Origin of the sequence: Cupriavidus sp. NPDC089707 (assembly GCF_044748965.1) — a bacterium.
GTDB lineage: Bacteria > Pseudomonadota > Gammaproteobacteria > Burkholderiales > Burkholderiaceae > Cupriavidus.
Genome location: NZ_JBIVHB010000001.1, coordinates 335,207 through 445,318 on the forward strand (window position 1 = coordinate 335,207; position 110,112 = coordinate 445,318).

Here is a 110,112-nt window from a genome sequence, read left to right on the forward strand (position 1 = left end):
GCCTGCGGCGAGCGCAACCTGCTGCGCGCGATGTTCCTGTCGCCGCCGCTGCAGGCGCTGGTCGAAGACTGGCCGCACCGCGCCGCGCGGCTGGTGGCTGAGTTCCGCGCGCACAGCATCCGCCATGCCGACGAGGCGCCGACGCGCGCGTTGATCGATGGACTGATGGGGGAGAGCGCGGCCTTCCGCGACGCCTGGCTGTCGCAGGATGTGGAAGACCGCGAGGGCGGGCGCCGGGGGGTCCGGCATCCGCAATCGGGGGCGCTGCAGTTCGAGCAGCTGACGCTGGTGCCGGCGGCGGCGCCGGGGCTGATGCTGGTGATGCTGCTGCCCGGCTGAGCGCGCGAGCAATTACTTCGGCTGCATCCGGATTGCGCCGTCGAGGCGGATCACTTCGCCATTCAGCATCGTGTTTTCGATGATCGCGCGTGCCAGCTTGGCGTATTCGGCCGGGCGGCCCAGGCGCGGGGGGAACGGAACCATCTTGCCGAGGGCGTCCTGCACTTCCTGTGGCATGCCGAGCAGCATGGGCGTTTCAAAGATGCCCGGGGCGATGGTCATGCAGCGGACGCCGTCGCGGGACAGGTCACGGGCGATGGCCAGGGTCATGGCGACGACGCCGCCCTTGGAGGCGGCATAGGCGGCCTGGCCGATCTGGCCGTCGAAGGCGGCCACCGAGGCGGTATTGATGATCACGCCGCGCTCGCCTTCGCTGTCAGGGGTGTTCTGGACCATGGCGGCGGCCGCCAGGCGGATCATGTTGAAAGTGCCGATCAGGTTGATGCGGATGGTTTTGTCGAAGGCATCCAGCGGATGCGGCCCGTTCTTGCCTACTGTCTTGTTGGCGGTGGCGATGCCGGCGCAGTTGATCAGGCCCGACAGGCGGCCCAGTGCCTGGGCGGCGGCGACTACGGCCTGGCCGTCGGCTTCGGAGGTGACGTCGCAGCGGATGAATTGGCCGTTCAGTTCGGTGGCGAGGGACTGGCCGGTTTGCTCATTGAGGTCGGCGATGATGACTTTGGCGCCTGCTTCCGCCAGCATCGTTGCCGTGCCGGCGCCCAGGCCGGAGGCGCCGCCGGTGATGATGAAGACGTTGTCTTTGATTTGCATTTGCGGTGTCTCCTTTGTGGTGATGTTTCCGTTTACGTAAACGTCAACTATTGTACGGGGCGGAGTTTGTTGTGCAAGGGTTTTGGGCCCATGCGGGCATCGGGTGGTGATTTATGTGCCCCGGTTCCGCCCTGAAGGGCGGGTAACTCTTTGTCCGAGCGACAAAGAGTCACCAGAAAACGCGTTTACGGCCCTGCGGGCGGCCACTCTTATCGTAGTGGGCGGCGGTTTTCGTACGGGGCTTCACTTCGTTGCAAAGCAGGACTGCCTGACGCCTTGGTGCGCCACCGTGGCCGGGATTGACGCGGTGATTGAACGAGCCCAGAGCTGTGAGTGGCCGCCTGCTGCTGGCGCCATGATAGGAACGCCTTCGGCTGCGCTGCGCGCGGGCCCAAAGAAAAAGCGGCCCTTAGGCCGCTTTTTCTTGTCGCATTTGGCGACGGATTACTTCAGCGCGTCAAACACTTGCGCGGTAATTTCGTCGACGTTACCCACGCCGGAGATTTTCCGGTACTTCGGCGGCGCTACCTTGGCGCTGGCATCGCCCTTGGCGGCCCAGTCCGAGTAATAGTCGACCAGCGGGCGGGTTTGCTGGGAATAGACGTCCAGGCGCTTCTTGACCGTCTCTTCCTTGTCGTCGTCGCGCTGGATCAGTGCTTCGCCGGTTTCGTCGTCGATGCCTTCGGCCTTCGGCGGGTTGTACTTGACGTGGTAGGTGCGGCCCGAGGCCACGTGGACGCGGCGGCCGCTCATGCGCTCGATGATGGCGTCGAACGGGACGTCGATTTCCAGCACGTAGTCGATCGACACGCCGGCTTCTTTCATGGCTTCGGCTTGCGGGATGGTGCGCGGGAAGCCGTCGAACAGGTAGCCGTTCTTGCAGTCGTCCTGCTTCAGCCGGTCTTTCACCAGGCCGATGATGATGTCATCAGACACCAGTCCGCCGGCGTCCATGACCTTCTTGGCTTCCACGCCCAGGGGGGTGCCGGCCTTCACCGCCGCGCGCAGCATGTCGCCGGTGGAGATTTGCGGAATGGCGAACTTCTCGCAGATGAACTTGGCTTGCGTGCCTTTGCCGGCGCCGGGTGCGCCCAACAGGATCAAACGCATTTACGGGTCCTCAGAGTTTTGAATCTGGTGTGGCGGGAGATCAGAAGGAGGGTAATGCCGCAACTTGACGCAAGACTTACTGCTGTCTTGTCGGATGTTGACGGCATTTGGCGCAGGCACATGCCCACGCGGACGTCCGGCGGCGGCTGCCAGGGGGATGGCGGCGCGGCGCACCAGTCGGGCTCTGTCTTTATCTCCCCACCGAGCCTTGGCCGGCGGCGCGTTGGCGCACAGCCGGGGCGGCTCTGTATCGGCAAGCATTATGCCATGAGGCGGCGCTGATCCGGCCCGAAATCCGCCCCCTGGTTCAGGTTGCAGCAGTTTGAACCTGAGCGGGCGGCTGGGCTGGGTGGCGTGCAGTGTGACGATCAGGGTTGGACGATCAGGGCCCGTCCTGCGCCATCGACTCGGCCCACAGTGCGCGCACGCGCTCCAGGTCGGCCGGGGTGTCGACGCCGGGCGCCGGCGCGGCAGCGGTTTCCACCACAGCGATGCGCTCGCCATGCCACATCGCGCGCAGTTGCTCCAGCGCCTCGGTCTGTTCGAGCGGCGCGGCGGCCAGGGTCGGGAAGCGCCGCAGGAAACCGGCACGATAGGCGTAGAGACCGATATGGCGCAGTACCGGCATGGCCGGCAGCGGGACCTGGGCCATGGCAGCGGGCACGGCCGGCACACCCGCCCAGGCGTCGCGCGCCCACGGGATCGGCGCGCGCGAGAAATACAGCGCGCGTCCGGCGGCGTCGCACACCACCTTGACCACGTTGGGATTGAAGACTTCAGCGATGTCGTGCAGCGGGTGGGCCGCGGTGGCGACGGCGCAGTCGGCATGGTGCGACAGGTGCAGCGCCACCTCGTCGATCAGCGTCGGGTCAATCAGCGGCTCGTCGCCCTGCACGTTGACCACGATGGCGTCGTCGGGCAGGCCCAGTTGCGTGGCCACTTCCGCCAGGCGGTCTGTGCCGGTGGGGTGGTCGGCGCGGGTCAGCACGGCTTCGATGCCGTGGTCCGCGCAGGCCTGCGCCACGGACGGAGCGTCGGTGGCGACCACGGTGCGCCGGGCCGACGACGCATGGGCGCGTTCGGCCACGCGCACGATCATCGGGCGCCCGCCAATGTCGGCCAGCGGCTTGTCAGGCAGGCGGGTCGATGCGAGCCGCGCGGGGATGACGACGGTGAAGGCCGGGACGGTCATGGTGCTGACTTGGTTGTCTTCAGTTGCCTTCAGTTTCCATTCGCCGGCGCGTCCGGGTCGATGGCACGGCCCGGCACCGACTGGCGCGCTTCGTCGGCCAGCATCACCGGGATGCCGTCGCGGATCGGGTATGCGAGCTTGTCGACGTGGCAGATCAGTTCCTGCGCGGCGCGGTCGTATTCCAGCTTGCCCTTGCACAGCGGGCAGACCAGGATTTCAAGCAGCCGGTTGTCCATCTCGGTGTTCCTCGTTGCGCCCGGCGTTGCCGGACGTGGCCGCCGCGGACTGCGCGGTCGGTGCGGTGTTGACATGCGCCAGCACGGCGCTGCGGATTTTGTCGATCAGGCCCGCGTCGATCACTGGCCTGGTCGGCACGACCCAGATACGCGGGTCGTCGAAGCGCTCGCATTTTACGGCATCCTTCTCGGTAATCAGGATCACGTCGGCATCAAGCGCGTCGGCGTTGCCAGCGAACGGGTCGTCGGCAAAGTCATAGTGGTCGGGCAGCGGCAGCGTCTTCGGCGACAGCCCGGCACCGCGCAGGCTGGCGAAGAAGCGCTCGGGGTTGCCGATGCCGGCCGCTGCCAGCACGCGCCGCCCGGCAAAGGTGGAAACCGGCCGCGCCATGGTCGGGTCGTTCAGTTGCCAGGCGTCTTCCAGTTCCAGCCGCATGCCGTAGACGCCGGGGCGGTCCGGCGTGGCGCGGAAGTTGGGATCGTTGATCAGGGTGGCGTCGCGCGGGCGCGTCAGCGGTTCGCGCAGCGGGCCGGCCGGCAGCATCAGGCCGTTGCCGCCCATACGCGTGTCGAACATCACGATCTCGAAATCGCGCTGCAGCTTGTAGTGCTGCAGGCCGTCGTCGAGCAGCAGCACGTTGACGCCGGGGTGCGACACCAGCATGGTCTGCGCGCACAGCGCGCGGTCCGGGAACACCCACACCGGCACATCGGTGGCGCGTGCGATCAGCAGCGGCTCATCGCCGACGTCGCTGGCCTGCGAGGTCGGCTTGACCCGGCGCGGATGCTTCAGCTCCACGCCGTAGCCGCGCGACACCACCCCGGGGCGCAAGCCGGCCTCGGTCAGCGCGTGGGCCAGCGCGATCACCGCCGGCGTCTTGCCGGTGCCGCCCACGGTGACATTGCCGACCACCACCACGGGCATCGGCAGCCGCGTGGACTTGAACCAGCCGCGCCGGTAGCCGTGCCGGCGCACGCGGGCCACCAGCCCGAACAGCAGGGAGAGCGGCAGCATGACCCAGGCAAACCAGCCGCGGCGCTGCCACTGGGCGGTCACGAAGTCGGCGAGGGCATGGCGGGGAGCGGGCATGGACGCGGCGGGTCGGTTAGGTCGTGGATGGGATGGGATTGTAGTGCGCTGGGGATCTCGCGCCAGAAAGATCCGAGTGGCCCGAAAGGGAGGAATCCCGGCGGATCAATCCATTATGGGCACTGCGCAGCGCATGGGGCAAGCCCGGCCAGGCGTCGCGCCCGGACGCAAAGCCGCCGGTCCCCGCTTTCGCGGGGACGACGATGGCCCGCGCTCAGCGCGGCTGCGCGCTCTGCGTGGCGAAGGTCAGGCGCGACAGCCCGGCCAGCCGCGCGGCTTCCATCACGTTGACCACCGCCTGGTGACTGGCCTGCGCGTCGGCGTTGACGATCACCACCGGTGTCTGGCCCGACTGGCCATTGCCCGCCCCGGCGGGCCCCGACGCGGCGCGCAGGTGGTCGGCCAGGCTGGTGACGTCCTTCTGCTCCAGCACTTTCTTGTTGACCGAGTAAACGCCGCGCGACGACACCGACACCACGATTTCCTGCGGCCGCTGCTGGGCGCGCTCGGCATCGGAGGTGGGCAGCTGGATCTGCAACTCGGTAAAGCGCGAGTAAGTGGTCGTGATCATCAGGAAGATCAGGATCACGAGCAGCACGTCGATCAGCGGGATCAGGTTGATCTCCGGCTCTTCGCGGCGCTGGCGGGAACGGAATCGCATGGCGTGGCGGATCCGTGATCAGCTGCGGCGCTGCGGCAGGATCGCGTCCAGGAACGCGGTGGCGCGGAATTCCAGCTCGGCCACGTAGTCGTCCACGCGGCGGCGGAAGTAGCGCCAGAAGATCAGCGCCGGGATCGCCACGATCAGGCCGAGGGCGGTGTTGTACAGCGCCACCGAGATGCCGTGCGCCAGCTGTTCCGGGTTGGCGCCGGTGCCGCCCTGGCTGCCGAAGATCTCGATCATGCCGATCACGGTGCCCAGCAGGCCCATCAGCGGCGCCACCGAGGCGATCGTGCCGAGCGCGTTCAGGTAGCGCTCCAGCTCATGCGCGACCGCGCGGCCGGCTTCCTCGACCACATCCTTGGCGGCGTCGCGCGAGGTGTGCGGCTGCAGCACAACATGACGCAGGCCGGCGGCCAGCACGCGGCCGAGCGGCGAATTCTGTTCGAGCGTGTTGACCACTTCCGGCGTGGCGCGGCGCTGCTGCGCGGCGGCCAGCGCTTCTTCATAGAGCCGCGGCGGCAGCACCTTGCTGCGCTTGAGCGACAGGAAGCGTTCGACGACCAGCGCCAGCGCGAGGACCGAGGCCAGCAACAGCGGCCAGATCGGCCAGCCGGCCGCTTGAATGATGGAAAACAATTGGACCCCCGGGATCGACAACCCAATAAAGAAACCCCAACCAGCTGGTCGGCATGCCTTGAGGCGCGTCAGCAGGCAGCGCGCTCCGGCATTGCTCTGAAAAATCAGGCGCAACTCTACCCCGCGGCCTGCCGCGCGGCAAGCGACGGCCGGGCTGGCTGTCTCGGGCGCGCATCGGCGCTGGCCGATGTCGCCGGCGACTTTCCACAGGACGCAGGGACAGTGTTGTGGATCGATTGTGGAAAGCCGCCGGACAAGCGATGCAAGTGCTTGATTCGCAAGAGAAAGTCTGGGGCTGCTTAAGAATTGGGCAGAATCGCGAGGAATGCCCGCGACGCTTGCCGCACACCGGGGGAAAGGCGGGCTAGACGCTGCCGCAAACCATGTCCGTGCGCTGGCGCACGATGCGGTGCGGTCTTCCACACGAGTGCGGGACAGAATTGTGGAGCGGTTGTGGACAGGTGTCGGAGAAGCCACCTAAGTCATTGATTTCAAAAGCTTGGTATGTGCTTGCCTAAAAAATGGGCAAACGCGCGCTCGCGTGCCACCGGACGGCCCGACGAAGCGTCGCGTGGGTAAACCCTGTTTTTCCACACCAGACAGGGAGAGGATTGTGGACGGCCTGTGGATAAAGTTTGGAGAGCTGAGCTAACCCATTGATTTCACGAGGAGTTGGATAGTTTGCTTAAAAATTGGGCAACCCCTCGCATGGCGTTGTTCCACATGATGCGGTGCCGGCGCTTGGCATGACATGCCGGCTACGCCGCCTGGGGCGTGATGCCAGCCACGCTTGACACACCAACCCGGTGGGAAAGTCGGGTAAACGCCGTGTTTTATCCAGAGATCCTGTGGATAACTTTGTGAACAAGCGCCATCCGCGCCCGCTAAGTGGTTGATGCAAAAGAGAATTGGTTATATTGCCTAATTTTTTATTGAGATCATAAATTTCATAAAAATCAAAGAGTTGTACGAAGCGATGCGGCCTGCGGGGCAGCATCCGGCTATCACCGCTACCCCCTTGACAGAGCAGTTATGCTGTGGACATGTCCCATTAACGCCGCTTGGCCGGCGTGCGCCATGCCCGACCTGACCCACTTTTCGCGTGACGCATCCTCCACCGACCCGCGCAGTGGCCGCGAAGTCATTCCTGTCGGTGAGCTGAACCACACAATCGCCCGATTGCTGGAACGCAGCTTCCCGCTGGCCTGGGTACGCGGGGAAATCTCCAACTTCACCCGCGCGGCCAGCGGCCACTGGTATTTCTCGCTCAAGGATGCGCGTGCCCAGATCCGCTGCGTGATGTTCCGCGGCCGCAACCAGCATGTCGACTTCCAGCCGCGCGAGGGCGAGGCGGTCGAGGTGCGCGCCGTGGTCACGATGTACGAGGCGCGCGGCGAACTGCAGCTTGGCGTGGAGGCGATGCGCCGCGCCGGCCTGGGCAACCTGTACGAAGCCTTCCTGCGGCTGAAGGAAAAGCTGACGCTGGCCGGCCTGTTCGCCCCGGAGCGCAAGCGGCCGGTGCCGTCGCACCCGGGCACCATCGGTGTCATCACCTCGCTGCAGGCCGCCGCCTTGCGCGATGTGCTGACCACGCTGCGCCGGCGTGCGCCGCATGTGCCGGTGGTGGTCTATCCGGTACCGGTGCAGGGGGCCGGCGCGGCCCAGAAGATCGCCGACGCGATCGACCTGGCCGATGCGCGCCGCGACTGCGACGTGCTGATCCTGTGCCGCGGCGGGGGCAGCATCGAGGACCTTTGGTCGTTCAATGAAGAGGTGGTGGCGCATGCGATCGCGCGCTGCGCGCTGCCGCTGATTTCCGGCGTTGGCCACGAGACCGACTTCACCATCGCCGATTTCGTCGCCGACGTGCGCGCGCCCACGCCGACCGGCGCGGCCGAGCTGGTCAGCCCCGACCGTTCGCACTTGCTGGCGCAGACGCTGCGCGGCCGCGACGCACTGGCGCAGGCGATGCGCCGCGCGCTGGACCTGCGCGCCCAGCACCTGGACTGGCTGGCGCGGCGCGTGCGCAGCCCGCAGGCGCAGCTGCAGGAACGCCGCGCGCGCGTCGACAATCTGGCCCGACACTTGCGGTCGGCATTGCGCGACACCGTAGTGTCGCAGCGGCATCGCCAGCAAGTGCTGGCGATGCGCTGGAGCGCCTGCCGCCCAGACGCCGCCGCGGCACAGGCGGACCTGGCACGGCTGTGGCAGCGGCTGCAGGCCGCCGCCACGCGCCGCCACGAGCGCGCCGGCCAGCGCCTGGCGCGCGCCGCCGGTGCGCTGGAACTGCTGGCGCCGCAGCGCACGCTCGAGCGCGGCTATGCGGTGCTGCTCGACCAGCGCGGACGCGCGTTGCGCTCGCCCACCGAAATCCGTCCGGGCAGCGTGGTCGAGGCGCGCCTGGCCGAGGGCGTGGCCGACCTGTCGATCGCCGGCGTGCAGGTCAAGCTGCCTGAATTCTGAGCGCGCGGCATGTCCGCAACGGGTCCGATCCGGGCCCGGGGAAGGGCACGTAAAACCGGCACGTAAAACCGGCGCGGAAAACTCCCGGAAACCCGCGCCCGGACAAACTAACATCGGAGCAGGGGCATAGGCCTGCGGTTTGCGCGGGTATTCCAAGTCCCCTACAATCGGCAATTCCGGACCCTACAATCCCAACCCACAGAGACAGAACAATGGAACACAAGCTCCCCCCGCTTCCGTACGCGCATGATGCCCTGGCTCCGCACATCTCCAAGGAGACGCTGGAGTTCCATCATGACAAGCACCACCAGACCTACGTCACCAACCTGAACAACCTCATCAAGGGCACCGAGTTCGAGAACGCGACCCTGGAAGAGATCGTCAAGAAGTCGTCGGGCGGCATCTTCAACAACGCTGCCCAGGTGTGGAACCACACCTTCTACTGGGATTCGCTGAAGCCGAACGGCGGCGGCCAGCCGACCGGCGCCCTGGCTGATGCCATCAACGCCAAGTGGGGCTCGTTCGACAAGTTCAAGGAAGAGTTCACCAAGGTTGCCGTCGGCACCTTCGGTTCGGGCTGGGCCTGGCTGGTGAAGAAGGCCGACGGCTCGCTGGACCTGGTGTCCACCTCCAACGCCGCCACGCCGCTGACCACCGACGCCAAGGCTCTGCTGACCTGCGACGTGTGGGAACACGCCTACTACATCGACTACCGCAATGCCCGTCCGAAGTACGTCGAGGCATTCTGGAACGTCGTGAACTGGGACTTCGCCGGCAAGAACTTCGCTGGCTGATCCACGGTCCACGTTGTCTTGGCGAAAAGCCCCGGAAATTCCGGGGCTTTTTGTTGAGTGTTTGGAATTTGCCGGTTACGGTCTGCCGTTCGCGTTCTCGCCGCTTACCGCGTCGCTTACCGCGTCGCCTGCGATGCCATTTGCTGCGCCATCTCGAGGTGGTGGTTCAACGTCAGCAGCGTCTGTCGCGCGAAAGTCTTGACGCCGTTGTCCTTGGCGTCGCCGGCGGCCTTGCGGAACAGCGCTATCGCTGCAAGGATCGTCGGGACAACGGCCGGGGCTAGCCCGGTCGCGGCGATTTCCCGGCGGGCGTCGGCAAGAGCGAACTGCACGACCCCTGGCAGTCGCGATCCTGATGCGCCGCCCACGGTGAACCGTTCCCGAGACTGGCTAGCCTTCACCACGCGCCAGCCGCGCGGCGGTGCGCAGGCTGCGCACAATGCGATCGAATGCGGCCGCGCGCGCGTCGTCGGAACGCTGGCGCAGCGCGAACGACGGATGATAAGTGGCGATGACAAGCCGGCCCTCGTGCTCGACCGGCGTGTCCATCATCGTGCCCAGCGTCACGCTCTTGCGGCCCAGCACCGCGCGCGCGGCGGTGGAGCCCAGTGCCACGATAATCCTCGGATCTACCTGCTCCAGCTCGCGCTCGAGCCACAGGTGGCAGGCTTCGATCTCCAGTTGACCCGGTGTCTTGTGCAGCCGCCGCTTGCCGCGCAACTCAAACTTGAAATGCTTGACCGCATTGGTCATGAACAGCTTGTCGCGGTCCAGTCCGGCCTGTTCCAGCGCATCGTCCAGCAGGTGTCCCGCGGGGCCGACGAACGGCGAGCCCTGCAAGTCTTCCTGCGAGCCCGGCTGTTCGCCCACCATCATGATGCGTGCATGCGAGGCGCCGGCACCGGGCACGCCCTGCGTGGCGTTGCGCCATAGCGGGCAACGCCGGCATTCATTCAGTTCGGCATGGCTGACCGGTGGCTTCTTGCGCTCGGGCATGGCATCGATGTCTGGCGGTTGGGGCGCATGGCCCCGCTAGCGGATGCGCAGCAGGTTCCGCGCCATGCGCAGCGGGCACGCATGCCCCGGCAATCGATAGCGCCCCGTCCCGCCGCATTGCCGCGGAGCTATTCCGCGCGATCTGGCGTTCCCGCCTCGCGTGGTGGTGGTATCGCTGCTGCTGCTGCTGCTGCTGGCCAAGGCCTGCGCGGTCGAGGTGCCGCGCGGCATGCAAGGGTTTGTCAGCAGGCATCGGTATCAGAAAGGGGAATCAGCCTTGCGCGGGCTCGCCGGCTGACAGCGACCAATAGCGCTCCGGTGCGCACAGGTCGCACAGCTGCGCTGCGCCGAGCATCTGCATCTGGCTCTGGTAGGCATTGACCGCGTAGCTCTTCTGCGCGAGGTGCTGGTTGACGGGCAGGTTGACGGGGGTCGCGTGCAGGCCCGCACGCAGGCATTCGGCCAGCCGTTGCTGCAGCACACCGGGCAGCCGGCGGTAGATCGCGTCTTCGTAGTACAGCCACTGCACCGGCAGCGTCGGTGTCGCTTGTCCGCGCGAGGGCACCAGCAGCGCCGCCCACGCAGACGCGCGCGCCTGCGCCGCGTGCATCAGCAGGCGGCAGGCGTCATGCGCCAGCACGTGATCGGAATGGAACAGGCCGAGCGGCGCAACCACCATGCCGTTGGTCTGCGTCAGCAGGACGCGCTGCAGGCTGTCGGCGATCTCGCGCGGCGTATGGCGGCGGCCGTACTGGCCGTCCCAGAAATCGAGCCAAACAGGCTGCGCGCCTAGCATGCCAAGCGCGCGGTTGTCCTCGCGCCGGCGCGCGAGCACCGCCTGCTCGGCGCTGTCGAAGCCCGCGGCGCGGTCCCAGTCCGATGCTGCCACGCCGGCGGCCGGGACGCCGGCGAAGACTGTCACCACGCGCGCGCGGTGTGCCGCGGCGATCAGGCCGCCGCAGCTGAACACCGCGTCATCCAGGTGCGGGGAAATCACCGTCACCGGGCCGGCTATGTCAGTCACCATCGAATCACCATTCAGGCTGCGCGCCAGCGAAATATCGGGGCAGCGCCGGTGCGGGTCGTCGGCGGCCAGGGGCGTATCTCAACCGGCAAATGCGGACCGGTGGCGCGCAGCACTTCCTGGCGTCTCGGTGTGCCGCCACATCCGTTCAGCGCTTGTCGTGGGTTCGGCCACGGACAATGCCGTTGCCGTTGCCGTTGCCGCTGCCATGGCCGTCATGCGCCGCGCCCGGGCCTTCGCTCACGGATGTACCGGCCGAGACCGTGCAGCAGACCAGGTAGTACGCCCGTTTCAGCGCTATCGCGGCCTGTACTTTCGAGCCGGCTCCGGCACTGGCAAACGCCTCGTGCAAGTAGTGGTCGATGCTGTCGGCGGTGCCATGCTGTTCGAACAGGCCCACAGGCCGCTGCGCCCACAGTGTGAGCAGGACCCGTCGGCGTTGCGCCATCGTGTGCGAGGGCCACACCTGGTCGCGGCTCAGCAGCTCCAGGCGGGTCGCCAACAGGGTCTCAAGGAGCAGGGTGGGCCGCGCAGCACGCGTGGCGGCAGCGGGGGGCGGTAACGCCGGTACATGCACCGGTACGTGCGCGGAGGCTGCGCCAACCGCAGGCTCGGTTGCCGCAGGCGCGTCGTGATGCAGGAAGAAGGTCATGGTGGTGGGGCGGCGCCCGCGTCTGCCACCCATGCGAAGCATGACGTTGCGCCGCGGTGCCGGAGTCTGGTTGCGCTTGCGCGCTCACTGGCAGCGCTGCAAGGAGCGTTCCAACGTGTCACCGAGACGGCAGGCGCGGCGCCTGCCAGAGCGGCGCCTAAGCTGCGGGGAATATTGCAACGTTGCGCGTAAATCCGGCGCGGGCGTTCGTGCCGGCCGCGCGAAGTTTTCTGGTGTCGCGCTTCATGGGATCTCGGTTTGGCTTCAGGCCGCTGCCCGCAGCGGGAGTGGGGCGATCGGCAGACTGCCGTCTACTCCGTGGTGGATACCTCTGCCGGCACTTCGGACGCGGCAGCGGCGCCGGTGTCGGACGGCTGGACGATGGCCGGTGCCGGCGCGCCCGCCGCACGTATGCGCAGCACGGTCTGGCGCGAGGTGTTGAAGCGCCGCGCGGTTTCGCTGACCGACTTGCCTTCCGCCAGCGAGCGCAGAATGGCATCGCGCTCGTCGGGCTTGTGCTTGGGCGGGCGTCCAACCGCCCGGCCCATGGCCTTGGCCGCCGCCAGGCTGTCGCGCACGCGCGCACTGCGCGTGCTGCCCTCCAGCGCGGCCACTGCGCGCAGCACCATGACAGCCTCCGGCGGTGCGGCGCTGGCCAGGTTGGCGCGGCTGAGCTGCACGCAATGCAGCGCCACCCCGAGCAGGCGGAACCTTCGGATGGTGCCCAGCACTTCCTGCACGCTCCAGCCCAGGCAACTCAGCTGCATCGTCACCAGGGTATCGCCGGCCTGCACCCGTTGCAGCAGCGACAGCAGCCGCGGCCGCTCGGCCGCGGGCACCGAGGCCGGCTCGCACTCCCAGAAAGCGCGGCGCAGGTCGACGGTATAGCCGGCCCGGTCGGCTATGCGCAATTCGTCTGCCATCGTTTCGAGGTCACGGGCGCGGTTCGAGTAGATGAAGGTAGACGTCATGAGGATTCCTCGTTCTGGTTTTCGTCTCCGGTCGCAAGGCTCGGCGTCCCTCCGGGCCAAGTCCGGCAGGCGATCTGTTTCTTCTGATAGCAAAACTCGTCCCAGCAGCAGGGAGCGGCAAGATAGAGACGGTTAACGTGCGCATGTGTGCATTTCTGGCGTGTACTTAAAGCAAGTCTTACGTACCCGTTCAGGACGCCCAGCGTGGCCGGACGCCCACACCCACGGCAATCACGATTACCAGCGGCATCTCCACGGCGAAGAGCTGGCGATGAGCGCAGCACTATTTCGGCCATCTCGTTCACGGCACGGTGCGCGCGGGGGCCGACGGGCTGTTTGCAGCGTCCGGTTTGGTCGAGCACGCCGGCACGCCGGTGAACAGTTCCGGACCACTGGGTTGCCTCCCGACGCGCGAAGTGCCATTGCCGAAGGCGTTGCCTGGGTAAGGTCTGGGCCGACATGAGCGTGCGCGGCTACACCGGCCTGCGTAAGGCTTTCACTGTCGGCTGCCGGCCTTGTTCGTGAGTTCGATGGCAGGCGGACGGCGCGCGCCTTGGCGGGCACAAATAACAACACTTCGCGCAGGAATTGCAATGATCGCCGTGCGCGCGTACTGGATCCGTGCCGCTATTGCACCCGTTAGCCCGCGCGCCTCGTTACCTGCCCCGCCAGGCAGGCTGTGGCGCGCGCGCCACGCGTCGATCACCGTCCCCCGGATGCAATCTGCCTGGACCACAATGTGCGCCCACAGAACCTCTTTCGTCTCGAATTCAAGGAGTTGCGCCGATATGCCCCGGATTGCCGATGGTGTGCACCTGTCCGTGAACCTGCTAACCGCCGTTGTGGCGGCGGCGCTGCTGGCCGGTTGCGGCGGCGGGGGCGACGATGAGGCACCGTCTCAGCCGCCTGCCGCCAACACCGGGACCAGCGCGGCGGCGCCGCTGCTGGTCACCGGACTGGACCCCGCCTGTACCGGTTGCGGCGCGCTCAGTGGCGCCGCCTACGCCGGCAGCGGCACCGGTATCTGGCAGCAGCGCAACACCACCGGGGCGGATATCGACGTCAGGTTCGCAATCGCCGGGCTGGCGGGCCAGTCGTTGTCGCTGATGCTCACCAATACCAGCGGTTGGGCTACCACGCTGCCGTCGTTCCAGCCCGCGGTGCTGGCTGATACGGTCACTGGCCTATCGACGCGCGCGCTGGCCAGCGTCAGCGCGCCGGCTGCTTCCGGCGGCGCTGACGCCGAGGCCACGCAGCGCGACATTGCGGACTTCAACCGCAGCGGCTGGGCCGAGCGCGCCGCCGCGGCCGGGCAGCAGCGCAGCGTGATGAGCGCCCCCGCCCCGCAGCCGGCGATGCTGTCGTCCACGCGCGGCTGGTACCACACCGACAAGACCACGCGCACGGCCAGCCTGGTGCGCCAGGCCACCACCAGCGACGGCGTGACGGTCAATGTGTGGGTGGAAGACACGGAATACGCACCAAACCGCGTGCAGCTGCCGCTGGTCGATGCGCTTGCCGAAACCTTCACCGGCGCCGCGGGCAGCCCTGGCGTGTATGGCATGCTGAAGTCCGTCGGCGGCCCGCTGTGGGGACCGCACAATTTCGGCAGCACGCTGATCGCCGGTACCGGCCAGCCGATCGATATCGTGATCCTCAATTTCGATCGCAACAGCCGGCCCTTCGGCATGGTCGGCTACTTCTGGGGCCTGCATAACCTGCGCCGCTCGGTCGAGGCCAACAGCAATGAATCGGTGTCGCTGTACCTGGATGCCGAAACCCTGTACCTCGGCGGCGAGGCCGGCTTGCAGGCGATGAAGATGGTGATGGCGCACGAGGGCATGCATATGCAGAACTTCTACCGTCGCGGCGTGCTGATGGGGCCATCGTATGCGTTCCAGGACTGGCTGGAAGAGATGACGGCCATGATGATGGAGGACTTCGCCAGCCACACCATCGACAGCAGTTTCAACAATATCCGCGACGTGCGCATGCCCGACTACGTGCGCACCAACAGCAGCAACTGCAACCTGTTCCAGTTCACCGGCTTCGGGCAGTCCTGCGAGAGCTATTCGGTATCGGGCAGCTTTGGCGGCTTCCTCAACCGCCAGCTCGGGCTGGCCTTCTTCAAGGACCTGCTGGCGCGCAACGGCAGCACCGATTCGAAGACCGTATTGGCTGATGCGATCGCCAGCGCGCAGCCGGGCACGACGCTGGCCGACCAGATGCGGCGCTGGGCGGTGAGCGCCAACACGCTGCTGCCGAATCCCGGCCTGCCGGGCGGCTACGGCTACCCGGCGCGCATCGAAGGCGGCTTCACGCTGCGGGCGATCGACCTCCAGGCCTATCTGCCGCTACGCCCGGCCTCGTCGCCGCAGTCCACGCTGGCCGCCTACGGGAGTTACCTGGTGCGCACCGGCGCGGTCAGCGGCACCTACACCAACACCGTGCGCGTGCCGGCCGGTGCCGTGCTGTCGGTGGTGGCCTACTGAAGCCGCGCGCAGCAGCAGCGGAACAGAAGCGGAACAGAAGCGGAACAGGCGGAACAGGCGGAACAGGCGGAACAGGCGGAACAGAAGCGGCGCGGGGCGGACTTCAGTCGATTTGAAGGAGTCGCACAAGGTGCCACGCCCCGCGCCGCTTGCCAGGGGGCTACGATGGCGCGGTCTTTATCGTCGTACCGCGTTTGCCCATGACCTTTGTCGTGACGGATGCCTGCATCCAGTGCCGCCACACCGATTGCGTCGAAGTCTGCCCGATGACATGTTTTCACGAAGGGCCCAACTTCCTCGCCATCGACCCCGACCAGTGCATCGACTGCTCGATGTGCGTGCCGATGTGCCCGGTGGGGGCCATCTATTCCGAGCATGACCTGCCCGACGACAAGCGCCATTTCATCGCGCTGAACGCCGAGCTGTCGCGCCGGCCGGACTGGCCGCCGCTGCTGCAGGCCAAGGGCCCGATCGCGGGCCACGAGCAATGGGCGGATCATCCTGACCGCCTGGCGCTGCTGGCGCGCTAGCGCGTGCCGGCGTAGTCGGGAAACGCTTCACCGAGCGTCAGCACGCTGCCGGTCAACGCGCCGTCATAGCCCGGCAGTGCATTGACACGCTGGCGGAACGCCTCGCTGGTCAGCGCGCCGACCGCGCCGGACAGCGCCGCGCTGCGCAGCATCGATTTTTCGATGGCGAAGAAGTAGCGCTCCTTGATGATCGGCTCGAACCCCAGCCCGAAGCGCCGCGCCGCGGTTTCCACGCCGAAGCCCACATCCGCCATGCCGCTGCCGATATACGCCGCCACCGCGGCGTGGGTGAACTCGCCGTTGCTGTAGCCCTCGATCCGTGCCGGGTCGATATTGCGCGCGGCCAGCATCAGGTCGAGCAGCAGCCGCGTGCCCGAGCCCACCTGCCGGTTGACGAAGCGCACCTCGCGCCGGGTCAGGTCTTCCAGCGCGCGGATCCCGAGCGGGTTGCCCGGGCGCACGAACAGCCCCTGGCTGCGCACCGCCAGGTGCACCAGGCAGTGCGTGTCGGGCTTGAGCCAGGTGGTGAAGTGGCGCCACATGCCATGCTCGAACTCGCCCACCGGCACATGGAAGCCGGCGATATCGCACGCGCCTTCGGCCAGTGCCGCCACCGCCTCGACGCTGCCGCAGTACTTCAGGTCGTGCCGCACGTGCTGCTCGTCGAGGAAATCGCGCAGCGCCGCCACCGCGAAGCCATGGCTGGCATGCAGCCGTACCGCCGCCCCGGACTGCTCCATCAGCTTCTTCAGTTCGATTTCCAGCTCGGAGGCCAGGCTGTCCAGCGTCGGCGACAGCCGCGCGCCGATGCGCTTGCTGGCCCACACCAGTTGCTGCGCCAGCGGCGTCAGCGCGCTGCCGCGTCCGCGGGTCTTGTCGATCAGCGGGCCGCCGAACAGGGCCTCGGCATCGCGCAGGATGCCCCAGGCGTAGCGGTACGACAGCGACACCGCCTGCGCGGAGTGACTGATGCTGCCCGATTCCTCGATATGGCCCAGCAAGGCGACCAGCCGCGACACGTCGAGGGCCTCGGCGTCGGGGGTGCCGTCGTCGCGGATTTGCAGGTGGGGGAGGATCGAGATGCGAAGCATATGAAAAAAATAGCTTATTGATGGACCGTTGTCACTCTCATATATTGCATCCACGGGCCAAACGGCAGGGCTGAAGGCTCGTAAATAGGAAAAAAATAGCATATAGAGGGATCCCGGCGGCCATGCTGCGAGCCCCAGCGACCCCCACAGGAGACGCCATGCCAGATACTGCTCCCAACGCCCAGGCCTGCGCCGCCGCGATCGACGCCATCGTGGCCGCGCGGCAAGACATGCCGGGCGCATTGCTGCCGATCCTGCACGAGATCCAGGACACGCAGGGCCATATCCCCGACGCAGCCGTCCCGGTGATCGCGCGCGCGCTGAACCTGTCGCGCGCCGAGGTGCATGGCGTGATCACCTTCTACCACCACTTCCGCCAGCAGCCGGCCGGCCGCCATGTGATCCAGGTGTGCCGCGCCGAAGCGTGCCAGGCGGTCGGCGCCGAGGCGCTGGCTGAGCACGCCAGGCGCTCGTTGGGGTGCGGCTTCCATGAAACCACCGCCGACGGCGCGATCACGCTGGAGCCGGTGTACTGCCTGGGCCAGTGCGCGTGCGGCCCGGCCGTGATGGTCGGCGAGCGGCTGCACGGCTATGTCGACGCGAAGCGCTTCGATGCGCTGGTCCAATCGCTGCGCGAAGCGCAGGCCGCCAACGAAACCGCGGAGGTCCAGGCATGAGCGCCACGGTCAACACCATCTTCGTGCCGCGCGATTCCACCGCGCTGGCGCTGGGCGCCGATGAGGTGGCCCGTGCGATCGAACGCGAGGCGGCCCGCCGCGGCGAAGCGGTGCGCATCGTCCGCAATGGCTCGCGCGGCATGTTCTGGCTGGAGCCGCTGGTCGAAGTGCAGACCGAAGCGGGGCGCGTGGCCTATGGCCCGGTCAGCGCGGCCGACGTGCCGGCGCTGTTTGACGCCGGCCTGCTGCAGGGCGGCGCGCATGCGCTGGCGCATGGCCTGACCGAAGAGATCCCGTTCCTGAAGAAGCAAGAACGCCTGACCTTTGCCCGCATCGGCATCACCGACCCGCTGTCGCTGGACGACTACCGCGCGCATGAGGGCTTCGCCGGACTGGAGCGCGCGCTGTCGATGGCGCCCGCCGAGATCGTGCAGGAAGTCACCGATTCCGGCCTGCGCGGCCGCGGCGGCGCCGCCTTCCCGACCGGCATCAAGTGGAAGACGGTGCTGGGCGCGCAGTCGGCCATCAAGTACATCGTCTGCAATGCCGACGAAGGCGACTCGGGTACGTTCTCCGACCGCATGGTGATGGAAGACGACCCGTTCATGCTGATCGAAGGCATGACCATCGCCGGCCTCGCGGTGGGCGCCGAGCAGGGCTACATCTACTGCCGTTCCGAATACCCCCACGCCATCGCCGTGCTGGAAAGCGCGATCGCCATCGCCAGCGCGGCCGGCTGGCTGGGCGACGATCTCCGCGGCAGCGGCAAGCGCTTCCGCCTTGAAGTGCGCAAGGGTGCGGGCGCCTATGTCTGCGGCGAGGAAACCGCGCTGCTGGAAAGCCTGGAAGGCAAGCGCGGCGTGGTGCGCGCCAAGCCGCCGCTGCCGGCGCTGGAGGGTTTGTTCGGCAAGCCCACGGTGATCAACAACGTGATCTCGCTGGCCACCGTGCCGGTGATCCTGGCGCGCGGCGCGCAGTACTACCGCGACTACGGCATGGGCCGTTCGCGCGGCACGCTGCCGTTCCAGCTGGCCGGGAACATCAAGCAGGGCGGGCTGGTGGAAAAGGCGTTCGGCGTCACGCTGCGCGAGCTGCTGGTCGACTACGGCGGCGGCACCCGCAGCGGCCGCGCCATCCGCGCGGTGCAGGTGGGCGGACCGCTGGGCGCCTACCTGCCGGAGTCGCGCTTCGACGTGCCGCTGGACTACGAGGCCTATGCCGCGTTCGGCGGCGTGGTCGGCCACGGCGGCATCGTGGTGTTCGACGAGACCGTCGACATGGCAAAACAGGCGCGCTACGCGATGGAGTTCTGCGCGATCGAATCCTGCGGCAAGTGCACGCCGTGCCGGATCGGCTCGACCCGCGGCGTCGAGGTGATGGACCGCATCATCGCCGGCGAGGAGCCGCAGGAAAGCGTCATCCGGCACGTCAAGCTCGTGCGCGACCTGTGCGACACCATGCTCTACGGCTCGCTCTGCGCGATGGGCGGCATGACGCCGTACCCGGTGCTGTCCGCGCTCAATGAATTCCCCGAGGACTTCGGCCTCGCCCCTAATCGGACCACTGCGCCGGCCAAGGCGGCTTAAGCCGACAGCGTCTGACGCCAGAACAGAACACGGGAGACAAACATGGACTGCCGCGATGTGATCGACTTCGGTACCCCCGCCAGCGAATCGACCGAGATGGTCACCCTTGAAGTCGATGGCGTCAGCGTCACCGTGCCCGCCGGCACGTCGGTGATGCGCGCCGCGATGGAAGCCGAGATCGCCGTGCCCAAGCTGTGCGCGACCGACAGCCTCAAGGCCTTCGGCTCGTGCCGCCTGTGCCTGGTCGAGATCGAAGGGCGCCGCGGCTATCCGGCCTCGTGCACCACGCCGGTGGAGGCCGGCATGAAGGTGAAGACCCAGAGCGACAAGCTCGCCGATCTGCGCCGCGGCGTGATGGAACTGTATATCTCCGACCACCCGCTCGACTGCCTGACCTGCCCGACCAACGGCAACTGCGAACTGCAGGACATGGCCGGCGTGGTGGGGCTGCGCGAGGTGCGCTACAACGATGGTGGGCCTGACGTTGGCACAAGCGCAAAGCCCATCGCCACGCACACCGCGCTGAAGAAGGACGAATCGAATCCCTACTTCACCTATGACGCCTCGAAGTGCATCGTCTGCAACCGCTGCGTGCGCGCCTGCGAGGAAACGCAAGGCACTTTCGCGCTGACCATCAGCGGCCGCGGCTTTGATTCCCGCGTCTCGCCCGGCACCAGCCAGTCATTCATGGAATCGGACTGCGTCTCGTGCGGCGCCTGCGTGCAGGCTTGCCCGACCGCGACGCTGACCGAGACCTCGGTGATCAAGCTGGGCCAGGCCTCGCACAGCACCGTCACCACCTGCGCGTACTGCGGCGTGGGCTGCTCGTTCAAGGCCGAGATGAAGGGCAACGAAGTCGTGCGCATGGTCCCCTACAAGGACGGCAAGGCCAACGAGGGCCACGCCTGCGTCAAGGGCCGCTTTGCCTGGGGCTATGCCACGCACAAGGACCGCATCCTCAAGCCGATGATCCGTGCGAAGATCACCGACCCGTGGCGCGAAGTGTCGTGGGAGGAGGCCATCGGCTACGCCGCGTCGGAGTTCAAGCGCATCCAGGCGAAGCACGGCAAGGATTCCATCGGCGGCATCGTGTCGTCGCGCTGCACCAACGAAGAGGGCTACCTGGTGCAGAAGCTGGTACGCGCCGCCTTCGGCAACAACAATGTCGACACCTGTGCGCGCGTGTGCCATTCGCCCACCGGCTATGGCCTGAAGCAAACGCTGGGCGAATCGGCCGGCACGCAGACCTTCAAGTCGGTGGAGAAGGCCGACGTCATCATGGTGATCGGCGCCAACCCGACCGACGGCCACCCGGTCTTTGCCTCGCGCATGAAGAAGCGCCTGCGCGCCGGCGCCAAGCTGATCGTGGTCGATCCGCGCCGTATCGACCTGGTCGACTCGCCGCATATCCGTGCCGACTACCACCTGCAACTGCGTCCGGGCACCAACGTCGCACTGGTGACGTCGCTGGCGCATGTGATCGTCACCGAAGGACTGCTCAACGAAGCCTTTATCGCCGAGCGCTGCGAGGACCGCGCGTTCAACCAGTGGCGCGATTTTGTCGCGCTGCCGGAGAACTCGCCCGAGGCAATGGAAAGCGTCACCGGTATTCCCGCAGATCAGCTGCGCGCCGCCGCGCGCCTGTACGCCACCGGCGGCAACGCCGCGATCTACTACGGCCTGGGCGTCACCGAGCATGCGCAGGGTTCGACCACCGTGATGGGCATCGCCAACCTGGCCATGGCCACCGGCAATATCGGCCGCGAAGGCGTGGGTGTGAACCCGCTGCGCGGGCAGAACAACGTGCAGGGCTCGTGCGATATCGGCTCGTTCCCGCATGAACTGCCGGGCTATCGCCACGTGTCGGACTCGACCGTGCGCGGCCTGTTCGAATCCGCGTGGAATGTGGAGATCAGCCCCGAGCCGGGCCTGCGCATCCCCAACATGTTCGAGGCCGCGCTGGCCGGCAGCTTCATGGGCCTGTACTGCCAGGGCGAGGACATCGTCCAGTCGGACCCGAACACGCAGCACGTGTCCGAGGCGCTGTCGTCGATGGAATGCATCGTGGTCCAGGACATCTTCCTGAACGAGACCGCCAAGTACGCGCACGTGTTCCTGCCGGGCTCGTCGTTCCTGGAAAAGGATGGCACCTTCACCAACGCAGAGCGCCGCATCTCGCGCGTGCGCAAGGTGATGCCGCCCAAGGCCGGCTACGCCGACTGGGAAACCACCATCCTGCTGGCCAACGCGCTCGGCTACCCGATGGACTACACCCACCCGTCGCAGATCATGGACGAGATCGCGCGCCTGACGCCGACGTTCTCGGGCGTCAGCTACAAGCGGCTGGACCAGCTGGGCAGCATCCAGTGGCCGTGCAACGCCGACGCGCCGGAAGGCACGCCGACCATGCATATCGACGCCTTCGTGCGCGGCAAGGGCAAGTTCATCATCACCAAGTACGTGCCGACCACCGAGAAGATCACGCGCGCCTTCCCGCTGATCCTGACCACCGGCCGCATCCTGTCGCAGTACAACGTGGGCGCGCAGACGCGGCGCACGGACAACGTCTACTGGCACGCCGAGGACCGGCTGGAAATCCATCCGCACGACGCGGAAGAGCGCGGCATCAAGGACGGCGACTGGGTCGGCGTGCAGAGCCGCGCGGGCGATACGGTGCTGCGGGCCATCGTCAGCGAACGCATGCAGCCGGGCGTGGTCTACACCACCTTCCACTTCCCGGAATCCGGCGCCAACGTGATCACCACCGACAACTCCGACTGGGCCACCAACTGCCCGGAATACAAGGTCACCGCGGTGCAGGTGATGCCGGTTGCGCAGCCGTCGGCCTGGCAGCAGCAGTACCAGGACTTCAACACGCAGCAGCTGCAGTTGCTGGAAGCTGCCAGCGCGGACCCGACACAAACCGCGGCGCAGGCCGCAAACTGAGCGGAGGGCGACATCATGATGCGCTGCATGCAGTCACCGCAGGCCCCTCCCGACGCGTCGGCTGCGCTGGACGAGATGCCGACCCACAGCACCTTTGCCGTCAGCCGCTGGCGGCAGGGCGAGATCTCGCTCAGCCCCGACGAGGTGGCCGAGGAGGTGCCGGTCGCGCTGGAATACAACGGCATCTCGCATGCGGTGATGCTCGCCACGCCGGCCGACCTGGAGGACTTCGCGCTCGGCTTCAGCCTGAGCGAAGGCATCGTGTCGACGGCGCGCGATGTCTATGACATCGAAGTCGACATGCGCGAGCACGGCATCGCGGTGCGGCTGGAAATCGCCTCGGAAGCGTTCATGCAGCTGAAGGACCGTCGCCGCTCGCTGGCGGGGCGCACCGGCTGCGGGCTGTGCGGCACCGAATCGCTGGAGCAGGTGATGCGCGCGCCGGCGCCGGTGCGCAGCAATGCCGGCTTCCATACCGACGTGATCCAGGCCGCGTTCGTGCAGCTCCAGCTGCGGCAGGCACTGCAGCGCCACACCGGCGCCACGCACGCCGCCGCATGGCTGCGTGCCGATGGCCACGTATCGCTGGTGCGCGAAGACGTGGGGCGCCACAACGCGCTCGACAAGCTGGCCGGCGCGCTCGCGCGCAGCGGCGAGGACATTGCCACGGGCGCCGTGCTGGTCACCAGCCGCGCCAGCTACGAAATGGTGCTGAAGACCGCCGCCATCGGCGCCGGCGTACTGGCGGCAGTGTCGGCGCCGACCGCGCTGGCGGTGCGGCTGGCCGAGCAGACCAATATCACGCTGGCCGGGTTCGTGCGCGCCGGCGCGCACGTGGTCTATGCCCATCCACAGCGCCTGCAACACGGCCTGCAACACGAAGCGAGCCTCGCATGAACGTCGAGAACCTGATCACCATGGCCAACCAGATCGGCAGCTTCTTCGAGGCGATGCCCGATCGCGAAGAGGCCGTTTCCGATATCGCCGGACATATCAAGCGCTTCTGGGAGCCGCGCATGCGCAGGGCGTTGCTGGGACACGTCGACAGCGAATCCGGCCTCGGGCTGGATGCGATCGTGCAGGAGGCGCTGGCGCGGCACCGGAGCGTGCTGGAGTAGAAAGGCGCGGGCAGAGACGAACGACCGCCAGCGCCAGGCGTCAGCTGCTGCTGACGTATTCCAGCTGCGGATACCAGTCGCCGCCGCGGCCGTCCGGCGTGGTGTCCAGCAGCGTCCAGAGCGGGTCCAGGTCCGGCGCGCCGCGCGGATCCTGTCCGGGGTCCGACGTGAGGGCGTACATCTCGCCGCTCCAGAAGTGCCGGATCTTGCCGTCGCGCCGCGTGAAGACCGAGTAGCCGGGCACGTCGCCGTCTTCCGGGCTGACATAGTCGCGCGTGAATGCGCCGTCGAGGTCGGCATAGACCTTCAGCCTGGTCCAGCCTCGTTCCTTCTTCGCCTGCAGCAGGCGTTCGACCGGTGAGCGAGCGATCATTGCCAGCGCCACGCGCTGCTCGATATCCGGCACCTTGTGGTCCCACGATCCCATCAGCGAAGTGCACATCGGGCAGGGACGTTCGCGCTGCGGCCCGAACATGTAGCTGTAGATAATGAGGGTGTCCTTGTCGCCGAACAGGTCTTCCAGCGTCACGGGGCCGTGTTCGCCCTGGAAGGTATAGCGTCTGGTGACTTCGCCGCCGGGCGGCAGCTTGCGGCGTTGCGCGGCGACGCGTTCGATATGCCGCCGCAGCTCTATCTCTTCGGCCAGCAGCGCATTGCGGGCCTTGCGGTACTCGGCACTTTCGTTGGGGAAATGAACAGGATTGCGTTGCGCCAGTTCCGTGGCCGGGGTGAGTGTTGACTTGGCTTCCATGTCGGCCCTCCTTGTCAGGCTAGCGTCTCGGAACAGCCATGCAAGGTGCGCTGCCCGCCACCAGGCGGGCGTCGCGGATGGCATGGCCCGTCATGGTTGGTGCGCGTGCGGCACGGAATCGTTCCCCATGCCGCGCGTCGGGCATCACTTCAGGCGCAAGGGCTCCAGCAGCGCCCCGTCGTATTCGGGATGCGAAATCCTGCCCAGCTCCAGCATGCGCCGCAGGATATAGACCTGCCGCTGCCGCGCCCGGCGCGGATTGGCGACCGGGTTGTTCGCCGAGGGCGCCTTGGGCAGGCCGGCCAGCATCGCGGATTCGGCCAGCGACAGTTGCGCCAGCGGCTTGCCGAAATAGGCCTGCGCCGCATCGGCGAATCCATACGCGCCCTGGCCAAGATAGATCTTGTTCAGGTACAGCTCGAGGATCTCGTCCTTGCTCAGCGCGTCCTCGATACGGTACGACAGCAGCACCTCGTACAGCTTGCGCGTATAGGTCTTGTCGCGCGACAGGTAGAAGTTCCGGGCCACCTGCATGGTGATGGTCGACGCGCCCTGCGACAGGTCGTCCGACAGGTTGGCGACGCCCGCGCGGATCACGCCGACATAGTCGATGCCGTCATGCACGTAGAAGCGCTCGTCCTCGATCGCCACCACGGCGTCGATCAGCTCGCGCGGATAGCGCGACAGCGGCACGTAGTCAGTGGTGCGGCGGAAATCCGTCAGCGCGTCGAGCGAGGGCAGCTGCCGCTGGACGGCGAGGAGGGCAACGGTGGCAAGCAGCGCGCCGCCGACCAGGGCGAGCACCAGCAGCTTGAGGAAAGCGGACCAGAGATTTTTCATGCGGCGTATTGTGCCAGCCGCGGGCGGCGGGGCGCGAGCCCCCGCTGTCCTTTCCCCCTTTTTTGCCGCTGGCGCCGGGGCTTGTCAGCCCTTCGGCACCGGTACGCCTACCGTCTGTGCCAGCTGTTCCAGGTTGCGCCAGATCGCCGGATTGATGTCGAGGGCGTCGGCCGCGCGCTCGCGGTTGGCCGCTTCGAACTCGCCGGGATACTGCACGCGGTCAAAGCCCGGTGCCGTCGGCGTGTCGTGCAGGTATTTGACGAACGCCTCCACCTCGGCGCTTTCCCAGCTCAGGCCGAGGTCCAGCTCGGGATTGACCAGCACCGCGAACATGTTGTTGGTGGCCACGCCGCCACGCGGGTTTTCCGGCTGGATGGTGCCGCCGCCCGACAGCACGCCCGCCAGCAGTTCCGCCACCACGCCCAGCGCATAGCCCTTGTGCAGGCCGAACGGCAGCAGCGCGCCGGGGTCTTCGCCGAACATGGTCGAGGCGTCGGTGGTGGGATTGCCTTCGGCATCGATCATGCTGTTCTCGGGCGCGGCTTCGCCTTTCTCCGCCAGCACGCGTGCCTTGTTGATGGCGATCGCGCTGGTGGCCATGTCGACCACGATCGGCGGGCGGCCGTTCGGCATGGGGCCGGCGAAACACAGCGGATTGGTGGTCAGGCGCGCGACGCGGCCGCCGTACGGTGCCACTACCGGCGGGCGGTTGGTCACGTTGGTAAAGCTCAGCAGCACGAAGCCCGCCGCTGCCACCAGCTCGCCGTAGTGCCCCATGCGGCCCAGGTGGTGCGAGTGGCGCAGCGTGACGATGCAGTGGCCGTGCTCGCGCACGCGCTCGATGGCGGCCTGCATCACGGCCTTGCCCACGTGCTGGCCGAAGCCGCGGTGGCCATCGAACACCATCAGCGTACCCCGGTCCAGCGCGCAGGTGGCGCGGCCTTCGCGGTTGACATTGTCGGTCTCGATCGCCTTGCGGTAGCTCGGCAGGATCGAGATGCCGTGGCTGGCGTAGCCGCAGCGGTCGGCTTCGACCAGGTGCTCGGCGACGTCGTCGGCGATGTCCCCGGGTACGGACTGCGCCACCAGCAGGTCGCGCGCAAAACGGCGCGCGGAATCGAGGGAGAGTTTCATCATGGCCTCCTCACACCCAGCCCAGCCAGCGCCAGTACGTGGCCGCGAACAGCAGCATCAGGCCATAGCCGACGATGGTGACCGGGATGCCGATGCGCGCGAACTGGCGGCCGTTGAAGGTCTCGGTGCCCAGGCACACCATGTTCTGCGGCGCGTTGATCGGCAGGATAAAGCCGAAGCTCACGGTAAAGCCCAGCAGCATGGTCAGGCCGACGCGGTTGATGTCGCCGGGCAAGGTCTGCAGCACCGAGATCAGGATCGGCAGCAGCGCCGCGGTCAGCGCGGTGGCGCTGGCAAAGCCAAGGTGGATCAGGATCAGGAACGCCGCCAGGATCGCGAACACCATCACCGCGCCCTGCGTGGCCAGGCCCGAATGCGTCACCACGAACTCGCCCAGCCACTGGCCGGCCTTGGTGGACAGCAGCGCCGTGCCCAGGCTGATGCCGACGCCGAACACAATCAGCGTGCCCCACGGCGTGCGCTGCTGCATGGTCTTCCAGTCCATCACGCCGATGCGCGGCAGCATCAGGATCACCAGGCCCACGAAGGTTACGGTGGCGGTATCGAAGCTGTGCAGCTTGCCTTCAGTGGCCCAGAACAGCAGCAGACCGATCGACACCGCAGCCAGCCGCTTCTGCGGGCCGGTCATCGGGCCCAGGCCGGACAGCTCGCGCTGCACCGCTTCCTTGCCGCCGGGAATGGCTTCGGTCTCGGGCGGCAGCAGCCAGCGCACCAGGAAGTAAAGCACCACCGACATGACGATCGCCCACGGCGCGCCCGCGATCAGCCATTGCAGCCAGGTGATCCGCTCACCGAGCAGCTTGTCCATGAAGCCCACCGTCAGCAGGTTCTGCGCGGCGGCGGTCTGGATGCCGACGTTCCAGATGCTGGTGGCCTGCGCCACCGTGATCATGATGCCGGCGGCGATATTGGATTTCTTGTCGACGCCGAACGCGGCGATCACGCCCATCATGATCGGCACCACGCAGGCGCTGCGCGCGGTGGCGCTCGGCACCACCAGGCTCAGGGCGATGGTGACGGCGATCGTGCCGATCAGGATGCGGCGCGTGCTGGTGCCGATGGCCGACAGCGTCACCAGCGCGATGCGCCGGTCCAGCCCGGTCACGGTCATCGCCGCGGAGATGAACAGTGCCGCGGCCACCAGCGCCAGCGCGGTGTTGGAGAAGCCGGCCAGCGCCATGCCCAGCGCCCGGGAGGTGCCGTACTGCACGCTGGGGTCGTTGACCGTCGGCGCGAAGCCGATCAGGCCCGCCATCAGCGAGGTGATCATGATCGCGCTGGCCTCGTACGAGACTGCCTCGGTGATCCACACCACGATGGCGAACGCAAGGATGGCCAGCATGCGCTGGCCGGCAATGGTCAGGCCTTCGGGCTGCGGGATCGCGAGTACGCCGAGCAGCACGGCGACGGCGACGAACAGGCCCCAGTGCAGCGCCATTTTGGGCGCGGCGGCGCTGGCGGTTGCAGCGGTGGCCGCGGCCGTGGGCGGAGCGGGTGAGGCAGAGGAGGCACCGGAAGCAGGTGAAGCGGGAGAGGTATCGGGCATCGCCGTCATCCTTTTCATTGAGAATCCTGGTCGGATATGTCGACAAGGCGCTCGACCCGGTGCTCGACACGGCGTGCTGGCGATCGGTGCGGCGAGCCGGCAACTGCGCCGGCGAGAGCATTGTCGGTCGCGAGGCGGCATCCGCGTCGGGCTTGCTCTGGCGGCCGGGCTTCTGGCCTGGGCCGCCGCGTTCGACATGATCGGAATTGTCCGAGCCGGCAGGGGCGATGTCGAGGTTTCCAAGCGCCTCATTGCGCCGACAATGATTCAGATCAAGTTTTGCTTCGGACGACGGATTCTTGCGGCGGAATTTGTATCCCATCTGTAAAGGCAGGCGCCACAAGGCCTGGCGGTCGATGCGGCGCTGGCGCCGCCACACACCCCTCCAGCCAGGTGATGCATGCGTCGGGGTGATCTGAAATAATTGGGGCCAATGATGAAGGTTTTAGTACGTGGGCTGAAGGCAGGACTCAGCGCAGCGGCGCTGCGCAAGGCACTGGCGCAATACGCCAGCATCCGCTCGGTCGAGCTGGTCGAGGCCGGCGACCCGAGGCACCCGTGGGCTTGGGTCGATATTGACGCCAGTGCGCTCGCGGTGTGGAAGCTGGTGGCGCGGCTGGATCAGCGCTATATCGCAGGCTGCCACCTGCGCTGGCATGTGCCGGCGTATCGCGGCCGCTGACTTTGGCCGCTGCCAGGTCCGCATCGACAAGAACAGTCAGGGAGCAACAATGAACAAGTGGTTCCGATGGGCGTTTCCGCATGACCATGCGATCGTGCCGCCAGGGCCGGCGGCACTGGACAGCGCGGCGGGCAACACGGCACTGGTATTCGACACCATCAGCAACGCGCGTGATCTTGGCGGCCTGCGCGGCGCCTCCGGACGCCGTGTGCGCAGCGGCCGGCTATATCGCAGCGGCAACCCGGCGCTGGCCAGCATGGCCGACCTGGACCGGCTGCATGCGCTCGGTCTCGACATCGTGGTCGATTTCCGTTCTCCCGGCGAGAAGTCGCCGGACGAGGCCGGCTTCGGTGCGCGCTTCAACTGGATGGCGGTGCCGGTGCTGGACGGCAGCATGGCGATGGACGTGCTGATGCCGCGCCTGCTCGCCAGCACGCCGGCGCAGATCGACGGCTTCATGCTGGAGGTCTACCGCGATTTCCCGGTGCGCTACCGCGACGCCTTTGGCGGCTTCATGCAAACCGCGCAGCAGGGCAAGACGCTGCTGTTCCACTGCACCGCGGGCAAGGACCGCACCGGCTTTGCGTCGCTGCTGCTGCTGTCGGCGCTGGGCGTGGCGCAGGACGATATCCTCGCCAACTACCTGGAATCGAACCAGCGCAATGCCGGCTTCAACGAGACCGCTCTGGCGCGCATGGCGCAGCTGGGCGTGAGCGCCGAGGCCATGATGCCGCTGCTTGAAGTCCGTGCCAGCTATCTCGATGCTTCGCTGCAGGCGATCGAGCAGGGTTGGGGCAGCGTCGACAACTACCTGAGCGACGCGCTCGCCGTCGACGTTGCGCGGCTGCGCGCGCACTATCTCGAAGACTGACGCGCCGCGTCGCTGTTAAAGCATTAAAGCCGCCCGCATTCGCGCAGGATGCGGGCGGTGCTCAGCGCGATCATGCCTTCTTCATCGGTCGGCAGCACCAGTACCGGCACGCGGCTGTCGTTGCTGCTGATGCGCTGGCCGTTTTCGCCATTGGCGCCGCTGTCCAGCGCAATGCCGAACAGCCCCGCCAGGTGTTCGCAGATGCGCGCGCGCACCGGCGGCGAGTTGGCGCCGATGCCCGCGGTGAAAACCAGCGCATCGAGCCCGCCCAGCGTGGTCGCCAGCTTGCCGATTTCCTGCGCGGCGCGGTAGGCGTAGAAGTCCACCGCCAGCCTGGCGCGCGGCGCGTCGCTGGCCAGCAGCGCGCGCATGTCGCTGCTGACGCCGGACAACCCCTTCAGCCCGGACTCGCCATACAGCATCGACTGGATCTCGGCCGGCTGCATGCCCTGCTGCGCCAGCCACAGCAGCGCGCCCGGATCGACCGAGCCGCAGCGCGTGCCCATCGGCAGGCCATCGAGCGCGGTCAGGCCCATGGTGCTTTCCACGCTGCGTCCGTCGCGCATCGCGCACAGGCTGGCGCCGTTGCCAAGGTGCGCCACGATCACGCGGCCTTCGGCCAGGTCGGGCGCGACCTGCCGCAGCCGGCGTGCGATGTACTCGTACGACAGCCCGTGGAAGCCGTAGCGGCGGATGCCACGCTCGTAGTAGGAGTACGGCAACGCCATCAGCTGCGCCAGCATGTCATGGCCGGCGTGGAAGGCGGTGTCGAAGCAGGCCACCTGCAGCAGGTCAGGAATGGCTTCGCGCACGGCGCGGATCGCGGTCAGGTTATGCGGCTGGTGCAGCGGCGCCAGCGGCACCAGCGCCTCCAGCCTGGCGATCACGTCGTCGTCGATGCGCACGGCCTGCGCGAAGTCGGCGCCGCCATGCACCACGCGATGGCCGATCGCCACCGGCGGGTTGTCGCGCAGCCCGACGCTGAGCACCAGCCGCACCAGCCGGAAGGCGGCGTCGTGGTCGGCCACCTGCGCCTGCGGGAAGGTCTCGTCGGCGACCACGCGGCCGTCGGCCATGCGCGCGGACAGGCGCGGCGCCACGCCGATGCCTTCGATCTGGCCATGCGCGCTCAGCACCGGGTTGATGTCGGCATTGCCGTGGGCGGCTTCGGGCACGGCATAGACCGAGACCTTGACGCTGGACGAGCCGGCGTTGACGACGAGGATGACGGGGTGCACGGCAGGCTGGATGGCGGTCACGCTGGTCTGGCTCCCGGGTTGTGATGCGACGCTGGACGGCGGGCGCTACACCTGCGCCGCGGCTTCGGCGGTGCGGCGCGCATGCGCCAGCAGGACCGCGATGGCGCAGCTGCCGATGCGCGCGCGCACGCTGTCGGCGCGGCTGGTCAGGATGATCGGCACGCGCGCGCCGAGCACGATGCCGGCGGCTTCGGCACCGGCCAGGAAAGTGAGCTGTTTGGCCAGCATATTGCCGGCTTCCAGGTCGGGCACCAGCAGGATGTCGGGATCGCCCGCCACCTCGGAGTCGATGCCCTTGGTGACGGCGGCCTCGCGGCTGATGGCGTTGTCGAAGGCGAGCGGGCCATCGAGCAGGCCGTTGGTGATCTGCCCGCGGCGCGACATGGTGCACAGCGCGGCGGCGTCGATGGTCGAGGGAATCTTGTCGGTGACGGTTTCCACCGCGGACAGGATCGCCACCTTGGGCCGCTCCACGCCCAGCACGCGCACCAGGTCGATGGCGTTGCGGCAGATATCCGCCTTTTCGTTGAGCGTGGGGAAGATGTTGACCGCGGCGTCGGTGATGAACAGCGGCTTGTGGTAGCGCGGCACGTCCATCGCGAACACATGGGACAGCCGCCGGCCGGTGCGCAAGCCACTGGCCGAGCTGGTGACTTCGTGCAGCAGTTCGTCGGTATGCAGGCTGCCCTTCATCAGCAACTCGGCATCGCCGGCACGCACCGCTTCGACCGCGCGCGCGGCGGAGGCGTGGCTGTGCGGAGCGTCGATGATCACGGTGTCGCGCAGCGCCATGCCCTGCTCGGCGGCGACCTGGCGGATGCGCGCCGCGGGGCCGACCAGGATCGGCACGATCAGGCCGAGTTCTGCGGCCTGCAGTGCACCGCCCAGCGACGAGGGGTCGCACGGGTGCGCCACCGCGGTCGGGATCGGCGCCAGTCCCGCGCAGCGCGCGAGCAGGGCGGCGTACTTGTCCGGCGCCTCGGCGGCGGGCGCGGCAAGTCCGGACATGGCAGACATGGCAGACGTGGCAGACATGGCAGACGTGGCAGACGTGGCAGACGTGGCGGACGTGGCGGACGTGGCGGACGTGGCGGACGTGGCGGACGGGGCAACAGTCATGGCGAATGGCGATGTTCCGAGGGCAAGGCAGCTAGGCAAAACAGGCATGGCCATGGTCGGTCAGGCCCGGCCCGCACCGGTTGCGCGGCGTCAGGAATGCTGCGTCGCGCAAGCGCACCGGCCAGTATAGGCCACGATTCCGACAGCGGGATGACGGTCGCCAACCGGCAAGCCGGCATCCGGCAGATGGTAGCCGTCGTTACACCATCGACGCCTTGCACCACGCCACGCCGGCTGCTAGGCTTTACTTTGGTTGCAATGCAGCATGCGCCACGCCGGCCTGCGCCGCCAGCGCGCAACGCCCGCATGCGGCGCCAACAGGGGAAGTGGAATGACCACACGCATACCCGCCGCTCCGTCTGAGCGTGGCACCGACCCCGCCACGCCACCGTCAGACGGCGGCGCCAACCCGTTCGCGGCGCCGGGCCAGCCGGCGCTGGAATACCTCGCCGATGCCTGGCAGCGTGACGTGCTGCTGCTCGATATCCTGCGCCAACGCGGCAACGAGTCCTCCGAACATGAGCGCGAAGGCATGCCCGCCGTGCTGGTGTTCGAGCATGAGCTGCTTGCCGACGGACGCGAGCTGTCCGAGCCCGTCAACTACGCACTGCTGCGGATCCTGCCGCCCGCCGACACCCCTACCGACCCAACCAAGCGCGCCTTCGTGGTGATCGACCCGCGCGCGGGCCACGGTCCGGGCATCGGCGGATTCAAGGCCGACAGCGAGATCGGCATCGCGCTGCGCACCGGACACCCGTGCTACTTCATCATCTTCTACCAGGAGCCGTGCCCAGGGCAGACCATTGAATCGGTCGCGCGTGCCGAGGGGCATTTCCTGCGGCTCGTCAACGAACGCCATCCCGACGCGCCGGGCAAGCCCTTTATCGTCGGCAACTGCCAGGCCGGCTGGGCGCTGATGATCCTGGCCGCGGTGGCGCCGGAGCGCTGCGGGCCGCTGCTGGTCGCCGGCGCGCCGCTGGCCTATTGGTCCGGCGTGCGCGGGCGCAACCCCATGCGCTACAGCGGCGGGCTGCTGGGCGGCTCGTGGCTGGCGTCGCTGACCGCCGACATGGGCAACGGGCGCTTCGACGGCGCCTGGCTGGTGCAGAACTTCGAGAAGCTAAATCCCGCCAATACGCTGTGGAAAAAGCTCTACGACGTCTACGCCAAGGCCGATACCGAGGGCCCGCGCTTCCTGGAATTCGAGCGCTGGTGGGGCGGCCACTTCCTGATGAACCGGGAAGAGATCGACTGGATCGTGCAGAACCTGTTCGTCGGCAACCGCCTGACCGCGGGGCAGGTGCGCAGCAGCGACGGCAAGACCGTGGTTGACCTGCGCAACGTGCGCTCGCCGGTGATCGTGTTCGCATCGTGGGGGGACAACATCACGCCGCCGCAGCAGGCGCTGAACTGGATTCCCGACCTGTATCCCACCGACGAAGAGCTGGTGGCCAACGACCAGGTCATCGTCTATTGCCTGCATCCGAGCGTCGGCCACCTCGGCATCTTTGTGTCGGCCGGGGTCGCCAACCGCGAGCACAGCGAACTGTTCTGCGCGCTGGACCTGATCGACGTGCTGCCGCCGGGCTTGTACGAGGCCAGGATCGAGGACATCGCGCCGGACATGCCGCACCGCGACCTTGTCGAAGGGCGCTACCTGGTGCGCTTCGAGCGCCGCAGCGTGACCGATATCCTGGCGCTGGACGACGGGCGCGAGGACGAGCGCGCCTTCGAGGTGGTGCGCCGCGTCGCCGAAGTCAACCAGCACCTGTATGACACCTTCGTCTCGCCGTGGGTACGCGCGATGTCGAACGAACTCAGCGCGCAATGGATGCGCAACATGCATCCCGCGCGGCTGGAGCGGTCGCTGGCCACCGACATGAATCCATGGATGGCGTGGATCGGCGCGTTCGCGCCGATGGTGCGCGCGCACCGCACGCCGGTGTCGGCGGACAATCCTTTCCTGGCGATGGAGAAGGCTGTATCGGCACAGATCGTCAGCGCGCTGGACCAGTTCCGCGACGTGCGCGACGCCTGGTACGAGCAGACCTTCGAAGCCATCTACAACTCGCCGGCGATGGCCGCTCTGGTGGGGCTGCAGGCACAGGCACCGGCCAATACCGAATCGCCGGTCACGCAGGCATTGCGCAAGGAACTGGCCGCGCGCCGGCTGCGCGATGCCGAGGCCGCGATCGAGCAGGGCGGCAAGCTGGAGGCCTTCGTGCGCGTGCTGGCCTACGTGGCTGACCACCCGGGTTCGATCGAGGAGCGGCCCTTCAACCTGCTGCGCCGGTTCGCGCGCGAGCAGCCCGAGGCGGCCGGGCATGTGAACCTGGCCACGTTCAAGCAGGCGGTGCGCCAGCAGACCTTCATCGTGCAGCGCTATCCGCGGCATGCGGTGCAGGCGCTGCCGGCGCTGGTGCCGGACCACGACACGCGTCGCCGGCTGATGATCGCGGTGCACAAGGTCATGACACTGGATCGTCCGCTTGAAGGCGAGCGGCTGGAGCGCTACCGCGAAGTCACCGAGGTGATGGGCACGCGCCACCTGCCGCGATCCGCCGAAGGCAACGGCGAAGCCGTCGCGGGCAGCGAGGCGCCCGAGTCTGCCGACGCCGCAGGCAAGCCGGCATCGCGCGCGTCGGCGCAGCGCAAGGCAGCGCCGCGGCCGGATAGCTGATTGGTGCGCTGAGCCGCTCGTTTCAGCAGTCCAGCTTGAGGTCTTCCGCCGGAGGCATCGATGGTCAACGTATCCAACCCGCCGCTCGCCGGTGCCCGCGTGCTGGTGGCCGGCGTCGCCAATGCCGGCTCGATCGCGTGGGGCTGCGCCAAGGCCTTCCACGAGCTCGGCGCGCAGGTCGCCATGACGTACCTGAACGACAAGGCTTATCCGCACGTCGCGCCGCTGGCCGAGGCGGTGCAGGCGCCGATCCTGATGCCGCTGAACGTGGAAGACCCCGAGCAGATGCGCGCACTGTTCGCACGCATCGAAGCGGTATGGGGCGGGCTCGATGCGGTGGTCCACTCGATCGCCTTCGCGCCGAAGGAAGACCTGCAGGGCGGATTGCTCAATGCCTCCGCCGAAGGCTTCGCGCGCGCCATGGATGTTTCCTGCCATTCGTTCATCCGCATGGCACGGCTGGCCGCGCCGCTGATGCGCAACGGCGGCACGCTGTTCGCGATGAGCTATGAAGGCGCCAACCGCGTGGTGCCCAACTATGACCTGATGGGGCCGGTCAAGGCGGCGCTGGAAGCGAGCTGCCGGTACCTGGCGCATGAACTGGGGCCGCGGGGCATTCGCGTGCATGCGATCTCGCCCGGGCCGCTGAAGACGCGCGCGGCGTCGGGGCTGAAGGACTTCGACCAGCTGCTGGCCGATGCCGCCGGGCGCGCCCCGCTGGGCGAGGTGGTCGACATCATGGACGTCGGCTTTGCCACGGCCTACCTGGCCACGCCGTATGCGCGGCGGATCTCGGGCAATACGGTGTACGTAGATGGCGGCGTGCACATCATGGCGTAGCAAGCATGCATATACTGATCCGGGGCCTGCCCCGCGATGTCACCGAAGGCATGCTGCAGGACGAGCTCGACGGCTACGCGCCAGTCAGGTCCGTGGAGATCGTGCGCAATGGCGATCCGGATCGCCCGTGGGCATGGGTTGATCTCGACGTCGACCGGTTCGCGGCGTGGCGCTTGCTGCAACAGTTCGACCGCCAGTCCTTCCACGGCAGCGTGATGCGCTGGTATATCCCCATGCACCAGGAATGAATGGCCGGGAAAGGGATTAGAAAGGGATTACCATAGCCGCGTTTGCCACTCTGTCACGGCACCGGCCGCGGTGCCTCTCACCCATGCTTGAACTCCAGGGAGCCATCTGGTTCCGCTCCGGCTCGCAAGACTGGGGCGGCAAGGACCGCATCGCGTTGCTTGCCGCCATCGGGGAGCACGGCTCGATCACCGCGGCCGCGCGCGCGGTCGGCATCAGCTACAAGGCCGCGTGGGACGCCATCGACCTGATGAACAACAGCGCCGGCGAAGCGCTGGTGGTGCGCGCCGCCGGCGGCAAGGGCGGCGGCGGCACGCGCCTGACCGCGCGCGGCGAGCAGTTGATCCGCACCTACCGCGCGCTCGAGGACGAGCACCGGCGCTTTGTCGCGCAGCTGTCGCGGCTGGGCGAGGGCGCGGCTGACGATATCCACCTGATGAGGCGAATGATGATCAAGACCAGTGCGCGCAACAAGCTGTTCGGGCACGTCGCCAGTGTGCGCGGCGGCGCGGTCAACGACGAGGTGGTGCTGGCGCTGCCGGGCGGCCAGCAGATCGTGGCGACGATCACGCATGAAAGCGTCGAGACGCTGGAGCTGGCTTCCGGCGTGGAAGCGTTTGCGCTGATCAAGGCGTCCTCGGTGCTGGTGGGCCTGCCTGACCCGGGCGTGCGGCTGTCGGCGCGCAACCAGCTGCCGGGCGTGGTGTCGCGCGTGATGCCGGGTGCGGTCAATGCCGAGGTGGTGATCGAGCTGGATGGTGGCGGCACGATCGCGGCGATCGTTACCAATGGCAGTGTGGAGACGCTGGGGCTTGCCGTGGGCGTGCCGGCCATGGCGGTGTTCAAGGCGTCCAGCGTGATCCTGGGGGTGGTGGGGTGAGGGTGGTCGTCTGATGTGCTGCCGCCACCAATGGCGAGGGCGGGCGCGTGCGCAAGCTGCGTGCTCAGGCCACGCGCGCTGACACCGGCGCGTAGACCGGCGGATGGTGGCGGCCGGTGCCGCTGCCGAAGATGCGGCCTTCGCGGATTTCCAGCACGTGGTCGCCCAGCGCTTCCACATCGGCGGGATCGTGCGAGATCACCAGCATCGGCACCTCCAGGCTTGCCTGCAGCGTGCGCAGCTCGGCGCGCATGCGCGCGCGCAGCGCGGGATCGAGCGCCGAGAACGGTTCGTCGAGCAGGACGATATCCGGCTGCGCCACCAGCGCGCGCGCCAGCGCCACGCGCTGCTTCTGGCCGCCGGAAATCTCCGCGGGATAGTTGCCGACGATCTCGTCCAGCCCGAAGGCATCGATCCAGCGCCGGGCTTCCGGCGGGATCGCGCCGCGGCGCGGGTTGCGCCAGCCGCGCGCCAGCCCGAAGGCGATGTTCTGGCCCACGGTCAGGTGCGGGAACAGCGCGTATTCCTGGAACAGGTAGGCCACCCGGCGCTGCTGCGGGCGGACGTCGATGCCTGCTTCGCTGTCGAACAGCGTGCGCCCGTTCAGCACGATGCGCCCGCTGTCGGGCGCGAGCAGGCCGGCGATGGCGCGCAGCGTCAGGCTCTTGCCGGCGCCCGACGGCCCAAACAGCGCGATGCGTCGGCTGGCGGAATCGAAGTCGATGTCGAGCGCAAACTGCCGGTCGGCCGACACCATCTGCTTGCGGATGCTGACATGCATGCCCATGGCGTTTCTCACCGTACCGCACGCGGGCGCAGGCGCCGGCGTTCATAGAGTTCGGCGGGATTGCGCGCGGCGGCGGGCACCAGCCGCCCGGCGACCACCAGCAGCAGCACACACGTGACCGAGGTCACCAGCACCAGCAGGTTGGCGGTGTTGTCGTCGCCGGCCTGCACGGCCTCGTAGATCGCCACCGACAGCGTCTGCGTGCGCCCGGGCAGGTTGCCGGCGATCATCAGCGTGGCGCCGAACTCGCCCAGCGCCCGCGCGAATGCCAGCAGCACGCCGGCGATGATGCCGCGTGCGGCCAGCGGCAGCGTCACGCGGAAGAAGATGCCGGATTCGGAAACGCCCAGCACGCGCGCGGCGTTCTCGAGCTGGTGGTCGACGCCTTCAAATGCCGCGCGCGCGGACTTGAGCACCAGCGGGAAGGCGACGATGGTCGAGGCCAGTACGGCACCCTGCCAGGTAAAGACCAGTTCGATGCCGAGGCTGGACAGCCACTCGCCAAAGACGCCACGCCGGCCCACCAGCACCAGGAGGTAGTAGCCGAGCACGGTGGGCGGCAGCACCAGCGGCAGCGTCAGCACCGCGTCGACCACGTCGCGCAGCGGCGAGCGCCAGCGCGCCAGCGCCCACGCCGCGCCGACGCCGAGCACGGCGTTCAGCGCGGTGGCCCAGCCCGCGACCTTCAGCGACAACAGCAGCGGTACCCAGACGGCATCCATGGCGTGGCGGAAATCAGGGCTTCCGGAAGCCGTAGCGCGACAGGATCGCCTGGCCCTCCGGCGACGCCACGAAGTCGACGAACTGCGCCGCTTCCTTCTGCTGGCGCGTCTGGCTGGTGATGGCGATCGGGTAGGTTACCGGGGTGCGGCTCGGCACGCGCACGGCCACCTTGACCTTGTCCGGCATCGCCGTGGCATCGGTGGCAAAGACGAAGCCGGCCTCGACCTCGCCGCGCGCCACGTAGTCCAGGCTCTGGCGCACGTTCTGCGCCGGCACGCCCTTGGCGGCAACCGCGTCCCACAGCCCGGCGGCTTCCAGCGCGCCGCGGGTGTAGCGGCCCACCGGCACCGAAGCCGGGTTGCCGTAAGCGATGCGCTTCACTTCCGGGCGGGTCAGGTCCTGCAGCGAGACGATATTCAGCTTGCTGTCCGACGGCACGATCAGCACCACCTCGTTGGCGGCGAAGTTGCGGCGCGAGGCGGACGCGACCACCTTTTCGGCCTCGGCCTTGTTCATGGCTTCCTGGTCGGCCGAGGCGAACACATCGGCCGGCGCGCCTTTGACGATCTGCTGCATCAGCACGTCGGACGCGCCGAAGTTCAGCACCACCTTGGTCCCGGGATGGGCGCGCTCGAACGACTCGGCCAGCGACTTGAAGGCGTTGGTCAGGCTGGCTGCCGCGGAAACCACCAGGTCCGCGCCGAAGGCCGGCCCAGCGGGCAGGGCCAGCGCCAGGGCGGCGAGCATGGCACCGGCGGCGCCGGCAAGAACGGAGCGGCGCCCGGTGCGGGCGGAGCGGAACACAGGCATGGAGATCCTCGGCGGAGCGGCCAGGCAAGGCCTGGCGCTGGTCTGGATGGACAGTCAGGCGCAATATACGTCTGTATATAGCGATGCGTCAATGATGCGCCATGACCACCGGCATGGGTATTCGGGCAGGCATAAGTGCGGTATCAGGAGCTGCGAATGAGCCCCGGCGGGGGAAGGGCCGGCACCGCGAGCGCCGGCCGCGCTTCAGGCCGACTTCATGCCGGCGGTGAGCCTTCCTTGAACAACGACTTCAACTGGGTGCGCAACTCAGGGGTGTCCTGGTGCTGGTGCACTGCGACTGCGTGCTGGACCGCGGCTTCGAGCAGTTCGTCTTCACTGTCGGCGCTCAGCGCAACCGTGCAGCCGATGTCGCTCGGGAACTCGCGGCAATCGATAAACTTGCGTCCCATGGTGCCTCCTGTCACCGGCCGCGCGGCCGGTGACTCCAGTATAGGCAGGGGGACCGGCCACTACAGCACCGGCGTCAGCACCTTGCCATCGGCCAGGAACGCATCGAGATTCTGCAGCGTCAGCGCGGTCATCGCGGCGCGGGTCTCGTGCGTGCCGCTGGCCATGTGCGGCGCGAGCACGACGTTGTCCAGCGCCAGCAGCGCGGCCGGCACCTTGGGCTCGTCCCGGAACACGTCGAGGCCGGCGCCGCCCAGGCGTCCTTCGGCCAGCGCCGCCACCAGCGCGTCTTCGTCGATCACGCTGCCGCGCGACACATTGATCAGGATGCCCTTGGGCCCGAGCGCGTCGATGATCTCGCGCGATACCAGCCCTGCGGTTTCCGGGCCGCCCACGCAGGTCACCACCAGGAAGTCGGACCACGCGGCCAGTGCCTTCAGGTCCGGCTCGAAGCGCCACGGCGCGCCGTCGCGCGGGCGGCGGTTGTTGTACGCGATCTCCATGTCGAAGCCCTGCGCGCGCCGCGCCACGATCTCGCCGATGCGGCCCAGCCCGAGGATGCCGAGCTTCTTGCCCGAGGCCCGCGTCGTCAACGGGAAGCCGCCCTGCGGCCAGCGTCCTGCGCGCACGAAGCGGTCGCCGTGGGCAATGCCGCGCGCCGCGTCGAGCAGCAGGCCGAAGGCCAGGTCGGCGACGCAGTCGTTGAGCACATCGGGTGTATTGCTGACCTGGATGCCGCGCGCGCGGGCGGCGTCCAGCGCGATGGAGTCATAGCCCACGCCGAAACTGACGATGGCCTGCAGCGCCGGCAGCGCCTCGATCAGCGCGGCGGTGCAGCCATGGCGCGCCGAGGTCACCACCACGCGCACCTGCTGGCCGTGCTCGCGCGCCCAGGCCAGCGCATCGCCCTGCTGCCACAGCGCGATGGCGCCGTACTGTTGCTGGAGCGTGGTATTGGTCAGCGGAGCGAGCGGGCCGACCTGGAGGATCTGTGGGACCTGGGGGGCGGACATGGGGCGTAGCGTGTCTCGACGGAGGGAGCGGAGATGGTAGTGCAAGCCCCCGCGTCGTGCAGGCCACGCTGGCCGCTGCGGCGCCTGTGCGCGTGCGAGCTTGTGCGATGTTCGTGCGTCGCCGGGTTATGCTGCGGCATCCCTTCCTTGACTGGCACCGCCATGAAAACCATCTACCTGGCCGGCTTCGACGTCTTCCGCAAGGACGCCATCGCCTGGGGCGAGCAACTCAAGTCGCTGTGCGCGGCACATGGCTTCACCGGCTTGTATCCGCTCGACAAGGCGGCGCCAGAAGGCATGTCGGGGCCAGACACGGCGCGCTGGATCTATGACGCCAATATCGCGCTGCTGCGCCGTGCCGACATGGTGATGGCCAACCTCGACGATTTTCGCGGGCCGGGAGAGCCGGATTCGGGCACGGCCTTCGAGGTGGGGTTTGCGGTGGCGCTGCAGAAGCCGGTATGGGGCTACAGCGCGGACCTGGGCACGGTGCACGATCGCGCCACGGCGGTGACCGACGAGGAGGGCCGGCCGCTGGATGCGCGCGGTTTCGTAGTGGAGGATTTCGGCCTGCCCAAGAACCTGATGCTGGCGTGCCCGGTGAAGCTGGTGCAGGGCGGGGCGGCGGAATGCCTGGCGGCAATGGCCGAGGCCATCCACCGGCGCGCGGCCGAAGCGGCGGCACGGCGCGAGCGCGATGCGGCGGCCTGGGGGGATGACTGACGCGGCGCGATGGTATTGCTACTGCCGCAATGCCTCCACGCCCGCCGCAATATCCTTCGCCGTGCTTGCCACGATCTCGCGATAAGCCGCCACCACGCCATCGACCTCGCCGGGCGCGGACAACTCCGCCTGCGTGCGGCCGCTGACCACCTTCCCGTCCGGAAGCCGCCGCACCGTCCAGTTGATCGTGGCCCCCGCGCGCTGCCCGACATCCGCGTCGAGCCGCAGCACTTCGGTCGTGATCCGATACAGTGGCTGCACGTCCGACAGCCCCTGCTGGTAGGTATCGACCGCGCCCAGCGTGGCCTGCAGGCGCTGCGACAACGCATCGCGCAACTCATCCGGCAGCGGCGATGACCAGCGCGCCAGGTCCAGCAGGCGCAGGCTGGCGTCATTGCCGCCGTCGCGCACCACCAGCTGTGGCCGGTTAAGGCGCTCCGGCACGCGCACCGGCGCGACTTCCAGCCACAGCGTGTTGGTCGACGGCGCCAGTGTCGCCGCAGGCGGCGTGGCGACTGCCGTGGCACCTTGCGCCAACGTGTAATAGCGCGGCTCCGGCGAGGCGCAGCCTGCCAGCACGGCAGCGCCCGTCACGCCGGCAATGGCACAGCGCGCGAGCGCGGCGGAAACGGTAAGGCGCTTCATCATTCTTTCTCCGGCTTGCCGCGCAGCAGCGCTTCGGGATGGCGTTCGAGGTAGTCGGTCAGTGTGCGCAGCGAGGTGGCGGTGCGCGTCAGCTCCTGCAGCATGCGGCGCGTGTCCTGCTGCAGCGGCGCGTCCGACGCCAGCGTGCCGTTGGCCGTGGTCAGCGTCTTGCGCGCGTCCTGCAGCGCCGCCAGCACCTGTGGCGCGACGTCGCCGTTGAGCTGCTGCACCAGCTGGTCGGCGGTGTTGAGCGTCTTGTTCAGGCTCGCCACCGTGGCGCGCAGATCCTGGCCGATCTGGTCGAACGGGATCTTGTCGATGCGGTTGACGATGTCGCCGACCTGCGCCTGCAGCTGGTCGAAGGTACCCGGCGTGGTGGCGAATTCGGGAATCGGCGCGTCCAGGTTCACGTGGGCCGGCGGCGCCTTCGGGAAGAAGTCGAGCGCCACGTACAGCTGGCCGGTGAGCAGGTTGCCGGTGCGCAGCTGCGCGCGCATGCCGCGCTTGAGCAGGCCCTCGATGATCTGGCGCGCGCGCGCGCGGTCTTCCACGTCGCGTTCGCGGAAGCCCATGCGCGACGGGTACAGCTCGACCACCACCGGCATGCGGAAGGCCTTCTTGTCGCGCTGGTATTCGATGCCGATCGAGCGCACCTGCCCCACAATCACGCCGCGGAAGTCCACCGGTGCGCCCGGCGACAGGCCGCGCACCGACTGGTCGAAGTTAAGCACGGTCAGCGTCGGCGCCAGTTCCTCGGGCTCTTTCATGGCCTCGGACTGGTCGGCAGCCAGCAGGAATTGCGTGTTTTCCGCGGCGGCGTCGGTGGCGGTGGTGCGGTCCGGCGCCTGGAACGCAACGCCCCCCAGCAGCACCGTCATCAGCGATTGCGTCGACAGCTTGAGGCCGCCGGCATCGAGCTTGAGGTCGACGCCGCTGGCATGCCAGAAGCGCGTATCGGCGGTGACCAGCTTGTCATAGGGCTTGTTGACGAACACGCGCAGCCCGATGTCGCGTCCGTTGGGCTCCAGCTGGTACGCCACCACCTGGCCCACGTGCACGCGCCGGTAGTAGACCGGCGAACCGATGTCCAGAGAGCCCAGCTCGGACGCGCGCAGCACGAACTGCTTGCCGGATGCGTCGGTGGTCACCACCGGCGGCACTTCCAGCCCCTTGAATTCGCGCGTGGCCTCGGCGGACTTGCCGGCATCGACGCCGATATAGGCGCCCGACAGCAGCGTCTCCAGCCCCGACACGCCACTGGCGGCGAAACGCGGGCGCACCACCCAGAAGCGCGTGTCGGCCACGGCGAAGTTCTCGGCGTCCTTGGTCAGGTCGATCGACGCGATCACGTGCGAACGGTCGCGCGCGAGCCGTACCGACTTGACCAGGCCGATATCGACGTCCTTGTAGCGCACCGCGGTCTTGCCCGGCGTCAGGCCCTCGGCGGTGCGGAAGCTGACGGTGATTTCCGGCCCGCGCGAGGCCAGCGTGTGCACCAGCAGCGACACGCCCACGACGGCCGCGACGATGGGGATCAGCCACACCAGCGATGGCAGCCAGCGCGCGCGGCGCCGGCGCTCGGGCCGCGGCAGGCCGGGGGGGGCGGCTGGGGCGGACGGGTTGGGCGGATGTTGTTCAGTGTCGGGCATTGTCGTCTTCCAGCGAATCCCACAGCAGGCGCGGATCGAAGCTGAGCGAGGCCAGCATGGTCAGTACCACGACCGCGCCGAAGGCCAGCGCGCCGCCGCCTGGGATGATGGTGGCCAGCGCCCCGGCCCGCACCAGCGAGGCCAGCAGCGCCACCACGAAAATATCGAGCATCGACCAGCGGCCGATCACCTCCACCAGCCCATACAACCGGGTCTGCTGCCGGATGCGCCAGGTCGCGCGGAAATGCACCGACAGCAGCAGGAAGGTGAGGATCACCATCTTCAGGAGCGGCACGATGATGCTGGCGATCAGCACCAGCACCGCCAGCATGTGCGAGCCGGACAGCCACAGGTAGATCACGCCGGACAGGATGGTGTCCTGCTGCGTGCCGAGGATCGATTGCGTGACCATCACCGGCAGCATGTTGGCCGGGATGTAGAGGATAAAGGCCGCCAGCAGGAAGGCCCAGGTGCGCGCCAGGCTGTCCGGCTTGCGGTGGTGCAGCGTGGCGCCGCAGCGCGGACAGGGTTCGCCTTCCAGCGTGCGCGGACTGACCAGGTCGCAAGCGTGGCAGGAGAGCAGGCCCAGGCGGCTGGCGGTGGGCACCTGCGGCAGCGGCGTGTGTTCGTCGTCGTCGGTGAGTTCGGCCACCACCTCGCGCGCGAGCCGGCGCGGGTGCGCCGAGCGGTCGGGGCGCGATGGCCGTGGCGGTCGCGGCGGGAGCACGTTCGTCATTGGCCTCCCTCGCCGGTACTGCCTGGCGCGCCGGCGTCATTGTCCGGCGTTTCCAGGTAGCGCCACAGGTCGCGCGGGTCGAACGAGAGCATCGCCGCCAGCACGATCACCAGCGCGGCGAATGACCACAGCGCGATGCCGGGCAGCACGCGCGCCATCGTGGACAGCTTCACCAGCGTGACCAGCACGCCGATCATGAAGACCTCGATCATGCCCCACGGCCGCGTCTGGCGGATGCCGCGCACGATACGGTCGAAGCCCATGGGCATGCGGTGCTTCGCCATCGGCACCAGCAGGTAGGTCATCATCAGCAGCTCGGACAGCGGGAACAATATGGTGGTGGCGAACACCAGCACCGCCACCAGCGCCATGTGGTCGTCGTACAGGGCCTGCACCGCGCCCAGCAGCGTGGTTTGCGTGCGCACGCCCTTGAGGTCCATCTCGACGATGGGGTAGGCGTTGGAAACCAGGAACAGGATCAGCGCGGTGATCACCAGCGGCAGCAGGCGCCGGTAATGGCGCCGGCTCTCGCGGTACAGCTCGCCGCCGCAGCGCAGGCACAGCGCGCGCTCGCCGGGCGAGATCGGGGTGCGCTCGTAGACCGCATCGCAGTATTCGCACGCCACCAGCCGGTGCAGCGCGGCGGGCGAGGTATCGGGCAAGGCGGGCGCGGGGGCGTTGTCTGGACCGGCCATCAGGCGTTCAGCCGGGGGGCTTGCCGGAGGTCGCCGGCGGCACGTCGGGATTGTCGACCACGGCGGGGACCGCAGGAGTCACCGCAGCGGGGTGCGTTACCGCGGGCACTGCCTGCGGCGCGCCGCCCGGCTTCAGGTCGTGTGCGAGGTCCTGCATCATCTCGGCCTGCGAGCCGATGGTCCAGTCGCGCAGCAGCGCATACGCCACGGCCAGCAGCGTCGGGCCGATGAACACGCCCAGGAAGCCGAATGCCAGCGCGCCGCCCAGCACGCCCAGCATGATCCAGATCAGCGGCATGCCGGTGCCCTTGCTGATCAGCAGCGGCTTGACGATGTTGTCGGCCATGCTGACCACGCCCACGCCCCAGATCACCAGGAAGATGGCCCAGCCGGTGGATCCGGTGTGGTACAGCCACAGCGCCGCCGGCAGCCACACCAGCGGCGGCCCCACCGGCACCACCGACAGGAAAAAGGTGATGAAGCCGAGGATGGCCGCGCCCGGCACGCCGGCGATCCATAGCCCGATGCCGGCCAGCACCGCCTGGATAAAGGCCGTGCCCAGCACGCCGTAGACCACGCCCTTGACGGTGCTGCCGGCCAGTTCCAGCAGGTGGTCGGCACGCTCGCCGGCAATGCGGCGCATGCCCGCGCGCAGCCAGTCGATGGCGAACTCGCCGCCGGTATAGAAGAAAAACGCCAGGATGATCGACAGCGCCAGCTGCCCCAGCCCCGCGCCGATCGACAGGCCGGCGCCGAGCAGCGCATGCCCGACCGGCGCGATCAGCTTGCGCAGGTTGGCCACCATCTCGGAATCGGCATTGATGATGCTGTCCCACGAGCCTTGCAGGTACGAACCGACATAGGGCAGGCTGCTCAGCCATTCCGGCAGCTGCGGGATACCGTGCTCCATGTAGCGGTTGACCAGCGCCGACAGCTCGTCCAGGTGCGCCGAGAAGCTGGCGCCGGCGTAGACAAAGGGGCCCAGCACGATCACCGTGGCCAAGAGCACGCAGATCAGCGCCGCCAGGCTGCGGCGGTTGCCGAGCCAGCGCGACAGCACCGTGTACGGATACCACGAGCTGTAAGCCAGGATCGCGCCCCACAGCAGCGCCGTGGTGAACGGTGCGAGCACCAGCAGCGAGCCGCCGATCAGCACGATCAGTGCAAAGACAGCAGCAATCTTCTCGATTAACTGGCCGGAACTCATTGGTAGCTCTCCCTGGGCCCGCCGGTGTGACGGAAACGGCGTAAATATAGCCTACGCCGGGGTGGGCGATGCCAAAGGGCTGCTGGAAGGGTACTTCAGGCGCCACCACCGCGGTGCGCCGGCGCAGCATGCCCCGGACGCATCCACAGTGCCATAGCTTTGTGACGTTGAACAGCGCGGCGGCCGTGCCGTCAAGGCGGGGAAAGGCGCCGGGCAGGGCTAGTCTCAGCCCGGCACTGCCATGACGCCGCTCTTGAGCAGCGCGGCAACCAGGTCGGATTGCGTCACCATGCCGATTACGCGGTGCTTGTCGTCGATCACCGGCGCATGGTGCAGACCGCCGTCGGAGAAGGCCTGCGCCAGTTCCACCATCGGCTGGTCGGGGCGGGCGGTGATCACGGCGCGCGTCATCAGGTCGCGCACCGTGCCAGCCAGCCGGCGCGCGCCGGTATCGCGCTGCGCGGCGAAGAAGTCACTCTGCGTGATGATGCCCTCGAGCCGGTTGTTTGCATCGACCACGGGCAGCGCCTTGATGCGGTGCCGCGAGAGCAGGTGGCCGGCCTCGTGCGCCGGCTGCTCCGGCCGCACCATGATGACGTCTCGCGACATGATCTCGCCGCACAGCACATTGCCGAAGTGGCGCCGGTAGGCGCGCAACTGCGCCGCCACCAGGATGGCTTCCAGGTCGTCTTCTTCGATGTCGAGGAATTCGCCGCGTGCCTGCAGCGCCGCGTCCAGGTCGGCGCGGGTAAAGCCCACGCGCTGCGTCGGCGGCACGTCCCTGGTGCCATGCTGCACCGCGGGCTCGGGCGGGCGGTGCGGGTAGCGGCGCCGCGAGAGGTTATTGAAGGCCAGCGCCATCAACAGCAGCAGCATCGAGTTGAACAGCACCGGCACCACCACGAAGCCGAAACCAAGCGCGCTGACCGCCGGGCCGCCGAATACCGCGGTGATCGCCACGGCCCCGCTGGGCGGGTGCACGCAGCGGAACTGGAACATCACGGCAATCGCCACGGCCACTGCTGTCGCGGCGGCGAGGCCCGGGTCCGGAATCCAGCGCGCGCAGGCCACGCCCACCAGTGCCGCAAACAAGTTGCCGCCGATGATCGACCACGGCTGCGCCAGTGGCGAAGACGGCACTGCGAACAGCAACACCGCCGAGGCGCCCATTGGCGCGACGAACCAGGGGTTGAAGCCGCCCAGGGTCTGGTGGCAGATCCATTCGGTGCAGAACAGGCCGAGCAGGGCGCCAATGCAGCTCTTGAGGCGCTCGTGGCGGTTGGCTGCCACCGGCAGCGGGACAAATGTGCGCAGCCATGCACGGGCGTTCTGCGCCATGGCGGAGACAGCGGGGGCGGTTGGCATTCTTGTGACGGGGGCGCTTTGGAATGGTGCACGCAATATATCACGCGGTGATATATCTGGCCGACTTTGGTGCGGCGCATCCCAAGACTGGGGCGTGCCGCACCGCACAAGGGCAAGGAGGGGCGCCTGCATGCCGTCCATCACCACCGCGCCGTCAGAAAGCGCTACTACGCCGCGGCGCTGAAGCACGTACGCTACTTGTAGGTCGACAGCAGGATGCTGGTCTCGGTGGCACTGATCCCGTCGATCAACCGTATCCGGTCCAGCGTCCGGTCAAACGCCTCCAGCGTATCCGCGCGCAGCTCCGCAATGATGTCCCAACGCCCGTTGGTGGTATGCAGCGCCTGCACGTTGGGTTCGCCCCGCAGCGCCTGCAGCACCGTGCGCGCCTTGTTTCCCTCCACCGCGATCGTCATCCACGCGCGGATCCGGTGCGCCTCGGCTTCTGGCCGCAGCCGCACGGTATAGCCGACGATCAGCCCTTCCTTTTCCAGTTTGTCGATCCGGTTCTGCACGGTCGCGCGGGACACGCGCAGCGCCTGCGCCAGCGCGGTGACCGGCGTGCGCGCGTTGTCGCGCAGCAGGGAGAGCAGCTGTTGATCGGTAGCGTCCATGGGCTTGGGAGCGTTTTGTCGATTTGCCAATGAAATCTGGCGTTTTGCTCGATGCAAGGCGCAAATTGCACACATTGCTGGCTATTAGTTAACACCAGCCTGCACCAGAATGCAATCGACTGAATTCTTTCCAGAACCCCCAAAGAAAAGGAGCCGCCGTGATCCACACCCCCACGATCCTGCTTGTCGAGCCGACCTTCTACGACGTGTCGTACAGCATCAATCCGTGGATGGACCCCGACGCCTGGGCGCGCGACCCGCGCGGCATGCACCACAACGCCACGCAGTCTTTCGACGCGCTGCGCACGGCGCTGGGCCGGGCCGGCTTCGCGGTGGAAGTGGCCGCGGGCGCCGCCGGCCTGCCCGACATGGTGTTCCCGGCAAATGCCGCCGTGGTGCTCGATGGCCGCGCACTGCTGGCACGCTTCCGCTACCCGCAGCGCCGCGGCGAAGAAGCGCCATTCGCGCAAATCTTCGGCGCGCTGCGCGAGCGCGGCCTGCTCGATGAAGTGGCATTGCTGCCCGAAGGCTGCTTCCAGGAAGGGGCGGGCGATTGCATCTGGGATGCCGGCCGCGGTCATTTCTGGGCAGGTTTCGGCCCGCGCTCGTCGCATGAAGCGGCGACTGCCGTGTCGGATTTCTTCGGCAAGGAAGTCGTGGCGCTGGAACTGGCCACCGAGCAGAGCTACCACCTCGACGTATGCTTCTGCCCGCTGTCCGGCGGCGAGATCCTCTATTATCCGCCGGCATTCAGCGAAGCGGCGCTGCGTGAGCTGCGCGCGCGGCTGCCCGCGCGCCTGCGCATCGAGGCCAGCGCGGACGACCTGCGCCACTTCAGCGTCAACGCCGTCAATCTGGACGACCAGGTGGTGATGACCCGCACCACGCCGCATCTGCGCAGGGAACTGGGCCGGCGCGGCTATCAATTGCACGAGGTCGACCTGACCCCCTTCATGCTGTCCGGCGGCGGCGCCTATTGCATGACGCTGCGGCTCGACCGCCGCAGCGGGCCCGGCATCGCCGCGGCTGCCGCCTGATGCATCCGTCATCGACAGCCAGGGAGACAATGATGAAAGAGACCGCCCGGTCGCTGTTCCTCGACGCCAACGACGTGGCCCGGCTGGTGGCCGCGGTCGGCGTGCAGCCCGCCATCGTGCAGATGGCAGAGCATATCCGCCAGGATTTCCTGCGCTGGGATGCCTTCGACAAGTCCGCCCGCCTGGCCAGCCATTCCGCGCGCGGCGTGATCGAGCTGATGCCGGTGAGCGACGGCATCCAGTACGCGTTCAAGTACGTCAACGGCCATCCGCGCAACGCGCAGCATGGCATGCCGACCGTGATGGCGTGCGGCCTGCTGGCCGAAGTGGAAACCGGCTTCCCGCTGATGCTGGCCGACCTGACGCTGGCCACCGCGCTGCGCACTGCCGCCACCTCGGCGCTGGCCGCGCAGGCGATGGCGCGGCCGGGTGTGCGCACCATGGCGCTGATCGGCAACGGCGCGCAGGCGGAGTTCCAGGTGCTTGCCTTCCACGCCATGCTGGGCGTGCGCGAGATCGCCGCCTACGATATCGACCCCGTCGCCACGGCGCGGCTGATGCGCAACCTTGCCGGGGTGCCGGGGCTGGTGATCCGCGCCGCGGAGTCTGTGCAGGCCGCGCTGGACGACGCCGACATCGTGTCCACCGTGACCGCCGACAAGACCCGCGCCACCATCCTGACGCCGGCGCAGGTGCGCCCGGGCATGCACCTGAACGCGGTTGGCGGAGATTGCCCCGGCAAGACCGAGTTGCATGCCGACATCCTGCGCCAGGCGCGCATCGTGGTGGAGTACGAACCGCAGACGCGCATCGAAGGCGAGATCCAGCAGTTGCCCGCCGATTCGCCCGTGACGGAGCTGTGGCAGGTGCTGGCCGGTGGGGCGCCGGGCCGTGTCGCGGCCGACGAAGTGACGGTGTTCGATTCCGTGGGGTTTGCGCTGGAAGACTACGCCGCGCTGCGCTGGCTCTATGCCGCCGCGCATGCCCGGCGGGCGGGCAGGGCGGTGGAGCTGGTGGCGATGCCGCCGGATCCGCGCAATCTCTTTGGCTGGATGATGGCGCAGGCCGAAGGCCGTGAGGCCGGGGTGGAACTGCAAAGGCTGGCGTCGCTGGCCTGACCGCGACGCGCTCCCCGGACGGGAGCATTCAACTCAGGCGGCGCGCCCCATCATCAGCTGGGCGCGCAGGAAGCCCTTCACCTCTTCCAGCGAGGGCGTCTTCAGAAACACCATGATGCCCCAGTGCTGCAGCGCGTCGGCCACGCCTTCATAGGCCTGGCGGTTGGTGATCACCGCAAAGATCACGTGCTGGCTGGCAAAGAAATTCTGCAGTTTCTCGATGGTGGCCGACTCGGCGTCGTTGAGTTCGTCGACGTAGTACAGCACCACGCGTGGATGCGCGCTGACCGAGGTGATGACGGTGTCGAGCACATCGTCGACCACCACGCTCTTGAGCGGCAGCCCCCACTTGGCCAGTTGGCCGTGGATGCGCTGCGCTTCCTGGTGGTTGGGGTGGAACACCACCAGGTCCAGGCCATGGGGCGCCGCGGTTTCGGGCCCGATGCGCGTCGCCAGCAGGCGATGCACGGTTTCCTTGTGGATGCGCCGGTGGCCGCCGTTGGTCTTCCAGGCGCCCAGTTCGCCGCGCTCCACCATCTTCTGGACAGTGCCCAGCGAGACATTGAGCAGTTTTGCCGCTGTACGCGTGCTGTAGTAAGGCTTTTCAGCCAGTGCCGGATCCAGTTTCATCCAATCACCCGTAGTCCTGAAGGCAGTCCGCGCCGGCCAGGCGCACGCGGTACCAGGCACCTGTGCCGCGTCTTGTCACTGCCTATGGTTGACTGACCCTGTGTCCTGGCCCGCTCCCCCGCCGGCCGGACGATTATTTATCGTCGATTTGACGTTTTTGTCATTTCCCGCAGAGTGCCCGCGCTTGGTTGCTTTGCACGTCCCGGGTCCGGATTTGCCGGAAGCCCATAATATGCCGCAAAGGTCAGGCAATCAGTAAGAAAAACTACCAATCCATCGCACTTTTGTTTTTCAACGCACACTGAGGACTGCGCAGGGCCAGTGCACACGCAGTCAGTAACTGCAGACACCGTGCTGCCCGGGTGGTTCCCGGCGCTACTGTCATCTTTGGAGCGGCCGCTGAATTCAGCGGCCGCTCCAGAATATTTGTATCACGCAATGATGCAACCCATTGCATGCAACTGGCATGACAGCCGCTACCGGTCTTGCAGGCCGTGCTTGCGCACCTTGTCGAACAGCGTGGTCTTGGCCACGCCAAGCGCCTCGCTGGCGCGGCTCAGGTTGCCGTCATGCCTGCGCATGGCATCGGCGATCAGCGCGCGCTCGAACTGCTCGACCGCCTGCGCCAGCGGCAGCGCTTCCGGGGCGGCAGTGCCCTGGCCCGGGTTGCAGCCCAGCCCGAGGACGTGGCGCTCGGCCAGGTTGCGCAGCTCGCGCACATTACCCGGCCAGGGATAGGCCACCAGCGCCGCCAGCTCGGCCGCGCTGGCGGGCACGGCCTCGCGCTCGAAGCGCAGCGCCGCCTGCGCGACGAAATGCTCGAACAATGCCGGCACGTCTTCGCGCCGCTCGCGCAGCGGCGGCAGTTCCAGCGTGATCACGTTCAGGCGGTAGTACAGGTCGGCGCGGAACTGGCCGGCATCGGACAGCACGCGCAGGTCGGCCTTGGTCGCCGCCACCACGCGCGCGTTGACCGGCACCGGCTGGTTCGAGCCGAGCCGCTCCACCACGCGCTCCTGCAGCACGCGCAGCAGCTTGATCTGCAGCGGCAACGGCATGCTCTCGATCTCGTCGAGAAACAGCGTGCCGCCTTCGGCGTGCTCGATCTTGCCGATGCGGCGGCGCGCGGCGCCGGTGAACGAGCCCGCTTCATGGCCGAAGATCTCGCTCTCGAACAGCTGTTCGGGCAGGCCGCCGCAATTGATGGCGACAAAGTGGCGTGCATGGCGCGGGCTGGCCTCGTGCAGGCAGCGGGCTACCAGTTCCTTGCCGGTGCCGGTCTCGCCGTGGATCAGCACGTTGGCGTCGGTGCCGGCGAGGTCGGCGATCAGCCGGCGCAAGCGCTCGACCGCGGGCGAATGGCCGATCAGGCGGGTTTCGAGTTTTTCGCGTCCAGCAAGGCGTTCGCGCAGTTCTGACACTTCCAGCGCGAGCCGGCGCTGCTCCAGCGCGCGGCGCGTGGCGTCGACCAGTTGCTCGGGCGAGAACGGCTTTTCCAGGAAATCGTAGGCGCCTTGCTTCATCGCCTGCACCGCCAGGCCCACGTCGCCGTGGCCGGTGATCATGATCACCGGCAGCGCGGGGTCGCGTTCGCGCAACTGCGCCAGCAGCGCCATGCCGTCCATGCCGGGCAGGCGGATGTCGCTGACCACCACGCCGGCGTAGCCGGGGTTGACCTCGCGCAGCGCCGCCTCGGCGCTGCCCACGCCGCGCGTGGCCAGCCCCTCCAGGCGCAGCGCCTGCTCGCAGCCCAGGCGCACGTCGGCATCGTCCTCGACGATCAGTACGGTCAGTTCAGCCGGCATGCCTGGGATCCTGAGGCCTGGCCTCGTGCGGCGCCAGCGGCAGCACCAGCGTGAAGCAGGCACCGCCGTCGGGGTGGTTGGCGGCGGACAGGCTGCCGCCGTTTTCGTTGAGGATACCGGCCGACAGCGTCAGGCCCAGCCCCAGCCCCTGCCCGGCGGGCTTGGTGGTGAAGAAGGGCTCGAACAGCCGTGCGAAGGCTTCCTCGGACAGCCCGGCGCCGTTGTCGCGCACGGTCAGGTGGACCATGCCGCCGGTCACGTGCGCATGCAGCGCGATGCGCGGCGCAGGCCGGCCGATGACCGCATCGAGCGCGTTGCCGAGCAGGTTGACCAGCACCTGTTCGAGCCGGTTGGGGTCGCAGACCACGGCCAGTTCGGGGTCGATGTCGCGCTGCAGCTCGGGCTGTACCGCTTCCACGCGGGTCTGCAGCAGGAACAGCGCGTTGTCGACCGCCTCGCCCAGCCGGGCCTGCCTGCGGCCGTTGCCGGACTTGCGCGCGAACGACTTGAGCGCGCCGGTGATGCGGCCCATGCGCTCGACCAGCCCGATGATGGTGTCGAGGTTGGTGCGCACGGTGGCGTAGTCGCCGCGCTCGAGGAACTTGCCGGTGTTGCCGGACAGCGTGCGCAGCGCCGCCAGGGGCTGGTTCAGCTCGTGCGCGATGCCGGTCGACATCTGGCCCACCGCGGCCAGCTTGCCAGCCTGCAGCAGGCCGTCCTGCGCCTGGCGCAGCACGGTCTCGGCGCGGATGCGCTCGGCCACCTCGGCCTGCAGCCGGTGGTTGGCGGCGGACAGGTCGGCGGTGCGTTCGGCCACCTTGCGCTCCAGCTCGCTGTTGGCCGCTTCGAGCGCGGCGCGCGCGGCCAGGCGCTCGTTGACGATGCGCCGGCGCACGTTCCAGGCCGCGCCCAGCAGCAGCACGAAGGCAGTCAGCACGCCCGCCAGCGCGGCGCTGTTGAGCGCCGCCACGCGCGCCTGCGAGGTATTGGTCAGCAGCGTCAGCTGCCAGTCGGTGCCGGGCAGGGCGGCATGCTGCGCCAGCATCGGCGGCCCGCGGCGCAGGCGCACCAGTTCGTCGCTGCTGCCGCCGTTTCCGTTCGCAAGCTTGCGCACCGAGACCAGCGTCAGCGGCGGCAGCGGCGCGCGGTTGTACTGCAGGCTGCGCCACAGCCGCTGGCGCGTCTCGTCAGACAGCGGGCGCAGCGCGGCCAGCTTCCAGGACGGGTCCGAGGCCAGGATCACCACGCCGTTCTCGTCGCTCAGCAGCATCTGGCTGTCGGCGCCCTGCCAGCGGTTTTCCAGCGGCTCCAGCCCGATCTTGACCACCGCCACGCCGGCCGGGTTGTCGCGCTCGCCCAGCGGCGCCGACAGGTAGTAGCCGGATTCGCCGCGCGTGGTGCCGACGCCGTAGAAGCGGCCGAGCTGGCCCTCCATGGCGGCCTGGAAGTAGGGGCGGAAGCTGAGGTCCTCGCCCAGGTAGCTGTCGGGGCGCTGCCAGTTGCTGGTGGCCAGCACCTTGCCGTGGGCGTCCAGCACATAGACCACACGCGTGCCGGCGCGGGCATTGAGCGAGGTCAGGTATTCGTTGGCGCGGGCCACGCGCGCGGCGTCGTCCGGGCGCAGCAGCAGTCCGGAGATGCGCTCGTCCAGCGACAGCAGGCCAGGCACGTAGTCGTAGTGCGCCAGCTCGCTTTCCAGCGCCTGCGTGTACAGGCGCAGCTGCACCTGGCCGCGCTCGGCCTGGCGCGCCAGCGCGTTGTCGTAGCTGTAGCGGTAGCCGAGCGCGCCGGCCAGCCCGATCAGCACGGCCAGCGCCAGCAACGCCAGCAGCGGCGCGGCGCTGCGCAGGCCGTGCGGCAGGCGCGAGGGCGTGGCGGGTGTGGCGGCGGGCGCGTGCGGGATATCGTCGGGAGCGCCGGGAGGGTGGAGCGGACCGGTCATCAGGAAGTCGGGTCAGGCAAGGGCGAAGCGGCCGCGCCGGCGGGACAGTGATCCATGGCAGTCTTTTCGGGGACCAGGGCGGCGCGGGTGCCTACTTTTACCACACCGGCGCGACGGTGCCCGCGCGATGGATGCAAAAAGGCCCGGTTGCCTTGTCGGCAACCGGGCCCTGGCACGCCTGGCGGACTGTGTTACTTGCCCGCCACGGCCTGGACCGATGCCAGGCTGGTGGTGGTATCCGCGACGACGGGTTCATCCTCGTCGGACAGTACCGGCGCGCCGATGGCGCCTTCGCTTTTGGCGACGACAGCGGTGGCAATGGCATTGCCGAGCACATTGGTCACGGTGCGACCCATGTCGAGTACGTGGTCGATGCCCAGCACCAGCAGGATGCCGGCCTCCGGCAGGCCGAACATCGGCAGCACGGCGGCGACCACCACCAGCGAGGCGCGCGGCACGCCGGCGATGCCCTTGCTGGTGACAAGCAGGACCAGCAGCATGGTGATCTGCTGGCTCAGCGACAGCTCGATGCCATACACCTGGGCCACGAACAGCGCGGCGAACGAGGTGTACATGATCGAGCCGTCCAGGTTGAACGAATAGCCCAGCGGCAGCACAAAGTTGGTGATGCGCTCCTTGACGCCGAAGCGGGTCAGCTGGTCGATCACCTTCGGGTAGGCCGATTCACTGCTGGCGGTGGCGAAACCGATCATCAGCGGCGCGCGCATCTGCTTGAGCAGGCGGAACACGTCACGGCCCAGGAAGTAGTAGCCGCCGGCGATCAGCGCCACCCACAGCAGCGCCAGCGCCAGGTACAGGCTGCCAATCAGCTTCGCGTACACGACCAGCACACCCAGGCCCTGCGCGGCGATCACCGCCGCGATCGCGCCAAACACGCCCACCGGCGCGAATGCCATCACGTAGTTGGTGACCTTCAGCATCACGTGGCCCAGGCCCTCGATGCCTTCCAGCACCGGCTTGCCCACGCCGTCCTTGACCGTGCCCAGGGCGAAGCCGAAGAACAGCGAGAACACCACGATCTGCAGGATTTCGTTGTGCGCCATCGCCTCGGCGAAGCTCTTGGGGAACATGTGCGCGATGAAGTCGCGCAGGTTCAGCGCGCCGGTCTTCAGGTTCGAAGTGGCGTCCGCCGCCGGCAGCGGCAGGTTCATGCCGTGGCCAGGCTGCAGCACGTTGGCCATCACCAGGCCAAGCAGCAGCGAGGTGATCGAGGCGCCGATAAACCACATCATCGCCTTCGTGCCGATGCGGCCGACGGCGCGGCCGTCGCCCATGCTGGCGATGCCGGCCACCAGCGTGGCGAACACCAGCGGCGCGATGATCATCTTGATCATCCGCAGGAAGATGTCGGTCAGGATGGACAGGTGGTTCGCAATCGATTTCGCGGTGGCGGCGTCCGGCGCCATGTTGTGCACGGCGGTGCCGACCAGCACGCCTAGCAGCATCGCAATGAAGATCAGGGTGGGCAGTCGATTCAGTTTCATCGTGGATCAGGCCTGTGCGTCCGTTCCCCGCAGGCAGGGTCGGACGTCGGTATTGCGGGATGGCTGGAGGGCTTTGGAGGGCGCCGCACCGGCCATGCGGATTTTTTTCAGCGCGGCAACAGGTGCCAGCGGGTCGCCTGGGCGGCGAGAGGGGGGATGGGCAAGGCGGGGTCAGTCATGTGTTTCCTCCTTTGTTTTTTGGCGAGGCCGGCATGTTGGAAAACGTGCCGGCCGACCTGTCTGGGCGCTGTAAGCGGCGGCCTATATTGCACGCGGCGTGCCAGGCGACAGGGCTCGCTCTGGCTATGCAACCCGTTGAATTAAAAGGAGAAATTGAAGTGACGCCGGCGCACTGTTCGGGGATCCGGATGGGCGGCGGGGAGGGGCGTTCGGGAATCCGAACGGCGGTGTAGGTGTAAACCCGGGATTTTGAGGGGGCTGGAGGCGCTTGAGGAGGGGGTTGCCGCCGGTTTGCTCCCCTCTCCCGCGCGCGGGAGAGGGGCTGGGGGAGAGGGCAGGAGGGTCAAAGGCTGACGCCCGTGGGTTAGAACCGAGGGCCTTGCTTGATGTGGTGCCTAGCTAGACCACCCCTCACCCCAACCCTCTCCCCTGAGGGGAGAGGGAGAACACCTTGCTTAGGCTAGTTCGGGCGGCTCGGGCGCATCTTGCTTTGGCCAGTTCGTGCGTTTGGTGCTGCCGTTACCCACCCAGCAGCCTGTAGCACAACCTTGCCGCCACCCGCGCCCCACACCCATCCCGGTCATACAGCGGATTGAATTCCGCGATATCCGCCACGCGCAGCTTGCCGCTGTCGCGCAGCCGCGTGGCGATGGCTTCCACCACCGGCAACGGCACGCCGTAGGCGGCCGGCGCCGACACGCCGGGCATCACTGCCGCGGGCAGCACATCGAGGTCGATCGTCAGGTAGACATGGTCGGCCTCCGCGACCCATTCATCCAGCGCGGCCAGCCGTGCGTCAAGGTGGCGCTCCTGCAGGTCCACATCCTCGACATAGCGCACCCCGAGCGTACTGGCGCGGGCGAACAGCGCGGCCGTATTGCCGAGCCGGCTCACGCCCAGGCAGGCGTAGTCGAAGCGCAGGCCGCGGCGCTGGCAGTCGATGGCGATCTGGTCGAAGGGCGTGCCCGAGCTGGCGGGCCGGCTGCCGCGCAGGTCGAAATGCGCATCAAGGTTGACCACCAGCACGCGGCCGCGGTCGCCGTGCGCGTCCAGGTGCGTGCGCAGGCCTTGCCACGTGCCCCAAGCCACCTCGTGGCCGCCGCCAAGCACCAGCGGCCACGCGCCCACCGCCAGCTCGGCGGCGACGGCCTGGCCCAGCCGCTGCTGCGCGTCTTCCAGCGCATCGCCCTCGCAATGGATATCGCCGCCGTCGATCAGGCGGCCGATGCCGTGCGCCGGCACGCCCGCCAGCGCGCGGCGAATCTCGCGCGGCCCGCCGGCGGCGCCGGGGCGGCCCTGGTTGCGCAGCACGCCGGCATCGCAGCAGAAGCCCAGCAGCACCGGCACGCCCGGCGTGCGCGGCGCATCCGCAGTGTGGCAGCCGGCGACGATGTCGAACAGGCGGCGCGTATCGCCTGCCTCGCCGGCATCGCGCCGGCCGCGCCAGACCGTGTCGCCGGCCTGCGCGAGTTCGGCCAGGTCGCTCATTTCAGCCGGCGCCCCAGGGTTTCAGGCACCATCGCCAGGCCGATCAGCGAGACCAGGCCGCAGCCGATCACGTACAGCGCCGGCGCATTGGCGTCACCGGTGATCTGGATCAGGCGGGTCGAGAAGTACTGCGCAAAGCCACCGAAGATCGCAATCGCCACGCAATAGGCGATGGAGAGGCCGGTAGCGCGCAGGCGCTGCGGCAGCACCTCGCTGACCAGTACCATCGACGCCGGTGCGGTCATCGACATCGGCACCGACAGGCAGCCCACCACCAGCAGCAGGCGTGCGAGCGACGGTTCTGCGTTGATGAGCACGAACGCCGGGTAGATCATCACCAGCAGCGCCACGCGCGACCACAGCACCACGGTCTTGCGGCCGATGCGGTCAGCGAGCCAGCCTGCGAACGGCGACAGCACCACCTGCACCAGCGCCGCGATGCACGCGGCCCAGATGCTCAGCGACAGCGGCATCTTCAGCACGCTCACGGCATAGTTGCTGATGTAGTAGACGACGATGTAGGTGGACGAGGCCAGCCCGATCATCAGCAGGATGCTGGCAAGGACCTCGCGGGCGTGCGCACGCAGCAGCGGCCATTGCGCGGGGTGCTCGCCGTGGCGCGCGGGCGCGGCGGTCTCTTCCAGCCGGCGGCGGATCAGCAGGCCGACGGGAATCACCAGGATGCCGATCAGGAAGGCCAGGCGCCAGCCCCACGCTTCCAGGTCGGCCGGCGCCAGCACATTGCTCAGCACCAGTCCGGTGATCGCGCCCAGCAGCGCCGCCAGGCCCTGGCTGAACGGCTGCCAGGCGGTATAGAAGCCGCGCGTGCGGTCATCGGCGTATTCCAGCAGCAGCGCGGTGGAAGCGCCCATCTCGCCGCCGATGGCGAAGCCCTGCACCAGCCGGGCGATCACCACCATGATCGGCGCGAGGATACCGATCTGCGCGTACGGCGGCGTGACCACAAAGATCAGCGAACTCAGGCCCATCAGCCACAGCGTCAGCGCCACCGCCGGCTTGCGCCCGGCGCGGTCGGCGTACATGCCGATCAGCAGGCCGCCGAGCGGACGCATCAGGAAGCCGACGCCAAAGGTGGCGAACGACATCAGCAGCTGGCCGGTGGGGTTGTCGACAGGGAAGTAGAGCCGGCCGATCAGCGTGGCAAAGAAGCTGTAGACCACGAAATCGTAGAACTCGAGGCCATTGCCGATGGTGATGGCGGCAATGGCGCGCGTGCGCGACAGGGCTGGGGTGTGGGCGCCCGCCTGGGCGCCGGCTACACCATCGTAGGCGGGCGCAGTGGTATTGGATGGCATGCGGTTGTCTCCTGTAGGAATGCGTTGGTTTGCTCCCCTCTCCCACGCCAGTGGGAGAGGGGAGCAAACACTGGGTTCTTGAACGCTGGTCAGTCGCGCAGCATCGGCAGGTCCAGCCCCTGCTCGCGCGCGCAGTCGACGGCGATCTGGTAGCCGGCGTCGGCATGGCGCATCACGCCGGTGGCGGGGTCGTTGTGCAGCACGCGGGCGATGCGCGCGGCGGCTTCATCGGTGCCATCGCACACGATCACCACGCCGGAATGCTGCGAGAAGCCCATGCCCACGCCGCCGCCGTGGTGCAGCGAGACCCAGGTGGCGCCACTGGCGGTGTTCAGCAGCGCGTTCAGCAGCGGCCAGTCGGACACGGCGTCGGAGCCGTCCTGCATGGCTTCGGTCTCGCGGTTGGGGCTGGCGACCGAGCCCGAGTCCAGGTGGTCGCGGCCGATCACGACCGGCGCCGACAGCTCGCCGCTGCGGACCATCTCGTTGAACGCCAGGCCCAGCTTGGCCCGCAGTCCCAGGCCGACCCAGCAGATCCGCGCCGGCAGGCCCTGGAAGCTGATGCGCTCGCGCGCCATGTCGAGCCAGCGGTGCAGGTGCTCGTCATCGGGAATCAGTTCCTTGACCTTGGCGTCGGTCTTGTAGATGTCCTGCGGATCGCCCGACAGCGCGGCCCAGCGGAACGGGCCGATGCCGCGGCAGAACAGCGGGCGGATATAGGCGGGCACGAAACCGGGGAAATCAAAGGCGTTGGCCACGCCTTCTTCCTTGGCCATCTGGCGGATGTTGTTGCCGTAGTCAAAGGTCGGCACGCCCAGCTTCTGGAACGCCAGCATGGCTTGCACATGCGCGGCCATCGAGGCCTTGGCGGCCTTCACCACCACGGCCGGCTCGCGCTGCGCGCGCTCGCGGTATTCGTCCCAGGTCCAGCCTGCCGGCAGGTAGCCATTGAGCGGGTCGTGCGCGCTGGTCTGGTCGGTGACCATGTCGGGCCGCACGCCGCGGCGCACCAGTTCGGGCAGCACTTCGGCGGCGTTGGCGCACAGCGCGATCGAGATGGCCTTGCCTTGCGACGTGTAGCGGTCGATGCGGGCCAGCGCGTCGTCCAGGTCGGTGGCCTGTTCGTCCACGTAGCGGGTCTTCAGGCGGAAGTCGATACGGCTTTGCTGGCATTCGATATTAAGCGAGCAGGCGCCGGCCAGCGTCGCAGCCAGCGGCTGCGCGCCGCCCATGCCGCCCAGGCCCGCGGTCAGCACCCAGCGGCCCTTCAGGTCGCCGTTGTAGTGCTGGCGGCCGGCTTCGACGAAGGTTTCATACGTGCCCTGCACGATGCCCTGGCTGCCGATGTAGATCCAGCTGCCGGCGGTCATCTGGCCGTACATGGCCAGGCCCTTGGCGTCGAGTTCGTTGAAGTGTTCCCAGTTGGCCCAGTGGGGGACCAGGTTGGAGTTGGCGATCAGCACGCGGGGAGCGTCGCGGTGGGTCTGGAACACGCCGACCGGCTTGCCGGACTGGACCAGCAGGGTCTGGTCGTCTTCCAGGCGGGTCAGGGCTTCGACGATGCGGTCGTAGCACTCCCAGTTGCGGGCGGCGCGCCCGATGCCGCCGTAGACCACCAGTTCCTTCGGGTTCTCCGCGACCTCGGGGTCGAGGTTGTTCATCAGCATGCGCAGCGGGGCTTCGGTCAGCCAGCTCTTGGCGGTGAGTTTGGTGCCGCGCGGGGCGCGGATCTCGGTGTCGCGGAAGCGGGTGGTGGTCATTGGGACGGGCTCCTTCGGTGTCTCTGTGCTTTGCCTTGAGGTGTCGCTTTTTTTGGGCGACGCATAGGCATGTATATTCTTGTATATACAGGTACGGATGTATCGGGGTTATCCCGTAGTTGCTGCGCGATGTGGCATTGGGGCCGCCTGGTTGGTCGCCAATCGGCGCACATTCAGGTGAGCACGGATTTAGGCATTAAATGATGCTAAAATCCATGCCGTAAACCCAGCCGAGGAGGTTTTCCATGCGCACTACACTTGCCCTGGACGATGATTTGCTGCTCAAGGCCCAGGCGCTGACTGGCCTGTCGGAAAAATCCTCGCTCGTGCGCGAAGCGCTGCGGGCACTGATCGAGCGGGAAAGCGCCCGCCGCCTGAGCCGTCTCGGGGGTACTGAACCGGACCTGGAGTCCGCGCCGCGCCGCCGCCCGGAGCCGGCATGATCCTGGTCGACACTTCGGTATGGATCGACCATCTGCGTTCCGGCGACGCGGCACTGGCAGCCCTGCTCGACGCCAGCCGTGTCCTGGTGCATCCGTTTGTGATCGGCGAGATCGCGCTGGGCAGCCTGCGGCAGCGTGACCTGGTGCTGGACGCTTTGCGGGATTTGCCAGGCGCCGTCGTGGCGACAGACGACGAAGTCGACCGGATGATCGGTGACCAGAAGTTGTACGGAATCGGAATTGGCTACGTGGATGCGCATCTGCTGGCCGCCACCCGATTGACGCCTGGCAGTGCGCTATGGACGCGGGATCGCCGCCTGCTCGCGGTCACCGAGCGTTTGGGGCTGGCCGCGCGGCCCGTGCACTAACCTGCGTTGCGGCCGAAACCGCGGCACAGGATACGGACCGACGTTCTTCGGGGCGGCCTATGAAGTGAACCGACCTTCCAACCGATGCAACGACCCCGGATGCACCAGCCGGACCGAGGTCACGACCCTTCCTGCTGACCATGTCCGTCTCCGGATCAGCAGGCAAGGCTCACCCTGGTCGATATTCAGCAACGCACACTCACCCGGATGCGCCAGCACGGCCTCCACAACGTGCTCGCCTTCAGTCAGCGGCGCGACGCGCGTCAGGTATTGGTAAGGCGTTTCACGCGTGAAGTCCTGCTCCAGATAATCCGGCGCAACCAAGGCATTGACATAGCGATCCTCCAACTGAATCGCTACATCATCTTCGTAATGAACAATCACGGAGTGAAACACGCGCTGATCCAGCGGCACATCCAGCGCTGCAGCCTGCGCCGCGCCGGCGCGTTCTTCCTGCACGCTGATCACGCGCGCATGATGCCGATGCCCCCGCGCCGCAATGTCATCCGCAATATTGTTGACCGCATACAGCGCCGTCCGCAGCTTGGGCTCGGCAACAAACGTCCCCACGCCCTGCAGCCGCACCAGCATCCCCTCCGCAGTCAGCTCGCGCAGCGCCCGATGCACTGTCATGCGGCTGACGCCCAGCGCTTCGACCAGCTCAGCCTCGGAGGGCACGCGATGGTGAGGCGGCCAGCTGCCGTCAGCAATCCTGCTGCTGATGTGTTGCTTGACGCGCGCATAGAGCGGCGCCGGCGTGGATTCGAGCGGCAACGGTTTCCCCCGGGTGGCGACAGCCGCCGAATGTATCACGCCCCCTGGTGTTGTTCGACGCCGCGCGGCCCGCACGCCTGCAGGAATGCATCGAGAGGCGTCGGCCGCCCGATCGCATAGCCCTGCGCATAGTCGACGCCGATCGCGCGCAGCGCGTTGAGCGTGCGTTCGTCCTCCACCCACTCTGCCACGGTCTTCACGCCCAACCGGTGGCCAATGTCGTTGATCGAACTGACGATCTCGCGGTCCACGGCGTTGTCGGCAAGCTGGCGGATAAAGCTGCCGTCGATCTTCAGGAAATCGACCGGAAACTGCTTCAGGTACGCAAACGACGACAGCCCCGAGCCAAAGTCATCGAGCGACACGGTGCAGCCTGCGCGCCGCATCTCCGACACCAGCCGGTTGGCCGCCGCCATGTTGTTGATCAGCGCCGTCTCGGTGATTTCGAGCCGGATCCGGTCGGCGGGCAGCGCGCTGGCATCCAGCTCGGCATGCAGGAAGGGCAGCAGGAATGGCTCGCCCAGCGAGTTGGCCGACAGGTTGATCGATACCGACAACCCCGGCACCGCACGCAGCCGCTCGCCGTAGCCGTGCAGCACGTTGTGGATGACCCAGCGGTCGACATGGCCCATCAGGTCGTAGCGCTCGGCGGCGGGAATGAAGGCGCCGGGCAGGATCATGTCCCCGTTCTCGTCGACCATGCGCACCAGGATCTCGATGTGGCGGTGGTCGCCACGTCCCTTGCCGGCAGGCTGCAGCGCGCGGATTTCCTGCGCGAACAGGCGGAAGCGGTTGGCTTCCAGCGCCGAGTGGATGCCCGCGGCGACTTCCAGTTCACGATGGTGGCGGCGCGCGTCGCTCTCGTCGCGCCGGTAGACCGAGACCCGGCTGCGGCCGGCGGCCTTGGCGGCGTAGCAGGCGACGTCGGCGCGGCTCATCAGTTCGCTGACGGGCGGCACGTCGAGGTCGATCGCGGCGATGCCGATGCTGGCGCCCACGTCATAGACCCGCCCTTCCCACGGGAAGCGGCGGCCGCGGATGGTGTCGATCACGCCCTGGCAGACCTGCTCTGCCTGGTCCACGGTGCAGTCCTTGAGCAGCAGCGCGAACTCGTCGCCGCCCAGCCGCGCCAGCAGGTCGTCGGGGCGCACGTGGTTGCGGATCAGGTAGCCCAGCTCACGCAGCAGCACGTCGCCGGCGCCGTGCCCGGCAGTGTCATTGACGATCTTGAAGCGGTCCAGGTCGATGAAGCACAGCGCGGCGCGGTGGCCATGCAGCCGCGCGGCGTCGCAAGCCTCGCGCAGGCGCTTTTCGAACCAGGTGCGGTTGGGCAGGCCGGTGAGCGCGTCGTGCATGGCCGAGCGCGCCAGCTCGCGCTGCAGCGCGCGCGCGGTGGTGATGTCCTGGAACACCAGCACCGCGCCCAGCACCTCGCCGGCGGCGGTCAGCACCGGTGCGGCGGAGTCCTGTACGTCGTGGCGTTCGCCGGTCAGGCTCTGCAGCACCGCGCCGTCCTGCAGGTAGGCAGGCGTCAGCGTGCGCAGGCAGGATTCGACCGGGCTGGGGATCGGATCGCCGGTGGCTTCGTCGACGATGCGGAAGACCTGCTCAAGCGGCAATCCGCTGGCGCTGCACAGGGTCCAGCCGGTCAGCTGCTCGGCGATCGGGTTCATGAAGGTGACGTGCATATTGGCGTCGGTGCAGATCACCGCATCGCCGATCGAGCGCAGCGTGATTTGCAGGCGCTCTTTCTCTTCGAACAGCGCCTCGGTCAGGCGGCGCTGCTCGGTGATGTCCCAGTTGGTGCCGACCAGCGCATGCGCCATGCCGTCGGCGCCGCGCGTGACCATGGCCATGGCGCGCACGTGGCGCACCGCGCCGTCGGGGCGGCGGATGCGGTATTCGGTGTCGAACGGCGCGGCGCCACGGATCGCCTGGCGCATCTCGGCACTGACGCGGCTGACGTCTTCCGGGTGCAGCATGGCGATCCACTGCTCGGCCTGCGGCGCGCCCAGCGCGGGATTGGTGTCGTGCAGCGCATGCATGCGGGCATCCCAGGTGATGACGGCGCTGGCGAAGTCCCATTCCCAGATGCCGACGCCGCCGGCCTCCACTGCCAGCTGGATGCGGCGCGACAGCCGTTCCAGCTCTCCCTGCGCCAGCTTGCGCGCATGGACGTCTTCGACCTGGGCAATAAAGTGCTGCGGCGCGCCGGTGTGCTCGTCGCGCGCCAGCGAGACCGCCAGCAGCGCCCAGCGGTACTGGCCGTCCTTGTGGCGGTAGCGCTTCTCCATGCGGTAGGACTCGATCTTGCCGTCCATCAGCAGCGCCGCCTGGCGCAGGTCGTCGGTCAGGTCGTCGGGGTGGGTCAACTGCTGGAAGGTGATGGCGCGCAACTCCTCGTCGCTGTAGCCCAGCAGCTCGGTCATGGCGCGGTTGACGGTCTCCCAGCGGCCCTCCATTCCAACCAGCGCCATGCCGATCGCCGAATGCTCCATGGCCTGGCGGAAGCGCTTCTCGCTGCTGCGCAGGCTGGTGCGGCCATGGCGGTTCTGTTCGGTCAGGTAGGCGATGCAGACCGGGAACACCATGATCACCGCGGCCGACAGCGGCACCGCTTCATGGCCGTGCCCGGCCAGCATCAGCGCCTGCAGCGACAGCGTCGCCACCAGCGTCAGCAGCGCGGTGGCGAACGGGTTGCCGGCCAGCGCCACCAGCACCAGCGGCAGCGACATCGCGGCAAACGGGTCGTGGCCCTGCCATTGCGCGAGCGCGCCGATGGCCAGGCACAGCGCCAGCAGGCCGGCCTGTGGCACCAGCAGTGGCCGCGCGAAGGCGGCGCGCACGCGCCCGCGCGTCATCGACAGCATCATCGGCAGCAGCAGCGCCATGCCCAGCGCGCTGGCCTGCCACCAGGTCCACCAAACCGACGCAAAGGGAGTGCCGTGCAGGCTGCCGATGGCCGCGGCACCGGCGGTGGCGCCCAGCGCCGGGGCGACGATGCCGGCGACCGCCAGCATCACCGCGAACGATGCCAGCGGCCCGTGGCGAACCAGCCCGGCGTGCCGGTCGAGCAGCCGCAGCAAGCCGGTGGCGCACAGGATCTCGGCCAGGTTGGCGCCGGCCAGCATCAGCGCGCTGGCAGTGCTGTCGCCGGCGGCATGGTTGGCCATCAGGTTTGCGCCCAGCATGCCGGCCAGCAGCCACGGCGTCTCGCGGCGCGGGCGGTGCAGCAGCAGCCCCAGCGCGAAGGCGTTGGGCAGCCATACCGCGGCCACGTTGCCTGGCAGGCGCGCCAGCCACAGGCCCACCGCCGCCAGAACGAAATAGCCGGCACCGGCCAGCAGCAGGGGCTGCCAGCGGCGCGGCGCGGCGGAATGGACAGTGGCGGCCTGGTGGCTCGGCGGGGCCGTATCGGGCGTCATGGACGGGTGCGGTGCAAAGGGCGGTGCAAATCGGTCGGAGCTGGGCGGCGGCTTTGGCGCACCGGGGCGCCGGGGCAGTATCGCCCCGGCAAGGCGCGCGGACGGACTGCCGCCCAGCGTAGCGGCAACTGTAACGGGGATGGGCACCCGGGCAAAAGCCGGGCAGCGGGCTGCCGTGGGCGTTGTTGCCACTGGTGTTCGGGCCGATTTTTTGGTAGGGGGTGGCGCAGCGGGTAAGGCCGGCCGGCGATGACCTCGCGGGTAATCGCGGCGCGGCGCGGGGGCATCCATCATGCAGCCATGGCCTGCCAGACGGGCCGAACGGATCCCAACCCGCACAGGAGAGCACCATGTCCGCTGCCGTCCAAGCTTCCCAGTCCAGCGTCGCCACCGATCCCGCCACGCTAGCCGACCGCTACCTCGCCGCCTGGAACGAAACCGATCCCGCGCGCCGCCGCGAACTGATCGCGCTGGCGTGGACCGAATCGGCCAGCTATGTCGATCCGCTGATGCGCGGCGACGGCCATGCCGGCATCGACGCCATGATCGCGGCGGTGCAGGGCAAGTTTCCGGGTTTCCGTTTTACCCGCGTCAGCCCCGTCGACGCGCATGGCGAGCACCTGCGCTTTAGCTGGGAGCTGGGGCCCGCGGGCGAGCCGGCGCTGGTGGTCGGCACCGATTTCGCCACCGTTGCCGCCGACGGCCGGCTGGCGCGCATGACGGGCTTTATCGACCGGGCCCCCGCCGGGCTGGCCTGAGCGTCCCCAAGCGCCCCAAGCGCACCAAGCCCGCCAGCGCCCCAGCGCACCTGTGTGGCCTGGCCCACCGACAGCCCCCCGTCCGCTGGACGCATCCTGCTGCATCCAGTGCGGCGGACAGGAGGGCGAAGATGGCACGTGTTCTGCGAGTGGCGGCATGGGGCCTGGCCGGCGTGGCCGCCGCCGTGGCGGTGGCGGCCTATGCAGCGGTCTGGGTCGGCGAGCGCAAGGCGTCGCGGACCGTGGCGGTGCAGGTCGCGCCGCTGCCCTTGCGCGACGACGCCGCCGCCATCGCCCACGGCAAGTACCTCTATGAATCGCGCGGCTGCATGGAGTGCCATGGCGCGGGCGCCGGTGGCAAGCAGGTGTTCGACGATCCCAACGGCCTGCGCGTGCGCGCGCCCGACCTGACCCGCGGCAACCCCGCCATCGCCGCGTACCGCGCCGAAGACTGGGTGCGCAGCGTGCGCCATGGCGTGGCGCCGTCGGGCCGGCCGCTGCTGATCATGCCGAGCGAGGACTACAACCGCCTCAGCGACGAAGACCTCGGTGCGCTGGTGGCCTACCTGCGCAGCCTGCCGCCAGGCATGGGCGCGCCCGCCGAAGTCAACCTGCCATGGATGGTGCGAGCGCTGTACGGCGTGGGCATGGTGCAGGACGCGGCTGCCAAGATCGACCACAGCCTGCCGGTGCAGCCCGCGCAGATGCCGGCGCCCACGGCGCAGTACGGCGGCTATGTCGCCAACGCCTGCCTGGGCTGCCATGGCCACGACTTCAGCGGCGGCAAGATCCCCGGCGCGCCGCCCGACTGGCCGCCGGCGGCAGACCTGCGCCCGGTCTCGGGCGGCGTCATGTCGCGCTATGGCCAGGCCGGCGCGTTTATCGAGATGATGCGCAGCGGCAAGCGGCCCGACGGCTCGCGGATCAGCCGGGTGATGCCGTTCGACTCGTTCGGGCGCATGAACGATACCGAGCTGACTGCGCTGTACCTCTTCCTCGCGGATATGCCGCGGCGCTGACGGCGCGCTGTCACTGCACCCCGCGCCTCATTGCCTTGCCAGCCGGCGTCCCGCGGCGATGCCCGGCAGCTCCACCCAGCGGTGCAGCAGCAGCGCCAGGCCCAGCGCCAGCGCGGCGTCGATCGCAAAGCGCAGCAGCTGCAGGCCGGTCTGGTCTGGCGTCAGTTCGGGCATCAGCCGCTTGACGCCTTCGATCACGGTGGGATGCACCAGGTAGAGCGCGTACGACAGCTCGCCCAGCCACACCAGCGCGCGCGGCACGCGCAGCATGCCGGTATGCTCGGCCGCGACCGCGCCTGCCAGCAGCAGCGCCGCCGGCACGCCGCGACCGGCCAGGCTGAAGTCCGGGCCGACCAGCGGCAGCGACAGCGCGAACGCCGCGCAGCCGGTGGCCAGCATCGCCAGCGCGATCGACGGCGTCAGCAGATGGCGCCAGCGCGCATAGGCCCAGGCCAGCAGGCAGCCGAGCAGGAATTCGAGCACCAGCGGGTTGCTCGCCATCGCCAGCCACGGCGACGCGAACGGGTGGCCCTGCGCGGGATCGGCGCCCAGCGCGCCGAAGCGCCGCCACGGCAGCACCAGCGTCGCCAGCGCAAACAGTGCCAGCACCACCCACAGCGCGCGCCGCCCGGCCAGCAGCAGTCCGAGCGCGAACGCGGCGTAGAACGCGATCTCATAGTTGAGCGACCAGCCCACGTACAGCGCCGGATAGCCGTAGTAGGGCGCATGCGCGGTCGTGGTCGGCAGGAACGCCAGCGACGCGGCGAACAGCGCCGGCGTCACCGGGTTGAGCAACAGTGCGTGGAGCACCGACATGGCCCAGTACGGCGGCGCCAGCCGGAATGCGCGGCGGACCAGGAAGCTGAGCGGACGCTCCGGGCGCGGCCGCGCCAGCACCGCGACCCAGGCAATGATGAAGCCGCTGATGATGAAGAAGACATCGACGCCGACATGGCCGCGCTTGATCACGTTGGCGGTCAGCCAGCCCAGCACGGGTGCGTCGGCCCCGCCCAGCGCGAGGCCGGAATGGTAGACAACCACGAAGGCCGCGGCCAGGCCACGCAGCGCCTGGATGCTGTCGAGCCGGGCAATGGCAGGGGAGGTGCGGGAGGTATGGGAGGTATGGGAGGTATGGGAGGTGCGGGAAACGGCGGGAGCGTCGGCGGCGCGGGCGCCGGGCCGCACGGCGCCTGGCGGTGCTGGCATACCCGTCACCGGATGGTGGCGTTCTGGAATAGTCGGCGGCACTGTTTCAGCGGCAGGAATCCGCAAGCGATGAATCCATGAGGGACAACGGGCAAATGCACAAAGTTCGTGCAAAAACCACCGAAGCGCGCATATGCGCCCCACGCGCCTCAATGTGCGAACCAATGCGTCCGGCAAGGTGACCGGAATTGCACTATCCTCACTTGTCCCGTGCGCCACGCTGCGCGCGGGCAGTGCCCCCGCATCTTCACGCGTTCGCCATGCCGGCCCAAGCCGGCGGACGGCGCGCGGGCCCGGGCACACGCCATGACCAGCGGGCAACGTACCCAAGGAGTGTCCCCATGACCACCCTCAACATCAACGTCAACGGCAAGACCCGCACGGTCGACGTGGATCCGTCCACGCCGCTGCTGTGGGCGCTGCGTGACAACCTCGACATGACCGGCACCAAGTTTGGCTGCGGCATGGCCGCGTGCGGGGCCTGCACCGTGCATATCAACGGCCAGGCGACGCGCAGCTGCGTGACGCCGGTGTCCGCCGCGGCGGGCGCCAGCATCACCACCATCGAAGGCGTGGACACCGACAAGGTCGGCCGCGCCGTGCTCGACGCGTGGGTCAAGCACGATGTCGCGCAATGCGGTTATTGCCAGAACGGGCAGGTGATGAGCGCCATCGGCCTGCTGCGCGGCAAGCCGCGCCCCACCGACGCCGACATCGACCAGGCCATGGCCGGCAACCTGTGCCGCTGCGGCACGTACCAGCGCATCCGCGCGGCGATCAAAGACGCCGCGCGCGCGCTGGCCTGAGCGGGAGGAACCCATCATGCGAATCCGAGGCATTGAGGCACTGGCTGGCGGCCAGGGCGGCAACGACGGCGCGGCGCAAGGCGGTGGCATCGCCACGCTGAGCCGCCGCGGTTTCCTGAAGCTCACCGGCCTGGCCGGCGGCGGGCTGGCGCTGGGCGTGGCGCCGCTGGCGCAGGCACAGGAGACGGGCAAGCCCAAGGCGTCGCCGTCGGCGCCGCAGGCATTCCTGATCATCGCGCCGGACAACACCGTCACGGTGGCGGTGAACCGGCTGGAATTCGGCCAGGGCGTGCATACCGCGCTGCCGATGGCGCTGGCGGAAGAACTGGACGCCGACTGGCGCAATGTGCGCGCGACGCTGGCGCCGGCGGGCGACGCGTACAAGGATCCCGCCTTCGGCATGCAGATGACCGGCGGCTCGACCGCGCTGAACCACTCGTTCCAGCAGTACCGCGAGCTGGGCGCGCGCGCCCGCGCCATGCTGGTGAGCGCGGCCGCGCAGAAGTGGAAGGTCGATCCGGCTGGCATCAAGGTCGAGCAGGGCGTGCTCACCTCCGGCAGCCACCGCGCCACGTTCGGCGAACTGGCGCCGGCGGCAATGGCGTTGCCCGTGCCGCAGCAGGTCACGCTGAAGGACCCGTCGCAGTTCCGCATCGTCGGCAAGCCCACGCAGCGGCTGGACGCACGCGGCAAGATGGCGGCGACCACGCCGTTCGGCATCGACACGAAGCTCGACAAGATGGTGGTGGCCGTGGTCGCGCGCCCGCCGCGCTTTGGCGGCAAGGTGAAGTCGTTCAACGCGGACAAGGCGCGCGCGGTGCAGGGCGTGCATGGCGTGATGCAGGTGCCGGTGGATCGCGGCGGCACCGGCGTGGCGGTGGTCGGCAGCGGCTACTGGCCGGCCAAGATGGGCCGCGATGCGCTCGAGATCCAGTGGGAAGACGCGGGCTCCAAGGTCTCGTCGCAGGCGCTGTTCGAAGAGTACGCCAGGCTGGCCGCGCAGCCGGGCACGGTGGCGCGGGCAGGCGAGGGCGCGGGTGGGGGAGATATCGGCGCGGCCATCAACGGCGCAGCGCGCAAGATCGAGGCCGACTTCCGCTTCCCGTACCTCGCGCATGCGCCGATGGAACCGCTCAACTGCACGCTGCAGCCCGAGGTGTCGGGCGGCAAGCTGCAGGCGGTCAAGGTGTGGGTGGGGTCGCAGTTCCAGACCGTCGACCAGGCCGCGATCGCTCGCACGCTGGCCCTGGCGCCCGACAAGGTGGTGCTCAACACCATGATGGCAGGCGGCGGCTTCGGCCGGCGCGCGGTGCCGACCTCCGACTACCTTGTCGAAGCGGCCAACGTGCTCAAGGCCTGGGTAGCCGCAGGCCATGCCGAGCCGCTCAAGGTGGTGTGGAGCCGCGAGGACGATATCCGCGGCGGCTACTACCGTCCGCTGCATCTGCACCGCGCGCGCATCGGCTTCGATGCGCAGGGCAAGGTGGTGGGCTGGCAGCACACCGTGGTCGGGCAGTCGATCCTGAAGGGCACGCCGTTCGAACCGTTCATGGTCAAGAACGGTGTCGACGCGACCATGACCGAGGGCATCGTCGAGAACGATTACGACCTGCCGCTGCAGATGTCGGTGCATCACCCGCAGGTGGACGTGCCGGTGCTGTGGTGGCGCTCGGTCGGCAACACGCATACCGCCTTCGTCAAGGAAACGCTGGCCGACGAAATGGCCGCCGCCGCCAGGCAGGATCCGGTGGCGTTCCGGATGGCGCGCCTCGACGAAAAGAAGCACGCGCGCCATCGCGCCGCGCTGCAGCTGGCGGTGGACAAGTCCGGTTATGGCAAGCGCAAGCTGCCCAAGGGGCATGCGTGGGGCGTGGCGGTGCACGAGTCGTTCAACAGCGTGGTGGCCTACGTGGTTGACGTGTCGCTGGTGAAGGGCGAGCCGCGCGTGCACCGCGTGACCGCCGGCGTGCATGCCAACCGCGTGGTCAACCCGCTGTCGGCCGAAGCCCAGATCCAGGGCGGCTGCGTGTTCGGGCTGGCGATGACGAAGCCGGGGTTTGCCATCGAGATCGAGAATGGCGCCGTGAAGAACAGCAACTTCACCGACTTCCCGCCGCCGCGCATTACCGATGCGCCGGTGGTGGACGTGTTCTTCGTGCCGTCGCAGGACAACCCCACGGGCCTGGGCGAGCCGGGCGTGCCGCCGATCGCGCCCGCGGTGGCGAATGCGCTGTTCCGGTTGACCGGCAAGCGCCAGCGGCAGTTGCCGTTCGTGCTGGCCTGACGCAGATAGGCGGCGCCCGTCCCGTGCATGGGCGCCGCGCCCGCGCATCCCCCGAATGCGGCTGGCGGGTGCGCTTGTTGTAATCGCACCAGTGTTTGCGCCGGCATGGCTGCACCCTATTGCGTTTGCGCGCCGGGCCGCGTAGAACGTGGAGACACTGCGCCGCCCGATCGCCCCGCTGCACTCTGACAACCCCGGACAACCCCCGGGCAGCCCGGGCCGGCGCGCCGGACGTTCGAGGTGTGGCCATGGAGACCCAGGAAAGTACCCTAACCCTAGCCCTGATGACGGAGCCCGCGCGGGCCCGCGTGTGCCGCGCGCTGCTCGACGCGGGCGAGAACGGGCTGCCCGCGGCCGACCTGGCCCACATCGCCAAGGTCAGCCTGGCACGCGCCGGCCACTTGTTCCAGGAACTGGTGCAGGCCGAAGTGCTGGCGCTGTCGATCCAGGAACGCAAGGTCTGCTACGTGCTCAAGGCGCGACGCGCGGTCACCGAAGCGCTCGGATACATCGACGCGAGCGGCCTGGCTGACTGAGTGCGTCCGGCGCCGCGCGGACACTAATGCCGGCCTCTGATTCCGGCCCACTGATTCCGGCCCGCTGATCTCGGCCGCTATTTCTGTACTTGCCTGATCGCGCGCTCGCGTGCCGCCTGCATGTCCTGCATGAGCCGGTACGCCGCGTAGTACTTGAAGATATTGCGCACATAGGTGGTGGTCTCGATGCCGATCCTCTCCGCCACCACGATCTCGACATTGTTGAACCACTTGTCGGGATCCAGCCCCCGCGCCGCCGCTTCCTTGCGCATCTTGGCGATATTGCCCGGCCCGGCGTTATAGCTGGCAAAGGCGAACAGCGGCCGGTCCGATTCCGAGAAATGCGCGTCGGGGAAGTACTTCGTCATCAGCCGGTCCATGTACTTGGCGCCAGCGTGGACGTTGGACTCGGCCATCCTGATATTGCCGACATTCAGCTCCTTGCCGGTGGCCGGCATGATCTGCATGATGCCGACCGCGCCCACATGGCTGCGCGCCTCCTGGTTCAGCTGCGACTCCTGGAAGCCCTGCGCGGCCAGCATCAGCGGGTCAAAGCCATAGTCCTTGCCATACTTCTCGAAGAACGCGATGGTCTGCTGGAAGCGCTTGTACTCGGCATCGCTGGTGTTGTTCTTGATCTGCTTGACGCGCTGCATGGCTTGCTTGAGCCGGTACTCCGCCACGCCCTGCTTCTTGACAAAATTGACGTAGAAGTCATCGATCACCTGCCGCAGCTGCGGACTGTTCTTGCGGAAGGCCCAGCCGACATAGCCGCCTTCGCGCACGGCCAGGTCTTGGCGCACCTTGATGTCCGGCAGGATTTGCGCCCACATCGCGGCCTTCCAGTCATCGACCACGACGATCTGCAGCACGCCCGCGTTGAGCATCTCGAGCGCGTCTTCGTCTTCAAGCGCGTCGGGCAGCATGACCAGCTTCATCGGCGCCTTTCCGGCGTGGCGCAGGCCGTCGTTCAGCAGGGTCAGGCTATCGAAATAGCTGCTGGCGCGCCGTACGTGCACGGTCTTTCCGGCAAGGTCGTCGAGACGCTGCAATGCCGGCGCCTTCGGCCCGGTGACCACCAGCTCGCGCACCGGCTTGCGGTCGCGCGGCGCGGCGAAGTCCACCTGCTTCAGCCTGCCCTCGGTCTCGGTCAGGTTGCCGGCGGCGATATCGCCAAGCCCCGCCATCAGGTCAGGCAGCAGGCGGTCGCGCGTGGTCGGGATGATGATGATCGTCAGCGGGCGCTTGCCGAGCTGGTCGGCGTATTTCTTGTTCAGGTAGCGCTCGAAGTCACGCACCAGTTCCGCGGTCAGTCCGCGCTCGCGCCCCTTGTCGTTGAAGTAAAGCGTGCGGCTGTATGGCACCAGCACGCGGATGACGCGGCTATTGAACATCACGTCGAAGTCGCCGGTACGGGGCTTGTTGGCAAGGTTCAGGCCACGTGGCTTGGCGGGGACTGCCTGGCTCGGCGGAGCAGTGGCGGCCGGGGCCGTCGCAGCGGGCGCCGGCTTTTGCGAAGGCGATGTTTGCTGCGCCACGGCAGAGGGCGCGCGCAGGCTGAAGATGCCCATCAGGCCGGACAGAAGCAGGCCTGCCAACCAGAAGGACGGGCGGACAGCGGACATGGCGTGGAATGCAAGCCGCGCAAGCATGCGCGCGGGTTGCCCATATGGAGTCTAGGCGCGATACGGCGGCTTGCAAGCGCGGGCATTGCGCGGGCATTGCGCGGGCATTGCACGGTCAGCGGGAAGCCAGCGCAGACCTATGCGCAACGCTGGGTGGAGGTGTGTCAGCGGAGGAAATCAGGGGAGGGGAAAGAAGTGGCCGGCCGACGCCGGCCACCATGACAACAGGCTTGCACTATGCTGCTACTGCTTTGGCGCTGCCATTTCCTGGCGGGCCGTGGCGTCCGCGGCCTTGTCCTCGACCTTGCGCTCCTGCCTGGCCTCGCCGACTTCTTCCTTGTACTCGCCCTTGGCGGCCTTCTTCTTTGCCTTGTATTCGTCGGAGGCGCGCTTGCGAGCCTCGCGGCGTTCGACCAGCGGGTCCTTGGGCGGCTCGATCTGGGTGACGCCGGGCGGCACGCCCTGCGCGCCGGCCGGAGGTGCCGCGGGCGCGGCGGTGGTCTGGGCGAAAACGGTGGCACAGCTGAGGCCTGCCAGGCCGGCGGCAATCGCGCCGACGATCTTGGGAAGGCGAGCGGGCTGTTTCGGATCCATGGAAAACCTCCAGAGTTGTTGTTGGAGGCGCCGGCAGTGGAGGGGCCCGGCGCGCCTGGGACCGCGCATCGCCACCTTGGCGGAGATGCAGCGGTAGCACTCAGTCTAGGCAGCGGGGCCGTGTTGCGCTGTCGGTCGCGGGCTGATGCGGTGCCGGCATTACTCCTACACGACGGCGCTGATGCCTGGCCGCAACAGACTCTGGCAAAAGGGCCCGGCCGCCACATGGCGGCTGGCGTGGCTGGCGTGGCTGGCGTGGTTGGCGTGGCTGGCGTGGCTGGCGTGACTCAGCGAGGCGGCGACAGCGCCACGCCCAGCAGCGCGGCAATCAGCGGCCGGTCCTTGCGCACGTCCAGGCAGCACAGCGCGTAGCCGATCGACAGCAGCGCATCGTCGACCGGCACTTCCTGCAGTCCCGGCAGCGGGATGCATTCGATCTGCGTGACGAAGCTGATGCCCATGCCGCTGGCCGCGGCATGCAGCGTTGCCTCGCGGCAGTTGATCTCCATCGCGCAGTGCAATGCCACCCCATGCTGCCCGCACGCGCGCTCGACGCGGTCGCGCGTCTTCGAGCCCGGCTCGCGCAGGATCACGGACTCGCCGGCAAGGTCCTGCAAGGTGATCGCGTCGCGCGTCGCCAGCCGGTGCCCGCGCGGCACCACCGCGACAATGCGTTCGCTGCGGTAGGGCACGATGTGCAGGCCCGGCACGGGATCGGGTTCGGCCTTCGGTGCGCTGTCCAACGGCTGGATCTCCGACCGGCTGTTCGGCTCCAGCCGCAGCAAGGCCATCATGCTCTACATGGTGCTGGGCGCGATCGCGTCGATGGTCATGTACCAGTTGCCGACGGGCATGGGCGCGATCGTCGCGCTGTTCCTGGCAGGCTTCTTCGTCTACGGCCCCGCCTCCTCGTTCTGGGCGCTGTGCCCGGACCTGGTCGGCGCCAGGCGCGCGGGAACCGCGACCGGCATCCTGAACTTCTTCTCCTACCTGCTCGCCGGCCTGGGCGAGCCGCTGATCGGCCGCATCCTGGACCAGTCGGGCGATACCTCGCTGGTGTTCCCGATCGTGGCGGCCAGCTGCATGATCAGCGCCATCATCGCGGCCTTTATCCGCCGCTGAACGCAGGGGCACCGGGCCGGCTCCCGCGTCCCCGTATTCCTTCCCTCCTGACGACTGCGCTCCGCACCCCGGGGCATCGACATCATGAACGCACTGCAAGCCATCCCCGAAATCCGCCACGAAGCGCTGCGCATCGCCGGCGAAAAGATCTACCGCGAAGACGTGATCGAGGTGACCTACCCGTACACCGGCGAAGTCATCGCCACGGTGCCCAAGGCCACGCTCGACGACGTGCGCCGCGCCTACCGCATCGCGCGCGACTACCAGCCCACGCTGACGCGCTACGAGCGCTACAAGATCCTGATGCGCGCGGGCGAGATCATCGCCTCGCGGCTGGACGAGATCTCGCGCACCATCACGCTGGAATCCGGGCTGTGCCGCAAGGATTCGCTATATGAAGTGGGCCGCGCCTCCGACGTGCTGCTGTTCGCCGCCAACCAAGCCCTGGTCGACGACGGCCAGGTGTTCTCGTGCGACCTGACGCACCACGGCAAGAGCCGCAAGGTCTATACGCTGCGCGAACCCTTGCTTGGCGTGATCACCGCGATCACACCGTTCAACCATCCGCTCAACCAGGTGATCCACAAGGTCGCGCCGGCGGTGGCCACCAACAACCGCATGGTGCTCAAGCCCAGCGAGAAGACGCCGCTGGCTGCCTGCATGCTGGCCGATATCCTGTACGAGGCCGGGCTGCCGCCGCAGATGCTGTCCGTCGTCACCGGCGACCCGCGCGAGATTGCGGACGAGATGCTGACGCACCCCGACGTGGACCTGGTGACCTTCACCGGCGGCGTGCCGATCGGCAAGTACATCGCGGCTACCGCCACCTACAAGCGCCAGGTGCTGGAGCTGGGCGGCAACGATCCGATCATCGTGATGGAAGACGCCGACCTGGAAGAAGCCGCCACGCTCGCGGCCAGCGGCTCGTACAAGAACTCGGGCCAGCGCTGCACGGCGATCAAGCGCATGCTGGTGCATGAAGCCGTGGCCGACCGCTTTGTCGAGCTGCTGGTGCAGAAGACCGAAGCCGTCAACTATGGCGACCCGATGGACCCGAAGGTCGACATGGGCACCGTGATCGACGAGGCCGCAGCGATCCAGTTCGAGACCGTCGTCAATGAAGCCATCGCCGCCGGCGCGACGCTGCGCTACGGCAATATCCGCCGCGGCGCGCTGTACTCGCCCACGGTGCTGGATCATGTCGATCCGCAGATGACGGTAGCCAGGCACGAGACCTTCGGGCCGGTGTCGCCGGTGATCCGCTTCAAGGATATCGACGAGGCGATCCGCATTTCCAACGGCACCGCCTACGGCCTGTCGTCCTCGGTCTGCACCAACCGGCTCGACTACATCACGCGCTTCGTGCGCGAGCTGAAGGTCGGCAGCGTCAATGTGCGTGAAGTGCCGGGATACCGGCTGGAGCTGACGCCGTTCGGCGGCATCAAGGACTCAGGGCTGGGCTACAAGGAGGGTGTGCTGGAGGCGATGAAGAGCTTCTGCAATACCAAGACGTATTCGCTGCCATGGTAAGCCCTTGCGTCAGGCGTTCGATGCCGGCCGCAGCGTACGGAAATGCGCAGCGACCAGCGCGGCGAACGCCTCGGCGATGGCGGACGGCGCCCAGTGGCCGGAGAACGCCATGCGCGCGTCGACCGGGCAACGCGGGGATAGCGGCACCACGCGCAACGCATGCGCGAAGACATTGGCAACGTACTGGTTGACGATACCGATGCCGGTGCCTTGTGCCGCCATCGTGCAGATGGTGCCGGAGTAGGTGGTCTCGATGGTTGCCGCAGGCTCGGCGCCGACGCGGCGCATGCTCTCCCGCAGCGCCACGTGCAGCGGGTCGTCGGCATTGAGCGTGATCAGCGACTGCCCGGCAAGGTCCCGCACATGCAGCGACGGGCGGCGCGACAGCGGATGGTCCGGGTGCATGACGCAGACCGCGTGGCTCTTGTGCATGATGCGCACGTCGAATTGCGGATGGTCCAGCGGGCTTGTGCTCAGCACCAGATCGAACCGTCCGGTCAGCAGCCCGTCGCGCAGCGCATGCGCGCCGACGGTCTGCAGGTTCAGGTGGATATCGGCATGCCGGGCCGAAAACTGGCCGACCACGGCGGGCAGCACGCCCAGCCCCAGCGAGGGGGTGCATCCCACACGCAGCATGCCGGTGCCTGACTTGCGCAGTGCCGCCACATCCTGCTCGATCCGCGCGAGTCCCTGGAAGTGGTTCTGCACCGACTCGAACAGCGTGCGGGCTTCCTGCGTGGGCCGCAGCCGGCCCTTGTCGATATCGAACAGCTTGAGTTCCGCAGCCGCCTGCATCTGCGACAGCAGGCGGCTGACGGAGGGCTGCGTGGTGTGCAGCATCGCGGCGGCGGCAGTGGTGGTGCCAGTCAGCATGACGGCGCGGAACGCTTCGATTTCACGAAAGGACAGGGGGCGCGGCATGGCATTCGATCCGGTGAGCCGCTGCAGGCATGCGCGGCGGCGACGGTCGATGGTATATCAATCCTGAATAGCTGTCGTATAACAATGCATTATTCAGAATAGGCTCGTCCCCCTACACTGCGAAGCAACGACACGAACACCACAATGCAGGCCGCAACAAGGGGGAGAGCATGCAAGAAAAGCCGTTTCACAAGCTCGTGCTGGCTGGCGTCGCCGCGATGCTGCTGGGCAGCGCCGGCGCCGTATCGGCGCAGGCGAATTATCCGGATCGCCCGATCCGCATCATCGTGCCGTTCAGCGCGGGTGGCAGCTCGGACCTGCAGGGCCGCATGCTGGCCGACAAGCTCGGCAAGCTGTACCACCAGTCGGTCGTAGTCGAGAACCGGCCCGGCGCCGGCGGGCATATCGGGGGCAAGGCCGTGGTCGATGCGCCGGCCGATGGCTACACGCTGCTGCTGGGCTCGCTCGGCCTGCACGCGACCTACAACACCTTCAAGAAGCTGAACTACAACCCGGCCACCGACCTGAAAGTGGTGACCGTGCTGGCGGAAATGCCGCATGTGGTCATCGCCAACCCGCGGCTGCCGGCGAGCAACCTGCAGCAGCTGGCCGCGGCGGCGCGGCAGCGGCCGGACACGATGACGTTCGGCTCCGCCGGCGTGGGTTCGTCGGTGCATATGATGGGCGAACTGTTCCGTCTCAACGCCGAGGCGCCGATCGTCCACGTGCCCTACAAGGGCAGTTCGGCGGCCATGACCGACCTGCTCGGCGGGCAGATCGACCTCATGTTCGAGAATCCGCCGACCACGCTGGCCTATATCCGCTCCGGCAAGCTGAAGGCACTGGCCGTCACGGGCAAGACGCGTTCACCGGCGCTGCCCAATGTTCCGACGGCTGCCGAGTCCGGCTTCCCGGGATTCGTCGCCACGTCGTGGACGACCGTGGCGGTGAGCGCGAAGGTGCCCGATGCCATTGCCGACAAGCTGAACGCCGATATCCGCCAGATCGCCGCGACGCCGGAATTCCGCAAGGGGCTGGAAGAGCAGGGCATGACGCCCGTGGCCAACACCCGGGAAGCGGCGCGCAAGTTCGTCGCGGAGGAGAAGGGCCGTTGGGAGCAGGTCATCGCCAGGGGCAAGATCAGCGCCGAGTGACGCAGACATCCAGTTTCGACATCCAACCCATGAAGCCATCCCGCATCATCGATACACCGCTTCCGGCGCGCCGCCTCGGCGCGGACGGAAAGCACCATTTCTTCGGCTACTACAACAAGAGCAACTGGGACCGCAGCGACCGCTACGTGCTGGCGCAGCGCGTGCCGATGGCGGATGCCGACCTGCACCCGGGACTCGAAGCCGAGATCGGTTTCTTCGACCTGGAAGACGGCCAGCGTTTTCACCGTGTCGGCAGCACCACCGCCTGGAACTGGCAGATGGGCGCGCAACTGCAATGGCTCGACGGCTTGCCGGGCCGGCAGCTGATTTACAACTGCCGCACCGATGACGACGGTGCGCGCTATCCCCGGCTGGGCGCGATGGTGCATGACGCCGACACCGGCACCGACCGCACGCTGCCGATGCCGGTCTACGTGGTCGCGCCGAACAGCCGCTTTGGCCTGTGCGTGGACTACCGGCGTCTCTATGTCACGCACCAGACCATCGGCTACAGCGACAACACGCCCCAGCCGCCGCTCGCGCTGGCACCGGCCGACGACGGCATCTGGCACATGGACATCGCCAGCGGCGAGTCGCGCCTGATCGTGAGCTACCAGGCGCTGCGCCAGTTCCATCCGCGTGCGTCGATGGACAAGGCGATCCACTGGGTCAGCCATATCGAGATCAATCCCGCCTCGTCGCGCGTGCTGCTGCTGCATCGCTGGACCGAGCGGGTCGAGGACGAGACCTGCTTCCTGCACCGGCTGATCACGGTCAATCCGGATGGCAGCGACTTGCGGCTGCTGGAGTGCTCGGACCATCCGCTGCCCCAACTCGCCGACGACTTCGATCCGACTGCGGTGGGTACCTTCGACTACGAGAAATCCGAGTACCAGATATCGCATCCGCTCTGGCGCGATGACGACACCATCATCGTGTGGGGCCCGCATGCGGGCAGCATCCACTATCACCTGTACCAGGACCGCGACGGCGGCGAGGTGCGCGTGGTCGGTGACGGCGTGCTGACCGAGAACGGGCATATGACGTTCTCGCCGGTGAATCCGCGCTGGCTGCTCAGCGATACCTATCCGGATGCGCAGACCAACGAGCGCACGCTGTTCCTGTACGACATGCAGCACGGCATGCGCCACGACCTGGGACGCTTCTACACCAGCCCCGCGCTGAAGAAGGAGAACCGCTGTGACCTCCATCCCCGCTGGAGCCGCGACGGCCGGCGGGTGTGCATCGACTCCATCCACGAGTCGGAGCGCCAGCTATATGTGATCGACGTGTCGCCGCTGGTTGCCGCGTGATGGCGCGGCGGGCGTGCCCTGACATCAGCACGCCCCCGCTGCAACACGCTATTCCGCCTTCACATTGGCGCTGCGCACCACCTCGCCCCGGCGCTTGAGTTCCGCCGCGGTGAATTCGGGCGGTTCTCGACCACCACCTGCTGTTATGCCGCGCCTGGACTGCCGGCGGCTAGTGCTGGAACATCTTCGGGGAGCGTGCCGCGCAGCGCACCGGGCATGCCCACCGGCGCGGCGCACAGCAGCGCATTCATCTGCGACAGCTCGCGCAGCGTGTCGAGGTGCAGCGCACTGGTTTCCACGCTGGCCGTGCGCCGCTGCGACACGCGGGCAAGGTGGCGGGCGGTGAAGCGTTCGGCGCGTGCCAGGAAGCGCGCGGCGCAGTCGTTGAGCAGCGCGTGGGCGGCGCGGTCGCCGGCGACGAACAACGACATCCGGGTACGCAGGTTGGCCGCCAGCATGTCGCACAGTTCCAGCAGCTCGGCGCTGCCCTCGTCAGAGAAGCAATGGTTGCGGCGCAGCTTGCGCTGGTCCAGGTCGACCAGGGTGCGCTCCGCGATGTCGCCTGCGTATTCCAGGTTGATATTGAGCAGCATGATCTCGTCCCAGCGCGCGGCATCCTCGGCATCGAGCTTGGCGGCATCGACGTCGGTCAGGTACATCTTGACCGACGAGTAGAGTTCGTCGATGCGGTCGTCCAGCGCGCAGCAGCGCGCGTTCGCGGCCCGGTCATTGGCGGCGATCGCCAGCTTCATGCCGGCGAGCATGTCTTCGATGACGTCGCCGATGCGCACGACTTCGCGGGTGGCATTGCCCAGCGCAACGGACGGATGCTGCAGGTCGCCCTGGCTCAGGTAGCGCGCGCCGCGCGACACCGCGTCGGCGGGTGCATCGGGCAACCATCGCGTGCACAGGGACGCCACCGGTCCGACGAACCAGATCAGCGTCGCGGCCAGGATCAGGTTGAACGCCATGTGGAAGTCGATGGCCATGGTGGCGGCGCTGCTGCCGATGCCCGCGAGCAGCGGCGGCACGATATCCAGCAGCGGCAGGAACACCAGCACCCCGGCGATGCGGAAGAGCAGGTTGGCAAGCGATACGCGCCTGGCCGCAGGCGCGCTGGCGGAATTGGCCAGGCAGGCAATCAGGCCGCTGCCGAGATTGGCGCCAAGCACCAGCGGCAGCGCGGTCTCCGGCGCGATGACGCCCCCCATGGCCAGCGTTGCGGTCAGCAGGACGGCGGCCAGGCTGGAGTACGCCAGCAGGGCCAGCAGTGCGCCGATCACCACCGCAAGCAGCGCGTCATGGCCCAGCGAGGTAAAGATGGCGCGCACGAGTTCGGCATGCAGCAGCGGGGCGGCGTAGAGGCGGATCAGCTGCAGGGCCAGCGTGATCAGCCCGAGTCCCACCACGACTTCGCCCGCGCGGCCGCGCAGGCTGGCCTTGCCGGACAGCCGCATGGCAATGCCGGTCACCAGCAGCAGCGGCGATAGCCACGAGATGTCGACCGACAAGAGGCGCGCCATCATGCTGGTGCCGACATCCGCGCCGAGCACGATCGGCAGCGCCGCCGACAGCGACACCAGGCCCTCGGCGACGAAGGCGCTGGTCATCAGCGCCGTGGCGCTGCTGCTCTGGATCAGCGCGGTCACGCCCAGCCCGGCCAGGAAGCCGCGCGCCGGACTGGCGGTGCCCGCCGCCAGCACCAGCCGCAACCGTGGCCCCAGCAGCTCCAGCATGCCGTGGCGCGTGACATGCGTGCCCCAGATCAGCAGGGCGACGCCGGACATCAGGGAAAGCAGGATCTGCATGGCGCCTCGGTGGTGTGGTCGCGGCCATCAGGAATCGGACCCGGTCCGTTCAGTGCAGGCCGTGCAGGCCACGCGCCTGGCCAAGTCGGCGTGCTTCAGTCGGCGTGCTTCAGTCGGCGTGCTTCAGTCGGCGCAATTCAGCGCCAGCCGCAGGATGTCGAAATTGCGCAGCCGCGGGCCGGCCGGCGCGCTCACCTTGCGGTTGAACAGCAGCGGCACCTTCTGCTCGGACAGGCCGCCGTGCGAGCGCAGCGGCACGTCGAGCCCGCTCAGGTCATGGCGTGCCGGCGTGGTGCCGATCACGGTCAGGCGCTCGCTGACCACCACCAGGTCGCCGATGCGGTCGGCCGGCAGTTCGAAGCGCTCGCAGGCAGCGCGCTTGTCGAGCACCAGCTCGATGCCCGGCAGCGCCGCGATCGCGTCGTGCACCGCCCGCTGGTCGACGCCGGCCGGCAGGTACACCGTGGCATACGACCCCAGCGCGCCGTGGTGCGCCACGTACGGGTCGGTGATCGGCAGCAGCACGCGCGTGGCCGCCGGGCCGAAGCACTCGTCCAGCCGTTGCTGCAGGTACAGGATGTTGGCCTTGCCGAGCGAGTCGGTCTTGGCGTTCATGCCATGGTCGGCGGTCACGCCGATGACCGCGCCCAGCGCGTCGAGCCGCTGCAGGTAGCTGTCCATCATGGCGTAGAACGCATTGGCGCCGGCCGTGCCGGGCGCGTGCTTGTGCTGGATGTAGTCGGTGGTGGACAGATACATCAGGTCAGGCCGCTCGGTTTCGAGCAGCGCCACGCCGGCGGCGAACACGAACTCGGACAAGTCCGCGCTGTAGACCGACGGCAGCGGCATGCCGACGCGGGCCAGCACGTCGTCGATGCCGTTTTCCGCGACGCTCGCCCGGTCGGCCTTCTCCGCGGAGAAGCAAATGCCCTGCAGGCCGTGGCCGAGCAGCGCGCGCAGCTTGTCCTTGGCCGTCACCACCGCGACCTTGGCGCCGGCCTTTGCCGCGGCGGCCAGCACCGTGGGCGCGCGCAGATAGCGGGCGTCGTTCATCAGCACCTCTTCACCGGCTTCGGTGTCATAGAAGAAATTGCCGCAGATGCCGTGCACCGACGGCGGCACGCCGGTCACGATCGACAGGTTGTTGGGGTTGGTGAACGACGGCACCACGCAGTCGCCGGTCAGCACGGTGCCGCGCTGCGCCAGGCTGGCGAAGAAGGGCGCGACACCCGCCTGCACGGCAAGGTTGATGTACTCCTGCTCGCAGCCGTCGATGCAGACGATCACGGTAGGACGGGCGGGAAGCTGGTAGCGGTGTCCGTTGACTTCGATGTGGGAGCTCATGGCGGGTCTCGTTGGGATGGAATCGGTAAGCCGCTTGCCGATGCGGGGCGGCGCGTTTTCGCTTTCTTGAGACCATGCTAAGGTTTCCAATAAACTCACACAAACGAGTTTATTTCCCACAATCTGTCAGGAAATATCACAGTGCCGCATAAGCTACCTCCGCTCAACGCGCTGCGCATCTTCGAGGTTGCCGCCCGCGCCGGCAGCTTTTCGGCGGCCGCGCGCGAGCTGCACCTGACGCACGGCGCGGTCAGCCGGCAGATCGAGATCCTGGAGCAATGGCTGGGGCAGCCGCTGTTTATCCGGCAGGGGCAGCGCATGGTGCCTACCGTGCACGCGCAGGCGTTCGGACGCGAGGTGAGCGCCGCCTTCGACCATCTCAGCGCGGCGTCGGAGCGCTACGGGCGCATCGCCACGCGCAAGGTGGTGCGCGTGAACGCGCCCGCCACCTTTGCCATGCGCTGGCTGATCCCGCGGCTCGACGATTTCCGCAAGCGGCAGCCGGAGGTCGACGTGCGGGTCTCGACCGCCTTCAGCAACGAGGCCGGCTTCAACGGCACGTTCGACGTCGCCATCCGGCGCACGCTGGAGCGCGGCGAGCAGTTCGAGTCGGTGCCGATCTTCGCCGAATACCAGACGGTGATCGCCAGCCCCGCGTTGCTGGCGCAGGCGCCGGTGCGCGATGTCGAAGACCTTGCCGACGGCGTGCTGCTGTACACCGAGACGCGGCCCGGCAGTTGGGAATCATGGCTGCAGCAGGCCGGCCATGCATCGCTGCGGCCGGTGCGCACGCTGCGCTTCGACCACTTCTTCGTCACGCTGCAGGCCGTGGTGGACAGCCTGGGCTTCGCCATCGGCACCTTCCCGACGCTGGCGGCGGACCTGGACGGCGGGCGTATTGCCGCGCCGTTCGCCGACATCCGCGCGCCGGGCAATACCTACCACGCACTGGTGCCGCGCGATGCCGACAAGCCGCTGCACCTGCGCGCGTTCGTCGAATGGCTGGCGCAACAGGGCGAGGCTGCCGCGGCCGGCGGGCGCAAGCTCCGCAGCCAGCGGTGAGCGGTTATATCACTCCCTCCGCGCGCAGCGCCTGCATGTCCTGCCGGGTCAGGCCGACCCTGGCGTAGATCTCCTCGTTGTGCTCGCCGACTGACGGCCCGGTCCGGGGCACGGCGGGCGCGTAGCCGGAGAAGCGCGGCACGTGGCACGGCGCCGGAACCGAGCCCAGGTCGGGGTCGGGCAGGCGCACGATGGCCTCGCGCGCGCGGAAGTGAGGATCTTCCAGGATGTCCTGGATGGTGAAGATCTTGCTGAACGGGATCTGCTGCGCTTCAAGCGCCGCGGCGACGGCGCGGTAGCCGTGTGCCGCGAACCAGGCGCCGATCGCGTCATCCAGCGTGTCGAGGTGCCGCACGCGTGCCGGGTTGGTGGCGTAGCGCGGATCGTCCGCCAGTTCCGGCCGGCCGATCGCCGCGCACAGGCGCCGGAAGATCGGGTTGGACGACGCCACCATCGACACCCAATGGCCATCGGCAGTCGCGTACATATTGGACGGCGCGGTGTACGTAGCCCGGTTTCCCGCGCGCTGGCGCACCTGGCCCAACTGTTCGTACTCCACCGCAAGCGGCTCCAGCAGGCGGAACAGCGCCTCGGTGGCGGACAGGTCGATGTCGCGTCCGGGCGCCGCGGAATCGCGCCGGCGCTCCGCCGCCGCGGTGGCGATGGCGAACGCGCCGAACAAGCCCGCCACCACGTCGCCGGCCGGATAGTTCATGTGCAGCGGGGGACCGCCTGGCTCGCCGGCAAGGTTGGTGAAGCCGCTCATGGCTTCGAACACGCGCGCGAAGCCGGCGCGCGACGCATACGGGCCGGTCTGGCCGAAGCCGGTCAGGCGCAGGATGATCAGGCGCGGGTTCGCTTCGCGCAAGGTCTCTGCGTCGAGACCCCAGCGGTCGAGCGTGCCAGTGCGGAAGTTCTCGACCAGCACGTCGAATTCGGGCAGCAGCCGGAGGAACAGCGCGCGTCCTTGTGGCTGCCGCACGTCGAGCGAGATGCCGCGCTTGCCGCGGTTGGCCACCTTCCAGTAGAGCGGGAGGCCGTCCTTGACCGGTGCCAGGCCGCGCAGCGGATCGCTGCCGTCGGGCAGCTCGAGCTTGACCACGTCGGCGCCCATGTCGGCGCACAGCGTGCTGGCGAGCGGCGCGGCCAGCACCGTGGCCATGTCGAGGATGCGCAGGCCGGCGAGCGGGCCGTCGGTCTTGCCGTTGTCGTTCACGAACAAGGTCTGATTCATGCGTCCACCTTGATGTCGCGAGCCTTGATCAGCGTTGCCCAGCGTGCCGCTTCGGCCTGCAGCAACTGGTCGAACTGCCTCGCGTCGAACGGGAGGATTTCCGCATCCAGTGATGCCAGCCGGTTGCGCACGTCGGCGGTGCCCATCGCCGCCTGCAGCGCGGCGCCGAGGTAGTCGACGATCGCGGGGGCGGTGCGTGCATGGACCGCAAGGCCATACCAGGACTGCACCAGCGCGTCCGGATAGCCTGCCTCGGCGATGCTCGGGACTTCCGGCAGCGAGCGCGTGCGCCGCGCGGCATTGACGGCGAGAGGCCGCACGCGTTTCGACTGGATCAGCGGCAACACCAGGTTTTGCGACACCAGCGCGAACTGCAGCTGCCCGCGCCCCAGGTCCGGCAACGACGGCGGCTGGCCCTTGTAGCCGACGTTGGTCACGCGCACGCCGGTGGCTTCGAAGAACAGCTCCTGCGCCAGGTGCAGCGAGCTGCCGGCGCCCGGCATCGGCACGTTGACCGCGCCGGGCCGCGCCTTGGCCCAGGCCGCGAATTCCTTCAGCGTCTTCGCGGGCACGTCGTTGTGGACCACGAACACCGACGGCACCGCGGCCACCGCGCCGACGGCGCGGAAATTCTGCACGCGGATGCCGGAGTCGGGGTAGAGCGTTTGCGCCACCGCCAGCACCGGCGTGACGCCGAGCATTGTGTAGCCGTCCGCCGGGGCGCGGCTGGCGGACTCGATGCCGATGCGGCCATCGGCACCCGGCTTGTTCTCCACGACCACGCGCTGCGGCAGGTCGAGCGACATGCGGTCGAGCGCGGCGCGCAGGGTGACGTCGACCACGCCGCCTGCCGGGTAAGGGATGACCGCGCGCAGCGGCCGCTCTGGGAAGTTGCCCGGGCCGGTGCCTGCGCGGGCCAGCGCCGGCAAGAGGCCGGGCGCGGCCATCATCAGGGCGGTCTGGAACGCGGTCTTTCCGAATGTTCGGCGATCCATGCTGTCTCCTTAGTTCTTGTATCGGTATTTGCGCCTGCCGATCAGCCCGGCAGGTATGGGCGCAGGCATTCGAGCGACTGGCGCGTCTGCCGCACCAGCCGGTCCATGATCCGCGCCACGGGCTCGACTTCCTTCACCCAGGCAACGCTCTGGCCCGCCGCCTCGTACATCAGCGGCGCGATCTCGTGCTCTTCCACCGCCGCCAGCAGCCGGCCAGTCAGGGCTTGCTGGTAGGGCATGTCGAGCGGCGCCGGGGCGTCGGCTGCCGCCCACGCGTCGGAGAAGGCGCTGCGCACGACGCGGCAGGGCTTGCCGCTGTGCGCCCGCGTGATCACCGTGTCGTCGCTGCCGGCGGCCAGCAGCCGCTCGGTCAGCGCGGCCGGCAGCCGGTGCTCGGCGCTGCCCAGCCACACGGTGCCAAGCCACGCGCCCTGCGCCCCCATCGCCAGCGCCGCGGCGATCTGGCTGCCTTCGCCGATGCCCCCGGCGGCAAGCACGGGGCGTCCCCCGGCAGCCGCGATGATCTGCGGCACCAGCGTGAAGGTGCCGATCGTGCCGGTATGTCCGCCGGCGTCATAGCCCTGGGCGACCAGCACGTCGACGCCGGCCGCGATGGCCTTGCGCGCATGCTTGACGGCGCCGACCAGCGCCATCGTGGTCTTGCCGGCACGGCGCACCCTGGCGATGGTGTCGGCCGGCGTGCCGACCCCGGCGGCGAATACCTCCACCTCGCTCTCCGCCACGGCGGCGACCTGCTCCTCGAACAAGGCCTGCGAACGCACGTACTGCGAGAAGAAGTTGCCCGCCGTGGCCGGCGGCACGTCGAAGCGCGCGAACAGGCCGTCGATAAAGCGGCGATGGCCTTCAGGGATCGCGGCGCTGACATCCTCGGGGGTGGAGACGCCCGGCAGCGCGGTCGGCAGCAGCAGGTCCACGCCGACCGGCGTGTCCGGGCACAGCGCGCGCAGTTCGCGCAGCTTCTGCGCCAGCTCGTTGGGGCCGTCGCGTGCCGCGGCATACACGCCGAGCCCGCCGGCATTGGAAATGGCCGCGGCCACTTCGATGCTGTGCGCAAGCCCGAACACCGGGTAGCGGATGCCCAGCCGGCGGCACAGCGCGTTGGCCAGGCCCTGGTCGGTAGTGCTTGCCATCACCGGGCTCCGAACAGGTCCGGCTCGAAATCGAGGCACGGGTGTTGCGGCATCGCCGACGCGGTCTTCATCACGTATCGGCCGATCAGGTTCTTGTGGACCTCGCTGGTGCCTTCGCCGATCTGGTTCATCTTTGCGTCGCGCAGGAAGCGCTCGATCGGATAGGCATCCAGGTAGCCATTGCCGCCCAGCAATTGCGCGCAGTCCACCACCACGCGCATGCACAGGTCGGTGCTGTGCATCTTGGCGATCGAGGCGTGGAGCGAGGTCTCGGGGTCCTTGCGATCGTAGCGCTGCGCCGAACTGTAGACCAGGCAACGCGCGGACTCGATGCGCGCGGCCATGTCGGCCAGCATCCACTGAATGCCCTGGTGCTCGCCGACCGCCTTGCCCGATACCTGCCGGTGCCCCGCGTACTGCGCCGCGATCTGCAGTGCGCCGGTCATCCGCCCCAGCGCGATCGCGGCATGGCCGACGCGCGCGCGCACCAGCGTGTCCTGCGCCAGCGCCATGCCTTGCCCCTCTTCGCCGAGGCGATGCGAGACCGGCACGAACACTTCGTCGAGCCGGACCTCGGCGATCGGCACGCCATGCCAGCCGAGCTTGGGGATGATCGGCGAGACACTCAGTCCTTCAGCATCGCGCGGCACCAGGAACGCCGTCAGCCCCTTGCTGCCGCCGGGTCCGTCGGCAAGCGATGCCACCACGACAAACATGTCGGCCACGGTGGCGCGGGTGATGAACTTCTTCACGCCGGACAGCCGATAGCCACCCGGGTGCCGGCTGGCAACGGTGCGCAGCCGCGCGAGGTCCGATCCCGCGCCGGGCTCGGTCAGCGCGAACGCGGACTGCTTGCTGCCGTTGGCCAGCAGCGGCACCGTGTGGGCGCAAAGCTCCGGCGAACCGCCCGCGACGATCGGGCGCGAGGACAGGTCAGTGCCGGTGACGAGCGACGCCGCCGTGCTGCACGTCCGCGCAATCTCCTCGATGATCCTGACGCGCAGCAGCATCGAAGCCTCGGTGCCGCCGAGCGCGGTGGGAAACGCCGTGGCGATGACGCCGCTTTCCGCCAGCGTGCGGAAGGTGTCCCAGGCGAACTCGTCGTTGCGGTTCACCGCGTTGGCCCTGGGGCCAATGGTGTCGCGGACCAGTGCCTGGACACGGGCCAGCATGTCGTTTTCCGCCGCATCGAGCGGCGCCAGCGGATGGTGTTCGGCGGACAGGGGCATGAGGCGGGGTCTCCTTGGAGGTGGTGTGCGATTGCCTCTAACGATAGAGAGGCGGTATCCTCGGATCAATGCCAGCACGGGAAAGCAGATATCTCCGCTGGAGATAGCAGGAGGGGACATGCAAGCGGATGCAGGACACGACCTGACGCTCAAGGCGTTGACCACGTTCGTCGCCGTGGCGCGCGCGGGCAGCGTTTCGGGCGCCGCGGCGCAGCTCGGCCTGGCGCAGTCGGCGATCAGCCGGCAGGTCGCCGAGCTGGAGAAGATGTTCGGCGGCCCGCTGTTCTACCGCACCGGCCGCGGCGTGCGGCCGACCACGCTGGCCGCGCAGGTGCTGGCCGATGCCGAGCCGCTGCTGGACGGCGCCAGGCAACTGGTCGAGTCAGCGCGCGGCCGTGCCGGCAATATCAGCGGCATGGTTACGCTGGGGCTGGTGCCGGCGGTGGCGCCGCTGCTGTCGAGCCGGCTCTACGCCGCCATGCAGCAGCAGCTGCCCGCGGTGAAACTGCGCATCGTGGAAGGCTATAGCGGCGAGATCGAGACGCGGCTGACCCAGGGCAGCATCGATCTTGCCGTGCTGAACCGCTATCGTGCCGAAGGCCGGAACAGCTACCGTCGGCTGCTCGACACGCCGTTGATGCTGGTCGGCCGCCGCGCGACCCACCAGGCACACTGGCGCGCCGCGGGCGGCAGGCCGGCGTCGATGCTGCTGCGGCAGATTGGCGACCTGCCGCTGGTGCTGCCGGTGCCGCCCAACGCCATCCGCAACCTGCTGGAAGAGGCTGCCGCCACGCACCGCATCGCCCTCAATGTCTGCATGGAAGCCACCTCATCGGTGGTGATCAAGCGCATCCTGTCCGACCATGCCGCGTTTTCCGTGCTGCCGTACCACGCGGTGGCGGCCGAGCTGGAGAGCGGGGAGTATGACGCCGTGCCTTTGGCGGACCGCGCCATGCGGCAGAGCGTGGTGCTGGCGACAAGCAGCCAGCGCCCCTTTACCGCCGCGGCGCGGCAGGTGGCGCAGATGATCCCGAAGCTTGCCGAGACGCTGATCGGCGAAGGGAAGTGGCGGCGGTGACGGCGCTCGGGCAGGGGCGGTTGATCGATCGAGGCGCGGATCATGCTAACGACCTTACAAGGGCGGCGAAGGCGTGCCGGGCGATCTCGTTGCCATTGCGGTCGAATGTGACCAGGACCGCGCCATCGCGCCTGGCTTGAGCGCACGCAGCCATCACCGCGGCCTCGCGGGTGGCATGGTGGGACTCCGCGTTTCGGGCCCCCTCGTAGATGACATCCCATCCGTCACGGTAGGGGACGACCTGGAGTTCGGTAGACATGGGGCTCCTGCTCCTTTGCCTGATGGTCGCTCTCAGTGGGCAAGCCTGTCAACGCATTGAGAATGGAACGCGGAAGGATAGACGACAAGCGCAGGGCGTACCTGGCTGGTTCGCTGATGCACCGTGACCTCGGATGGCACCTGCGAATTTGGGGCATTGACCAGCGTGACGGGTACGCGGGACCGTCGCATGATCCTGGCCGGTGTACCGGTACCAGCCAGGGCCAGAGCCCGCGACCAGGCTGACAGGCCCAGCACAATACCGTCGCACTGGCATACCCGTGCGGCGTTCAATATCGTGCTCGCGGTGGAGCCGACGCCTATCTGCGCCACATAGTCCACGCCGGAATCGTCAAGGATTGTGCTGGGACGTGCCAGTGCGGCTTCCCCTCGCTGGCGTTCATGCTCGCGCAGCCTGGCGAGTGAATGGTAGGCACAGACCCTTCCCTGGTCCATTGGAGCTTGCACATTGAGCAGCACAACCTGCGAAACGCTGCCCTCTCGATAGAGGAACGCTGCATGCCGGACTGCCCACAGCGAACTGTCGGAGCCGTCAACAACGACAAGGAGTTTGATCATGGCGGTTCAACATGGATAGCGGTGCTGCAACGGCGGGATTCGCCGGCGCAGCTGGTCCCATGCAGACAGCGTATGCGAGGGCGCGTTTACCGCGCATCAATATCTGACGCCATCGCGTAAAGATTCAATAAAAAGCCCCAATACGACGCCCCTCCCCATACAGCAGCGATTTTGCCTGCACGCCAGCAGCAAGACAGGCTCACGAAAAGTGCGTGTTGGTGCGTTATCCAATCTGCTCCGGCAAATCTTTATGTGATCTTTATACGCGCTGGCCACCTTTCTACCCAGTTTTTACTACCCCGTCGCTAAGCTGCAAGCCGAAACCATTCAAGGGTGCTTTGTCATGGACGGGATCTTTTTACTTGTATTGATTGGCTTCGCAGTGCTGAGCGCGGCCCTGCTGGGGCTTTGCGCCGCGCTCGCGCCCAACGCTTCGGCACGCAGCGAACACGGCGGCCCGCATCACCAGATGCCGGTAAAGAACAGCGCAGCGGACAGGGGGGTGTGATGAGCTGGACGGATCTGTTGAGCGGCGCGCTGGCCGTTGCCATTTTTGCTTATCTCCTCATTGCCTTGTTCCGGCCGGAGAAATTCTGATGTCCTCCCAATTCGTGGGCCTGCTGGTCCTCTACCTCGCCATCCTGATGGCGTGTGCCCCCTTTCTCGGCCGCTACCTCCGGCGCGCGGTGGAGGACGGCAACTATTCGCTGACCGCCTGGGGCCGTCCGCTGGAACGGCTGTTGTATCGCCTGGGGGGCGTGCGTGCCGAGTGCGGCATGGGATGGAAGCAGTACGCCATCGCGGTCCTGGCGTTCAACCTGCTCGGCGTGGTTGCGGTCTACACGCTGCAGCGCGTGCAGGGCATGCTGCCTTTGAACCCGCAAGGCTTCGGGGCTGTGACGCCGGACTCGGCGTTCAACACCGCCATCAGCTTTGTCAGCAACACAAACTGGCAAGGCTATGCCGGCGAGTCGACCATGGGCTACCTGACGCAGATGCTTGCGCTCACCGTGCAGAACTTCTTGTCTGCGGCAACCGGCATCGCGGTGGTGTTTGCGCTGATTCGCGGCTTTGCGCGCCAGAGCGCGACCACCATCGGCAACTTCTGGGTCGACATGACGCGGGTCACGCTGTATGTACTGGCGCCGATCGCGACCGCGATTGCACTGGCGCTGGTGAGCCAGGGCGTGATCCAGAATTTCGATGCCTACAAGGACGTCAGCCTGGTCACGCCGGTCGAATATAGCCAGCCGAAGGTCGACGCGGCCGGGCAGCCGGTGCTCGATGCGCAAGGCAAGCCTGTGACGGAAGACGTGAAGACGGACAAGCAGGCGCTGGCGATGGGGCCGGTCGCCTCGCAGGAAGCCATCAAGCTGCTGGGCACCAATGGCGGCGGCTTCTTCAATGCCAACTCGGCGCATCCGTTCGAGAACCCGACTGCCCTGGCCAACCTTATCGAGATGCTGGCGATCTTCCTGATCCCGGCGGCGCTGTGCTTCACCTTTGGCGAAATGGTCGGGGACAGGCGGCAGGGCGTGGCGGTGCTGGCCGCCATGACGGTCATCTTCGTGGCGATGGCTTGCGTTGCGGCGATGTCCGAGCAGATGGCCAATCCCGCGTTGTCGGGCTTGCCGCTCGACCATGCCAGTTCCCTGCTGCAGGCCGGCGGAAACATGGAAGGCAAGGAAACACGCTTCGGCATCGCCGCAACGGCATTGTTCGCCACGATCACGACCGCGGCATCCTGCGGCGCGGTCAATGCCATGCATGACTCCTTCACCGCGATTGGTGGCCTGGTGCCGATGCTGCTGATGCAACTGGGTGAAGTCGTGTTCGGCGGCGTGGGCTCGGGGCTGTACGGCATGCTGGTCTACGCCGTGCTCGCGGTGTTCATCGCCGGGCTGATGATCGGCCGCACGCCGGAGTACCTTGGCAAGAAGATCGAAACCTACGAAATGAAGATGACCGCCGTGGCGATCCTGGTCACGCCGCTGTTGGTGCTGCTCGGCACGGCGGTAGCGGTGATGGCCGAAGCCGGGCGCGCGGGCGTCTTCAATCCCGGTACGCACGGCTTCTCCGAGATCCTGTATGCGCTCTCGTCGGCGGCCAACAACAATGGCAGCGCCTTTGCGGGGTTGTCCGCCAATACCCCGTTCTACAACACGCTGCTGGCGGCGGCGATGTGGCTCGGCCGGTTCTGGATCATCATCCCGGTCCTGGCACTGGCGGGCTCGCTGGCCGCGAAGAAGCGCGTCCCTCCCAGCGGCGGCACCATGCCGACGCATGGCCCGTTGTTTGTCGTCCTGCTGGTGGGCACGGTGTTGCTGGTCGGCGCGCTGACCTATGTCCCGGCGCTGGCACTGGGGCCGGTCGCCGAGCAACTGCAGGGCGCGGTGACGGCAACCGCAGCCAAGTAAAGCGACCACTGACGCCACCACTGACGAAGAAATATCGAGCATTCCTACACGTTCGGCGCCTGCAACTGCCTCGCAGCCGCAGGCGCCGGGTGTCTCTAGCGGATTGCGGAGAAACCATGCAACATGAATCGACGGCCCCAGTGGCCAAGGGCGACGCCAACAGGACCGGCGCATCGTCCTCCAACTCGCCTCAGGCGAAAAGCGCACCGGTGTCGGACCGGCAACACGGTTCCCACCATCATCGCCCGCCAGCGCGCAGCATGCTCGCGCCGGAGCTGGTGAAGCCCGCGCTGGTCGCGGCCTTCAGGAAGTTGTCGCCGCGCGACCAGCTGCGCAACCCGGTGATGTTCGTGGTGTACGCGGGCAGCATCCTGACGACCCTTCTTTTCCTGAGGGCAATGGCTGCGCCGTCAGCGGGCGGCGAATCCGCCGGTTTTATCCTGGCGGTATCGGTATGGCTGTGGTTCACGGTGCTGTTCGCGAACTTTGCCGAGGCGCTTGCGGAAGGCCGGAGCAAGCAACAGGCCGAGGCGCTGCGCGGGCTGAAAACCACTGTGACCGCCCGTGTGCTGAAAGAAGGGAAGCGTGGGAGCGCGACCGAAGCGCGGCCCGCGACGGCGCTGCGACGCGGCGATGTCGTGCTGGTCGAGGCCGGCGAGATGATCCCCGGCGACGGCGAAGTGATCGACGGCGTGGCCTCGGTCGACGAAAGCGCCATCACCGGCGAATCGGCGCCGGTGATCCGCGAGTCGGGCGGCGACTTCTCGTCCGTGACTGGCGGCACGCGCGTACTGTCCGACTGGCTCGTGGTGCGCATCACGACCAACCCGGGCGAAAGCTTCATCGACCGCATGATCACGATGGTCGAAGGCGCCAAGCGGCAGAAAACACCGAACGAGCTGGCCCTGACGATCTTGCTGGTCGGGTTGACCATCGTTCTTCTGCTGGCCACGGCCACGCTGCAGCCGTTCTCGCTCTACAGCGTCCTGGTGACGAAAGCTGGCATGCCGGTAACGATCACCGTGCTGGTGGCCCTGCTGGTCTGCCTGATCCCGACCACGATCGGCGGGCTGCTTTCCGCGATTGGCGTGGCCGGCATGAGCCGGATGATGGAAGCGAACGTGATCGCCACGTCGGGCCGCGCAGTCGAAGCCGCTGGCGACGTAGATGTGCTGCTGCTCGACAAGACCGGGACCATCACCCATGGCAACCGCCAGGCATCGCGCTTGATCCCGGCGCCGGGCGTGTCGCCGTTGCAGCTTGCGGAAGCGGCGTGGCTGTCGTCGCTGGCCGACGAAACGCCGGAAGGGCGCAGCATTATCACGCTGGCCCGACAGTTGCCCGGCCTGACCGCACCGGCGATGGCAGGCCTGAAGCCGGAATTCGTGCCGTTCAGCGCGCAGACGCGCATGAGCGGCGTGGATCTGCGCGATGGCGGTGGCGAGCGTCACGTGCGCAAGGGCGCCGCCGATGCTGTGCGCCGGTACGTCACGGAACGCGCCGGCAAGTTCCCCGATGCGGTGATGCAGGCCGTCGATGAAGTCGCCCGCGCCGGCAGCACGCCGCTGGTGGTTGCCGACGCCAACGGCGATTCGGTGCGCGTGCTTGGCGTGATCGAACTGAAGGACATCGTCAAGACCGGCATTCGCGAGCGTTTCGGCGAATTGCGCAAGATGGGCATCAAGACCGTGATGATCACCGGCGACAACCGGCTGACCGCGGCTTCGATCGCGGCGGAGGCAGGGGTTGACGACTTCCTGGCCGAAGCCACGCCGGAGGCCAAGCTCAAGCTGATCCGCGAGTACCAGGCCGAAGGGCGACTCGTCGCGATGACCGGCGACGGCACCAACGACGCCCCTGCACTCGCTCAGGCCGACGTCGCCGTGGCGATGAACAGCGGCACGCAGGCCGCCAAGGAAGCCGGGAACATGGTGGACCTGGACAGCAATCCGACCAAGCTGATCGAGATTGTCGAGATCGGCAAGCAGATGCTGATGACGCGTGGCTCGCTGACGACCTTCAGCGTGGCCAACGACATCGCCAAGTATTTCGCGATCATCCCGGCGGCGTTTGCCACCACGTACCCGCAGCTCAACCTGCTCAATGTGATGGGGCTGGCCACGCCGGCGTCGGCAATCATGTCGGCGGTGATCTTCAACGCGCTGATCATCGTGGTGCTGATTCCGCTGGCGCTCAAGGGCGTGGTCTACCGGCCGCTGGGCGCCGCGGTACTGCTGCGCCGCAACCTGCTGATTTACGGACTTGGCGGCATCCTGGTGCCGTTTGCCGGCATCAAGCTGATCGACATGATCCTGGCGCTGTTTGGCTGGGTCTGATTTCCTCCTACGTTCCGCTTACGATCTGGAGCATTCATGAATACGCAAGTGCAGTCCCCGCAGCCGTCGCCGGGCACAGTGCAAGGTGGCCTGTTGCGGCCGATGCTGGTGGTGTTTGTTGGCCTGTCGCTGGTGACCGGCCTGCTGTATCCCGGCGTGATCACGGCCATTTCCAAAGCCGTGCTCCCGCATCAGGCGGGCGGCTCGCTGATCGAGAGGGATGGCAAGACGCTTGGCTCGGAACTGATCGGCCAGCCGTTCTCCGATCCGAAGCACTTCTGGGGTCGGCTCTCTGCCACGGCCCCAATGCCGTATAACGCAGCGGCGTCGGCCGGATCCAATCTGGGTCCCTCCAATCCGGCGCTGACCGACGCCGCACGCGCGCGTATTGACGCACTGCGCGCCGCGGATCCGGACAACCAGGCCTCCGTGCCGGTGGACCTGGTGACGGCTTCCGGCAGTGGGCTCGACCCGCACATCAGCCTTGCTGCCGCCGAATACCAGATGGCGCGCGTCGCCCGCCTCAGGGGGCTGCCGGTCGAACAGGTGAAGCAGCTGATTGCGGCCAATACGGATATGCCGCTGCTGCCGGTCCTCGGCGACCCGGGCGTCAATGTCCTGAAACTGAACCTTGCACTGGATGCCATCGCGCGCAAGTAGCACGGTGCCGGGATTCGGGTCGATGCTGTTGCGGGGTCGCCGAAGCGGACCGGGCGCGGCACGCCCGGTTATTGCCTTTGCCGATAGCACTGGAATCCTGGCAGCCGCCGCTGATTTTGATGCCGATTTAATGCGTCGCCCCCAGCTTCTTACATCAAATTTAGACGGCGCTGGCTAGCATAAAGTCATGTTCAACACGTGACCCGCAAGCGCGGGTCCATTCCGACATGCGACAGTCAAGCCTTGCCGTTGATACCGTTCCCCGACGTACCGCCTCGCAAGGCAGCGAAGACACCATGCCCTCGCTGCGCGTGGTTGCCCGGCCGACAACGGCATGGATCCGCATGCGTCTTGCGGTGGCTTCCATCGAGGTGTTCGGGCTGCGGCAAGCCATGCACAGCGCGCTTGGTGGGCTGGCTCGCGTCTATGTGGTGAAGGTTGACCACCGGCACGGCGAGACCACGATGCACGTGGAGATTGCCCGTGCGGACCGCGACGCAGCCATGCACGCCATCATGATGGCATTTCCGGCCGCTGAGTTCCGGGTCACGACACCCCTGGGAGACGACCATGTGGCGCACTGAGGAGCAGAGCTTCGCCGGTGCTGCCGTTGATGCCTGCACCGGCAGCACGGCGTTTTCCCGCAAGTCGCCATGGGGCATTTGGGTGCCCATGGTCACGCCGATGCGTGCCGGCTCGCTGGACCTGTCGGGTGCCGCCAGGCTGGCCGAACGCTACGTCGAGGCCGGCGTGAACGGCCTGATCATATTGGGTACGACCGGCGAGGGAAGCCTGCTTTCCCCGCACGAGCGGCAAGTCTTCACGGCGGCGGTACTCGAGGCCGTCCGTGGCGAGCTGCCGGTGATGGCCGGCGTCGGCGCGGTCGATACACGCGCGGTGTGCGCGCAAGTTGCCGAACTGGATGCTTTCGATCTTGCCGGCTACCTGGTGCCGCCGCCTTACTACCTGCGGCCCTCCGAAGAGGGGATCGCGTGGCATTTCAATGAGGTCGCGCGCGTAACCGCCCGACCCCTGATGCTCTACAACGTACCGAAGCGAACGGGTTGTGCGATATCGCCGGCGCTCATTCGATCGCTGCTTGCGCATCCGCAGGTTTCCTCGGTCAAGGAGTGCGATGCCGGCAATCTCCGTGCGCTTGCCGACGATCCCCATGTCACGGCGTTGTGCGGCGAGGATTCGGCCTTGCTGGATCACCTGCTGGCGGGCGGTGCCGGTGTCATCGCCGCGTCCTCGCATATCCGTCCGGATTTGTTCGTGCGCCTGCTGCATCTGGCGCAGACCGGCCGTCTGCGTGCGGCCCGCGCGTTGTTTGCGAAGCTCGCGCCGTTGATCTCGCTCATGTTCGCGGAGCCGAATCCCGCACCGGTGAAAGCCGCTTTGGCAGTATCCGGCGTGATTTCCCCAGAAACCCGCCTGCCGTTGCAGCCTGCAAGCTCCGCGCTGCTCAACAGGCTGGAAGAGGCCATTGCGCTGCTTCCTCCGCCTGCCGTGACGCGGGTCATTCGCCATTCGACTTGTGACGTGCTCTGCCGCACGCCGGGCTTCCAGTTCGTTAGTGAGCCTTGACCTCGTACCACGACTGCGACCGGTTGACGATGCTGACGACTACCAGCATGACCGGTACTTCGATGAGAACGCCAACCACTGTCGCCAGCGCGGCCCCCGACTGGAAGCCAAAGAGGCTGATTGCGGTCGCGACTGCGAGCTCGAAGAAATTGCTGGCGCCGATCAGGCTGGACGGGCCCGCCACGCAATGGGCAACGCCAAGTTTTCGGTTCAGGAGGTAGGCGAGTCCGGAGTTGAAGAAGACCTGAATCAGGATCGGCACCGCGAGCAGCGCGATCACCAGCGGCTGGTCGATGATGGCCTTGCCCTGGAATGCAAACAAGAGAATCAGCGTCAGGAGCAGCGCGGCGATGGAGTACGGTCCCAGTCGTTGCACGACACGCTGGAAGTACGCAACCCCGCGGCCCAGCAGCATCTTGCGCAGGAATTGCGAGACGATGACCGGCACGACGATGTACAGGGCGACCGACGTGAGCAGGGTATCCCACGGCACGACGATGGACGACAGGCCCAGCAGCAGCGCCACCACCGGCGCGAAGGCGACTACCATGATGGCGTCGTTCAGTGCGACCTGGGACAGCGTGAAATACGGATCGCCCTTGCAGAGCTGACTCCAGACGAACACCATGGCGGTGCATGGCGCTGCAGCCAGCAGAATGAGGCCGGCCACATAGCTGTCAAGCTGGTCGGCAGGCAACAGTGGCGCGAAAAGATGGCGCACAAAGATCCATCCGAGCAGCGCCATCGAGAACGGCTTGACCGCCCAGTTGATGAACAGGGTCACGCCGATGCCTCGCCAGTGCGATTTCACCTGGCCCAATGCGCCGAAATCGATCTTGATCAGCATGGGGATGATCATCACCCAGATCAGAATGCCTACCGGCAGATTGACCTGCGCGTATTCCATCCGCCCGATCGCCTGGAAGACATCAGGCAGCATCTGCCCCAATGCGATACCGGCGACAATGCACAGCGCGACCCAAACGGTCAGATAGCGCTCAAAAAAGCTGATGGCCGGTTTGGCCGCCGCCTGGCTGGTCGCTGCTACGTTTTGGCTACTCATGCTCAGTTCCCCGCGAGACGCTGCAGCGCCTCCTGCAACTCGGCGTTGCTCATCTCGTCGATCGGGAGCAGCAGCAGTTGCAGCATCCGGTAGGCGATGGCCTGCCGGGTCAGCTCGAATGCCTGGCGCTTCTTTTCGTCGCCGCCTTCCGTGTTGGATGGGTCAGGGTAGCCCCAGTGCACCTTCACCGGGCTACCCGGCCAGTACGGGCATTCTTCCTCGGCCGCGCTGTCGCACACCGTGATGACGACGCGCATGTGCGGCGCATTCTCGCCGACAAATTCATCCCAGCTCTTGCTGCGGGAATCACCGACATCGACGCCGGCGTTTTCGAGCGCCTCGATTGCGAACGGGTTGATACGTCCGCTCGGGGAGCTTCCGGCGCTGTAGGCACGCACATCCCGTCCGAACTGCTTGGCCAGGTGATTGAGCATGCCCTCGCTCAGAACGCTACGGGCGGAGTTGTGGGTACAGAGGATCAGTACGTTGGTAGTCATTGGGTCATGAACAGTACGTTGTAGATTTTTTCGCTCATGGCTCACCCTCAGCAGCAAGACGGCGTGGCATTGACTGCGACGCCAATTGGCTTTCCCTTCGGAGCACGAGGCGCACAGCAAGCCGATTCCTGACCGCCCGCTTCGATCTTTCGGGAATCACCGTACACGGGCACATCGCCCAAGGTGTGGAAATGCTCCCACGCGATGCCTTGTGGATCGGTCAGCCAGTACTTGTCGCTACGCGCGTAGCAGCAGGTAGTTTCGCCTTCGTCTTGCAGCGACATGTCCGCGGCTTCGGCTCGCTGCTTCAACTCGGCCAGCTCCTCGGCGTCGTCAGTCTGAAAGCCAAGGTGGTCTACCCCGGTTTCCGCGCCACGCGCCGAGATGGCAAAGTTCACGCGCGGGTCTTCAAGCATCCATTTCGCGTAGTCGTCCTTCACTACCGACGGTTCGGCCGCGAAGAGCGCGGAGTAATAACGAATGCTCGCAGACAGGTCTGCGACGCTGACGTGCACGTGGAAGCGTTTCATGATCAGGACTCGGAGGCGACGGAACAGGTGGACACAGGGGAGCACGGATTGCCGCTGCAGCAGTTCTCCGTGAGGTAAGCCAGCAACGCATTCATGGTCTCGAAATGAGCCATGTAGATGATCGAGCGACCGTCCTGGCGGCTGGACAGCAAGCCGGCGCGGTGCAGCTCCTTCAGGTGGAACGACAACGATGACGCAGGCATCTCCATCAATTCGGCAATCCGGCCCGCCGGCAGTCCGGCGGGCCCGGCTTGCACGAGCATCCGGAAGACAGAGAGGCGTATCGGATGGGCAAGCGCGGCAAGCACTTCAAGGGCGTGATCGGTTTCCATGATTCGAATGTAGTCGAATCATGGAAACCGATAAAGTGAAATTTGTGTGACAGATGTGCGGCATCTCGCTTGGAGTTGACATGCAACCTATCACTTCCGCTGCCAAACGCGGACCACCTCGCCATCCAGAACCTTATCTTTTCCACTTGACCCTGAGGCGGGTATCGAGCTTCCATCGCCCGTCCGGGAAAACCCCCATCAAGCCGCTGTCTTGAAATGGCAATACCCCGTCCCTATAATTAGCACTCGTCGGGGGTGAGTGCTAACAGCATCAAGTGCCCCCTGCGACACCTGAACATTTCAGACGGCCGTCGCCCCGGTAGCCGGCCGATTTGTGATTAAACACTCACTTTTGTATCTAGGAGTCCGTATGAATCTGCGTCCTCTGCACGACCGCGTGATCGTGAAGCGTCTGGACAACGAAACCAAGACCGCGTCCGGTATCGTGATTCCCGACAACGCTGCCGAGAAGCCCGATCAAGGCGAAGTGCTGGCGATCGGCCCCGGCAAGAAGGATGACAAGGGCAACAACATTGCCCTGGACGTCAAGGTCGGCGATCGCGTGCTGTTCGGCAAGTATGCCGGCCAGGCCGTGAAGGTGGAAGGCCAGGAACTGCTGGTCATGCGCGAAGAAGACATCATGGCCGTGGTCAACAAGTAATCCGTTACTTGTAGCCCCACCCGTACAGATTTCAGGAGATTCAGAACATGGCAGCAAAAGACGTAGTGTTCGGCGACGCCGCACGTGCCAAGATGGTCGAAGGCGTGAACATCCTCGCCAACGCAGTCAAGGTGACCCTGGGCCCGAAGGGCCGCAACGTGGTGCTGGAGCGCAGCTTCGGCGGCCCGACCGTGACCAAGGACGGCGTGTCCGTGGCCAAGGAAATCGAGCTGAAGGACAAGCTGCAGAACATGGGCGCCCAGATGGTCAAGGAAGTGGCTTCCAAGACCAGCGACAACGCCGGTGACGGTACCACCACCGCTACCGTGCTGGCCCAGTCGATCGTGCGCGAAGGCATGAAGTACGTTGCCGCCGGCATGAACCCGATGGACCTGAAGCGCGGTATCGACAAGGCTGTCGGCGCCGCCGTGGAAGAGCTGAAGAAGGTCAGCAAGCCCACCACCACCAGCAAGGAAATCGCCCAGGTTGGCGCGATCTCGGCCAACAGCGACGCCTCGATCGGTGAGCGTATCGCCGAAGCCATGGACAAGGTCGGCAAGGAAGGCGTGATCACCGTCGAAGACGGCAAGTCGCTGGCCGACGAGCTGGAAGTCGTGGAAGGCATGCAGTTCGACCGCGGCTACCTGTCCCCGTACTTCATCAACAACCCGGAAAAGCAGGTTGTCCAGCTGGACAGCCCGTTCGTGCTGCTGTTCGACAAGAAGGTTTCGAACATCCGCGACCTGCTGCCGGTGCTGGAGCAAGTGGCCAAGGCTGGCCGCCCGCTGCTGATCATCGCTGAAGACGTCGAGGGCGAAGCCCTGGCGACCCTGGTGGTCAACAACATCCGTGGCATCCTGAAGACCGCCGCCGTCAAGGCTCCGGGCTTCGGCGACCGCCGCAAGGCCATGCTGGAAGACATCGCCATCCTGACCGGCGGCACCGTCATCGCTGAAGAAATCGGCCTGACGCTGGAAAAGGCTACCCTGAACGACCTGGGCCAGGCCAAGCGCATCGAGATCGGCAAGGAAAACACCATCATCATCGACGGCGCCGGCGACGCAGGTGCGATCGAAGGCCGCGTGAAGCAGATCCGCGCCCAGATCGAAGAAGCGACCTCGGACTACGACCGTGAAAAGCTGCAAGAGCGCGTGGCCAAGCTGGCCGGCGGTGTTGCCGTGATCAAGGTTGGCGCTGCCACCGAAGTCGAAATGAAGGAAAAGAAGGCCCGCGTGGAAGACGCCCTGCACGCCACCCGCGCTGCGGTGGAAGAAGGCATCGTTCCCGGCGGCGGTGTGGCCCTGCTGCGTGCCCGCGCTGCGATCTCGGCACTGACCGGCGAAAACGCCGACCAGAACGCCGGTATCAAGATCGTGCTGCGCGCCATGGAAGAGCCGCTGCGCCAGATCGTGCTGAACGCCGGCGAAGAAGCTTCGGTCGTCGTTGCCAAGGTCATCGAAGGCAAGGGCAACTACGGCTACAACGCGGCTTCGGGCGAGTACGGCGACCTGGTTGAAATGGGCGTGCTGGACCCGACCAAGGTCACCCGCACCGCACTGCAGAACGCCGCTTCGGTGGCTTCGCTGATGCTGACCACGGACTGCGCTGTTGCCGAATCGCCGAAGGAAGAGTCGGCTCCGGCAATGCCGGGCGGCATGGGCGGCATGGGCGGCATGGAAGGCATGATGTAATTTGTGCCGACTGACTGCCGGCTTTCATGGCTGGCAGGCTGTCTGAACGAAAACCCCCGCGGGTGTGAATCCGCGGGGGTTTTTGTATTTCGGGGTTCGAGGCCGAAGGCCGGCTCCCCGTCAGACCTCCACCACACAGCACCAGTCGAAGCGCTTGTTTTCCAGCTCGCCCGTGCGCCGGCTGACATAACCGCGCGGATTGCACACGACGCGCGAATCGTCGATGCAGTAGTCGAAACTGGTATGGGTATGGCCATGAATCCACAGGTCCGCCTGCGCCACCAGGTCGGGCCGGCGTGACAGGAAGCCGCCGGAAACCAGGTCATGCGAGTAGCGCGGGTCAAGACTGCCCAGGTCCGGGCCATGATGGGTGACCACCACGGTCTTGCCTTCGAACGGCTGCGCCAGCTGCGCGGCCAGCCAGCCCGAAGCGGCCTCGTGGCGCGCCAGCGCGTCTTCCGGCGTGAAATGGCGGGCCTTGCCGTCGTCGCCGTCGACTTCGATCAGCCTGTGATCCAGCATCACGCCCGCGCAGGCCTGCATCGAATCCTCGCGCCGGTCGACGCCGAACAGCGTGTAATCCGTCCACCAGGTCGTGCCAAGGATCCGCACGGGGCCGCTGGCGGTGCCGAACTCGGCAACGGCGCCGTTGAGCACGTGCATGCCGGGATGCTCTGCCGCGGCTTCGGCCATCTGCCGGTCGACCGCATCAAAATTGCTCTCGTAATACTCGTGGTTGCCGGGCACATAGATCACGGGTTGCGCGAACGTGCGCGCGGCCCAGTCGATGCCGTCGCGGCCGTTGGCGATGTCGCCGGCCAGCACCACGATGTCGGCATCGCAGCCGGGCACTTGCTGCGGCATGTTGTGCTCGATATGCAGGTCGCTCAGGATGCGCAGTTTCATGGGGACTCCGGGGCGATTGGGGTCTGGCTGCATCCGCCGCGCCGGCGGCGGGGGCAGTGGTGGCATTCTTAAGAACCCTGGCGCCGCGGTCAAGTCCCCAGGCACGCACGCCGCCAAAGCAAAAAAGCCCGGAACCAGGTCCGGGCAAGGGACTGTCTGGCCGGCGTTGCACCGGGAGACAGCCGGGGGAACCGCTCAGGGTTACCCGTGAGTCCTATCCTCCCTGTCCCGCCATGGTTGGCAACAGGACGCGATAGATCTGGATAAACGCCGGCCCCAGCAGTACCAGCAGCAGCGAGGGGAAGATGGTGAAGATCAGCGGGAACAGCAGCTTGAGCGCGATCTTGGCGGCCTGCTCCTCGGCCAGCATGCGGCGCTTGGTGCGCAGCATGTCCGACAGCACGCGCAACGACTCGCCCAGGCTGGTGCCGAAGCGGTCGGCCTGGATCAGCATCGAGGCAAACTTGTCCACATCCTCCACGCCGGTGCGCAGCGACAGGTTGGACAGTGCTTTTTCCTTGGAGAAGCCGGAGCGCAGTTCGAGCAGCATCAGTTGCAGTTCGTCGGCCATTACGGGGCAGCGCAGCGCGAGTTCGTCGGCGACGCGCATCAGCGCGGCGTCCAGGCCGAGGCCGGCTTCGACGCAGACGGTGAGCAGGTCGATGACGTCGGGGAATTCCTCGAAGACGGTGCGCTGGCGTTCGGCCACCTTGCGTGCCAGCACGACGTTAGGGAGGTAGTAGCCGATCGCGCCCAGCAGCGCCAGCAGGGCGAACATCGTGTACTGGTCGTCGAACGCCCGATGGCCACTCAGCGCCAGCAGCCCGGTCATCGGCAGCACCACAGCCAGCACGGTCTTGGCGCCAAAGTACAGCGGTGCTGCGCTCGCGCTGCGCCAGCCGGCATTGGTGAAGCGCACGCGCAGCTGTGAGTTCTCCCAGCCTTCCTTGGGCAGGGACAACCGCGATACCGGTTGTGCCCAACGCGCCAGTTTCTCGATCCAGGCCTGCTGCGCGCCGTGAGCGGAGGGCATGCCTGCCTGAGCGGCGAGTTGCTCGACGCGTCCGTGCATGCGGTTTGGTGAAAACGCGTACATCACGGCAAGCACTGTGCCGAATGCCGCCACGAAGACCAGCGCGAGCACGACCAGCTGCTCGGCAGGAATACCCTCGATGATGCCTTGCATGATTGACTCCCCTCAGGACCGTTGTGCCGCCGCGGCTTGTTGTTGTCTCATACACGGATGCGGATGATCTTGCGCATCCATAGCACGCCGAACACCATCGACACCAGCGCGCCGCCGATCATCCGCCAGCCGAGCGGGTCTTCCCAGAGCACCTTCATGAAGTCGGGGTTGACCACCATGATCATGCCGCCGGTCGCGAACGGCAGCAGGCCCAGGATCCATGCCGACAGGCGCCCTTCGGCCGAGAGCACGCGGATCTTGTCGAACAGCTTCAGCCGCTCGCGCACCATGTTGGCGATGGTGTCGAGGATCTCGGCAAGGTTGCCGCCGCTTTCGCGCTGGATCAGCACAGCGATGACAAAGTAGCGCAGGTCGCCCACCGGCACCCGGATTGCCAGGTTGGTCATGGCTTCATCCAGCGCTACGCCATAGTTGATCTCTTCGAACGTGGTGCGGAACTCAGGGCCGATCGGAGCCTTGATCTCCTGGCCGACCATGCCCAGCGCACCGCTGAACGAGTGCCCGGCGCGCAGGGAGCGGCTGATCATGTCGACAGCGTCCGGGAGTTGCTTTTCCATCTGCTTGAGTCGCTTGATCCGCAGGCGCATCACGTGCAGCACGGGCAGCAGCCCGGCCACGGCGGCAATGGCCAGCACCACCGGCGCCGGCACCGGTACCAGCGGGATCAGTGCCACCGTGCACAGCACCACCAGCGCGCAGTAGCCCAGCAGTTGCGATACCGACCAGGAACTGCCGGACTGCTCCAGCCAGCGGTCCAGCGAGCCGATGCGCGGCAACCGCATCAGCCACTGCTGCATCCGCGGTGAATCGCTGAGCAGGCGCTTCTTCAGGATCGACAGGCGTTCGGCATTGACGTGCCCGCCCGCGGACAACGCACGCAGCCGCGCCTCGATACGCTTGGCGGCGGGGCCGTGGTAGTTGTTCCACCAGAGATAGATGCCTTCGAAGCAGAGCACCACCGCTGCGAACAGCAGGATGCCGAAGGCATAGAAGATCGTGCTCATATGCGTCTCCCCCGAGAGAATGTGCCGCGTGCATAGCGCGGATCACACTTCATAGCGATGCGCCGGATCGTAGGTTTCATCGGGCAAGCCCACGCCGAACACGCGCAGCCGCTCGGCAAACTTGGGATACACCCCGGTGGCGCGGAAATGGCCGCGCACGGTGCCGTCCTTGTCCACGCCGGAGCGCTGGAAGGTGAAGATTTCCTGCATGTTGATGATTTCGCCTTCCATGCCGGTGATCTCCGAGATGCTGATGATCTTGCGTCGCCCGTCGGTCATGCGTGCGGCCTGGACGATCACCGTGATGGCTGAAGAGATCTGCTGGCGTATCGCCTTGGCCGGCATGGTCAGGCCTGCCATGCTGACCATGTTCTCAAGGCGCGTCAGCGCGTCGCGCGGGGTATTGGCGTGGATGGTCGTCAGCGATCCCTCATGGCCGGTGTTCATCGCGTTGAGCATGTCCAGCGCCTCGCCGCCGCGCACCTCGCCCAGGATGATCCGGTCCGGGCGCATGCGCAGCGCATTGCGCACCAGCGAGCGCTGCGTGATCTCGCCCTTGCCTTCGATGTTCGGCGGGCGGGTTTCGAGACGCAGCACATGTGGCTGGCGCAATTGCAGTTCGGCAGCGTCCTCGATGGTGACTACGCGCTCGTCCTCGGGGATGAAGCCGGACAGGATGTTCAGCAGCGTGGTCTTGCCGCTGCCGGTGCCGCCGGAGACCAGCACGTTGACCTTGGCATGCGCCAGCGCCTGCAGCATCTGCGCCATCGGCGGGGTCAGGCTCCTCAGGTTCACCAGGTCGGAAACCTGCAGCGGATTGACCGCGAAGCGGCGGATCGACAGCAGCGGCCCGTCGATCGCCGATGGCGGGATGATGGCGTTGACGCGCGAACCATCGGGCAGGCGCGCGTCGACCATCGGGCTGGTCTCGTCGATGCGGCGTCCCACGCGCGACACAATCTTCTCGATGACCTTCATCAGGTGGGCGTCGTCGTAGAAACCGATATCGGTCAGTTCCAGCTTGCCGCGCCGCTCGACATAGGTCTGCTTCGCCGTGTTGACCAGGATGTCGGACACGGTCGGATCCTGCAGCAGCGGCTCGAGCGGGCCGAAGCCGAACATCTCGTCATAGATATCCGACGTCATCTGGCGGCGTTCCGTGTCATTGATCAGGATCCGCTCTTCATCGATGATGGCATCGATCAGCACGCCGATCTCCGTCTTCACCTGCTCCAGTGGATAGTGCGCGAGACGCTCGAGCTCGACCCGGTCCAGCACCGCGTCGTGAACAATTTTCTTGAAATTCCGGTAGGCCTGCGTGGTGCCATGGCTGCGGGCCGCCGCATGGCCGTTCATTTGCAGCGGTGGGGTCTCCGGCAGGGAAATCTGTTCGCGGATCGACATGATGGACTCCGGTTCGTGATGCGGTTCAGGCGGCGGTCGACTTCGGGCGCAGGAAGAGCCTGGCCAGAGACGGCCTGGCCGGCTGCGCCTGCCGTTCGGTCCCTGTGCCCGCGGCAAGCGTGGCGCCGAGAGACATCAGCGACTTGGCGATGGCGCTGCGCTTCTGTTCCTTGAGGACGGGAACGCCGTGGCCGATCGATTCATCCACCACGGCAGGATCATCGGGCAACGCGTGGAAGACCTTCATGCCGAAGACCTCCTCCAGCTTGGCACGCGGCAACTCGTCGCGGCGGCCCTGGCGGTTCAGCAGGATGCGGATCTTGTCCTCGGTGTAGTGCAGCGCGCGCAGGATATCCAGCAGGCGCTTGCCGGTGCGGACATAGGGGATGCTGGGCTGCACGGTCAGGCAGATGCTGTGGCTGCGGTCGAAAGCGGCAAGCGACAATGGGGTGACCGACTGCCCGATGTCGATCAGGATGAAATCGTAGCGCGGGCTGACCACGGAAAGGATGTGGTCGATCCTGTCCTTGCGGACCTCGTTGGCCTTGATCGGGTCGATCGCACCGGCCAGGATATCGAAGCCCTCATCGACGCGGGTCATGCAGGCATCGAGGAAGGTATCGTCCATGCGCTCCAGCTGCGAGCACACGTCCGGCAAGGTCGCTGGCGGGGTCTTGTCGCTGACCAGGAATGCAGTGTCGCTGAACTGGGTGTTCAGGTCGATCAGCAGCACCCGCTTGCGCTCGCCGGCGCTCAGTGCGTAGGCCAGGTTGCCGGCGATGAAGCTGGTGCCGGCGCCGCCCTTGCATGAAACCAGTGAGATCACGCGTGCTTCGTTGCGCTCCCTGGGCACGTGGTTCGCCTCCAGCCGCCCGAGCGCCTCGCTCAGCTGGCCCTTGTCGAGCGGCCACGGCAGGATGTCGCGCACCCCGGCACGCAGTGCCCGGATCAGGACATCCGGCTGCTGCGCCGACGTCACCAGGATGCAGGGCAGGTCGGGATGCTGCTGGCGCAGGGCTTCAATGCCCAGCATTTGCGTGCCGCCGCGAAAGTCCTGGTCGAGGATGAGCGCATCCGCGCTGCGCAGATGACTGCCGTGGGTGCACAGCGCGGCGGGAGCATCCTGCAGCCGCATGATCTGGAAGGTTCCACAGCCGTCCGCCATACGCGAAAGCTCGCTCAACCTTTCAGCATCCTCGGAAACGATCAGAATTCTGAGCATGGTGTGCTCCTGGTTCATGCGTGCTAGTTGCAGATCTTGCCGCCGGTTGAAGAATTCAGGCTTTCCCGCGGCAGCGTTGTCGTGAACGAAGGCATGGCCAGCGTGATCGGCACGACCGGAATAAAGGTCTTGACCGAGACGTTGGCCACGCTGACGGTGACCGAGCGGCACGTGCTGCGGGCAACGTCGGCGTCCGCCTCGCATCCACTGGGCTCGTAGCCGATCTGGATGTTGGCGGCCTGCAGCTTGGGCATCAGATTGGTCATCCTGGCCTTGATGGTCGCGTCCTTGGCGTCGCACACCGCCGCAATGCGTGCGCCCAGGCGGGTTGCCTCGCCAGCGGTGTTCCAGTAGAACAGCACGCGCGAGAATTCGGCAATGCCGATCAGCAGCATGAAGAAGATGCTGGCAACGATGGCGAACTCGATCGCCGTGGCGCCGCTCTGGTGTCGACGCAAGCGGGTGGCATGATGCGGAGTCATAGCACTTGCCTCATCACGGTTGCGATATCGGAGAACGCCAGGGTTCCCACTTTGATGTAGGTCTGGATTGGTGAATATGAGTAGCCCGATATCCTCACTTCGACCAGGTTGATGGTGCCAGCCTGTACGCCTGAACTGTCTCCATCCTCGTAGATGGGAACGTTGGCGAACTGCTTGCCGCCACAGCCGCTTGCGTCGACACGGTCACAGACGACTACCATCGAAGTGCTGAGGCCTTTGACCAATACCTCGCCTTCGCAGACGGTCTTGCCATAGACGGCCATGCACTTTGCCTGCGCCAGCGGATAACCCGGCTCGCTGGGTGCGTACTGCGACAGGAAGCGGGCAGCGTCGCGCGTGGCCTTGGTCAGGGCGTTGTATTGGTAGATGGCGCGACCGTACTCCGCCACCCCACTCACCAGCAGAAGCAACGGCACCAGGACCAGTGCGAATTCCACCGCGACCACCCCGCGCAGATTGTGCCGGTTGTGCCGGTTGTGCCGATTGCGCCTGCGCTGCCTGCATCGCTCCATGATTCGCTCCTATTGCACCAGCACCGGCACGCGGGGGCCTGAACCCGTATCGGACCCGGGCACGCCCTGGGTCGCGCAGGGACTGGTGGAGTCCTTCGAATTGCCCAGATATTCGAGGTAAACCACGTCCTTGACGCTGGGCTCCTGCATTGGCTGCACCATCAGCATGCAGTTCCAGGAGACCACTTTTGCCAGCTTGGTCGAGGCGAACTCGGTGCAATCCACCATCGGCACCTGTACCAGCCTGCGGTCAGCGCCGGCCTTGTGCACCGCCTGTGTGGATTCCGTGCCCTTGGTGGTCAAGCCGCTGTACTCGTCTTTCTGGTATGGCGCGTTGGCGCCTCGCTTCTGGATGAAGTCAGCGTAGGCGTTGCCGCCGTTGGGTGGATTCCATGTGGTGACGCTGTAGGAATAGCCGGTAAAGTCGGGCGGGCCATCATCTGGTCCCTTGTAAGAGCCGGTATAGATGCCGAAGCGGGTATTCCACGCCGCGATCAGCGCCGAGATATTGCCGGGTTCACCAACTTTGGAGCCCACTGCCGGCAGGTCGCACTGTCCGCT

106 protein-coding genes and 1 pseudogene (2 of these 107 only partly in view) are annotated in these 110,112 nt (G+C 67.3%); 42 read left to right on the forward strand and 65 right to left on the reverse strand.

Annotated features, from left to right (window positions below; all coding sequences use genetic code 11):
* Nucleotides 1-339, forward strand: partial view of an XRE family transcriptional regulator gene (locus ACIP1U_RS01590; protein ID WP_400311733.1) — the 3' end only. Its footprint begins 378 nt before the window's first position; only the last 339 of its 717 coding nucleotides appear in the window; its start codon lies off the left edge, out of view; it ends in the stop codon at nucleotides 337-339.
* Nucleotides 340-351: 12 nt separating this feature from the next.
* Here ACIP1U_RS01590 and ACIP1U_RS01595 read toward each other — a convergent pair whose 3' ends face one another.
* From ACIP1U_RS01595 to ACIP1U_RS01625, 7 genes are all read right to left on the reverse strand, one after another.
* Nucleotides 352-1,110 (reverse strand): 3-hydroxyacyl-CoA dehydrogenase, encoded by a 759-nt coding sequence (locus tag ACIP1U_RS01595; protein ID WP_400310865.1) that lies wholly within the window; start codon nucleotides 1,108-1,110, stop codon nucleotides 352-354.
* 444 nt (nucleotides 1,111-1,554) lie between these two features.
* Nucleotides 1,555-2,220 carry an adenylate kinase gene (gene adk / locus ACIP1U_RS01600; protein WP_400310868.1) on the reverse strand — a complete coding sequence of 222 codons (666 nt, stop codon included), beginning with the start codon at nucleotides 2,218-2,220 and terminating at the stop codon, nucleotides 1,555-1,557.
* Between the two features lie 382 nt (nucleotides 2,221-2,602).
* The gene (gene kdsB, locus ACIP1U_RS01605) at nucleotides 2,603-3,412 is read right to left on the reverse strand and encodes a 3-deoxy-manno-octulosonate cytidylyltransferase (protein ID WP_400310871.1); all 810 of its coding nucleotides are present in this window, start codon (nucleotides 3,410-3,412) and stop codon (nucleotides 2,603-2,605) included.
* A gap of 29 nt (nucleotides 3,413-3,441) precedes the next feature.
* Complete coding sequence (locus ACIP1U_RS01610) at nucleotides 3,442-3,648, reverse strand: Trm112 family protein (protein WP_342914908.1); 207 nt, start codon at nucleotides 3,646-3,648, stop codon at nucleotides 3,442-3,444.
* Entirely contained in the window at nucleotides 3,629-4,738 is a 1,110-nt protein-coding gene (gene lpxK / locus ACIP1U_RS01615; RefSeq protein WP_400310874.1) for a tetraacyldisaccharide 4'-kinase, read from the reverse strand. Before lpxK ends, ACIP1U_RS01610 begins: the two co-directional genes overlap by 20 nt.
* 214 nt (nucleotides 4,739-4,952) lie before the next feature.
* A complete protein-coding gene (locus ACIP1U_RS01620; protein WP_400310877.1) occupies nucleotides 4,953-5,399 on the reverse strand; it encodes an ExbD/TolR family protein in 447 nt (148 codons plus the stop codon).
* Nucleotides 5,400-5,417: 18 nt separating this feature from the next.
* Nucleotides 5,418-6,038, reverse strand: coding sequence for a MotA/TolQ/ExbB proton channel family protein (locus tag ACIP1U_RS01625; RefSeq protein ID WP_400310880.1), 621 nt, complete (start codon nucleotides 6,036-6,038; stop codon nucleotides 5,418-5,420).
* 1,077 nt (nucleotides 6,039-7,115) lie between these two features.
* On the opposite strand from ACIP1U_RS01625, the gene xseA reads away from it, so the two are divergent.
* Nucleotides 7,116-8,501 carry an exodeoxyribonuclease VII large subunit gene (xseA, locus tag ACIP1U_RS01630; RefSeq protein ID WP_400310883.1) on the forward strand — a complete coding sequence of 462 codons (1,386 nt, stop codon included), beginning with the start codon at nucleotides 7,116-7,118 and terminating at the stop codon, nucleotides 8,499-8,501.
* 212 nt (nucleotides 8,502-8,713) lie between these two features.
* A complete protein-coding gene (gene sodB / locus ACIP1U_RS01635; RefSeq protein WP_400310886.1) occupies nucleotides 8,714-9,295 on the forward strand; it encodes a superoxide dismutase [Fe] in 582 nt (193 codons plus the stop codon).
* 116 nt (nucleotides 9,296-9,411) lie between these two features.
* Here sodB and ACIP1U_RS01640 read toward each other — a convergent pair whose 3' ends face one another.
* The 5 genes from ACIP1U_RS01640 to ACIP1U_RS01660 form a co-directional block, all read right to left on the reverse strand.
* Nucleotides 9,412-9,699 (reverse strand): DUF4142 domain-containing protein, encoded by a 288-nt coding sequence (locus tag ACIP1U_RS01640; RefSeq protein ID WP_400310888.1) that lies wholly within the window; start codon nucleotides 9,697-9,699, stop codon nucleotides 9,412-9,414.
* The gene (locus ACIP1U_RS01645; RefSeq protein ID WP_400310891.1) at nucleotides 9,686-10,291 is read right to left on the reverse strand and encodes a UdgX family uracil-DNA binding protein; all 606 of its coding nucleotides are present in this window, start codon (nucleotides 10,289-10,291) and stop codon (nucleotides 9,686-9,688) included. The genes ACIP1U_RS01640 and ACIP1U_RS01645 overlap by 14 nt, the downstream gene beginning before the upstream one ends.
* A gap of 271 nt (nucleotides 10,292-10,562) precedes the next feature.
* Nucleotides 10,563-11,318, reverse strand: a complete 756-nt coding sequence (locus ACIP1U_RS01650; protein WP_400310894.1) for a PIG-L deacetylase family protein — start codon at nucleotides 11,316-11,318, stop codon at nucleotides 10,563-10,565.
* A gap of 145 nt (nucleotides 11,319-11,463) precedes the next feature.
* On the reverse strand, nucleotides 11,464-11,967 hold the full coding sequence (locus ACIP1U_RS01655) for a hypothetical protein (RefSeq protein ID WP_400310897.1): 504 nt from the start codon (nucleotides 11,965-11,967) through the stop codon (nucleotides 11,464-11,466).
* A gap of 311 nt (nucleotides 11,968-12,278) precedes the next feature.
* Nucleotides 12,279-12,938 carry a recombinase family protein gene (locus ACIP1U_RS01660; protein ID WP_400310899.1) on the reverse strand — a complete coding sequence of 220 codons (660 nt, stop codon included), beginning with the start codon at nucleotides 12,936-12,938 and terminating at the stop codon, nucleotides 12,279-12,281.
* A gap of 788 nt (nucleotides 12,939-13,726) precedes the next feature.
* Here ACIP1U_RS01660 and ACIP1U_RS01665 point away from each other — a divergent pair.
* Entirely contained in the window at nucleotides 13,727-15,430 is a 1,704-nt protein-coding gene (locus ACIP1U_RS01665) for a hemagglutinin (protein WP_400310902.1), read from the forward strand.
* Between the two features lie 200 nt (nucleotides 15,431-15,630).
* The gene (fdxA, locus tag ACIP1U_RS01670; protein ID WP_151072797.1) at nucleotides 15,631-15,960 is read left to right on the forward strand and encodes a ferredoxin FdxA; all 330 of its coding nucleotides are present in this window, start codon (nucleotides 15,631-15,633) and stop codon (nucleotides 15,958-15,960) included.
* Here fdxA and ACIP1U_RS01675 read toward each other — a convergent pair.
* Entirely contained in the window at nucleotides 15,957-17,051 is a 1,095-nt protein-coding gene (locus ACIP1U_RS01675) for a substrate-binding domain-containing protein (protein WP_400310904.1), read from the reverse strand. The genes fdxA and ACIP1U_RS01675 overlap by 4 nt on opposite strands.
* A gap of 158 nt (nucleotides 17,052-17,209) precedes the next feature.
* Between ACIP1U_RS01675 and ACIP1U_RS01680 the strand changes: the two genes are divergently transcribed.
* Genes ACIP1U_RS01680 through ACIP1U_RS01700 form a run of 5 tightly spaced genes read left to right on the forward strand, consistent with a single transcriptional unit; the run spans nucleotide 17,210 to nucleotide 23,378 of the window.
* Entirely contained in the window at nucleotides 17,210-17,728 is a 519-nt protein-coding gene (locus ACIP1U_RS01680; protein WP_400310906.1) for a formate dehydrogenase subunit gamma, read from the forward strand.
* Nucleotides 17,725-19,314, forward strand: coding sequence for a formate dehydrogenase beta subunit (locus ACIP1U_RS01685; protein WP_400310909.1), 1,590 nt, complete (start codon nucleotides 17,725-17,727; stop codon nucleotides 19,312-19,314). The genes ACIP1U_RS01680 and ACIP1U_RS01685 overlap by 4 nt, the downstream gene beginning before the upstream one ends.
* A 42-nt stretch (nucleotides 19,315-19,356) precedes the next feature.
* The gene (gene fdhF / locus ACIP1U_RS01690) at nucleotides 19,357-22,260 is read left to right on the forward strand and encodes a formate dehydrogenase subunit alpha (protein ID WP_400310912.1); all 2,904 of its coding nucleotides are present in this window, start codon (nucleotides 19,357-19,359) and stop codon (nucleotides 22,258-22,260) included.
* 15 nt (nucleotides 22,261-22,275) lie between these two features.
* Nucleotides 22,276-23,157, forward strand: coding sequence for a formate dehydrogenase accessory sulfurtransferase FdhD (gene fdhD, locus ACIP1U_RS01695; RefSeq protein WP_400310914.1), 882 nt, complete (start codon nucleotides 22,276-22,278; stop codon nucleotides 23,155-23,157).
* Nucleotides 23,154-23,378 carry a formate dehydrogenase subunit delta gene (locus tag ACIP1U_RS01700; protein WP_400310917.1) on the forward strand — a complete coding sequence of 75 codons (225 nt, stop codon included), beginning with the start codon at nucleotides 23,154-23,156 and terminating at the stop codon, nucleotides 23,376-23,378. The genes fdhD and ACIP1U_RS01700 overlap by 4 nt, the downstream gene beginning before the upstream one ends.
* Before the next feature lie 40 nt (nucleotides 23,379-23,418).
* On the opposite strand, the gene ACIP1U_RS01705 is transcribed toward ACIP1U_RS01700, so the two are convergent.
* From ACIP1U_RS01705 to ACIP1U_RS01720, 4 genes are all read right to left on the reverse strand, one after another.
* On the reverse strand, nucleotides 23,419-24,129 hold the full coding sequence (locus ACIP1U_RS01705; RefSeq protein WP_400310920.1) for a DUF899 family protein: 711 nt from the start codon (nucleotides 24,127-24,129) through the stop codon (nucleotides 23,419-23,421).
* A 144-nt stretch (nucleotides 24,130-24,273) separates the two neighbouring features.
* A complete protein-coding gene (locus ACIP1U_RS01710) occupies nucleotides 24,274-24,969 on the reverse strand; it encodes a transglycosylase domain-containing protein (RefSeq protein WP_400310922.1) in 696 nt (231 codons plus the stop codon).
* 84 nt (nucleotides 24,970-25,053) lie between these two features.
* A complete protein-coding gene (locus ACIP1U_RS01715) occupies nucleotides 25,054-26,103 on the reverse strand; it encodes an Ldh family oxidoreductase (RefSeq protein WP_400311736.1) in 1,050 nt (349 codons plus the stop codon).
* A 10-nt stretch (nucleotides 26,104-26,113) separates the two neighbouring features.
* On the reverse strand, nucleotides 26,114-27,670 hold the full coding sequence (locus ACIP1U_RS01720) for a DASS family sodium-coupled anion symporter (RefSeq protein ID WP_400311738.1): 1,557 nt from the start codon (nucleotides 27,668-27,670) through the stop codon (nucleotides 26,114-26,116).
* Nucleotides 27,671-27,743: 73 nt separating this feature from the next.
* On the opposite strand from ACIP1U_RS01720, the gene ACIP1U_RS01725 reads away from it, so the two are divergent.
* From ACIP1U_RS01725 to ACIP1U_RS01735, 3 genes are all read left to right on the forward strand, one after another.
* The gene (locus ACIP1U_RS01725; RefSeq protein WP_400310924.1) at nucleotides 27,744-27,998 is read left to right on the forward strand and encodes a hypothetical protein; all 255 of its coding nucleotides are present in this window, start codon (nucleotides 27,744-27,746) and stop codon (nucleotides 27,996-27,998) included.
* Between the two features lie 108 nt (nucleotides 27,999-28,106).
* Nucleotides 28,107-28,352, forward strand: coding sequence for an RNA-binding protein (locus ACIP1U_RS01730; protein ID WP_400311741.1), 246 nt, complete (start codon nucleotides 28,107-28,109; stop codon nucleotides 28,350-28,352).
* A 49-nt stretch (nucleotides 28,353-28,401) separates the two neighbouring features.
* Nucleotides 28,402-29,223: a tyrosine-protein phosphatase gene (locus ACIP1U_RS01735; protein WP_400310926.1), complete on the forward strand. Its 822-nt coding sequence runs from the start codon at nucleotides 28,402-28,404 to the stop codon at nucleotides 29,221-29,223.
* A gap of 23 nt (nucleotides 29,224-29,246) precedes the next feature.
* On the opposite strand, the gene ACIP1U_RS01740 is transcribed toward ACIP1U_RS01735, so the two are convergent.
* Nucleotides 29,247-30,482 carry an acetate/propionate family kinase gene (locus tag ACIP1U_RS01740; protein ID WP_400310929.1) on the reverse strand — a complete coding sequence of 412 codons (1,236 nt, stop codon included), beginning with the start codon at nucleotides 30,480-30,482 and terminating at the stop codon, nucleotides 29,247-29,249.
* 45 nt (nucleotides 30,483-30,527) lie between these two features.
* A complete protein-coding gene (locus tag ACIP1U_RS01745; RefSeq protein ID WP_400310932.1) occupies nucleotides 30,528-31,499 on the reverse strand; it encodes a phosphate acetyltransferase in 972 nt (323 codons plus the stop codon).
* Nucleotides 31,500-31,932: 433 nt separating this feature from the next.
* Here ACIP1U_RS01745 and ACIP1U_RS01750 point away from each other — a divergent pair, with 433 nt between their 5' ends.
* The 4 genes from ACIP1U_RS01750 (at nucleotide 31,933) to ACIP1U_RS01765 (ending at nucleotide 36,247) form a co-directional block, all read left to right on the forward strand.
* On the forward strand, nucleotides 31,933-34,281 hold the full coding sequence (locus ACIP1U_RS01750; RefSeq protein WP_400310935.1) for a DUF3141 domain-containing protein: 2,349 nt from the start codon (nucleotides 31,933-31,935) through the stop codon (nucleotides 34,279-34,281).
* Between the two features lie 60 nt (nucleotides 34,282-34,341).
* Nucleotides 34,342-35,121 (forward strand): enoyl-ACP reductase FabI, encoded by a 780-nt coding sequence (gene fabI, locus ACIP1U_RS01755; RefSeq protein WP_400310937.1) that lies wholly within the window; start codon nucleotides 34,342-34,344, stop codon nucleotides 35,119-35,121.
* A gap of 5 nt (nucleotides 35,122-35,126) precedes the next feature.
* A complete protein-coding gene (locus ACIP1U_RS01760) occupies nucleotides 35,127-35,369 on the forward strand; it encodes an RNA recognition motif domain-containing protein (protein WP_400310940.1) in 243 nt (80 codons plus the stop codon).
* Between the two features lie 83 nt (nucleotides 35,370-35,452).
* The gene (locus ACIP1U_RS01765) at nucleotides 35,453-36,247 is read left to right on the forward strand and encodes a TOBE domain-containing protein (protein ID WP_400310943.1); all 795 of its coding nucleotides are present in this window, start codon (nucleotides 35,453-35,455) and stop codon (nucleotides 36,245-36,247) included.
* A 64-nt stretch (nucleotides 36,248-36,311) separates the two neighbouring features.
* Here the strand turns inward: ACIP1U_RS01765 and ACIP1U_RS01770 are convergent, their stop codons facing one another.
* The 5 genes from ACIP1U_RS01770 to ACIP1U_RS01790 form a co-directional block, all read right to left on the reverse strand.
* The gene (locus ACIP1U_RS01770; RefSeq protein WP_400310946.1) at nucleotides 36,312-37,034 is read right to left on the reverse strand and encodes an ATP-binding cassette domain-containing protein; all 723 of its coding nucleotides are present in this window, start codon (nucleotides 37,032-37,034) and stop codon (nucleotides 36,312-36,314) included.
* 8 nt (nucleotides 37,035-37,042) lie between these two features.
* A complete protein-coding gene (gene modB, locus ACIP1U_RS01775) occupies nucleotides 37,043-37,756 on the reverse strand; it encodes a molybdate ABC transporter permease subunit (RefSeq protein WP_400310949.1) in 714 nt (237 codons plus the stop codon).
* 13 nt (nucleotides 37,757-37,769) lie between these two features.
* Nucleotides 37,770-38,567: a molybdate ABC transporter substrate-binding protein gene (gene modA, locus ACIP1U_RS01780; protein ID WP_400310951.1), complete on the reverse strand. Its 798-nt coding sequence runs from the start codon at nucleotides 38,565-38,567 to the stop codon at nucleotides 37,770-37,772.
* 215 nt (nucleotides 38,568-38,782) lie between these two features.
* Nucleotides 38,783-38,977 (reverse strand): DUF1059 domain-containing protein, encoded by a 195-nt coding sequence (locus ACIP1U_RS01785; RefSeq protein WP_400310954.1) that lies wholly within the window; start codon nucleotides 38,975-38,977, stop codon nucleotides 38,783-38,785.
* Between the two features lie 60 nt (nucleotides 38,978-39,037).
* Nucleotides 39,038-39,988, reverse strand: coding sequence for a 2-hydroxyacid dehydrogenase (locus ACIP1U_RS01790; protein ID WP_400310957.1), 951 nt, complete (start codon nucleotides 39,986-39,988; stop codon nucleotides 39,038-39,040).
* Between the two features lie 162 nt (nucleotides 39,989-40,150).
* On the opposite strand from ACIP1U_RS01790, the gene ACIP1U_RS01795 reads away from it, so the two are divergent.
* On the forward strand, nucleotides 40,151-40,711 hold the full coding sequence (locus ACIP1U_RS01795; RefSeq protein WP_400310960.1) for a nucleoside 2-deoxyribosyltransferase: 561 nt from the start codon (nucleotides 40,151-40,153) through the stop codon (nucleotides 40,709-40,711).
* A gap of 18 nt (nucleotides 40,712-40,729) precedes the next feature.
* On the opposite strand, the gene ACIP1U_RS01800 is transcribed toward ACIP1U_RS01795, so the two are convergent.
* The 7 genes from ACIP1U_RS01800 to ACIP1U_RS01830 form a co-directional block, all read right to left on the reverse strand.
* On the reverse strand, nucleotides 40,730-41,359 hold the full coding sequence (locus tag ACIP1U_RS01800; RefSeq protein WP_400310963.1) for a membrane integrity-associated transporter subunit PqiC: 630 nt from the start codon (nucleotides 41,357-41,359) through the stop codon (nucleotides 40,730-40,732).
* Nucleotides 41,356-43,005, reverse strand: a complete 1,650-nt coding sequence (locus tag ACIP1U_RS01805) for an intermembrane transport protein PqiB (protein ID WP_400310965.1) — start codon at nucleotides 43,003-43,005, stop codon at nucleotides 41,356-41,358. The genes ACIP1U_RS01800 and ACIP1U_RS01805 overlap by 4 nt, the downstream gene beginning before the upstream one ends.
* Nucleotides 42,992-43,741, reverse strand: a complete 750-nt coding sequence (locus ACIP1U_RS01810) for a paraquat-inducible protein A (protein ID WP_400310967.1) — start codon at nucleotides 43,739-43,741, stop codon at nucleotides 42,992-42,994. The genes ACIP1U_RS01805 and ACIP1U_RS01810 overlap by 14 nt, the downstream gene beginning before the upstream one ends.
* Entirely contained in the window at nucleotides 43,738-44,436 is a 699-nt protein-coding gene (locus tag ACIP1U_RS01815; RefSeq protein WP_400310970.1) for a paraquat-inducible protein A, read from the reverse strand. The genes ACIP1U_RS01810 and ACIP1U_RS01815 overlap by 4 nt, the downstream gene beginning before the upstream one ends.
* A gap of 7 nt (nucleotides 44,437-44,443) precedes the next feature.
* Nucleotides 44,444-45,643: an AI-2E family transporter gene (locus ACIP1U_RS01820; protein WP_400310972.1), complete on the reverse strand. Its 1,200-nt coding sequence runs from the start codon at nucleotides 45,641-45,643 to the stop codon at nucleotides 44,444-44,446.
* Between the two features lie 225 nt (nucleotides 45,644-45,868).
* Complete coding sequence (locus tag ACIP1U_RS01825) at nucleotides 45,869-47,008, reverse strand: HPP family protein (RefSeq protein WP_400310974.1); 1,140 nt, start codon at nucleotides 47,006-47,008, stop codon at nucleotides 45,869-45,871.
* Nucleotides 47,009-47,202: 194 nt separating this feature from the next.
* A complete protein-coding gene (locus ACIP1U_RS01830; protein WP_029047952.1) occupies nucleotides 47,203-47,622 on the reverse strand; it encodes an Lrp/AsnC family transcriptional regulator in 420 nt (139 codons plus the stop codon).
* Nucleotides 47,623-47,780: 158 nt separating this feature from the next.
* Between ACIP1U_RS01830 and ACIP1U_RS01835 the strand changes: the two genes are divergently transcribed.
* Together ACIP1U_RS01835 and ACIP1U_RS01840 are read left to right on the forward strand one after the other, a co-directional pair.
* Nucleotides 47,781-48,659: a dimethylarginine dimethylaminohydrolase family protein gene (locus ACIP1U_RS01835; protein ID WP_400310978.1), complete on the forward strand. Its 879-nt coding sequence runs from the start codon at nucleotides 47,781-47,783 to the stop codon at nucleotides 48,657-48,659.
* 32 nt (nucleotides 48,660-48,691) lie between these two features.
* Nucleotides 48,692-49,777, forward strand: coding sequence for an ornithine cyclodeaminase (locus ACIP1U_RS01840; RefSeq protein ID WP_400310981.1), 1,086 nt, complete (start codon nucleotides 48,692-48,694; stop codon nucleotides 49,775-49,777).
* A 33-nt stretch (nucleotides 49,778-49,810) separates the two neighbouring features.
* Here the strand turns inward: ACIP1U_RS01840 and ACIP1U_RS01845 are convergent, their stop codons facing one another.
* From ACIP1U_RS01845 to hutU, 7 genes are all read right to left on the reverse strand, one after another.
* Nucleotides 49,811-50,407, reverse strand: coding sequence for a helix-turn-helix domain-containing protein (locus tag ACIP1U_RS01845; RefSeq protein WP_400310984.1), 597 nt, complete (start codon nucleotides 50,405-50,407; stop codon nucleotides 49,811-49,813).
* Nucleotides 50,408-50,883: 476 nt separating this feature from the next.
* Nucleotides 50,884-52,212 carry a sigma-54-dependent transcriptional regulator gene (locus ACIP1U_RS01850; protein ID WP_400310987.1) on the reverse strand — a complete coding sequence of 443 codons (1,329 nt, stop codon included), beginning with the start codon at nucleotides 52,210-52,212 and terminating at the stop codon, nucleotides 50,884-50,886.
* Nucleotides 52,202-54,154, reverse strand: coding sequence for an ATP-binding protein (locus ACIP1U_RS01855; RefSeq protein ID WP_400310990.1), 1,953 nt, complete (start codon nucleotides 54,152-54,154; stop codon nucleotides 52,202-52,204). Before ACIP1U_RS01855 ends, ACIP1U_RS01850 begins: the two co-directional genes overlap by 11 nt.
* A gap of 191 nt (nucleotides 54,155-54,345) precedes the next feature.
* On the reverse strand, nucleotides 54,346-55,659 hold the full coding sequence (locus ACIP1U_RS01860; RefSeq protein ID WP_400310993.1) for a dicarboxylate/amino acid:cation symporter: 1,314 nt from the start codon (nucleotides 55,657-55,659) through the stop codon (nucleotides 54,346-54,348).
* 699 nt (nucleotides 55,660-56,358) lie between these two features.
* A complete protein-coding gene (hutG, locus tag ACIP1U_RS01865; protein ID WP_400310995.1) occupies nucleotides 56,359-57,327 on the reverse strand; it encodes a formimidoylglutamase in 969 nt (322 codons plus the stop codon).
* Entirely contained in the window at nucleotides 57,324-58,643 is a 1,320-nt protein-coding gene (locus ACIP1U_RS01870; protein ID WP_400310998.1) for an MFS transporter, read from the reverse strand. The genes hutG and ACIP1U_RS01870 overlap by 4 nt, the downstream gene beginning before the upstream one ends.
* A gap of 89 nt (nucleotides 58,644-58,732) precedes the next feature.
* On the reverse strand, nucleotides 58,733-60,403 hold the full coding sequence (gene hutU / locus ACIP1U_RS01875; RefSeq protein ID WP_400311001.1) for a urocanate hydratase: 1,671 nt from the start codon (nucleotides 60,401-60,403) through the stop codon (nucleotides 58,733-58,735).
* A gap of 245 nt (nucleotides 60,404-60,648) precedes the next feature.
* Between hutU and ACIP1U_RS01880 the strand changes: the two genes are divergently transcribed.
* Nucleotides 60,649-60,846 (forward strand): type II toxin-antitoxin system VapB family antitoxin, encoded by a 198-nt coding sequence (locus ACIP1U_RS01880; protein ID WP_400311004.1) that lies wholly within the window; start codon nucleotides 60,649-60,651, stop codon nucleotides 60,844-60,846.
* Nucleotides 60,843-61,214 (forward strand): type II toxin-antitoxin system VapC family toxin, encoded by a 372-nt coding sequence (locus ACIP1U_RS01885; protein WP_400311007.1) that lies wholly within the window; start codon nucleotides 60,843-60,845, stop codon nucleotides 61,212-61,214. Before ACIP1U_RS01880 ends, ACIP1U_RS01885 begins: the two co-directional genes overlap by 4 nt.
* Before the next feature lie 57 nt (nucleotides 61,215-61,271).
* Here ACIP1U_RS01885 and hutC read toward each other — a convergent pair whose 3' ends face one another.
* Both hutC and ACIP1U_RS01895 read right to left on the reverse strand, forming a co-directional pair.
* A complete protein-coding gene (hutC, locus tag ACIP1U_RS01890) occupies nucleotides 61,272-61,988 on the reverse strand; it encodes a histidine utilization repressor (protein ID WP_400311010.1) in 717 nt (238 codons plus the stop codon).
* A gap of 35 nt (nucleotides 61,989-62,023) precedes the next feature.
* The gene (locus tag ACIP1U_RS01895) at nucleotides 62,024-65,413 is read right to left on the reverse strand and encodes a diguanylate cyclase (RefSeq protein WP_400311013.1); all 3,390 of its coding nucleotides are present in this window, start codon (nucleotides 65,411-65,413) and stop codon (nucleotides 62,024-62,026) included.
* Nucleotides 65,414-65,763: 350 nt separating this feature from the next.
* Here ACIP1U_RS01895 and ACIP1U_RS01900 point away from each other — a divergent pair, with 350 nt between their 5' ends.
* The gene (locus ACIP1U_RS01900) at nucleotides 65,764-66,171 is read left to right on the forward strand and encodes a nuclear transport factor 2 family protein (RefSeq protein WP_400311015.1); all 408 of its coding nucleotides are present in this window, start codon (nucleotides 65,764-65,766) and stop codon (nucleotides 66,169-66,171) included.
* Between the two features lie 131 nt (nucleotides 66,172-66,302).
* Nucleotides 66,303-67,190 carry a c-type cytochrome gene (locus tag ACIP1U_RS01905; RefSeq protein ID WP_400311018.1) on the forward strand — a complete coding sequence of 296 codons (888 nt, stop codon included), beginning with the start codon at nucleotides 66,303-66,305 and terminating at the stop codon, nucleotides 67,188-67,190.
* A 27-nt stretch (nucleotides 67,191-67,217) separates the two neighbouring features.
* Here ACIP1U_RS01905 and ACIP1U_RS01910 read toward each other — a convergent pair whose 3' ends face one another.
* Complete coding sequence (locus ACIP1U_RS01910) at nucleotides 67,218-68,396, reverse strand: acyltransferase family protein (RefSeq protein WP_400311021.1); 1,179 nt, start codon at nucleotides 68,394-68,396, stop codon at nucleotides 67,218-67,220.
* Between the two features lie 341 nt (nucleotides 68,397-68,737).
* On the opposite strand from ACIP1U_RS01910, the gene ACIP1U_RS01915 reads away from it, so the two are divergent.
* The 3 genes from ACIP1U_RS01915 (at nucleotide 68,738) to ACIP1U_RS01925 (ending at nucleotide 72,022) form a co-directional block, all read left to right on the forward strand.
* Nucleotides 68,738-69,202 carry a (2Fe-2S)-binding protein gene (locus tag ACIP1U_RS01915; protein ID WP_400311024.1) on the forward strand — a complete coding sequence of 155 codons (465 nt, stop codon included), beginning with the start codon at nucleotides 68,738-68,740 and terminating at the stop codon, nucleotides 69,200-69,202.
* A gap of 16 nt (nucleotides 69,203-69,218) precedes the next feature.
* Nucleotides 69,219-71,486 carry a molybdopterin cofactor-binding domain-containing protein gene (locus tag ACIP1U_RS01920; protein WP_400311027.1) on the forward strand — a complete coding sequence of 756 codons (2,268 nt, stop codon included), beginning with the start codon at nucleotides 69,219-69,221 and terminating at the stop codon, nucleotides 71,484-71,486.
* A 248-nt stretch (nucleotides 71,487-71,734) separates the two neighbouring features.
* Entirely contained in the window at nucleotides 71,735-72,022 is a 288-nt protein-coding gene (locus tag ACIP1U_RS01925) for a hypothetical protein (protein ID WP_063236953.1), read from the forward strand.
* 77 nt (nucleotides 72,023-72,099) lie between these two features.
* On the opposite strand, the gene ACIP1U_RS01930 is transcribed toward ACIP1U_RS01925, so the two are convergent.
* The 3 genes from ACIP1U_RS01930 to ACIP1U_RS01940 all read right to left on the reverse strand — a co-directional run bounded on the left by ACIP1U_RS01930 (nucleotide 72,100) and on the right by ACIP1U_RS01940 (nucleotide 75,035).
* Nucleotides 72,100-73,647 carry a transglycosylase SLT domain-containing protein gene (locus ACIP1U_RS01930; protein WP_400311030.1) on the reverse strand — a complete coding sequence of 516 codons (1,548 nt, stop codon included), beginning with the start codon at nucleotides 73,645-73,647 and terminating at the stop codon, nucleotides 72,100-72,102.
* A 243-nt stretch (nucleotides 73,648-73,890) separates the two neighbouring features.
* Complete coding sequence (locus tag ACIP1U_RS01935) at nucleotides 73,891-74,241, reverse strand: hypothetical protein (protein ID WP_400311032.1); 351 nt, start codon at nucleotides 74,239-74,241, stop codon at nucleotides 73,891-73,893.
* A 287-nt stretch (nucleotides 74,242-74,528) separates the two neighbouring features.
* Nucleotides 74,529-75,035: a LysR family transcriptional regulator substrate-binding protein gene (locus ACIP1U_RS01940; RefSeq protein ID WP_400311035.1), complete on the reverse strand. Its 507-nt coding sequence runs from the start codon at nucleotides 75,033-75,035 to the stop codon at nucleotides 74,529-74,531.
* Between ACIP1U_RS01940 and ACIP1U_RS01945 the strand changes: the two are divergent.
* Together ACIP1U_RS01945 and phnY are read left to right on the forward strand one after the other, a co-directional pair.
* Nucleotides 74,959-75,363 (forward strand): annotated as a pseudogene (locus ACIP1U_RS01945) (MFS transporter); the annotation flags it as partial. The gene ACIP1U_RS01940 and the pseudogene ACIP1U_RS01945 sit on opposite strands and share 77 nt — an antisense overlap.
* Before the next feature lie 84 nt (nucleotides 75,364-75,447).
* A complete protein-coding gene (gene phnY / locus ACIP1U_RS01950; protein WP_400311038.1) occupies nucleotides 75,448-76,893 on the forward strand; it encodes a phosphonoacetaldehyde dehydrogenase in 1,446 nt (481 codons plus the stop codon).
* A gap of 9 nt (nucleotides 76,894-76,902) precedes the next feature.
* Here phnY and ACIP1U_RS01955 read toward each other — a convergent pair whose 3' ends face one another.
* Entirely contained in the window at nucleotides 76,903-77,814 is a 912-nt protein-coding gene (locus ACIP1U_RS01955) for a LysR substrate-binding domain-containing protein (RefSeq protein WP_400311041.1), read from the reverse strand.
* Nucleotides 77,815-78,032: 218 nt separating this feature from the next.
* On the opposite strand from ACIP1U_RS01955, the gene ACIP1U_RS01960 reads away from it, so the two are divergent.
* Entirely contained in the window at nucleotides 78,033-78,968 is a 936-nt protein-coding gene (locus ACIP1U_RS01960) for a Bug family tripartite tricarboxylate transporter substrate binding protein (RefSeq protein ID WP_400311744.1), read from the forward strand.
* 29 nt (nucleotides 78,969-78,997) lie between these two features.
* Nucleotides 78,998-80,281: a hypothetical protein gene (locus ACIP1U_RS01965; protein ID WP_400311044.1), complete on the forward strand. Its 1,284-nt coding sequence runs from the start codon at nucleotides 78,998-79,000 to the stop codon at nucleotides 80,279-80,281.
* A gap of 143 nt (nucleotides 80,282-80,424) precedes the next feature.
* On the opposite strand, the gene ACIP1U_RS01970 is transcribed toward ACIP1U_RS01965, so the two are convergent.
* Together ACIP1U_RS01970 and phnA are read right to left on the reverse strand one after the other, a co-directional pair.
* Nucleotides 80,425-82,089 carry a Na/Pi cotransporter family protein gene (locus ACIP1U_RS01970; protein ID WP_400311047.1) on the reverse strand — a complete coding sequence of 555 codons (1,665 nt, stop codon included), beginning with the start codon at nucleotides 82,087-82,089 and terminating at the stop codon, nucleotides 80,425-80,427.
* Nucleotides 82,090-82,212: 123 nt separating this feature from the next.
* Entirely contained in the window at nucleotides 82,213-83,433 is a 1,221-nt protein-coding gene (gene phnA / locus ACIP1U_RS01975; RefSeq protein WP_400311050.1) for a phosphonoacetate hydrolase, read from the reverse strand.
* A gap of 141 nt (nucleotides 83,434-83,574) precedes the next feature.
* On the opposite strand from phnA, the gene ACIP1U_RS01980 reads away from it, so the two are divergent.
* A complete protein-coding gene (locus ACIP1U_RS01980) occupies nucleotides 83,575-84,495 on the forward strand; it encodes a LysR substrate-binding domain-containing protein (RefSeq protein ID WP_400311052.1) in 921 nt (306 codons plus the stop codon).
* 4 nt (nucleotides 84,496-84,499) lie between these two features.
* Here the strand turns inward: ACIP1U_RS01980 and ACIP1U_RS01985 are convergent, their stop codons facing one another.
* The 4 genes from ACIP1U_RS01985 to ACIP1U_RS02000 are packed head-to-tail and all read right to left on the reverse strand — an operon-like array spanning nucleotide 84,500 to nucleotide 89,104.
* A complete protein-coding gene (locus tag ACIP1U_RS01985) occupies nucleotides 84,500-85,729 on the reverse strand; it encodes a CaiB/BaiF CoA transferase family protein (RefSeq protein WP_400311055.1) in 1,230 nt (409 codons plus the stop codon).
* Nucleotides 85,726-86,724 (reverse strand): Bug family tripartite tricarboxylate transporter substrate binding protein, encoded by a 999-nt coding sequence (locus ACIP1U_RS01990; RefSeq protein WP_400311058.1) that lies wholly within the window; start codon nucleotides 86,722-86,724, stop codon nucleotides 85,726-85,728. Before ACIP1U_RS01990 ends, ACIP1U_RS01985 begins: the two co-directional genes overlap by 4 nt.
* A gap of 41 nt (nucleotides 86,725-86,765) precedes the next feature.
* Nucleotides 86,766-87,875 (reverse strand): NAD(P)H-dependent flavin oxidoreductase, encoded by a 1,110-nt coding sequence (locus tag ACIP1U_RS01995; RefSeq protein ID WP_400311061.1) that lies wholly within the window; start codon nucleotides 87,873-87,875, stop codon nucleotides 86,766-86,768.
* The gene (locus ACIP1U_RS02000) at nucleotides 87,875-89,104 is read right to left on the reverse strand and encodes an acyl-CoA dehydrogenase family protein (protein WP_400311064.1); all 1,230 of its coding nucleotides are present in this window, start codon (nucleotides 89,102-89,104) and stop codon (nucleotides 87,875-87,877) included. The genes ACIP1U_RS01995 and ACIP1U_RS02000 overlap by 1 nt, the downstream gene beginning before the upstream one ends.
* Before the next feature lie 118 nt (nucleotides 89,105-89,222).
* Here ACIP1U_RS02000 and ACIP1U_RS02005 point away from each other — a divergent pair, with 118 nt between their 5' ends.
* Nucleotides 89,223-90,182 carry a LysR family transcriptional regulator gene (locus tag ACIP1U_RS02005; protein ID WP_400311067.1) on the forward strand — a complete coding sequence of 320 codons (960 nt, stop codon included), beginning with the start codon at nucleotides 89,223-89,225 and terminating at the stop codon, nucleotides 90,180-90,182.
* Nucleotides 90,183-90,222: 40 nt separating this feature from the next.
* Here ACIP1U_RS02005 and ACIP1U_RS02010 read toward each other — a convergent pair whose 3' ends face one another.
* A complete protein-coding gene (locus tag ACIP1U_RS02010; RefSeq protein WP_400311069.1) occupies nucleotides 90,223-90,441 on the reverse strand; it encodes a DUF2188 domain-containing protein in 219 nt (72 codons plus the stop codon).
* Between the two features lie 32 nt (nucleotides 90,442-90,473).
* On the reverse strand, nucleotides 90,474-91,019 hold the full coding sequence (locus tag ACIP1U_RS02015; RefSeq protein ID WP_400311070.1) for a universal stress protein: 546 nt from the start codon (nucleotides 91,017-91,019) through the stop codon (nucleotides 90,474-90,476).
* 343 nt (nucleotides 91,020-91,362) lie between these two features.
* Between ACIP1U_RS02015 and ACIP1U_RS02020 the strand changes: the two genes are divergently transcribed.
* The 7 genes from ACIP1U_RS02020 to dapA all read left to right on the forward strand — a co-directional run bounded on the left by ACIP1U_RS02020 (nucleotide 91,363) and on the right by dapA (nucleotide 98,019).
* Nucleotides 91,363-91,527, forward strand: a complete 165-nt coding sequence (locus tag ACIP1U_RS02020) for a hypothetical protein (protein ID WP_400311072.1) — start codon at nucleotides 91,363-91,365, stop codon at nucleotides 91,525-91,527.
* A complete protein-coding gene (gene kdpF / locus ACIP1U_RS02025; RefSeq protein WP_116317313.1) occupies nucleotides 91,527-91,616 on the forward strand; it encodes a K(+)-transporting ATPase subunit F in 90 nt (29 codons plus the stop codon). Before ACIP1U_RS02020 ends, kdpF begins: the two co-directional genes overlap by 1 nt.
* The gene (kdpA, locus tag ACIP1U_RS02030) at nucleotides 91,616-93,436 is read left to right on the forward strand and encodes a potassium-transporting ATPase subunit KdpA (RefSeq protein ID WP_400311073.1); all 1,821 of its coding nucleotides are present in this window, start codon (nucleotides 91,616-91,618) and stop codon (nucleotides 93,434-93,436) included. The genes kdpF and kdpA overlap by 1 nt, the downstream gene beginning before the upstream one ends.
* 116 nt (nucleotides 93,437-93,552) lie before the next feature.
* Nucleotides 93,553-95,772, forward strand: coding sequence for a potassium-transporting ATPase subunit KdpB (gene kdpB / locus ACIP1U_RS02035; RefSeq protein WP_400311075.1), 2,220 nt, complete (start codon nucleotides 93,553-93,555; stop codon nucleotides 95,770-95,772).
* A gap of 36 nt (nucleotides 95,773-95,808) precedes the next feature.
* The gene (gene kdpC, locus ACIP1U_RS02040) at nucleotides 95,809-96,432 is read left to right on the forward strand and encodes a potassium-transporting ATPase subunit KdpC (protein WP_400311077.1); all 624 of its coding nucleotides are present in this window, start codon (nucleotides 95,809-95,811) and stop codon (nucleotides 96,430-96,432) included.
* A gap of 296 nt (nucleotides 96,433-96,728) precedes the next feature.
* Entirely contained in the window at nucleotides 96,729-97,016 is a 288-nt protein-coding gene (locus tag ACIP1U_RS02045) for a hypothetical protein (RefSeq protein WP_400311080.1), read from the forward strand.
* Nucleotides 97,003-98,019 carry a 4-hydroxy-tetrahydrodipicolinate synthase gene (gene dapA, locus ACIP1U_RS02050; RefSeq protein ID WP_400311083.1) on the forward strand — a complete coding sequence of 339 codons (1,017 nt, stop codon included), beginning with the start codon at nucleotides 97,003-97,005 and terminating at the stop codon, nucleotides 98,017-98,019. Before ACIP1U_RS02045 ends, dapA begins: the two co-directional genes overlap by 14 nt.
* On the opposite strand, the gene arsB is transcribed toward dapA, so the two are convergent.
* From arsB to ACIP1U_RS02070, 4 genes are read right to left on the reverse strand one after another with little or no spacing between them, the layout of a single operon-like run.
* A complete protein-coding gene (gene arsB / locus ACIP1U_RS02055) occupies nucleotides 98,006-99,082 on the reverse strand; it encodes an ACR3 family arsenite efflux transporter (RefSeq protein ID WP_400311086.1) in 1,077 nt (358 codons plus the stop codon). The genes dapA and arsB overlap by 14 nt on opposite strands.
* A 2-nt stretch (nucleotides 99,083-99,084) precedes the next feature.
* Entirely contained in the window at nucleotides 99,085-99,579 is a 495-nt protein-coding gene (locus ACIP1U_RS02060) for an arsenate reductase ArsC (protein WP_400311089.1), read from the reverse strand.
* A 47-nt stretch (nucleotides 99,580-99,626) separates the two neighbouring features.
* On the reverse strand, nucleotides 99,627-100,109 hold the full coding sequence (locus ACIP1U_RS02065) for an ArsI/CadI family heavy metal resistance metalloenzyme (RefSeq protein WP_400311092.1): 483 nt from the start codon (nucleotides 100,107-100,109) through the stop codon (nucleotides 99,627-99,629).
* Between the two features lie 2 nt (nucleotides 100,110-100,111).
* Complete coding sequence (locus ACIP1U_RS02070; RefSeq protein ID WP_400311095.1) at nucleotides 100,112-100,441, reverse strand: ArsR/SmtB family transcription factor; 330 nt, start codon at nucleotides 100,439-100,441, stop codon at nucleotides 100,112-100,114.
* Between the two features lie 370 nt (nucleotides 100,442-100,811).
* Between ACIP1U_RS02070 and groES the strand changes: the two genes are divergently transcribed.
* Together groES and groL are read left to right on the forward strand one after the other, a co-directional pair.
* Entirely contained in the window at nucleotides 100,812-101,102 is a 291-nt protein-coding gene (gene groES / locus ACIP1U_RS02075; protein ID WP_010813047.1) for a co-chaperone GroES, read from the forward strand.
* A gap of 47 nt (nucleotides 101,103-101,149) precedes the next feature.
* Entirely contained in the window at nucleotides 101,150-102,793 is a 1,644-nt protein-coding gene (gene groL, locus ACIP1U_RS02080; protein ID WP_400311099.1) for a chaperonin GroEL, read from the forward strand.
* A gap of 120 nt (nucleotides 102,794-102,913) precedes the next feature.
* Here the strand turns inward: groL and ACIP1U_RS02085 are convergent, their stop codons facing one another.
* The 8 genes from ACIP1U_RS02085 to ACIP1U_RS02120 all read right to left on the reverse strand — a co-directional run.
* A complete protein-coding gene (locus ACIP1U_RS02085; RefSeq protein WP_400311101.1) occupies nucleotides 102,914-103,699 on the reverse strand; it encodes a metallophosphoesterase in 786 nt (261 codons plus the stop codon).
* 214 nt (nucleotides 103,700-103,913) lie between these two features.
* Entirely contained in the window at nucleotides 103,914-104,885 is a 972-nt protein-coding gene (locus ACIP1U_RS02090) for a type II secretion system F family protein (RefSeq protein ID WP_400311104.1), read from the reverse strand.
* 47 nt (nucleotides 104,886-104,932) lie between these two features.
* Complete coding sequence (locus tag ACIP1U_RS02095) at nucleotides 104,933-105,910, reverse strand: type II secretion system F family protein (RefSeq protein ID WP_400311107.1); 978 nt, start codon at nucleotides 105,908-105,910, stop codon at nucleotides 104,933-104,935.
* A gap of 42 nt (nucleotides 105,911-105,952) precedes the next feature.
* Nucleotides 105,953-107,314, reverse strand: a complete 1,362-nt coding sequence (locus tag ACIP1U_RS02100) for a CpaF family protein (protein ID WP_400311110.1) — start codon at nucleotides 107,312-107,314, stop codon at nucleotides 105,953-105,955.
* Between the two features lie 25 nt (nucleotides 107,315-107,339).
* Nucleotides 107,340-108,536, reverse strand: coding sequence for an AAA family ATPase (locus tag ACIP1U_RS02105; RefSeq protein WP_400311112.1), 1,197 nt, complete (start codon nucleotides 108,534-108,536; stop codon nucleotides 107,340-107,342).
* 23 nt (nucleotides 108,537-108,559) lie between these two features.
* Nucleotides 108,560-109,018 carry a TadE/TadG family type IV pilus assembly protein gene (locus ACIP1U_RS02110; RefSeq protein ID WP_400311115.1) on the reverse strand — a complete coding sequence of 153 codons (459 nt, stop codon included), beginning with the start codon at nucleotides 109,016-109,018 and terminating at the stop codon, nucleotides 108,560-108,562.
* A complete protein-coding gene (locus ACIP1U_RS02115; RefSeq protein WP_400311118.1) occupies nucleotides 109,015-109,551 on the reverse strand; it encodes a TadE/TadG family type IV pilus assembly protein in 537 nt (178 codons plus the stop codon). The genes ACIP1U_RS02110 and ACIP1U_RS02115 overlap by 4 nt, the downstream gene beginning before the upstream one ends.
* 9 nt (nucleotides 109,552-109,560) lie before the next feature.
* A protein-coding gene (locus ACIP1U_RS02120) for a pilus assembly protein TadG-related protein (RefSeq protein ID WP_400311121.1) crosses the window boundary here: on the reverse strand, nucleotides 109,561-110,112 show its 3' portion. 711 nt of this gene lie beyond the right edge of the window; the window shows 552 of its 1,263 coding nt (coding positions 712-1,263); its start codon lies beyond the right edge, outside the window; its stop codon occupies nucleotides 109,561-109,563.

What these genes read in the sequence shown, in the direction of transcription:
- ACIP1U_RS02115 (WP_400311118.1), bottom strand. Translation starts at nt 109,551, where the DNA reads ATGGAGCGATGCAGGCAGCGCAGGCGCAATCGGCACAACCGGCACAAC.
- fdhF (WP_400310912.1), top strand. Translation starts at nt 19,357, where the DNA reads ATGGACTGCCGCGATGTGATCGACTTCGGTACCCCCGCCAGCGAATCG.
- ACIP1U_RS02045 (WP_400311080.1), top strand. Translation starts at nt 96,729, where the DNA reads ATGCCCTCGCTGCGCGTGGTTGCCCGGCCGACAACGGCATGGATCCGC.
- ACIP1U_RS01645 (WP_400310891.1), bottom strand. Translation starts at nt 10,291, where the DNA reads ATGCCCGAGCGCAAGAAGCCACCGGTCAGCCATGCCGAACTGAATGAA.
- ACIP1U_RS01675 (WP_400310904.1), bottom strand. Translation starts at nt 17,051, where the DNA reads ATGCTTCGCATCTCGATCCTCCCCCACCTGCAAATCCGCGACGACGGC.
- ACIP1U_RS02065 (WP_400311092.1), bottom strand. Translation starts at nt 100,109, where the DNA reads ATGAAACGCTTCCACGTGCACGTCAGCGTCGCAGACCTGTCTGCGAGC.
- ACIP1U_RS01930 (WP_400311030.1), bottom strand. Translation starts at nt 73,647, where the DNA reads ATGTCCGCTGTCCGCCCGTCCTTCTGGTTGGCAGGCCTGCTTCTGTCC.
- lpxK (WP_400310874.1), bottom strand. Translation starts at nt 4,738, where the DNA reads ATGCCCGCTCCCCGCCATGCCCTCGCCGACTTCGTGACCGCCCAGTGG.
- ACIP1U_RS02105 (WP_400311112.1), bottom strand. Translation starts at nt 108,536, where the DNA reads ATGCTCAGAATTCTGATCGTTTCCGAGGATGCTGAAAGGTTGAGCGAG.
- ACIP1U_RS01720 (WP_400311738.1), bottom strand. Translation starts at nt 27,670, where the DNA reads ATGCCCGATACCTCTCCCGCTTCACCTGCTTCCGGTGCCTCCTCTGCC.
- ACIP1U_RS01855 (WP_400310990.1), bottom strand. Translation starts at nt 54,154, where the DNA reads ATGACCGGTCCGCTCCACCCTCCCGGCGCTCCCGACGATATCCCGCAC.
- ACIP1U_RS02000 (WP_400311064.1), bottom strand. Translation starts at nt 89,104, where the DNA reads ATGCCCCTGTCCGCCGAACACCATCCGCTGGCGCCGCTCGATGCGGCG.
- ACIP1U_RS01840 (WP_400310981.1), top strand. Translation starts at nt 48,692, where the DNA reads ATGAAAGAGACCGCCCGGTCGCTGTTCCTCGACGCCAACGACGTGGCC.
- kdpF (WP_116317313.1), top strand. Translation starts at nt 91,527, where the DNA reads ATGAGCTGGACGGATCTGTTGAGCGGCGCGCTGGCCGTTGCCATTTTT.
- ACIP1U_RS01660 (WP_400310899.1), bottom strand. Translation starts at nt 12,938, where the DNA reads ATGACGTCTACCTTCATCTACTCGAACCGCGCCCGTGACCTCGAAACG.
- ACIP1U_RS01820 (WP_400310972.1), bottom strand. Translation starts at nt 45,643, where the DNA reads ATGAGTTCCGGCCAGTTAATCGAGAAGATTGCTGCTGTCTTTGCACTG.
- ACIP1U_RS01895 (WP_400311013.1), bottom strand. Translation starts at nt 65,413, where the DNA reads ATGACGCCCGATACGGCCCCGCCGAGCCACCAGGCCGCCACTGTCCAT.
- kdpA (WP_400311073.1), top strand. Translation starts at nt 91,616, where the DNA reads ATGTCCTCCCAATTCGTGGGCCTGCTGGTCCTCTACCTCGCCATCCTG.
- ACIP1U_RS01730 (WP_400311741.1), top strand. Translation starts at nt 28,107, where the DNA reads ATGAAGGTTTTAGTACGTGGGCTGAAGGCAGGACTCAGCGCAGCGGCG.
- ACIP1U_RS01920 (WP_400311027.1), top strand. Translation starts at nt 69,219, where the DNA reads ATGCGAATCCGAGGCATTGAGGCACTGGCTGGCGGCCAGGGCGGCAAC.
- ACIP1U_RS01790 (WP_400310957.1), bottom strand. Translation starts at nt 39,988, where the DNA reads ATGTCCGCCCCCCAGGTCCCACAGATCCTCCAGGTCGGCCCGCTCGCT.
- ACIP1U_RS02100 (WP_400311110.1), bottom strand. Translation starts at nt 107,314, where the DNA reads ATGTCGATCCGCGAACAGATTTCCCTGCCGGAGACCCCACCGCTGCAA.
- ACIP1U_RS01915 (WP_400311024.1), top strand. Translation starts at nt 68,738, where the DNA reads ATGACCACCCTCAACATCAACGTCAACGGCAAGACCCGCACGGTCGAC.
- ACIP1U_RS01700 (WP_400310917.1), top strand. Translation starts at nt 23,154, where the DNA reads ATGAACGTCGAGAACCTGATCACCATGGCCAACCAGATCGGCAGCTTC.
- adk (WP_400310868.1), bottom strand. Translation starts at nt 2,220, where the DNA reads ATGCGTTTGATCCTGTTGGGCGCACCCGGCGCCGGCAAAGGCACGCAA.
- phnY (WP_400311038.1), top strand. Translation starts at nt 75,448, where the DNA reads ATGAACGCACTGCAAGCCATCCCCGAAATCCGCCACGAAGCGCTGCGC.
- groES (WP_010813047.1), top strand. Translation starts at nt 100,812, where the DNA reads ATGAATCTGCGTCCTCTGCACGACCGCGTGATCGTGAAGCGTCTGGAC.
- ACIP1U_RS01715 (WP_400311736.1), bottom strand. Translation starts at nt 26,103, where the DNA reads ATGAAACTCTCCCTCGATTCCGCGCGCCGTTTTGCGCGCGACCTGCTG.
- ACIP1U_RS01735 (WP_400310926.1), top strand. Translation starts at nt 28,402, where the DNA reads ATGAACAAGTGGTTCCGATGGGCGTTTCCGCATGACCATGCGATCGTG.
- ACIP1U_RS01905 (WP_400311018.1), top strand. Translation starts at nt 66,303, where the DNA reads ATGGCACGTGTTCTGCGAGTGGCGGCATGGGGCCTGGCCGGCGTGGCC.
- ACIP1U_RS02090 (WP_400311104.1), bottom strand. Translation starts at nt 104,885, where the DNA reads ATGCAAGGCATCATCGAGGGTATTCCTGCCGAGCAGCTGGTCGTGCTC.
- ACIP1U_RS02085 (WP_400311101.1), bottom strand. Translation starts at nt 103,699, where the DNA reads ATGAAACTGCGCATCCTGAGCGACCTGCATATCGAGCACAACATGCCG.
- ACIP1U_RS02095 (WP_400311107.1), bottom strand. Translation starts at nt 105,910, where the DNA reads ATGAGCACGATCTTCTATGCCTTCGGCATCCTGCTGTTCGCAGCGGTG.
- ACIP1U_RS01935 (WP_400311032.1), bottom strand. Translation starts at nt 74,241, where the DNA reads ATGGATCCGAAACAGCCCGCTCGCCTTCCCAAGATCGTCGGCGCGATT.
- ACIP1U_RS01705 (WP_400310920.1), bottom strand. Translation starts at nt 24,129, where the DNA reads ATGGAAGCCAAGTCAACACTCACCCCGGCCACGGAACTGGCGCAACGC.
- ACIP1U_RS01810 (WP_400310967.1), bottom strand. Translation starts at nt 43,741, where the DNA reads ATGACGAACGTGCTCCCGCCGCGACCGCCACGGCCATCGCGCCCCGAC.
- ACIP1U_RS01765 (WP_400310943.1), top strand. Translation starts at nt 35,453, where the DNA reads ATGCTTGAACTCCAGGGAGCCATCTGGTTCCGCTCCGGCTCGCAAGAC.
- ACIP1U_RS01910 (WP_400311021.1), bottom strand. Translation starts at nt 68,396, where the DNA reads ATGCCAGCACCGCCAGGCGCCGTGCGGCCCGGCGCCCGCGCCGCCGAC.
- phnA (WP_400311050.1), bottom strand. Translation starts at nt 83,433, where the DNA reads ATGAGCTCCCACATCGAAGTCAACGGACACCGCTACCAGCTTCCCGCC.
- ACIP1U_RS01785 (WP_400310954.1), bottom strand. Translation starts at nt 38,977, where the DNA reads ATGGGACGCAAGTTTATCGATTGCCGCGAGTTCCCGAGCGACATCGGC.
- kdpC (WP_400311077.1), top strand. Translation starts at nt 95,809, where the DNA reads ATGAATACGCAAGTGCAGTCCCCGCAGCCGTCGCCGGGCACAGTGCAA.
- ACIP1U_RS01685 (WP_400310909.1), top strand. Translation starts at nt 17,725, where the DNA reads ATGAGCGCCACGGTCAACACCATCTTCGTGCCGCGCGATTCCACCGCG.
- fdxA (WP_151072797.1), top strand. Translation starts at nt 15,631, where the DNA reads ATGACCTTTGTCGTGACGGATGCCTGCATCCAGTGCCGCCACACCGAT.
- fabI (WP_400310937.1), top strand. Translation starts at nt 34,342, where the DNA reads ATGGTCAACGTATCCAACCCGCCGCTCGCCGGTGCCCGCGTGCTGGTG.
- ACIP1U_RS01825 (WP_400310974.1), bottom strand. Translation starts at nt 47,008, where the DNA reads ATGCCAACCGCCCCCGCTGTCTCCGCCATGGCGCAGAACGCCCGTGCA.
- ACIP1U_RS02005 (WP_400311067.1), top strand. Translation starts at nt 89,223, where the DNA reads ATGCAAGCGGATGCAGGACACGACCTGACGCTCAAGGCGTTGACCACG.
- hutU (WP_400311001.1), bottom strand. Translation starts at nt 60,403, where the DNA reads ATGACCACCACCCGCTTCCGCGACACCGAGATCCGCGCCCCGCGCGGC.
- kdpB (WP_400311075.1), top strand. Translation starts at nt 93,553, where the DNA reads ATGCAACATGAATCGACGGCCCCAGTGGCCAAGGGCGACGCCAACAGG.
- ACIP1U_RS01850 (WP_400310987.1), bottom strand. Translation starts at nt 52,212, where the DNA reads ATGCCGGCTGAACTGACCGTACTGATCGTCGAGGACGATGCCGACGTG.
- ACIP1U_RS01830 (WP_029047952.1), bottom strand. Translation starts at nt 47,622, where the DNA reads ATGGACGCTACCGATCAACAGCTGCTCTCCCTGCTGCGCGACAACGCG.
- ACIP1U_RS01885 (WP_400311007.1), top strand. Translation starts at nt 60,843, where the DNA reads ATGATCCTGGTCGACACTTCGGTATGGATCGACCATCTGCGTTCCGGC.
- ACIP1U_RS02070 (WP_400311095.1), bottom strand. Translation starts at nt 100,441, where the DNA reads ATGGAAACCGATCACGCCCTTGAAGTGCTTGCCGCGCTTGCCCATCCG.
- ACIP1U_RS01995 (WP_400311061.1), bottom strand. Translation starts at nt 87,875, where the DNA reads ATGGCAAGCACTACCGACCAGGGCCTGGCCAACGCGCTGTGCCGCCGG.
- ACIP1U_RS01745 (WP_400310932.1), bottom strand. Translation starts at nt 31,499, where the DNA reads ATGTCTGCCATGTCCGGACTTGCCGCGCCCGCCGCCGAGGCGCCGGAC.
- ACIP1U_RS01770 (WP_400310946.1), bottom strand. Translation starts at nt 37,034, where the DNA reads ATGGGCATGCATGTCAGCATCCGCAAGCAGATGGTGTCGGCCGACCGG.
- kdsB (WP_400310871.1), bottom strand. Translation starts at nt 3,412, where the DNA reads ATGACCGTCCCGGCCTTCACCGTCGTCATCCCCGCGCGGCTCGCATCG.
- ACIP1U_RS01595 (WP_400310865.1), bottom strand. Translation starts at nt 1,110, where the DNA reads ATGCAAATCAAAGACAACGTCTTCATCATCACCGGCGGCGCCTCCGGC.
- ACIP1U_RS01900 (WP_400311015.1), top strand. Translation starts at nt 65,764, where the DNA reads ATGTCCGCTGCCGTCCAAGCTTCCCAGTCCAGCGTCGCCACCGATCCC.
- ACIP1U_RS01760 (WP_400310940.1), top strand. Translation starts at nt 35,127, where the DNA reads ATGCATATACTGATCCGGGGCCTGCCCCGCGATGTCACCGAAGGCATG.
- dapA (WP_400311083.1), top strand. Translation starts at nt 97,003, where the DNA reads ATGTGGCGCACTGAGGAGCAGAGCTTCGCCGGTGCTGCCGTTGATGCC.
- ACIP1U_RS01610 (WP_342914908.1), bottom strand. Translation starts at nt 3,648, where the DNA reads ATGGACAACCGGCTGCTTGAAATCCTGGTCTGCCCGCTGTGCAAGGGC.
- ACIP1U_RS01650 (WP_400310894.1), bottom strand. Translation starts at nt 11,318, where the DNA reads ATGGTGACTGACATAGCCGGCCCGGTGACGGTGATTTCCCCGCACCTG.
- ACIP1U_RS01925 (WP_063236953.1), top strand. Translation starts at nt 71,735, where the DNA reads ATGGAGACCCAGGAAAGTACCCTAACCCTAGCCCTGATGACGGAGCCC.
- ACIP1U_RS01845 (WP_400310984.1), bottom strand. Translation starts at nt 50,407, where the DNA reads ATGAAACTGGATCCGGCACTGGCTGAAAAGCCTTACTACAGCACGCGT.
- ACIP1U_RS01965 (WP_400311044.1), top strand. Translation starts at nt 78,998, where the DNA reads ATGAAGCCATCCCGCATCATCGATACACCGCTTCCGGCGCGCCGCCTC.
- ACIP1U_RS01860 (WP_400310993.1), bottom strand. Translation starts at nt 55,659, where the DNA reads ATGAAACTGAATCGACTGCCCACCCTGATCTTCATTGCGATGCTGCTA.
- ACIP1U_RS01795 (WP_400310960.1), top strand. Translation starts at nt 40,151, where the DNA reads ATGAAAACCATCTACCTGGCCGGCTTCGACGTCTTCCGCAAGGACGCC.
- ACIP1U_RS01665 (WP_400310902.1), top strand. Translation starts at nt 13,727, where the DNA reads ATGCCCCGGATTGCCGATGGTGTGCACCTGTCCGTGAACCTGCTAACC.
- modB (WP_400310949.1), bottom strand. Translation starts at nt 37,756, where the DNA reads ATGGATGCCGTCTGGGTACCGCTGCTGTTGTCGCTGAAGGTCGCGGGC.
- modA (WP_400310951.1), bottom strand. Translation starts at nt 38,567, where the DNA reads ATGCCTGTGTTCCGCTCCGCCCGCACCGGGCGCCGCTCCGTTCTTGCC.
- ACIP1U_RS02110 (WP_400311115.1), bottom strand. Translation starts at nt 109,018, where the DNA reads ATGACTCCGCATCATGCCACCCGCTTGCGTCGACACCAGAGCGGCGCC.
- ACIP1U_RS02010 (WP_400311069.1), bottom strand. Translation starts at nt 90,441, where the DNA reads ATGTCTACCGAACTCCAGGTCGTCCCCTACCGTGACGGATGGGATGTC.
- ACIP1U_RS01750 (WP_400310935.1), top strand. Translation starts at nt 31,933, where the DNA reads ATGACCACACGCATACCCGCCGCTCCGTCTGAGCGTGGCACCGACCCC.
- ACIP1U_RS01620 (WP_400310877.1), bottom strand. Translation starts at nt 5,399, where the DNA reads ATGCGATTCCGTTCCCGCCAGCGCCGCGAAGAGCCGGAGATCAACCTG.
- ACIP1U_RS01960 (WP_400311744.1), top strand. Translation starts at nt 78,033, where the DNA reads ATGCTGCTGGGCAGCGCCGGCGCCGTATCGGCGCAGGCGAATTATCCG.
- ACIP1U_RS01800 (WP_400310963.1), bottom strand. Translation starts at nt 41,359, where the DNA reads ATGATGAAGCGCCTTACCGTTTCCGCCGCGCTCGCGCGCTGTGCCATT.
- ACIP1U_RS01940 (WP_400311035.1), bottom strand. Translation starts at nt 75,035, where the DNA reads ATGATGGCCTTGCTGCGGCTGGAGCCGAACAGCCGGTCGGAGATCCAG.
- fdhD (WP_400310914.1), top strand. Translation starts at nt 22,276, where the DNA reads ATGATGCGCTGCATGCAGTCACCGCAGGCCCCTCCCGACGCGTCGGCT.
- arsB (WP_400311086.1), bottom strand. Translation starts at nt 99,082, where the DNA reads ATGAGTAGCCAAAACGTAGCAGCGACCAGCCAGGCGGCGGCCAAACCG.
- ACIP1U_RS02060 (WP_400311089.1), bottom strand. Translation starts at nt 99,579, where the DNA reads ATGACTACCAACGTACTGATCCTCTGTACCCACAACTCCGCCCGTAGC.
- ACIP1U_RS01680 (WP_400310906.1), top strand. Translation starts at nt 17,210, where the DNA reads ATGCCAGATACTGCTCCCAACGCCCAGGCCTGCGCCGCCGCGATCGAC.
- ACIP1U_RS01710 (WP_400310922.1), bottom strand. Translation starts at nt 24,969, where the DNA reads ATGAAAAATCTCTGGTCCGCTTTCCTCAAGCTGCTGGTGCTCGCCCTG.
- hutG (WP_400310995.1), bottom strand. Translation starts at nt 57,327, where the DNA reads ATGAGCGACCTGGCCGAACTCGCGCAGGCCGGCGACACGGTCTGGCGC.
- ACIP1U_RS01870 (WP_400310998.1), bottom strand. Translation starts at nt 58,643, where the DNA reads ATGCCATCCAATACCACTGCGCCCGCCTACGATGGTGTAGCCGGCGCC.
- ACIP1U_RS01880 (WP_400311004.1), top strand. Translation starts at nt 60,649, where the DNA reads ATGCGCACTACACTTGCCCTGGACGATGATTTGCTGCTCAAGGCCCAG.
- ACIP1U_RS01805 (WP_400310965.1), bottom strand. Translation starts at nt 43,005, where the DNA reads ATGCCCGACACTGAACAACATCCGCCCAACCCGTCCGCCCCAGCCGCC.
- ACIP1U_RS01815 (WP_400310970.1), bottom strand. Translation starts at nt 44,436, where the DNA reads ATGGCCGGTCCAGACAACGCCCCCGCGCCCGCCTTGCCCGATACCTCG.
- groL (WP_400311099.1), top strand. Translation starts at nt 101,150, where the DNA reads ATGGCAGCAAAAGACGTAGTGTTCGGCGACGCCGCACGTGCCAAGATG.
- ACIP1U_RS01990 (WP_400311058.1), bottom strand. Translation starts at nt 86,724, where the DNA reads ATGGATCGCCGAACATTCGGAAAGACCGCGTTCCAGACCGCCCTGATG.
- xseA (WP_400310883.1), top strand. Translation starts at nt 7,116, where the DNA reads ATGCCCGACCTGACCCACTTTTCGCGTGACGCATCCTCCACCGACCCG.
- ACIP1U_RS01985 (WP_400311055.1), bottom strand. Translation starts at nt 85,729, where the DNA reads ATGAATCAGACCTTGTTCGTGAACGACAACGGCAAGACCGACGGCCCG.
- ACIP1U_RS01970 (WP_400311047.1), bottom strand. Translation starts at nt 82,089, where the DNA reads ATGCAGATCCTGCTTTCCCTGATGTCCGGCGTCGCCCTGCTGATCTGG.
- ACIP1U_RS02015 (WP_400311070.1), bottom strand. Translation starts at nt 91,019, where the DNA reads ATGATCAAACTCCTTGTCGTTGTTGACGGCTCCGACAGTTCGCTGTGG.
- ACIP1U_RS02020 (WP_400311072.1), top strand. Translation starts at nt 91,363, where the DNA reads ATGGACGGGATCTTTTTACTTGTATTGATTGGCTTCGCAGTGCTGAGC.
- ACIP1U_RS01655 (WP_400310897.1), bottom strand. Translation starts at nt 11,967, where the DNA reads ATGACCTTCTTCCTGCATCACGACGCGCCTGCGGCAACCGAGCCTGCG.
- sodB (WP_400310886.1), top strand. Translation starts at nt 8,714, where the DNA reads ATGGAACACAAGCTCCCCCCGCTTCCGTACGCGCATGATGCCCTGGCT.
- ACIP1U_RS01955 (WP_400311041.1), bottom strand. Translation starts at nt 77,814, where the DNA reads ATGCCGCGCCCCCTGTCCTTTCGTGAAATCGAAGCGTTCCGCGCCGTC.